The sequence below is a fragment of the Marichromatium purpuratum 984 genome (assembly GCF_000224005.2).
In the GTDB taxonomy this organism is placed as follows: Bacteria; Pseudomonadota; Gammaproteobacteria; order Chromatiales; family Chromatiaceae; genus Marichromatium; species Marichromatium purpuratum.
Genome location: NZ_CP007031.1, coordinates 3,430,001 through 3,542,200, shown reverse-complemented (window position 1 = coordinate 3,542,200; position 112,200 = coordinate 3,430,001). Strand labels below are relative to the sequence as shown.

Annotated in this window: 102 protein-coding genes and 2 pseudogenes (2 of these 104 only partly in view); 43 read left to right on the top strand and 61 right to left on the bottom strand. The window is 68.9% G+C overall.

The genetic code is table 11. The features are described from left to right. The 6 genes from MARPU_RS15365 to hemW form a co-directional block, all read left to right on the top strand. Positions 1–1,112: the 3' portion of a malic enzyme-like NAD(P)-binding protein gene (locus MARPU_RS15365; protein WP_005222922.1), read on the top strand. Its footprint begins 163 nt before the window's first position; the window shows 1,112 of its 1,275 coding nt (coding positions 164–1,275); the start codon falls outside the window, past its left edge; its stop codon occupies positions 1,110–1,112. A gap of 95 nt (positions 1,113–1,207) precedes the next feature. Continuing rightward, complete coding sequence (gene mdh, locus MARPU_RS15360; RefSeq protein WP_005222920.1) at positions 1,208–2,143, top strand: malate dehydrogenase; 936 nt, start codon at positions 1,208–1,210, stop codon at positions 2,141–2,143. 173 nt (positions 2,144–2,316) lie between these two features. Continuing rightward, positions 2,317–3,612: a citrate synthase gene (locus tag MARPU_RS15355; protein ID WP_005222919.1), complete on the top strand. Its 1,296-nt coding sequence runs from the start codon at positions 2,317–2,319 to the stop codon at positions 3,610–3,612. Between the two features lie 105 nt (positions 3,613–3,717). Then, positions 3,718–4,926 carry a 30S ribosomal protein S1 gene (locus MARPU_RS15350; protein ID WP_005222916.1) on the top strand — a complete coding sequence of 403 codons (1,209 nt, stop codon included), beginning with the start codon at positions 3,718–3,720 and terminating at the stop codon, positions 4,924–4,926. Between the two features lie 65 nt (positions 4,927–4,991). Further along, a complete protein-coding gene (locus tag MARPU_RS15345; protein WP_005222914.1) occupies positions 4,992–6,071 on the top strand; it encodes a TRAP transporter substrate-binding protein in 1,080 nt (359 codons plus the stop codon). Then, the gene (hemW, locus tag MARPU_RS15340) at positions 6,068–7,255 is read left to right on the top strand and encodes a radical SAM family heme chaperone HemW (RefSeq protein WP_005222912.1); all 1,188 of its coding nucleotides are present in this window, start codon (positions 6,068–6,070) and stop codon (positions 7,253–7,255) included. Before MARPU_RS15345 ends, hemW begins: the two co-directional genes overlap by 4 nt. Positions 7,256–7,262: 7 nt before the next feature. Here the strand turns inward: hemW and MARPU_RS15335 are convergent, their stop codons facing one another. From MARPU_RS15335 to waaF, 4 genes are all read right to left on the bottom strand, one after another. Beyond that, on the bottom strand, positions 7,263–8,129 hold the full coding sequence (locus MARPU_RS15335) for an HDOD domain-containing protein (protein ID WP_005222910.1): 867 nt from the start codon (positions 8,127–8,129) through the stop codon (positions 7,263–7,265). A 189-nt stretch (positions 8,130–8,318) separates the two neighbouring features. Continuing rightward, positions 8,319–9,395 (bottom strand): glycosyltransferase, encoded by a 1,077-nt coding sequence (locus tag MARPU_RS15330; protein WP_005222908.1) that lies wholly within the window; start codon positions 9,393–9,395, stop codon positions 8,319–8,321. 429 nt (positions 9,396–9,824) lie between these two features. Further along, positions 9,825–10,952: a glycosyltransferase gene (locus MARPU_RS15325; protein WP_025275395.1), complete on the bottom strand. Its 1,128-nt coding sequence runs from the start codon at positions 10,950–10,952 to the stop codon at positions 9,825–9,827. 19 nt (positions 10,953–10,971) lie between these two features. Next, on the bottom strand, positions 10,972–12,033 hold the full coding sequence (waaF, locus tag MARPU_RS15320) for a lipopolysaccharide heptosyltransferase II (protein ID WP_005222905.1): 1,062 nt from the start codon (positions 12,031–12,033) through the stop codon (positions 10,972–10,974). 187 nt (positions 12,034–12,220) lie between these two features. Here waaF and MARPU_RS15315 point away from each other — a divergent pair, with 187 nt between their 5' ends. Continuing rightward, on the top strand, positions 12,221–13,354 hold the full coding sequence (locus MARPU_RS15315; protein WP_005222904.1) for a glycosyltransferase: 1,134 nt from the start codon (positions 12,221–12,223) through the stop codon (positions 13,352–13,354). A 7-nt stretch (positions 13,355–13,361) separates the two neighbouring features. Here MARPU_RS15315 and MARPU_RS15310 read toward each other — a convergent pair whose 3' ends face one another. Next, positions 13,362–13,760 carry a hypothetical protein gene (locus MARPU_RS15310; protein ID WP_005222901.1) on the bottom strand — a complete coding sequence of 133 codons (399 nt, stop codon included), beginning with the start codon at positions 13,758–13,760 and terminating at the stop codon, positions 13,362–13,364. A gap of 168 nt (positions 13,761–13,928) precedes the next feature. Between MARPU_RS15310 and MARPU_RS15305 the strand changes: the two genes are divergently transcribed. Beyond that, positions 13,929–15,017, top strand: a complete 1,089-nt coding sequence (locus MARPU_RS15305) for a linear amide C-N hydrolase (protein WP_005222900.1) — start codon at positions 13,929–13,931, stop codon at positions 15,015–15,017. Positions 15,018–15,056: 39 nt separating this feature from the next. Here the strand turns inward: MARPU_RS15305 and MARPU_RS15300 are convergent, their stop codons facing one another. Beyond that, positions 15,057–16,445 (bottom strand): glutamate decarboxylase, encoded by a 1,389-nt coding sequence (locus MARPU_RS15300; protein WP_005222898.1) that lies wholly within the window; start codon positions 16,443–16,445, stop codon positions 15,057–15,059. 501 nt (positions 16,446–16,946) lie between these two features. Between MARPU_RS15300 and MARPU_RS15295 the strand changes: the two genes are divergently transcribed. Together MARPU_RS15295 and MARPU_RS15290 are read left to right on the top strand one after the other, a co-directional pair. Then, positions 16,947–17,594 carry a hypothetical protein gene (locus tag MARPU_RS15295; protein WP_005222896.1) on the top strand — a complete coding sequence of 216 codons (648 nt, stop codon included), beginning with the start codon at positions 16,947–16,949 and terminating at the stop codon, positions 17,592–17,594. A 4-nt stretch (positions 17,595–17,598) separates the two neighbouring features. Beyond that, positions 17,599–18,363 carry an META domain-containing protein gene (locus MARPU_RS15290; protein WP_005222894.1) on the top strand — a complete coding sequence of 255 codons (765 nt, stop codon included), beginning with the start codon at positions 17,599–17,601 and terminating at the stop codon, positions 18,361–18,363. A 265-nt stretch (positions 18,364–18,628) separates the two neighbouring features. Here MARPU_RS15290 and MARPU_RS15285 read toward each other — a convergent pair whose 3' ends face one another. Continuing rightward, the gene (locus tag MARPU_RS15285; RefSeq protein ID WP_005222892.1) at positions 18,629–19,267 is read right to left on the bottom strand and encodes a hypothetical protein; all 639 of its coding nucleotides are present in this window, start codon (positions 19,265–19,267) and stop codon (positions 18,629–18,631) included. 220 nt (positions 19,268–19,487) lie between these two features. Then, positions 19,488–20,096: a hypothetical protein gene (locus MARPU_RS15280; RefSeq protein ID WP_005222889.1), complete on the bottom strand. Its 609-nt coding sequence runs from the start codon at positions 20,094–20,096 to the stop codon at positions 19,488–19,490. Between the two features lie 600 nt (positions 20,097–20,696). Here MARPU_RS15280 and MARPU_RS15275 point away from each other — a divergent pair. Further along, positions 20,697–22,040 (top strand): OmpP1/FadL family transporter, encoded by a 1,344-nt coding sequence (locus MARPU_RS15275; protein WP_005222887.1) that lies wholly within the window; start codon positions 20,697–20,699, stop codon positions 22,038–22,040. Between the two features lie 51 nt (positions 22,041–22,091). Here the strand turns inward: MARPU_RS15275 and MARPU_RS15270 are convergent, their stop codons facing one another. The 5 genes and pseudogenes from MARPU_RS15270 to MARPU_RS17780 form a co-directional block, all read right to left on the bottom strand. Beyond that, complete coding sequence (locus tag MARPU_RS15270; RefSeq protein ID WP_005222885.1) at positions 22,092–22,562, bottom strand: hypothetical protein; 471 nt, start codon at positions 22,560–22,562, stop codon at positions 22,092–22,094. 225 nt (positions 22,563–22,787) lie between these two features. Further along, positions 22,788–23,951, bottom strand: a complete 1,164-nt coding sequence (locus MARPU_RS15265) for a transposase (protein ID WP_005222884.1) — start codon at positions 23,949–23,951, stop codon at positions 22,788–22,790. Positions 23,952–24,035: 84 nt separating this feature from the next. Beyond that, a pseudogene (locus MARPU_RS15260) lies at positions 24,036–24,764 on the bottom strand (transposase); the annotation flags it as partial. 138 nt (positions 24,765–24,902) lie between these two features. Beyond that, complete coding sequence (locus MARPU_RS17370) at positions 24,903–26,675, bottom strand: ATP-dependent nuclease (protein WP_005222880.1); 1,773 nt, start codon at positions 26,673–26,675, stop codon at positions 24,903–24,905. A 137-nt stretch (positions 26,676–26,812) separates the two neighbouring features. Beyond that, positions 26,813–27,055 (bottom strand): hypothetical protein, encoded by a 243-nt coding sequence (locus MARPU_RS17780; RefSeq protein ID WP_156929295.1) that lies wholly within the window; start codon positions 27,053–27,055, stop codon positions 26,813–26,815. A 45-nt stretch (positions 27,056–27,100) separates the two neighbouring features. Between MARPU_RS17780 and MARPU_RS18050 the strand changes: the two are divergent. Further along, positions 27,101–27,211: pseudogene (locus MARPU_RS18050) on the top strand (IS1 family transposase); the annotation flags it as partial. Between the two features lie 97 nt (positions 27,212–27,308). Here MARPU_RS18050 and MARPU_RS17775 read toward each other — a convergent pair. The 5 genes from MARPU_RS17775 to MARPU_RS15235 all read right to left on the bottom strand — a co-directional run bounded on the left by MARPU_RS17775 (position 27,309) and on the right by MARPU_RS15235 (position 33,520). Further along, positions 27,309–27,815, bottom strand: coding sequence for a hypothetical protein (locus tag MARPU_RS17775; RefSeq protein ID WP_156929294.1), 507 nt, complete (start codon positions 27,813–27,815; stop codon positions 27,309–27,311). A gap of 95 nt (positions 27,816–27,910) precedes the next feature. After that, positions 27,911–29,029: a glycosyltransferase gene (locus MARPU_RS15250; protein WP_005222878.1), complete on the bottom strand. Its 1,119-nt coding sequence runs from the start codon at positions 29,027–29,029 to the stop codon at positions 27,911–27,913. Positions 29,030–29,172: 143 nt separating this feature from the next. Further along, on the bottom strand, positions 29,173–30,999 hold the full coding sequence (gene asnB / locus MARPU_RS15245) for an asparagine synthase (glutamine-hydrolyzing) (RefSeq protein ID WP_005222877.1): 1,827 nt from the start codon (positions 30,997–30,999) through the stop codon (positions 29,173–29,175). Positions 31,000–31,449: 450 nt separating this feature from the next. Continuing rightward, complete coding sequence (locus MARPU_RS16850) at positions 31,450–32,196, bottom strand: HD-GYP domain-containing protein (RefSeq protein ID WP_005222875.1); 747 nt, start codon at positions 32,194–32,196, stop codon at positions 31,450–31,452. A gap of 58 nt (positions 32,197–32,254) precedes the next feature. Further along, complete coding sequence (locus tag MARPU_RS15235; protein WP_005222874.1) at positions 32,255–33,520, bottom strand: DUF2325 domain-containing protein; 1,266 nt, start codon at positions 33,518–33,520, stop codon at positions 32,255–32,257. An 822-nt stretch (positions 33,521–34,342) separates the two neighbouring features. Between MARPU_RS15235 and MARPU_RS15230 the strand changes: the two genes are divergently transcribed. From MARPU_RS15230 to MARPU_RS15220, 4 genes are all read left to right on the top strand, one after another. Then, positions 34,343–34,696, top strand: a complete 354-nt coding sequence (locus MARPU_RS15230) for a hypothetical protein (RefSeq protein ID WP_025275393.1) — start codon at positions 34,343–34,345, stop codon at positions 34,694–34,696. Beyond that, positions 34,693–36,636, top strand: coding sequence for a TonB-dependent receptor plug domain-containing protein (locus tag MARPU_RS15225; protein ID WP_005222871.1), 1,944 nt, complete (start codon positions 34,693–34,695; stop codon positions 36,634–36,636). The genes MARPU_RS15230 and MARPU_RS15225 overlap by 4 nt, the downstream gene beginning before the upstream one ends. 256 nt (positions 36,637–36,892) lie before the next feature. After that, positions 36,893–37,027, top strand: coding sequence for a hypothetical protein (locus MARPU_RS18105; protein ID WP_005222869.1), 135 nt, complete (start codon positions 36,893–36,895; stop codon positions 37,025–37,027). After that, the gene (locus MARPU_RS15220) at positions 37,024–37,782 is read left to right on the top strand and encodes a hypothetical protein (RefSeq protein ID WP_156929293.1); all 759 of its coding nucleotides are present in this window, start codon (positions 37,024–37,026) and stop codon (positions 37,780–37,782) included. Before MARPU_RS18105 ends, MARPU_RS15220 begins: the two co-directional genes overlap by 4 nt. 20 nt (positions 37,783–37,802) lie before the next feature. On the opposite strand, the gene MARPU_RS15215 is transcribed toward MARPU_RS15220, so the two are convergent. The 9 genes from MARPU_RS15215 to MARPU_RS15175 all read right to left on the bottom strand — a co-directional run bounded on the left by MARPU_RS15215 (position 37,803) and on the right by MARPU_RS15175 (position 45,326). Next, entirely contained in the window at positions 37,803–39,947 is a 2,145-nt protein-coding gene (locus MARPU_RS15215; RefSeq protein WP_005222866.1) for a heavy metal translocating P-type ATPase, read from the bottom strand. Between the two features lie 117 nt (positions 39,948–40,064). Beyond that, positions 40,065–40,583, bottom strand: coding sequence for a flavodoxin (locus MARPU_RS15210; protein WP_005222865.1), 519 nt, complete (start codon positions 40,581–40,583; stop codon positions 40,065–40,067). A 67-nt stretch (positions 40,584–40,650) separates the two neighbouring features. Then, on the bottom strand, positions 40,651–40,968 hold the full coding sequence (locus MARPU_RS15205; protein WP_005222864.1) for a c-type cytochrome: 318 nt from the start codon (positions 40,966–40,968) through the stop codon (positions 40,651–40,653). Between the two features lie 170 nt (positions 40,969–41,138). Further along, positions 41,139–41,900: an energy transducer TonB gene (locus tag MARPU_RS15200; RefSeq protein WP_005222863.1), complete on the bottom strand. Its 762-nt coding sequence runs from the start codon at positions 41,898–41,900 to the stop codon at positions 41,139–41,141. Further along, a complete protein-coding gene (locus MARPU_RS15195; RefSeq protein ID WP_005222861.1) occupies positions 41,900–42,313 on the bottom strand; it encodes an ExbD/TolR family protein in 414 nt (137 codons plus the stop codon). The genes MARPU_RS15200 and MARPU_RS15195 overlap by 1 nt, the downstream gene beginning before the upstream one ends. Continuing rightward, positions 42,310–42,708, bottom strand: a complete 399-nt coding sequence (locus MARPU_RS15190) for an ExbD/TolR family protein (protein WP_005222860.1) — start codon at positions 42,706–42,708, stop codon at positions 42,310–42,312. Before MARPU_RS15190 ends, MARPU_RS15195 begins: the two co-directional genes overlap by 4 nt. Beyond that, complete coding sequence (locus MARPU_RS15185; protein ID WP_005222859.1) at positions 42,698–43,624, bottom strand: MotA/TolQ/ExbB proton channel family protein; 927 nt, start codon at positions 43,622–43,624, stop codon at positions 42,698–42,700. Before MARPU_RS15185 ends, MARPU_RS15190 begins: the two co-directional genes overlap by 11 nt. Before the next feature lie 26 nt (positions 43,625–43,650). Then, a complete protein-coding gene (locus MARPU_RS15180; RefSeq protein ID WP_005222858.1) occupies positions 43,651–44,085 on the bottom strand; it encodes a hypothetical protein in 435 nt (144 codons plus the stop codon). Between the two features lie 368 nt (positions 44,086–44,453). Beyond that, positions 44,454–45,326 carry a CPBP family intramembrane glutamic endopeptidase gene (locus MARPU_RS15175; protein ID WP_005222857.1) on the bottom strand — a complete coding sequence of 291 codons (873 nt, stop codon included), beginning with the start codon at positions 45,324–45,326 and terminating at the stop codon, positions 44,454–44,456. Between the two features lie 91 nt (positions 45,327–45,417). Between MARPU_RS15175 and MARPU_RS15170 the strand changes: the two genes are divergently transcribed. After that, a complete protein-coding gene (locus tag MARPU_RS15170) occupies positions 45,418–45,933 on the top strand; it encodes a dihydrofolate reductase (RefSeq protein ID WP_005222856.1) in 516 nt (171 codons plus the stop codon). Here MARPU_RS15170 and MARPU_RS15165 read toward each other — a convergent pair. Together MARPU_RS15165 and apaG are read right to left on the bottom strand one after the other, a co-directional pair. Further along, positions 45,930–46,772: a symmetrical bis(5'-nucleosyl)-tetraphosphatase gene (locus MARPU_RS15165; RefSeq protein ID WP_005222855.1), complete on the bottom strand. Its 843-nt coding sequence runs from the start codon at positions 46,770–46,772 to the stop codon at positions 45,930–45,932. The two genes, MARPU_RS15170 and MARPU_RS15165, sit on opposite strands and share 4 nt — an antisense overlap. 6 nt (positions 46,773–46,778) lie before the next feature. Beyond that, positions 46,779–47,153: a Co2+/Mg2+ efflux protein ApaG gene (apaG, locus tag MARPU_RS15160; RefSeq protein WP_005222852.1), complete on the bottom strand. Its 375-nt coding sequence runs from the start codon at positions 47,151–47,153 to the stop codon at positions 46,779–46,781. A gap of 157 nt (positions 47,154–47,310) precedes the next feature. Here apaG and MARPU_RS17930 point away from each other — a divergent pair, with 157 nt between their 5' ends. Continuing rightward, entirely contained in the window at positions 47,311–47,484 is a 174-nt protein-coding gene (locus MARPU_RS17930) for a hypothetical protein (protein ID WP_165913414.1), read from the top strand. A 66-nt stretch (positions 47,485–47,550) separates the two neighbouring features. Continuing rightward, positions 47,551–48,501 carry a Gfo/Idh/MocA family protein gene (locus MARPU_RS15155; protein WP_005222849.1) on the top strand — a complete coding sequence of 317 codons (951 nt, stop codon included), beginning with the start codon at positions 47,551–47,553 and terminating at the stop codon, positions 48,499–48,501. Positions 48,502–48,677: 176 nt separating this feature from the next. Here MARPU_RS15155 and pdxA read toward each other — a convergent pair whose 3' ends face one another. Next, complete coding sequence (pdxA, locus tag MARPU_RS15150) at positions 48,678–49,676, bottom strand: 4-hydroxythreonine-4-phosphate dehydrogenase PdxA (protein ID WP_025275392.1); 999 nt, start codon at positions 49,674–49,676, stop codon at positions 48,678–48,680. Positions 49,677–49,929: 253 nt separating this feature from the next. Between pdxA and MARPU_RS15145 the strand changes: the two genes are divergently transcribed. The 15 genes from MARPU_RS15145 (at position 49,930) to MARPU_RS15080 (ending at position 63,237) form a co-directional block, all read left to right on the top strand. Next, complete coding sequence (locus MARPU_RS15145; RefSeq protein WP_005222845.1) at positions 49,930–51,936, top strand: sodium-translocating pyrophosphatase; 2,007 nt, start codon at positions 49,930–49,932, stop codon at positions 51,934–51,936. Between the two features lie 208 nt (positions 51,937–52,144). After that, on the top strand, positions 52,145–53,812 hold the full coding sequence (locus tag MARPU_RS15140) for a SulP family inorganic anion transporter (protein WP_005222842.1): 1,668 nt from the start codon (positions 52,145–52,147) through the stop codon (positions 53,810–53,812). A 130-nt stretch (positions 53,813–53,942) separates the two neighbouring features. Next, positions 53,943–54,263: a ribulose bisphosphate carboxylase small subunit gene (locus MARPU_RS17355; RefSeq protein ID WP_005222841.1), complete on the top strand. Its 321-nt coding sequence runs from the start codon at positions 53,943–53,945 to the stop codon at positions 54,261–54,263. A gap of 237 nt (positions 54,264–54,500) precedes the next feature. Then, positions 54,501–55,916, top strand: a complete 1,416-nt coding sequence (locus tag MARPU_RS15130) for a form I ribulose bisphosphate carboxylase large subunit (protein ID WP_005222839.1) — start codon at positions 54,501–54,503, stop codon at positions 55,914–55,916. 42 nt (positions 55,917–55,958) lie between these two features. Further along, positions 55,959–56,300, top strand: a complete 342-nt coding sequence (locus MARPU_RS15125) for a ribulose bisphosphate carboxylase small subunit (RefSeq protein WP_005222837.1) — start codon at positions 55,959–55,961, stop codon at positions 56,298–56,300. Positions 56,301–56,352: 52 nt separating this feature from the next. After that, the gene (locus MARPU_RS15120; RefSeq protein ID WP_005222835.1) at positions 56,353–58,497 is read left to right on the top strand and encodes a CsoS2 family carboxysome shell protein; all 2,145 of its coding nucleotides are present in this window, start codon (positions 56,353–56,355) and stop codon (positions 58,495–58,497) included. A 10-nt stretch (positions 58,498–58,507) separates the two neighbouring features. Further along, positions 58,508–60,031 (top strand): carboxysome shell carbonic anhydrase, encoded by a 1,524-nt coding sequence (locus tag MARPU_RS15115; protein WP_005222833.1) that lies wholly within the window; start codon positions 58,508–58,510, stop codon positions 60,029–60,031. Further along, positions 60,028–60,273, top strand: coding sequence for a carboxysome peptide A (locus tag MARPU_RS15110; RefSeq protein WP_005222830.1), 246 nt, complete (start codon positions 60,028–60,030; stop codon positions 60,271–60,273). The genes MARPU_RS15115 and MARPU_RS15110 overlap by 4 nt, the downstream gene beginning before the upstream one ends. Positions 60,274–60,275: 2 nt before the next feature. Next, entirely contained in the window at positions 60,276–60,557 is a 282-nt protein-coding gene (locus tag MARPU_RS15105) for a carboxysome peptide B (protein ID WP_005222828.1), read from the top strand. Between the two features lie 19 nt (positions 60,558–60,576). Next, positions 60,577–60,891, top strand: a complete 315-nt coding sequence (locus MARPU_RS15100; RefSeq protein WP_005222826.1) for a BMC domain-containing protein — start codon at positions 60,577–60,579, stop codon at positions 60,889–60,891. Positions 60,892–60,926: 35 nt separating this feature from the next. Further along, positions 60,927–61,235, top strand: a complete 309-nt coding sequence (locus tag MARPU_RS15095) for a BMC domain-containing protein (protein ID WP_005222824.1) — start codon at positions 60,927–60,929, stop codon at positions 61,233–61,235. 59 nt (positions 61,236–61,294) lie between these two features. Next, positions 61,295–61,762, top strand: coding sequence for a ferritin-like domain-containing protein (locus MARPU_RS15090; protein WP_005222822.1), 468 nt, complete (start codon positions 61,295–61,297; stop codon positions 61,760–61,762). After that, entirely contained in the window at positions 61,759–62,031 is a 273-nt protein-coding gene (locus MARPU_RS15085) for a 4a-hydroxytetrahydrobiopterin dehydratase (protein ID WP_005222820.1), read from the top strand. The genes MARPU_RS15090 and MARPU_RS15085 overlap by 4 nt, the downstream gene beginning before the upstream one ends. Next, positions 62,028–62,195, top strand: a complete 168-nt coding sequence (locus MARPU_RS17770; RefSeq protein WP_156929292.1) for a hypothetical protein — start codon at positions 62,028–62,030, stop codon at positions 62,193–62,195. Before MARPU_RS15085 ends, MARPU_RS17770 begins: the two co-directional genes overlap by 4 nt. A gap of 64 nt (positions 62,196–62,259) precedes the next feature. Next, positions 62,260–63,237 carry a LysR family transcriptional regulator gene (locus MARPU_RS15080; RefSeq protein WP_005222818.1) on the top strand — a complete coding sequence of 326 codons (978 nt, stop codon included), beginning with the start codon at positions 62,260–62,262 and terminating at the stop codon, positions 63,235–63,237. A gap of 19 nt (positions 63,238–63,256) precedes the next feature. On the opposite strand, the gene MARPU_RS15075 is transcribed toward MARPU_RS15080, so the two are convergent. The 11 genes from MARPU_RS15075 to MARPU_RS18100 form a co-directional block, all read right to left on the bottom strand. Then, positions 63,257–65,545, bottom strand: coding sequence for a proton-conducting transporter transmembrane domain-containing protein (locus MARPU_RS15075; RefSeq protein WP_005222816.1), 2,289 nt, complete (start codon positions 65,543–65,545; stop codon positions 63,257–63,259). Beyond that, the gene (locus MARPU_RS15070) at positions 65,542–67,047 is read right to left on the bottom strand and encodes a complex I subunit 5 family protein (protein WP_005222813.1); all 1,506 of its coding nucleotides are present in this window, start codon (positions 67,045–67,047) and stop codon (positions 65,542–65,544) included. The genes MARPU_RS15075 and MARPU_RS15070 overlap by 4 nt, the downstream gene beginning before the upstream one ends. Next, positions 67,044–68,489 carry a complex I subunit 5 family protein gene (locus tag MARPU_RS15065; RefSeq protein WP_005222812.1) on the bottom strand — a complete coding sequence of 482 codons (1,446 nt, stop codon included), beginning with the start codon at positions 68,487–68,489 and terminating at the stop codon, positions 67,044–67,046. Before MARPU_RS15065 ends, MARPU_RS15070 begins: the two co-directional genes overlap by 4 nt. Then, entirely contained in the window at positions 68,479–68,772 is a 294-nt protein-coding gene (locus MARPU_RS15060) for a Na+/H+ antiporter subunit C (protein WP_005222806.1), read from the bottom strand. The genes MARPU_RS15065 and MARPU_RS15060 overlap by 11 nt, the downstream gene beginning before the upstream one ends. Next, complete coding sequence (locus MARPU_RS15055; RefSeq protein ID WP_005222805.1) at positions 68,769–69,434, bottom strand: MnhB domain-containing protein; 666 nt, start codon at positions 69,432–69,434, stop codon at positions 68,769–68,771. The genes MARPU_RS15060 and MARPU_RS15055 overlap by 4 nt, the downstream gene beginning before the upstream one ends. Next, entirely contained in the window at positions 69,431–69,694 is a 264-nt protein-coding gene (locus MARPU_RS15050; RefSeq protein WP_005222804.1) for a hydrogenase subunit MbhD domain-containing protein, read from the bottom strand. Before MARPU_RS15050 ends, MARPU_RS15055 begins: the two co-directional genes overlap by 4 nt. Beyond that, on the bottom strand, positions 69,691–69,987 hold the full coding sequence (locus MARPU_RS15045) for a monovalent cation/H(+) antiporter subunit G (protein WP_005222802.1): 297 nt from the start codon (positions 69,985–69,987) through the stop codon (positions 69,691–69,693). The genes MARPU_RS15050 and MARPU_RS15045 overlap by 4 nt, the downstream gene beginning before the upstream one ends. Beyond that, positions 69,984–70,247, bottom strand: a complete 264-nt coding sequence (locus tag MARPU_RS15040) for a monovalent cation/H+ antiporter complex subunit F (protein ID WP_005222801.1) — start codon at positions 70,245–70,247, stop codon at positions 69,984–69,986. The genes MARPU_RS15045 and MARPU_RS15040 overlap by 4 nt, the downstream gene beginning before the upstream one ends. Beyond that, positions 70,244–70,732, bottom strand: a complete 489-nt coding sequence (locus MARPU_RS15035) for a Na+/H+ antiporter subunit E (RefSeq protein WP_005222799.1) — start codon at positions 70,730–70,732, stop codon at positions 70,244–70,246. The genes MARPU_RS15040 and MARPU_RS15035 overlap by 4 nt, the downstream gene beginning before the upstream one ends. 127 nt (positions 70,733–70,859) lie before the next feature. Continuing rightward, positions 70,860–73,412: a methyl-accepting chemotaxis protein gene (locus MARPU_RS15030; protein ID WP_005222797.1), complete on the bottom strand. Its 2,553-nt coding sequence runs from the start codon at positions 73,410–73,412 to the stop codon at positions 70,860–70,862. 256 nt (positions 73,413–73,668) lie between these two features. After that, positions 73,669–74,793, bottom strand: a complete 1,125-nt coding sequence (locus MARPU_RS18100) for a methyl-accepting chemotaxis protein (protein WP_005222796.1) — start codon at positions 74,791–74,793, stop codon at positions 73,669–73,671. Positions 74,794–75,138: 345 nt separating this feature from the next. Here MARPU_RS18100 and MARPU_RS15020 point away from each other — a divergent pair, with 345 nt between their 5' ends. Together MARPU_RS15020 and MARPU_RS15015 are read left to right on the top strand one after the other, a co-directional pair. After that, positions 75,139–76,773: a methyl-accepting chemotaxis protein gene (locus MARPU_RS15020; protein WP_005222794.1), complete on the top strand. Its 1,635-nt coding sequence runs from the start codon at positions 75,139–75,141 to the stop codon at positions 76,771–76,773. A gap of 31 nt (positions 76,774–76,804) precedes the next feature. Then, positions 76,805–77,098, top strand: a complete 294-nt coding sequence (locus MARPU_RS15015) for an RNA-binding protein (RefSeq protein ID WP_005222792.1) — start codon at positions 76,805–76,807, stop codon at positions 77,096–77,098. Positions 77,099–77,101: 3 nt separating this feature from the next. On the opposite strand, the gene MARPU_RS15010 is transcribed toward MARPU_RS15015, so the two are convergent. Further along, positions 77,102–77,686 (bottom strand): TetR/AcrR family transcriptional regulator, encoded by a 585-nt coding sequence (locus MARPU_RS15010; RefSeq protein WP_005222791.1) that lies wholly within the window; start codon positions 77,684–77,686, stop codon positions 77,102–77,104. A 139-nt stretch (positions 77,687–77,825) separates the two neighbouring features. Between MARPU_RS15010 and MARPU_RS15005 the strand changes: the two genes are divergently transcribed. Beyond that, the gene (locus MARPU_RS15005; RefSeq protein ID WP_005222790.1) at positions 77,826–79,001 is read left to right on the top strand and encodes an efflux RND transporter periplasmic adaptor subunit; all 1,176 of its coding nucleotides are present in this window, start codon (positions 77,826–77,828) and stop codon (positions 78,999–79,001) included. 90 nt (positions 79,002–79,091) lie between these two features. Further along, positions 79,092–82,199: an efflux RND transporter permease subunit gene (locus MARPU_RS15000; protein ID WP_005222788.1), complete on the top strand. Its 3,108-nt coding sequence runs from the start codon at positions 79,092–79,094 to the stop codon at positions 82,197–82,199. 47 nt (positions 82,200–82,246) lie between these two features. Here the strand turns inward: MARPU_RS15000 and MARPU_RS14995 are convergent, their stop codons facing one another. From MARPU_RS14995 to pomA, 3 genes are read right to left on the bottom strand one after another with little or no spacing between them, the layout of a single operon-like run. Beyond that, the gene (locus tag MARPU_RS14995; protein WP_005222786.1) at positions 82,247–82,828 is read right to left on the bottom strand and encodes a PilZ domain-containing protein; all 582 of its coding nucleotides are present in this window, start codon (positions 82,826–82,828) and stop codon (positions 82,247–82,249) included. After that, positions 82,825–83,679: a type VI secretion system protein TssL, long form gene (gene tssL, locus MARPU_RS14990; RefSeq protein WP_005222784.1), complete on the bottom strand. Its 855-nt coding sequence runs from the start codon at positions 83,677–83,679 to the stop codon at positions 82,825–82,827. Before tssL ends, MARPU_RS14995 begins: the two co-directional genes overlap by 4 nt. 36 nt (positions 83,680–83,715) lie before the next feature. Next, positions 83,716–84,480 (bottom strand): flagellar motor protein PomA, encoded by a 765-nt coding sequence (gene pomA, locus MARPU_RS14985; protein ID WP_005222782.1) that lies wholly within the window; start codon positions 84,478–84,480, stop codon positions 83,716–83,718. 435 nt (positions 84,481–84,915) lie between these two features. Here pomA and MARPU_RS14980 point away from each other — a divergent pair, with 435 nt between their 5' ends. Further along, positions 84,916–87,117, top strand: a complete 2,202-nt coding sequence (locus MARPU_RS14980) for a YgiQ family radical SAM protein (protein ID WP_025275390.1) — start codon at positions 84,916–84,918, stop codon at positions 87,115–87,117. Here MARPU_RS14980 and MARPU_RS14975 read toward each other — a convergent pair. Both MARPU_RS14975 and MARPU_RS14970 read right to left on the bottom strand, forming a co-directional pair. Beyond that, complete coding sequence (locus MARPU_RS14975; protein WP_005222779.1) at positions 87,114–88,325, bottom strand: BPSS1780 family membrane protein; 1,212 nt, start codon at positions 88,323–88,325, stop codon at positions 87,114–87,116. The genes MARPU_RS14980 and MARPU_RS14975 overlap by 4 nt on opposite strands. 36 nt (positions 88,326–88,361) lie before the next feature. Continuing rightward, entirely contained in the window at positions 88,362–90,308 is a 1,947-nt protein-coding gene (locus tag MARPU_RS14970) for an SEC-C domain-containing protein (protein ID WP_005222778.1), read from the bottom strand. A 221-nt stretch (positions 90,309–90,529) separates the two neighbouring features. Here MARPU_RS14970 and MARPU_RS14965 point away from each other — a divergent pair, with 221 nt between their 5' ends. Then, positions 90,530–95,308 carry an nSTAND1 domain-containing NTPase gene (locus MARPU_RS14965; RefSeq protein WP_005222777.1) on the top strand — a complete coding sequence of 1,593 codons (4,779 nt, stop codon included), beginning with the start codon at positions 90,530–90,532 and terminating at the stop codon, positions 95,306–95,308. Positions 95,309–95,315: 7 nt separating this feature from the next. On the opposite strand, the gene MARPU_RS14960 is transcribed toward MARPU_RS14965, so the two are convergent. From MARPU_RS14960 to MARPU_RS14915, 10 genes are all read right to left on the bottom strand, one after another. Further along, positions 95,316–96,206 (bottom strand): DMT family transporter, encoded by an 891-nt coding sequence (locus tag MARPU_RS14960; RefSeq protein WP_005222775.1) that lies wholly within the window; start codon positions 96,204–96,206, stop codon positions 95,316–95,318. A gap of 9 nt (positions 96,207–96,215) precedes the next feature. Continuing rightward, entirely contained in the window at positions 96,216–97,535 is a 1,320-nt protein-coding gene (locus tag MARPU_RS14955) for a hypothetical protein (protein WP_043763865.1), read from the bottom strand. Then, positions 97,532–98,146 carry an ABC-type transport auxiliary lipoprotein family protein gene (locus MARPU_RS14950; protein ID WP_005225074.1) on the bottom strand — a complete coding sequence of 205 codons (615 nt, stop codon included), beginning with the start codon at positions 98,144–98,146 and terminating at the stop codon, positions 97,532–97,534. Before MARPU_RS14950 ends, MARPU_RS14955 begins: the two co-directional genes overlap by 4 nt. Beyond that, positions 98,134–99,204 carry an MlaD family protein gene (locus tag MARPU_RS14945; protein WP_005225073.1) on the bottom strand — a complete coding sequence of 357 codons (1,071 nt, stop codon included), beginning with the start codon at positions 99,202–99,204 and terminating at the stop codon, positions 98,134–98,136. The genes MARPU_RS14950 and MARPU_RS14945 overlap by 13 nt, the downstream gene beginning before the upstream one ends. After that, a complete protein-coding gene (locus tag MARPU_RS14940) occupies positions 99,201–99,965 on the bottom strand; it encodes a cell division ATP-binding protein FtsE (protein WP_005225072.1) in 765 nt (254 codons plus the stop codon). The genes MARPU_RS14945 and MARPU_RS14940 overlap by 4 nt, the downstream gene beginning before the upstream one ends. 7 nt (positions 99,966–99,972) lie before the next feature. Further along, a complete protein-coding gene (locus tag MARPU_RS14935) occupies positions 99,973–100,755 on the bottom strand; it encodes an MlaE family ABC transporter permease (RefSeq protein ID WP_005225071.1) in 783 nt (260 codons plus the stop codon). Between the two features lie 7 nt (positions 100,756–100,762). After that, the gene (locus MARPU_RS14930) at positions 100,763–102,463 is read right to left on the bottom strand and encodes a RyR domain-containing protein (protein WP_005225070.1); all 1,701 of its coding nucleotides are present in this window, start codon (positions 102,461–102,463) and stop codon (positions 100,763–100,765) included. Next, complete coding sequence (locus MARPU_RS14925; RefSeq protein ID WP_005225069.1) at positions 102,460–103,131, bottom strand: hypothetical protein; 672 nt, start codon at positions 103,129–103,131, stop codon at positions 102,460–102,462. Before MARPU_RS14925 ends, MARPU_RS14930 begins: the two co-directional genes overlap by 4 nt. A gap of 16 nt (positions 103,132–103,147) precedes the next feature. Continuing rightward, on the bottom strand, positions 103,148–103,609 hold the full coding sequence (locus tag MARPU_RS14920; RefSeq protein WP_005225068.1) for an OsmC family protein: 462 nt from the start codon (positions 103,607–103,609) through the stop codon (positions 103,148–103,150). Between the two features lie 147 nt (positions 103,610–103,756). After that, entirely contained in the window at positions 103,757–104,344 is a 588-nt protein-coding gene (locus MARPU_RS14915; protein WP_005225067.1) for a DJ-1/PfpI family protein, read from the bottom strand. Positions 104,345–104,480: 136 nt separating this feature from the next. On the opposite strand from MARPU_RS14915, the gene MARPU_RS14910 reads away from it, so the two are divergent. Both MARPU_RS14910 and MARPU_RS14905 read left to right on the top strand, forming a co-directional pair. After that, a complete protein-coding gene (locus MARPU_RS14910; RefSeq protein ID WP_005225066.1) occupies positions 104,481–105,341 on the top strand; it encodes a DMT family transporter in 861 nt (286 codons plus the stop codon). A 135-nt stretch (positions 105,342–105,476) separates the two neighbouring features. Further along, a complete protein-coding gene (locus tag MARPU_RS14905) occupies positions 105,477–106,502 on the top strand; it encodes a quinone-dependent dihydroorotate dehydrogenase (protein ID WP_005225065.1) in 1,026 nt (341 codons plus the stop codon). A gap of 15 nt (positions 106,503–106,517) precedes the next feature. On the opposite strand, the gene MARPU_RS14900 is transcribed toward MARPU_RS14905, so the two are convergent. The 4 genes from MARPU_RS14900 to MARPU_RS14885 form a co-directional block, all read right to left on the bottom strand. Then, positions 106,518–109,451, bottom strand: a complete 2,934-nt coding sequence (locus tag MARPU_RS14900) for a chemotaxis protein CheB (RefSeq protein WP_005225064.1) — start codon at positions 109,449–109,451, stop codon at positions 106,518–106,520. A 573-nt stretch (positions 109,452–110,024) separates the two neighbouring features. After that, a complete protein-coding gene (locus MARPU_RS14895; protein WP_005225063.1) occupies positions 110,025–110,573 on the bottom strand; it encodes an EF-hand domain-containing protein in 549 nt (182 codons plus the stop codon). 117 nt (positions 110,574–110,690) lie between these two features. Then, positions 110,691–111,188, bottom strand: coding sequence for a Dihem cytochrome c (locus tag MARPU_RS14890; RefSeq protein ID WP_005225062.1), 498 nt, complete (start codon positions 111,186–111,188; stop codon positions 110,691–110,693). Between the two features lie 26 nt (positions 111,189–111,214). Next, positions 111,215–111,805, bottom strand: a complete 591-nt coding sequence (locus MARPU_RS14885; RefSeq protein WP_005225061.1) for a cytochrome b/b6 domain-containing protein — start codon at positions 111,803–111,805, stop codon at positions 111,215–111,217. Positions 111,806–111,938: 133 nt separating this feature from the next. On the opposite strand from MARPU_RS14885, the gene MARPU_RS14880 reads away from it, so the two are divergent. Further along, positions 111,939–112,200 carry the 5' portion of a PepSY domain-containing protein gene (locus tag MARPU_RS14880; RefSeq protein WP_005225060.1) on the top strand. It continues 56 nt past the right edge of the window, so only the first 262 of its 318 coding nucleotides appear in the window; it begins with the start codon at positions 111,939–111,941; the stop codon falls past the right edge of the window.

Below are 112,200 nucleotides of genomic sequence, written 5' to 3'. Positions count from 1 at the left end.
CGGTGCGCCACATCCACGACGATCCCGAGAACGCCTACCGCTACACCAACAAGGGCAACCTGGTGGCGGTGATCACCGACGGCAGCGCGGTGCTCGGCCTGGGCAAGGTCGGCGCACAGGCGAGCAAGCCGGTGATGGAGGGTAAGTCGGTGCTGTTCAAGCGCTTCGCCGACATCGACTGCTTCGACATCGAGGTCGAGGCCCGTCACCCCCAGGCCTTCATCGAGACCGTGGTGCGCATCGCCCCGACCTTCGGCGGCATCAACCTCGAGGATATCGCCGCGCCGCACTGCTTCGAGATCGAGCAGGCGCTGATCGAGCAGCTCGACATCCCGGTGTTCCACGACGACCAGCACGGCACCGCGATCATCATCGCCGCCGGTCTGCTCAACGCCCTCGAACTCCAGGGCAAGTCGCTTGCCGAGGCGCGCATCGTGGTGCTCGGCGCCGGTGCCGCGGGGATCGCAGCAATCCGTCTGCTGCTCGCCCTCGGCGCCCACCGCGACAACATCTTCGCCATCGATCGCCAGGGCGTGATCCACGTCGGGCGCCAGGACCTCAACCCCTACAAGTTCGGCATCGCCGCCGATACCGAGCGCCGCACCCTGGCCGACGCCATGGACGGGGCCGATGCCTTCATCGGCGTCTCGGGGCCGGATCTGGTCACCGCCGACATGCTCGCCTCGATGGCGCCGCGTCCGGTGGTCTTCGCGCTCTCCAACCCGGTGCCGGAGGTGCGTCCGGCGCTCGCCCGCGAGGTGCGCGACGACCTGATCATGGCCACCGGTCGCTCGGACTACCCGAACCAGATCAACAACGTCCTCGGCTTCCCCTTCATCTTCCGTGGCGCGCTCGACGTGCGTGCCTCGCGGATCAACGAGAACATGCAGATCGCTGCGGTCGAGGCGCTGCGCGCCATCACCCGCGAGCCGGTGCCGGCCGAGGTGCTCGCCGCCTACGAGGGGCTGGAGTCGCTGGAGTTCGGTCCGGACTACATCATCCCCAAACCCTTTGATCCGCGTCTGCGCGAGCGGGTGTCGGCCGCCGTGGCGCGCGCCGCCATCGAGAGCGGTGTCGCGCGTGCCCCGTATCCGGCGCACTATCCCGGCTGAACCCGCAGCGGGCGCGATCTCCGTCCCATCCATCCACTGAGCGGCGTGCCAGCCCCGAGAGGAGGCGCGCCGCTCACCGACGGGAGACAAGCGACGTGAACAAGATCAGCATCGTTGGTGGGGCCGGCCGCGTCGGCGAGACGACCGCGCAGATCCTGGCCGAACAGGAGCTGTGTCGGGAGGTGGCGCTGCTCGACGTGAACGAGGGCATGAGCGAGGGTGTGGCGCTCGACATCGTTCAGACCTCGCCCTTCTTCAAGTTCGACAGTCGGGTGGTCGGTAGCGACGACCCGAGCATCCTCGCCGGCTCCGACCTGGTGGTGATCACCGCCGGCCAGGCGCGCAAGCCGGGGATGTCGCGCTCGGACGTGCTCGAGGCCAACGTGCGGGTGATCGACGCGGTCACCGACGAGATCATGACCCACGCCCCGGATGCGATGGTCCTGGTCGTTTCCAATCCGGTCGACACCCTCACCTATCGCGTCGCCCAGCGCACTGGCTGGGACCGGCGGCGGATCTTCGGTCAGGCCGGAGTGCTCGACGCCTCGCGAATGGCCGGGTTCATCGCCCAGGAGACCGGCTTCTCGGTGCGCGATATCACCACCATGGTGCTCGGCGGCCATGGTGACACCATGGTGCCGGTGTCGCGCTTCTGCACCATCAACGGCATTCCCCTCAGTCACTTCCTTCCCGAGGAACGCATCGCGGCGATCATGGAGCGTACCCGCAAGGGTGGCGCGGAGATCCTCGCGTTGCGCAAGAACTCCAGCGCCTACGACGCCCCCGGCGCGGCGGTGGCGACGATGATCGACGCCATCGTGCGCAATCGGCGTCGGTTGCTGCCCTGTGTCGCCATCCTCGATGGCGAGTACGGTGAGCGCGAGATCGCCATGGGCGTGCCCTGCGTGCTCGGCTGGCAGGGCGTGGAGCAGGTCGTCGAACTCGACCTCGAACCGATCGAGCGCGCCGACTTCGACCGCTCGGCGGCCTCGGTGCGCGCCGATATCGAGCGATTGCGCGAGATCAGCTGAAGACCCCGGGCCGCGCACGCGGCCCTGCTTTTCGAACCGACCATTCGCGGACGTCCAGTCGGACTGCCGGGGCCGGCCCGAGCGCGGGCGGCCCCCTCGGGCGACACGCGAATCCACCCAACCATCCACCGGCCCCGCGACCAGGCGTCCCGGGACCGCTCAGGAGCGAGCCTATGGCGAACGATACCGTCACCATCAACAACAACGCGACCGGGGAGCAGTTCGAGTTCCCGTTGCGTCGTGGCACCGTGGGTCCGGCCGCGGCCGACATCTCCTCGCTCTACAAGGAGGCCGGGATCTTCACCTATGATCCCGGCTTCATGTCCACGGCCTCCTGCAACAGCGCCATCACCTACATCGACGGCGAGCAGGGCATCCTGCGTTATCGCGGCTATCCGATCGAGCAGCTCGCCACCAAGGCGAGTTTTCTCGAGGTCGCCTATCTGCTGCTCTACGGCGAGCTGCCCAAGGAACCGGAACTCGACGACTTCGAGGGTGTGATCACCCGCCACACCATGCTCAACGAGAACCTCAAGGACTTCTTCCAGGGGTTTCATCACGACGCCCACCCGATGGCCATCCTGGTCGGCGTGGTGGGCTCGCTCTCGGCCTTCTACCACGACTCGCTGAGCGTGCACGACGAGCGCCATCGCGAGATCTCTGCGCATCGGTTGATCGCCAAGGTGCCGACCATCGCCGCCGCCGCCTACAAGCACAGCATCGGCGAGCCGATCATGTATCCGCGCAACGACCTGCGCTACTGCGCCAACTTCCTGCGGATGATGTTCGCCACCCCGTGCGACGACTACGAGCCCGAGTTGATCGCCGAGAAGGCGCTCAACCTGTTGTTCATCCTCCACGCCGACCACGAGCAGAACGCCAGCACCTCGACCGTGCGCCTGGCCGGCAGCTCCGGGGCCAACCCCTTCGCCTGCGTCGCCGCCGGTATCGCCTCGCTGTGGGGGCCGGCCCACGGTGGCGCCAACGAGGCGGTGCTCGACATGCTGCTCGAGATCGGTGACGTCAAGGAGGTCCGGCGCTTCATGGAGAAGGCCAAGGACAAGGACGATCCCTTCCGCCTGATGGGCTTCGGCCACCGTGTCTACAAGAACTACGACCCGCGCGCCAAGATCATCCGCGAGGTCTGTCACCAGGTGCTTGAAGAGGTCGCCGACGTCAACAATCCGCTGTTCGAGCTGGCAATGGAACTCGAGGAGATCGCCCTCAACGACGACTACTTCGTCGAGCGCAAGCTCTATCCCAACGTCGACTTCTACTCCGGCATCATCTATCGCGCCCTCGGCATCCCGCGCAACATGTTCACGGTGATGTTCGCGGTGGCGCGTACCGTCGGCTGGGTGTCGCACTGGATGGAGATGATGTCCGATCCCGGCAACCGCATCGGTCGACCGCGTCAGATCTACTGCGGCCCGGACCAGCGCGACTACCTGCCGATCTCGCAGCGCTGAGCGCCCATCGCGCCCCGTCCCGCCGCCGGGGCTGGGGCGCGTGTCCATTCCGCCCTACAATAGCCTCCGATCCATCAACCCGAGCCTAGCGGCAACAAGCACATCATGTCCGACTCCGAGCGTTTCGCAGATCTCCTCCAACAGTTCGATCAGGCCAATCCGCAGTCCGTCAAGGGCGAGCCCAAGGTGGGCGAGCCGGTGAGCGGCACCCTGATCGCGATCGACGGCGAGTACGGCCTCGTCGACCTCGGCGCCAAGTCCGAGGGGCGTATCGAGCTGGCCGCCCACCGCGACGCCGAGGGCCAACTCAAGCTCGCGATCGGGGACCGCATCGAGAGTAAGGTCAGCGGCAAGGATCCCGAGAGCGGCATGCTGCTGCTCGGCACCCAGCACGGCCAGCGTTCCCACGGACTCGAGGAGGTCGAGCGCGCCTATCAGGCGGGGCAGCCGGTGCAGGGTCAGGTCAGCGGCGCGGTCAAGGGCGGGCTGGAGGTCCAGATCGCTGGGCTGCGCGGCTTCTGCCCCGCCTCCCAGGTCGATGTCCGCTTCGTCGAGGACCTCTCCGAGTTCGTCGGCCAGCGCCTCGACTTCCGCGTCACCAAGCTCGAGGGCGGGCGTCGGCCCAACCTGGTGTTGTCGCGCCGCGCGGTGCTTGAGGAGGCGCAGCGTATCCAGGCCGAGGAGACCCGCGCCAAGCTCGTCGAGGGCGCGGTGCTCAGCGGTACTGTCACCTCGCTCAAGGACTACGGCGCCTTCGTTGATCTCGGTGGCATCGAGGGCATGATTCATGTCAGCGAGTTGGCCTACGGCCACATCAAGCACCCCAACGAGGTGCTCACCCAGGGCCAGGTGGTCGAGGTCTCGGTGCTGCGCATCGAGCCGGCCACCGGGAAGCGGCGCGAGCGCATCGCGCTGTCGATCCGTGCGCTCGCGCGCGATCCCTGGTTGGAGGTCGCCGAGCGTCATCCGGCCGGCAGCCGGGTCAGCGGCAAGATCTCGCGGCTGCAGCCCTTCGGCGCCTTCGTCGCCATCGCCCCCGGGGTCGACGGCTTGATCCACATCAGCGAACTCGGCGCCGGGCGCCGGATCAACGACCCGAGCGAGGTGGTTAAGGTCGGCGACGAGGTTGAGGCGACGGTGATCGCGATCGATCGCGAGCGCAAGCGCATCAAGCTCTCGCTCGACGCTGAGCGCGCCGCCGAGGCGGTGGTCGACGCCAGCGCCTATGCGCCCAAGGCCCGCAAGGGGCAGGGCGAGGAGAAGGCCATCGGCAGCTTCGGTGAGCTGCTCAAGGCGCAGTTGCAGAAGGACTGAGGTCCGCAGCGGGCGCCGTCCGGCGCCCGTCGCCACGCACAACACCAACGAGAAGAGAGGGACCCATGCAACGTCGTGACTTCATCAAGGGGGTAGGCGTCGGTTCGCTGGCGCTCGGCGCAGCCGCCACCGGGGCGGCGCACGCCAAGGCCGAGTATCGCTGGAAGATGGTCACCACCTGGCCGAAGAACTTCCCCGGACTGGGCACCGGCGCCAACAAGCTCGCCGAGCTGATCGGCGAGATGAGCGGCGGGCGCATCGCGGTGCGCGTCTACGGCGCCGGCGAGCTGGTCCCCGCCTTCGAGGTGTTCGACGCCGTCTCGCGCGGCACCGCCGAGATGGGTCACGGCTCGGCCTACTACTGGAAGGGCAAGAGCGAGGCCGCGCAGTTCTTCTCCACCGTCCCCTTCGGCATGACCGCCCAGGAGATGAACGCCTGGATCTACTATGGCGGCGGACTCGAGCTGTGGCAGGAACTCTACGGCCAGTTCGGTCTGGTGCCAGCCCCGGCGGGCAACTCCGGGGTGCAGATGGCCGGCTGGTTCAACAAGGAGATCAACTCGGTCGACGACCTCAAGGGGCTGAAGATGCGCATCCCCGGTCTCGGCGGCGAGGTGCTGGCGCGCGCCGGCGGCACCCCGGTCAACCTCCCCGGCGGCGAGCTGTTCACCGCGCTGCAGAACGGCACCATCGACGCCACCGAGTGGGTCGGTCCCTACAACGATCTCGCCTTCGGACTCTACAAGGCCGCGCGTTACTACTACTACCCCGGCTGGCACGAGCCGGGCACCATCATGGAGGCGATGGTCAACCGCGAGGCCCTGGAATCCCTGCCCAAGGATCTGCAGGCGATCGTGATGAACGCCTGCAAGGTGATCAACCAGGACATGCTCGCCGAGTACACCGCGCGCAACCCGGTGGCGCTCTCGACCCTGGTCGACGAGCACGGCGTCGAGCTGCGTCGCCTGCCCGATGACGTCATCGCCAGGCTCCGTGGGCTGGCCGACGAGGTGGTCGCCGAGATCGCCGAGCGCGATGCCTTCTCCGCCAAGGTCTACAGCTCCTATCGCAAGTTCCTCGCCCAGGCCCGCGAGTGGAGCGCGATCTCCGAGCAGACCTACCTGCGCGCGCGCGACCAGGTGTGACCGGGCGTGCCGCCGGGGCCGGGGGCGGCGCGCCGCCCCTCGGGCTCTATATCCACCTGCCCTGGTGCGTGCGCAAGTGTCCCTACTGCGACTTCAACTCCCATCCCGTCGCCGGGGCCGCGCTCGGCGCCTATGTCGAGCGTCTGCTCGCCGACCTCGACTGCGTGCTCGCCGCCCCCGAGGCGCGTCGTCCGCTGGCCTCGATCTTCATCGGTGGCGGCACCCCCAGCCTGCTCCCCGGTCCCGTGCTGGCGCGCCTGCTCGACGGGGTGCGGGCGCGCCTGACGCTCGCCCCCGATGCCGAGGTCAGCCTCGAGGCCAACCCCGGCACCGCCGAGGCGCGGCGCTTCGCCGCCTATCGCGAGGCCGGGGTCAACCGGCTCTCGATCGGGGTGCAGAGCCTGGAGGCCGAGCGGCTCGTCGCGCTCGGGCGCATCCACTCCCCGGAGGAGGCGCGTGCGGCGGTGGCGATGGCGCGCGCAGCGGGCTTCGACGACCTCAACCTCGATCTGATGTTCGGCCTCCCCGGGCAGACCCCGGCGCTCGCGCGTGACGATCTCGAGGCGGCGCTCGCGCTCGAGCCCGAGCACCTCTCCTACTACCAGCTCAGTCTCGAACCCGGTAGCGCCTTCCACGACGATCCGCCGCCGCTGCCCGATCCCGATCTGGTGGCCGATATCGCCGAGTCCGGTCAGGCGCTGCTCGCCGCCGCCGGGCTGGTGCGCTACGAGGTCTCGGCCTACGCACGCGCGGGGCGGCGCTGTCGTCACAACCTCAACTACTGGCGCTTCGGCGACTATCTCGGCATCGGCGCCGGTGCCCACGCCAAGCTCTCGCGCTGGCGCGACGGACGGGTCGAGCGGGTGTGGCGCGAGGCGCGCCTGGCCGACCCCGAGGCCTATCTGGGGGCCGTGCCCGAGGCGCTGGTCGAGGAGCGGCGGGTGCTCGATGCCGATGACCAGGTGGTGGAGTTCGCGCTCAACGCGCTGCGGCTGGTCGAGGGCTTCGTGCCGACGGATTTCGTCCGCGCCACCGGGCTGCCGGCGACGCGCCTGGCCGCCCCGCTCGAACGCGCGCGCGCGCTGGGCCTGATCGAACCCGATCCCGCCCGGGTGGTGCCGAGCGCACGCGGGCGCGACTTTCTCGACGATCTGGTCGGGCTGTTCGTCGTCGGGGACGACTGAGCGGCGCTCAGGGCAGCAGGGTCGAGCCCGGCAGCAGGGTCTCGAACAGCTCCACCACCTCCAGGTTCATCGTCTCGAGCAGGCCGTCGAGCGCCGAATCGGCCAGCCCGAGCGCGCGCGCCTGAGCGTGCAACAGCTCGGCGTCGGGCTCGCGCCCCTCGAGCAGACACTCGCGCAGCTCGCAGGCAATACGCTCGGCCGCGCGCAGGATGGCGGCGTCGCGCGTCCGCTCTGCGGTGCTCGCGCGCTCCGGCTGGAGGCGGCAGGCGATCGGTTCGCGGATCGACTCGGGGAAGTGCCAGTGGGCGAGCAGCGCCGCGCTCACCGCGTCGGCATCGAAGCCGAACTCGGCGCGTTCGGCCTCGGCGAGCGTCGCGCCCTTGGCATCGATCTGCTCGAGTACCCGCAGATAGCGCTCGGGAGCGCGCGCGAAGAACACCAGCTGGCCCAGCCCGTGCAGCAGCCCGATGATGAACAGCCGCTCGCCGTCGTGCCTGCCGCCGCGCAGCGCGAGCTGGCGCGCAGCGATCGCGCAGGCGATGGCATGGAGCCAGAAGCGCTCCATGCTCACCCGCTCCGGCGGCAGCCCCTTGAACATCTCCACCGCGCAGGTGGCGAACACCAGATCGCGCAGTGCGCGATAGCCGATCAGCCCGATCGCCTGACCGACCGTCTCCACCGCCTGTACCTGACTGCGCTCGGCGCTGTTGACCAGTCGCAGCAGCCGCGCCGAGAGTGCAGGGTCGCAGCGCATCACCTCGGCGAGATCGGCGGGGGTGGTCTCGGGCTGGTCGATCAACTGATTGAGCCGCAGCGCGACCTCGGGCAGGGAGAACAGGGTGTCGATATCGCGGACCAGGGTATCGGGATGCATGTGACTCGGCTCCGGCTGCGGTGACGGATGCGCGCGCTCGACACGGTGTCGGGCACGCCTGCGCTGCTCAGGCCCCAGCTCGCGCGCACTCCGGCTCGAGCGGCGCTGCCCGCACCGGGCGCGTGGTGGAACCCTCGGCCCAAACATACTGGATGCGTCGGGGCTGTGGTAGGGATCCGGCGCTCGATGTCAGCCGCCGGCGAGACGGCGATAGAGCGCGAGATACTGGTCCATGATCACCGCACGCCCGAACTCGCGCTCGACCCGCTCGCGCCCGCGCGCCACCAGCGCCGCGCGCAGGGTCGCGTCGCCGAGGGTCTCGCGGATGCCGGTGGCGAGCGCCGCGGCGTCGGCGCAGGGCACGCACCAGGCGTCCTCGCCGTGACGGGTCAGCTCGCGCGCGCCGCGGAACTCGGCGGTGACCAGCGGGCGCTCCCAGCTCCAGGCCTCGAGGATGACATTGCCCAGGGTCTCGGCCTCGAGCGAGGGGAAGACCACCAGATCGGCCAGTTGCAGATAGGGTCGGGGATCGCGCTGCCAGCCGGCCCAGACGATGCGTTGCGCCTGACCGAGCTGGCGCGCCTGGGCGTGCAGCGGCTCGGCCAGCGGGCCGTCGCCGACCATCACCAGACGCAGCGGTCGTCCGGCGATGTGCTCGGGCAGCGCCGCGAGCGCCGCGAGCAGATGGGCCTGCCCCTTGACCGGGACGAAGCGCCCGAGCGTGACCAGCACCCAGGCGTCGTCGGGGATGGCGTGGCGCGCGCGCAGCGCCGCGACCGTGTCGGCTGCGACCGGCACCGCCGGGTCGGCGAAGTTGTAGATGTGATGGACGCGGTCGGCGGGCAGCTCCTGGCGCACCATCCAGTCGCACAGCCCGCGGGTGTTGCCGATCCAGCCGTGGGCGTGGCGATAGGGCGAGAGCTTGTAGTAGCCGCCGAGTCGGGCGAGATGGATGGGGCCGCCGCGCGGCGAGAGTCGCGTCAGTCGGGTGGCGCGCCCCATGTAGGTCTGCACGATCTCGGGGCGGCGCTGCGCGATCAGCCGCGAGACGGCATGGCGCGAATAGGGGTCCCAGGTGGTGAGGAAGGGCAGGCGGTGACAGGCCAGGGCGCCGAGCGGGTGGCCGTCGAGCGCGCTGTCGCGGCGGATCGCCAGCTCGGCCGGCGCACCGCGCTCGGCGAGCGCCTCGGCGAAGCGGATGAACCAACGCTCGGCGCCACCGAGCGCCTTGCTGGCGACGATCTGCAGACTACTGGGGTCGGACATGCGGAATTCCTGGGGTCGAATCGGCTCGGACCGCGAGCGCAAGGGAAGGATTGAACCGCAAAGCCACAAAGGACGCGAAGGGATCGAAAGTGCGCCTTTGCTCGGTGTTCAGCACGCCTTCATGCCTGATCGCGGTCTTTGCGGGTCGATGGTTGTTCGGTAAAGACGCCGAGCCCAGCGGCGATCCCGCCGCGTGCTCGTCGTCTTCTCGCAGCCGTCATGGTTTGCGGGACTGGCGACTGGAGGCTGGGGGCCGGTCGCTGTCGGCCCTCGCGCCTGCCCCTGAGCCTTGCCGTGACGCTTGATCCAGGCGCCAAGTCCACGAAGCCGCTCATCCCTTTGCGCACTTCGCGCCTTTGCGGTTGCCATCTTCACGGTCGCCGGGCTTTTCAGGCACGTCTGATACCGGCGCGAAGTGCACAAAGACGCTCATTCCTTTGTGTTCTTCGCGTCTTTGCGGTTGTGATCTCCCGCGCGCTCGGCGAGCAGTTCGCGGTAGACGGCGAGGTTGCCCTCGACCATGCCGTCGATGGAGAAGTCGCGGCGCATCAGCGCCTGACCGCCGGCACCGAGCGCGCGGCGGCGCCCCGGGTCGGCGAGCAGGGCGCTGATCGCCGTGGCCAGCGTCTCGGCGTCGCCCGGCTCGACCAGCACCCCGTTCTCGCCGTCGCGCACCGCCTCGGGGATGCCGCCGGCACGGCTGGCGACGATCGGTACCCCGGCGCTGGCCGCCTGCAGCAGCGAGACCCCCAACCCCTCCATCAGCGCCGGGTGCACCACCAGGTCGAGACAGGGGAGGATCTCGGCGAGGTCGTCGCGGAAGCCGCACAGATGGACCCGGCCCTGCAGCCCCAGCGCGTCGATACGCTCGGCCAGCGCCGCCGCCTCCGGTCCCTGACCGAAGCAACAAAGGTGCAGCCGGGGGTGGCGCGCGATCAGCGCGGGCAGGGTCTCGAGCAGGATCGCGTGGCCCTTGCGTCGGATCAGCTGGGCGATCACCCCGACCATCAGCGCGTCGGCGGGCAACCCGAGCCGCGCGGTGATCAGCGCCCGCGCGCAGGGTCCGGCGTAGGGCGTGGGGTCGATCGCGCTGCGCACCACGCGCAGTCTGTCGGCCGCCAGCCCCTCATCGCGCAGCACCCGGGCGATGCCCTCGGAGATGGCCACCACGCGGTCGTGCAGCCGGTACTTGAGCGCCACCAGCCAGCGTGGCTCGGGGTTGTCGACGCGACGGGTGTGGATCACCGGCGCCCCGCGCAGCCGCGCGGCGATGCCGCCCATGACGTCGGCGCCGATGCGGCTGTGCAGGTGCACCAGGTCGGGCCGGACGCGGGCGATCAGCCGCGCCAGCCGCGCGGCCATCAGCAGGTCGGCGTCGCCGTGCATCGGCATGTCGTGGACCTCGGCCACCGGGGCCGCGGCCCGGGCCAGGTCGCAGCCGCGCGGACAGGCGAGCAGGTTGTGATGACCGCGCGCGTGCAGCCCGCGCAGCAGGTGCAGCACCTGGAAGGCGCCGCCGTAGAGATGACGCCCGCCCTCGACGTGGAGGATGCGCAATGTCCGCTCAGGGTTCGGCTCAGTCATCGGCGAGCAGCTCGCGGGCGGCCTCGACCACCGCCTCGACGGTGATCTCGCGCATGCAGTCGAAGCGTCCGTCACAGCTCGGGTGGCGTTTGCACGGCGAGCAGGGGCGCGGGTGATAGAGCACCCGGGCGTTGTCGCGGGTGGTGTCGAGATAGGGACAGGTCGAGCCGAACAGCAGCAGGCTCGGGGTGTTCATGGCGATGCCGATGTGGCCGAGCCCGGTGTCGACCGCCACCGCGAGCGCCGCGCGGTCGATCAGTGCGGCGGCCTCGGTGAGGCTGGTGGCGCCGGCGAGATCGAGCAGCGGTGTCTTGCAGCGTGCGACGATCCGTGCCGCGGCCTCGCGGTCGCCGGGGCCGCCGAGCAGTACCGGGGTGAGCCCCAGCGCCTGGTGCAGCCGTTCGGCGAGGTCCGCCCAGCGCGACTCGATCCAGTGCTTCTGTGGTCGGGTGGTGAAGGGGCTGAGCGCGACCAGCCGCGCCCCGGCCCCGGCCGGCGCGACCAGCTCGGCGACGCGCGCGCGCTCGGCCTCACCGTGGTGCACCGCCATCGCGAAGGGCTCGACGGCGAGATCGAGGGTCCGGGCCAGGTGCAGGTATTCGGAGCCGATGCGCTTGTAGGGGCCGTCGCGCGCCACGGTGCGGGTCATCAGCCACTGGCTGCCCTCGCGCGAGCCCAGACCGATGCGCTCGGGCGCGCCGCTGAACCAGGTCAGCATGCCGCTCTTGAGCAGCCCCTGGAGGTCGATGGCGCGATCGAAGCGGCGCGCGCGCAACGCGGCGCGCATCGCGCGCAGCTCGCGCGCGAGCGTGCCCAGGCGACGCTCGCGCACCAGTCTGCGCCAGCGGTTGAGCGGGCAGGGGATCACCTCGTCGAGGTCGGGGTGCTGGGCGAGCAGCGGCGCGCACTCAGGTTGGACCAGCCAGGCGATGTGGGCGCGTGGATGGCTGCGGCGCAGCGCCGCGACCAGCGGCGAGGCGAAGACCACGTCGCCGATGGCCGAGAGGCGCACCAGCAGGATGCGCGGGGCGTTGGGATCGGGGCTTGGAGACATGTCGGTTGATCGGGTTCGGCGCAACGATGGTGTCCGGCCGGGGCGACCGGCGGGGTTGCTGATGGCCGTTATGATCCCAGAAATCGCCGGGCGCCGCGCGGCTGTCCGGACCCCGCCGGTTTTCGCCATAATGATGTCCATCCCGCCGGCCTCGCGTCGGCCCACCGCCAGCCTCCGGACCCCGAGCATGACCCCAGCGACCCCCAGCCAGCCGAGCCCCCGCCCCGTGTGTCTCTTCATCCCCAGCTTCGGTGACGGCGGGGTGGAGCGGATGATGGTCAACATCGCCCGCGGGATTGCCGGGCACGGCCATCCGGTCGACTTCGTGGTCAACGACGCCGGGGCGCCCTTCGTCGACACCCTGCCACCCGAGGTGCGGGTACATGTGCTCGCGGCGAGCGGGCTGCGTGCGCGCACCCGTTTCCTCGCCGAGCTGGTCGCGCGCACCCGCCCGGCGGCGGTGCTCACCGCCAAGACCCGCGACGACCGGGTCGCGCTCGCGGTCAAGCGTCGGCTCGGCGGCGACACCCGCTACGTGCTGCGTCCCGGCACCGCGATGAGCGAGCGCTGGCGCGCCCGCGGCAAGGGCTGGCTGTGGCGCTGGCGCGAGACGCGCCGGCTGCGCGCGCTCTATCGCCGCGCCGACGCGGTGGTGGCGGTCTCCGACGGCGTGGCCGAGGACATCGTCGCCATCACCGGCATTCCGCGCGAGCGGGTGCGGGTGATCCGCAACCCCAACATCACCCCGGAGCTGGCGGCGCTGGCCGCGGCCGAGGTCGATCACCCGTGGTTCGCGCCCGGCGCCGAGCCGGTGATCATGGGGGTCGGTGGGCTGCGTACCCAGAAGGACTTCGAGACCCTGATCCGCGCCTTCGCCCGGGTGCGCGAGACACGCCCCTGTCGGCTGCTGATCCTCGGCGAGGGCCGTCAGCGCGAGCGCTTGCTGCGTCTGGCCGCCGAGCTGGGGGTGGCGGAGGCGGTGGCGCTGCCCGGGTTCGAGTCCAACCCCTATCGCTTCCTCGCCCGCGCCGCGCTGTTCGCGCTGTCCTCGCGTTGGGAGGGCTCGCCCAACGTGCTCACCGAGGCGCTCGCGCTCGGCACCCCGGTGGTCGCCACCGACTGTCGCAGCGGTCCGCGCGAGATCACCCGTGGCGGCGAGTACGGCCCGCTGGTCGCCGTCGGCGACGTCGCGGCGCTGGCCGAGGCGATCGAGCGCACCCTCGACCGGCCGCTGCCCGCCGAGCGGTTACGCGAGGCGGTCGCCGAGTACCGTCTGGAGACCAGCGCCGGGCGCTACCTGGAGGTCTTCGGGCTGCGCTGAGGCGGGCTCAGTCCGTCGCTCCTCGCCAGTCGCGACCGCTGTCGACGCCGGACTCGGCATCGGCGCGCGCCGCTGTCGCGCTGGTGCCGCGACCGTGGTGGCCGCAGTGCGCGCACTCAAGCAGGTGGAAACGCTCGGTGAGCCGATAGTGGGCGAGGTGGGGCTGGCCGCACTGCGGACAGGTCTCGGTGCCGACCCGGCTGCGTGCCTTGTGCGCCTGCTCGGCGTCGCGGATGAGCTGGTGCAGCGCCGCCTTGGAGCGTCGACAGGCCTGGGCCTTGGGGCCCTGGCTGAGCTGTTCGAGGATCAGCGACTCCGGGGTCGCGCTGCCGCGGATGCCGTAATCACCGGGGGTCGGGTGGGACGTCTGCGGGGTGTCGTCGGCTGGTTCCGTGGGGGTGGTCATGGTGGCTCCTGGCGGGTCGATGTGGGGTGGATGATCGGTGTGCACGCGCTCGCTGGCAAGCCACGACCGCTCGTCCCGTCGCCCCCTTCCGGCGCTCGGTCGTGCCGTTGCTGTGCTTAACTGTCCGGACATCGATGGTGTTCCGATCGCAACCGCAGGAGTCCGAGTATGAGCAAGCGCACCACGACCGTCGTCGCGGCCTGTCTGGCCGCCGGCATCGGCCTGCCCCAGGGCGGTGAGGCCTGTACCCGCACCCTCTATGTCGGCGACGACGAGACGGTGATCACCGGGCGCAACATGGACTGGATGCAGTCGATGGAGACCGCGCTCTGGGTGTTCCCGCGCGGCATGGCGCGCGATGGTCGGGCGGGACCGGACTCGCCGAGCTGGGTGTCGAAGTACGGCAGCCTGGTGGTCTCGTCCTACGACCTGGCGAGCAGTGACGGCATGAACGAGAAGGGACTGGTGGCCAACCTGCTCTATCTGGCGGAGTCCGACTACGGCGAGGACAGCGCGCTGCCGCCGCTCTCGATCGCGCTCTGGGCGCAGTACGCGCTCGACAACTATGCCACCGTCGCCGAGGCGGTGCGGGGGCTGACCGAGCAGCCGCTGCGGGTGGTCGCCAAGGACCTGCCCAACGGCAAGCCCGCCGCGCTCCATCTCTCGCTCTCCGACCCCAGTGGCGACTCGGCGATCCTCGAGTACCTCGACGGCGAGCTGGTCATCCATCATGGGCCGGAGTTCAAGGTCATGACCAATTCGCCGCCCTACGATCAGCAGCTGGCGATCGATACCTATTGGCAGGGGGTCGGCGGTATGGCCTTCCTGCCCGGCACGGTGCGCGCCGCCGATCGCTATGCGCGCGCCTCCTTCCTGCTCGATGCGGTACCCAAGTCGCTCGACAACGACTATCTCGACGCCGTGCCCGGTCACTCCTATGCCAACCAGGCCGTTGCCCAGGTGCTCTCGGTGCAGCGCGCCGTCTCGGTGCCGCTGGGCATCAGCGTCGCGCAGCAGCCCAACCTCGCCTCGACCCTGTGGTCGGTCGCCGCCGACCAGAAGAACCGGGTCTATTACTTCTCCTCGGCGACCACGCCCAACACCTTCTGGGTCGCGCTCGACGACCTCGACTTCTCACCCGGGGCCGAGGTCAAGACCCTGCCGGTCGACGGCGGCTATGTCTATGCCGGCAACGCCGCAGCGCGTTTCACCGCCGCCGAGCCCTTCGCCTTCATGGACGTCTCCGGCAACGACTGAGCCGGTGCGCCGGGGCCGAGTGTGCCCCGGCGCGCGCCCTCAGTGGGCGAAGCTGGGCGTGGGCGGCGCCGGGTCGTGTGCGCGCAGCCCCTCGAAGTGGGCGACGGCCTTGGCGAGGTCGGCGAGCAGCAGCTCGGCGAGATCGGCGCTGAAGCCCTCGCGCACCACCACGCGCAGCACCGCGACCGACTCGGCGTGCTCGGGCATGGTGTAGGCGGGCACCTGCCAGCCGCTCTCGCGCAGCTTGTGGGAGATGTCGAAGACGCTGTAGTCGGTGATCTCGTCGCGCAGCTTGAAGGCGAACACCGGGATGGTGCTGGCGTCGCTGACCAGCTCGAAGGGGCCGAGGTCGGCGACGCCGCGCGCCAGCCCCGTGGCCACCTCGCGCAGCGCCGTCATTACCTGGGTGTAGCCGGCGCGCCCCAGGCGCAGGAAGTTGTAGTACTGACCCACCACCTGGTTGCCGGGGCGGGAGAAGTTGAGGGTGAAGGTTGGCATGTCGCCGCCGAGATAGTTGACCCGGAAGATCAGCTCCTCGGGCAGGTCCTCGTGGCTGCGCCACACCACCCAGCCGACGCCGGGATAGACCAGGCCGTACTTGTGCCCCGAGACGTTGATCGACTTGACCAGCGGCAGGCGGAAGTCCCACACCAGCTCGGGGTCGAGAAAGGGGGCGACGAAGCCGCCGCTGGCGGCGTCGACGTGCATCGGGATCTCCCAGCCGGTGGTGGCGTTCTGCGCCTCCAGCGCGGCGTGGATCGCTTCGATCGGCTCGTACTCCCCGGTGAAGGTGGTGCCGAGGATGGCGACCACGCCGATGGTGTGCGCATCGGTGCGGGCGATCACCTCCTCCGGGGTGATGACATAACGGCCCTTCTCCATCGGGATGTAGCGCGGCTCGACATCCCAGTAACGACAGAACTTCTCCCACACCACCTGGACATTGGCGCCGAGGATCAGGTTGGGGCGATGGGTGTCCTCGCCGCGGGCGCGGCGACGCGCGCGCCAGCGCCACTTCAGCGCCATCCCGGCGAGCATCACCGCTTCGCTCGAGCCGATCGCCGAGGCGCCGACCCCCTGCTCGGGGGCGTGGAAGAGATCGGAGACGATGTTGACGCAGCGCGCCTCGATCTCGGCGGTGCGCGGGTACTCGTCCTTGTCGATCAGGTTCTTGTCGAAGGCCTCGGCCATCAGCCGCTCGGCCTGGGGCTCCATCCAGGTGGTGACGAAGGTGGCCAGGTTGAGCCGGGCGTTGCCGTCGAGCATCAGCTCGTCGTGGATCAGGTCATGGGCCGTCTCGGGGGCCATCTCGTGCTCCGGCAGACGGTATCGCGGTACCCCCTCCAGCATCCGCCGTCGTGCATAGGCCGGCGCGAGCAGTGCATCCTGCTCCTCGGGGCTGATCGACTCGATCTTTCGCGTCACCATCGGCAATCCCTCCATCGCGACCGCCCCGGGGTTCGGGGCGCTAGGCCAAGCGTAGTCAATGGTGCGCGGGTCGATCGTCGGTGTGCGCCTGCTTCTGACAAAGGAGGTGCAGTCGACTGAATTCGTCGTGGAGAGTTTGCCTGCCGTCGGCACCTCGACCACGCTGCTGCCGCTCTGTGGCGATGGTGTTGCGAGCGGACTCGACCCTACCGGATTGGCACGCGCACCCTCATCGGCCTTGCCCTGTTGGCACTCCCAGCGGGAGTTGTGTCCGAGCAGTGGCCGCGCGGCGGACAGGTCGTCGGACGGGTGATGCGCCCGATCGTCCGAGCCGAAGTGGCTCGGCAGGTCAGGGCATAGAGCGCGACGGGGCGGGAACGACATGTTCGGCGATCGGCCTTGAACCCAGGGCATGCGGCCCTCAAAGAGCACGGGTCGGCGCTCGCTGGCCCGAGGCGTCTGCCGGGCGTGAGAGCCCCACCACACGCGGAGGTATCGATCATGCTGCTTCACACCCTGCTGCTGGCCGTCGTCGGCCTGTGGGCACTTCCGGCTGTCGCTGACTCGACCGACGCGCGCTGCGAGATCTACCCCAAGGGGGAGGACCGTGCCGAGCGGACGCTTCCCTGCACCTTCAGTCAGCGCCAGGGCAATGTGACCATCAGTCGCGAGGATGGCGTGGTGCACGAGCTGGCGCCGAGCGGTGAGGCGGTGGGCAACTTCCGCGATCAGGCGGGCCGCCCGGTCTATCGCCAGAGCGGGCTCGGCGACCAGGGGCTGATCTTCCGCTTCCCCGACGAGAGCCTCTATGTCTACTGGGACCGTGGTATGGCGACGGACGCCGCGGACAACCCGACCCGGCCCTTCTCCACCGCCGACTACGACGCCACCACGCTGCTGCGCTGTCGCGCCCTCACCGCCGAGGCGTTCGGCCAGTGCCCGGCCGACATCCTACGCATGGACGAGGGCCAGGCCTCGATCGTGGTGCAGAGCCCCGCCGGTGAGCAGTTCACCATCAACTTTATGACCGGGTACGTCAACGCCACCAACCGCAGCGCCGAGGCCTCGCTCGATGGCGATACCTGGACCGTCGTCATCGACGGCCAGGAGGTCTATGAGGTGCCACTCGCTGCGATCGAGGGAGGCTGAGACGATGAGATATCCGACCATTCTGCTGATCGCGCTGCTGTGCAGCGTCAGCTCGCTGGCGCTGGCCGAGTCCTCGCCCCTGGCGGGGACGGCCTGGAGGCTGGTCGAGATCCAGTCGATGGACGATCAGGTCTATGTCCCCGAGGAGGGCGCCGAGTACAGTCTCGAACTGCACGATGACGGCATGGTGGCCATTCGCGCCGACTGCCAGCTCGGTACCGGTACCTGGGCGTCGGACACGCCCGGTCAGCTGCGCTTCGGCGCCATCGCGACGACCCGGGCGCTGTGCCCACCGGGCTCCCTGTCCGAGCGCTATCTGGCGCAGTTCCAATGGGTGCGGAGCTATGTCATCGAGGGCGGACACCTCTTCCTCGCCACCATGGCCGACGGCTCCATCATCGAACTGGCACCGGTCGAGGGGTCGCCCCCCGTGGCGATCGTGCTCGGCGAGATCATGCGCGACCTCGACGGCACCGCGTTGCAGCGCATCGTCCTCGATCGGCTGTTCGAACGCTATGGCGTCGAGCAGGGTATCGAGGTCGAGTCTGCCGAGGTCATGAATTTGCTCGCACGCTTGCGCGTGGGCAGGATGACCGAGGGATTGGGCGACGTGGGGCCGATGACTCCGGCGGAGGCCGAGCGAGTCGCTGCCATGCGCCGTGACATGGCGCACGCGCTGATCCATCGGTGGAAGATCAACAGGGCGCTGTATCAGCAGTACGGACCGGAGCCGCTGGACGCCTATCGGATGTTCCTCGACGAGCGGTAGACCGAGGGCGCCTTCGACATCCTGGACCCGGACCAGGCCGAGGTGTTCTGGCGCTACTTCACCGATGACTCGATCCACGATTTCATGACTCCGGGTGGGGCCGACGAGGCGCGTGCGTTCACGGTTCCTCCCTGGGAGGGATGAGCGGGAACGGGCTAGGTCAGATGTCGACCGGGGGAGACGTGCGCGCCAGTGTCGTCGCGGCCCGTGTGGACGGTCGGTCGCGCTCGAGCGATGACACAGCGGGACGCGATCCCCTGCGTGCTCACTCGATCTTTAGGGTTACGTTGTAGGGGACCATCTTACTGCCACGATTGATCACCTCGACCACGTGATCCCCCGACTGCCAAAGTTGCCCGCGATAGCTCCGGTCGGACGGGGTCATATCGAGCAGGAATGAACCGTCGGGGTTGATGATCTGATAGTCCAAGCTAGCGGTGTGCGGAGTGACGCGTACACTCAGGAACTGCTCGGCTCTGGCCCCCAACAGATAGCGGATGGACGCCCCTGGAGAGAGGGTCTTGGTCCGTGTCGCGCTGTCCTCGCCACGGTGGAAATGTACCCGTTCGGTGGTGGTGATGCCCTGCCCGTCGCCGTCCCCGGCCATCGCCCCTTCGCCGTCGTCGCTCCCCCGGGCGATGGTCAGGTCCCCGACGGTACCGTCGTCATAGGCGATACAGCGCCATACCGTGCCACCGTCGTCGAGCAGTACCACCAGGATGCCCGCCTCCGAGAACTCGGTGTTCAGTACCTCGCCGCCCGAGCGTGCGTCCGGGCCGCCCACGCTCATGAGCCGATCGCTGCAACCGTCGATCGCCGCCTGTTCGTCGGCCTGGGCGGTCGTAGCCATGAGCAGCGCGGCGAGGATCCTCACGCCGCCGAGCACTGTCGATGTCGTCCTCATGTTGGCTCCTCCTGTCATGGTCGAGCGGGGCGAGTGAATGTGTCTTCGGACTCTGGGGCGATCGATCCGGGGTGAGCGCCGTCGTGGTGGTCGAGGCCTCTCGGGTCGGCGAGGGGCCTCCCGGCGCCGTATCGTCAAGGATCGGTCAGGTGGAGCGCGGTGCGCCACTGGTCGTGTGCGCAGGCCGCGCTCCACCCCAGTGGCGCCTGCCCGTCATCTTCTAGAGAGATCCGATGGCGATATTGAAGTGATTGGCGCAAGGAGTCTGCGGGCTGAAGATCACCGCGACCGGCAAGAGCGCCCCCTTGGCCGCGCAGGTCTGGACCGTGGCGCCGCTGATGGAGGCGTGCGCGCCCTGCATCTTCGGCCCTCCCATCCACCAGTTGTTGGTGGTGGAGAAGCTGCCCTGGGCGACGAGGATATCGTTGCAGGTGATCTGTTTGTCACCGATCTGCATCTCCAGCGTGCCCTGGACCGCGAAGTTTAGGTCGTCGGGGAAATTCCCCTTGCTGTCGCATGCCAGGGTCTGGCCCGGTCCCGCGTTCACCGCGTCCTTGAACCACTGCGCCACCTCCTTCGTCTTGTGGCGACCTGCCTTGACCACGATCCGCGCCTCTTCCCCGTCCTTGCTGACCCCGGAAGTGACGCCGCTATAGGGTTGACCCTTGCTCACCGCGTGTCCGGTCTCGGTGAACGTGAAGCTCTTCACCCCGGTAATGGCGAAGAAGACCTCGTTGTCGTGCTCGGTGGTTGCATGGAGCGGTGCCGAAAGCATCAGTGCCAGGGCGCCCGGTGTGGAGAGTCGCAGCAACATGAGGGTCGGTTTCATCGGTGTCTTCCGTCCGTTGAATGTCGTGAGTGATCGGTGGAACTGCTGCTCCAGGCCGTCCGACTGCATCCAGGGGCATTGCGAGTCGGGCAGCCTGTCAAGTCCAGAGTCGGGCAGCCTGTCAAGTCCATGTGCGTGTGGCGAGGAGAAATGAAACCGTGTGTCGACACCTTTCGTCGCCCGGTGCGTGAGGCGCGGTCGGTGGTTGCCAGGGAGGGAGTGCTCCGGGCGGGACAGGAGTGCCTACGATCGATCGGGTATTCGCTCGGCTGATGGAATCGTCCCGAGGCGCTAGCCCTTCGGGGTCTCCCTTCAATCACTGATTGATAAATGGGTGTCCTTTTGTTGTTTGTTGCTCTCGACAGCTTGATTCAATGGTCGCTCTATCCTTGGCTCTTTGATTTCTCGGAAAATCGTTGCCCGGGCATGAGCATGCCATAGTGACAGGCTGTGTTTTCAGTCTTGTGTTTGCACCAGGGTGAGTGGCTCGGGGCCATCATTGTGTAGGCGATGTTTTGCTATGCTGCGCCCGATTTGTGTTCGCAAGCATGAATCAGTTGGCCCAATGCAATGCAACGATGTGATGTAGGAGCAAGGTCGATGAATGGAAAGACTCTGTCCGGAGCCTGTTGTCTCGGGCTCCTGGGGGCCCTGGCCGCGACCGAGGCCATGGCGACCAACGGCATGGCGTTATCCGGTTATGGTGCGATTTCGATGGGGTTGGGCGGTGCCTCGCAGGCATACGACACGGGTAACTATGGCGCGATCAACAATGCCGCCACGCTATCGCTGATGGAAGAAGGACACCGCTTCGAGATCGGTGCCAGCCTGATGCATATCGATGCCACCACCAGGATGAGCGGGATGCCGGAGCTTGACTCTGACGCGGACTGGTTCCTCATGCCGAACCTCAGCTATGTCACCAAGCAAGGACGCTGGTCCTACGGGATTGGCGCCTTTAGTCAGGGGGGCATGGGCGCCGACTACGGCAAGGACAGCTATCTCTCCATCGACCCCAACTCGGGGCAGCCGACCGGTCTGCGTGATCACAGCGAAGTGATGGTCGGACGACTGATCCTGCCGCTGGCGTTTCAGGCCACCGATCGACTCAGCGTCGGCGCGAGTCTCGATCTCGTCTATGGGCGCATGACCATGCAGCAGGCGATGCCGAGCCAGGCGCTGGTCGACATGATGACACCGGGGCAGCAGACTCTGGGTACCGCGCGAGTCGATCCGAACACTGCCGCCGGGTTGGGAAGCGCGAACTACGCGCATTTCGACTTCAGCAAGCTCGACAACTGGGGGCTCGGGGGGCAGATCGGCCTGACCTACAGGGCTACTGATCGACTGGTATTGGGTACCAGCTATCAGTTCGAGACACATATGGGAGATCTGGACGGCGACGGCAGCATCCAGGCGGGTGTCGGCAGCAACTACTCGACCCTCTCGGGGGATGTGAAGATCAAGGACTTCCAGTGGCCCGCGACCTTCAAGGCCGGGTTGGCGTTTCAGGCCAGCGACAAGCTGCTGCTGGTCGCCGATATCAAGCACTACGCCTGGTCTGAGGTGATGGATGCGCTGCGAATCCGTTTCCGTCCCGACAGCGGTGGCTATGTCGATGTCGACATGACCCAGGACTGGGACGATCAGTGGGTCTACTCGATCGGTATGCAGTACAGCGTCAACGATGCGCTACAGCTCAGGGCGGGCTTCAACTATGCTGCCGATCCCGTCCCCGAGGAATACCTCCAGCACTTGGGCGAGGCGATCACCGAGAGCCACTTGATGCTTGGTTTGGGGTATCGGATCAGCCCGCATCAGCGTGTCGATGTTGCCTACACCCACGCCTTCGAGAACGAGGAGACCAACACCAACCCCCTAGTCGGCTTGACCAGCAGTCTGGCCCAGGACACCCTGAGCATCAACTACTCGCATCGTTTCTGAATCACGACCTGACGGCGGGCGGTGCGCCTCGGCTCCGCTCGCCGCCGATGCTCAGCGCTGCATCATGTTGAACATGTAATCCATGGGGTTGTTGAATGAGTTGACCCCTCGGTTCATGTCATGCCCCATGCGGTGCATGACAGGCCCCATGGTCGCGACCGACGGAGCCATCAGTGATACAGACCTGGCCAGGTTGTCGAGATCCTCGGCCATCAGGCTGTACATCGAAGAGACATGCTCGTCGATCTCCGTGACTTCCTTGGCCAGCTTGTGAATGTCAGGGGCCATGGCTCCCATCTCCGTCATGGTCCCATTCATCTGGTCCATGTCCGCGCGCATGGCCACCACATTCTCCGACATGGTCTCGGTACTCTGGCGCATGACCAGCATCGACTGATTCATCTCCAGCATCGCCCCCCGCATTGCACGCATCGACTGCATCATGTCGTACATGATCGCCATCATCAGCGCCCCGCCCAGCACTCCCCCAGTGAGGAGCAGGGCTCTGAGAATACTGGACATTTGACACCTACTCCTGTGCTTTCGTGATCGTGTCGACGGTCGATTATCGCATACCTGCCGTGTTCAATGAGGAGGGTGGGAGCAGTGTGAGCCGAGGTGTCAGCGTCGGCAAGAAGGTCGGTCTGTGTGGCGCCGTGCTCCGTCGAGAGACAGCGCATGCAATCGTTGTCTCAGCTCCCGGGGTGAATACCGGTAGCGAGGCCATGGCCCAGCTGCCTGAGCAGGTCAGGCAGCACCGACCAAGGCCATACTCTGTGTCGACCCGAATAACGCCCTGGCTCGACTCAGCCCACGCAGATAGCGACATTCCCGCTGTGCGGCGAGCGCCGTCATTCGCTCCGGCGCACCGATCGCCGCGCCGAAACCCTTGAGCAGGAAACCCGCGTGCTTGATGAAGCGCTCGGGGGCGATGCCGAGCCGGGTGAGGATGTCGGGCAGCTCCGCCGGGATCGCGCCACGCTTGCGTGGATGCAGGGCGCGCCCGAGCGAGTCGACCAGGATCAGGTAATTGTCGAAGGTGAAGGGGATGACGGCGGGGCATTCGGCGGGGTTGCCGAATGGCATCAGTGGGGCAGGTGGCAGACGGTTGAGGGCGGCTTCCCAGAGTTCAGCGCTGCGTGCGTCTGCCGTGGGCTCCGTGTCCTCGGTCTCTGGCGGCGTCGATGCTGTCGCTGGGGTGGGCGGTGGATGCGATGGGCCTTGCCGGGGCTGTGGTGCCGCCTCTGCTTCCTCTCCGTCCCCTTGCAAGTCGGCGATCCGCGCCGCGATCCCGGTGTGCGCGCTCGCCTCCGGCGTCTCCGCAATCCCCGCCCGAATCGGGTTGAGATCGACATAGGCCATCACCGCCAGCAGCGCGGTCTCGTCGAGGATCGCCTGTGAACGAAAGCGTCCCTCCCAGAACCGCCCCCGCACCCCGTCCTCCCGATTCGCCGCCCGCGCGATCGACTCGTTCAACACCCGCATGAACCACGAGAGATCCGCCAGTCGCGCCCGGTAGGTCGCGATCAACCCTGCGATCACCTCCAGCTCCGCCTCGGTCATCCCCGCCCGCGTCGCAGGCGACAGGAACCGCTTCACCACCACCGGCCCTCGGAACAGACATCGCCAGCGCCGTAACACCTCCTCATCCGACCACTGAGAAGCACGCTCCGCATCGAGCCGCACCACCAGGTGCACGTGATTACTCATCACCGCATAGGCCGCGACATCGATCGCGAACACCCCGGCGAGCTGCCGTAGCCGCAACTCCACCCAGCCGCGCCGATGCTCGAAGCTCCGCCCCGTCAGCCGATCGAAGCCACACAGATACGCCCGGCGCACGCACCGCGTGACGACGTGATACCAGGGCGTGTCAGACAAGGAAACGAGCGAGGCGCGGGGACGGGTCATGGGGCATCTCCGCTGGAGGTGTTGGAGGAAGCGTAGGAGAGCGCCTTGGGAGCGTCAACAGTAAGTGGGTGTCCTTTACTTCTCAGATGCTGTCGCTGGGGTGGGCGGTGGATGCGATGGGCCTTGCCGGGGCTGTGGTGCCGCCTCTGCCTCCTCTCCGTCCCCTTGCAAGTCGGCGATCCGCGCCGCGATCCCGGTGTGCGCGCTCGCCTCCGGCGTCTCCGCAATCCCCGCCCGAATCGGGTTGAGATCGACATAGGCCATCACCGCCAACAGCGCGGTCTCGTCGAGGATCGCCTGCGAGCGGAAGCGTCCCTCCCAGAACCGCCCCCGCACCCCGTCCTCCCGATTCGCCGCCCGCGCGATCGACTCGTTCAACACCCGCATGAACCACGAGAGATCCGCCAGTCGCGCCCGGTAGGTCGCGATCAACCCTGCGATCACCTCCAGCTCCGCCTCGGTCATCCCCGCCCGCGTCGCAGGCGACAGGAACCGCTTCACCACCACCGGCCCTCGGAACAGACATCGCCAGCGCCGTAACACCTCCTCATCCGACCACTGAGAAGCACGCTCCGCATCGAGCCGCACCACCAGGTGCACGTGATTACTCATCACCGCATAGGCCGCGACATCGATCGCGAACACCCCCGCGAGCTGACGCAACCGCAACTCTACCCAGCCGCGACGATGCTCGAAGCTCCGTCCGGTCAACCGATCGAAGCCGCAGAGATACGCCCGGCGCACGCACCGCGTGACGACGTGATACCAGGGCGTATCGGACAAGGAGACGAGCGAGGCGCGGGGACGGGTCATGGGGCATCTCCGCTGGATGTGTTGGGAGAAGCGTAGGAGAGCGCTTTGGGAGCGTCAACGGTAAGTGGGTGTCCTTTTACTTGTGCTAGCGCGTGGGGCTGGGCCGCCGTAAAAATATGCGGCTGTAGTAGTAATCTCCTAAAGACTCCTGATCCAATCGAAGCACGCTTTGAAAGCGGGCATCTGTCTTTCTATTTCTGCGGCACTCATGGCGCGCAATTGATTTTCCTGTTCCATAATGGCGTCTTCGCCTTTGTCGTCCGCGCCAGTCACCTGTTCGATGCAGCCTTGAGGCCAGGTCCACACATGATAAGCTTTCAGCGCTTCATGGCTTTCTTGGGCAATGACTCGGCCTTCTTCATCCGATGCAAAGCAGGCCCATATATCTGCTGCAGTCCATTGGTTAGAATTTTTCGGTAGCCCATTTTGATGCAAGGTAAAATTGTGCTCTTGTTGCAGCCGGTTGAGGGCAGTCTTTGCGTCGATTAAATCAGTGCCATCACGTTTCAATAGGTTGCTTTTCCTGGCGTGGGTATAGGCAAAGTCCAGATCGGCTACAGCACAAGCGCGAATATCCATCGCGCTCAGTACGGACAAAGCCTTAGCAAAATTGTTGCAGCCACCAACGGAAACAAACGCAATGTTATCCAGGTCAGGTGAGCGCTGGTAAAGCCGCTCATAGGTCAAGGGTAACAATCTTCTTTCCGTTTTCCCTTCGCAGAGAATAATGCGATCCGCAAAATAAATATCGACCAGGCTGCCCAGTTCAAACAGTGTCTGTGACTGGCTTTCAGCGCATTCAATGGCATCTTTAATAACTTGACTCAGTGGCTTGCGAACGGTGACGCCATTGTCGGCCGTTTTGCCTGCAATCACAGTATTGGGTGCATTATCTCGACTCAACATGAGCGGGGAATGGGTGGAGAACACAACCTGGAAGCCTGTATTGGAAAGTTTCTTCAAGGCTTCACGCAGTCTCCGCACACCTTGAGGATGCAAGTAGAGTTCTGGCTCATCAATCAACAGCAGACGACGGGAAATTTGATTATCCTCAGTGCGGCGCACATCTGCCAGATAGCGGATCAAGGCCATCTGTATGGCCCGCTGGGCACCAGTACCCATCTGATCAAAGCGGCGCCGATCACCACTGACCTTATCGGTGACGTGCAAGTCACCGGCCTTGAAGAAGTCCTTGATGTCTACCACCTGCAAATCCAGGTCTAACGCCAGACCGGGGAAGAAATTATCCAGTGCATCGGTTGCACTGGTGTCGAATTGCTGCAAGTGATCGGAACGTTGCTCTCCACCTGTGGTCAGTACATTGCGAATCGTGTCGAGCGCGGTAGTCAGCTCGTCATGAGCCGCCAACAAGGGATTCATGATCTCATCCAGTAGTCCCTTGATTGTCGTCCCGGTTTTAGCCTTGCCAAGATCTTCACCAATATCATGCATGGCCTGCACATGAAGAGGTTCTGGCAGAAGGGCCGTCACCGCTTGCGGGAGGCCGGTAGGGTAGGCCTGCCAGTGCTCGGGAACGCCATCTTGCGGGCATTCATCCACACTCCAAACTTCCTGACTTTTAGACTTTGTGTTAGCCGCAGTGACCCGAATCCAGAGCCTTCTATCTCTGCAATAAGGCTCAATGGCTTGGCGGTGCCTATTGTGGGGAATGCGATCCAGTACCGAATCATCAATTCCATCAATACAAGCCGCGACAATGACTGGCTTGTTTTTATCATAAAAATCGGTGTTCTTGAGATTGCTTGGCTTTAACACCCAGCGAATTGCTTCCAGTATCGTAGATTTCCCGGAATTGTTTTGCCCTACTAGCGGGGTATAGCTATCAAGCGGCAAGGTGACATTTCGGCAAGCGCGGAAGTTTTCAATATAAATGCAGCTGATTCGGTGCATTGACTATTCCCCCTGGGGTAGTGCCCTCAATGGTAAGTGGGTGTCCTTCTTTTTTATCCTAGAGATTCTGATCTTATCGAAACCTATCTGTCAGGGCACTACCCCTTTTTTTTACTATTATTTGATTAGCGTGTCGGTTATTTAGCGTGCTGATTTTTAAGCTTTTTTGCGCGTATGGTAATTGTGTTTTTTGCCGGTTCGATTTCATATCTATAGACTTCAAATGGCCAATCATCAAAAGTCATCAGCTTTCTGAATTCGCCGCCATCTGGTGAGATGAGTTGGGTTATTTCACTTGGTTCCATTGTCTGATTCGCAACAGTGCCATCGAAGTCCTTAAATTTGACCTGTATATTGATTGTTCCTTGATTTGAAAACAAGCACAAATACTCGTTCAAATTCATACGTAACCTATTTTTGGTTGGTTAAACGGCACACGCCGGCAGCGTATTTCCCCCTTGGTGAGAAGGTCGCTCGCGTTCTCGAAGAAACAGGAAAACCATCTTGTTGCACTCTTGAGCTTCGCTCGTGACTAAAATTTCACGATGTGTGTTTGCCCCGTTGCGGTCGATCAAAAAACACCAAAAGATTCGAAAATTTATCGGTTAGGGCGCTACCCACGCCTTTTGCCATTTAATTCGCCCACCCTAGCTTGAAAGCCAAAAATGCAACCGCCAAGCCGCCCGCAACCGCTATAGCTATCGGGCGAATATAATTGCTATCTTTCGGCTGTGAAACCTCTTGGTTGCTTTGTGATGAGTTTACGTTAACCGTGCCAGACTCGTTGCTAATATTTATGCTGCTATTTCGGTCGTTGATTTTAGTCATCTGTGTCTCTAGATATTCGACACCACTTCTCGTGATGTTAATTAAAAATTTATCGAGATGAATTTCTCTTTTTTCGTTAGGCTCGCTTAGCGATGGAATTCTGACAAACCCATCTTTATGCAAGCTTTTGAGACAATGAAAGACTCTTTGTTTTTCCTCGCCATCTTTCAAGCCATATTTCTTGTATATTGATCTGGCAACATCGCCAAGAGTTAGAAAGCAATCTTTTGATGGCCCGGCTTCATTCCTGAATTCGTTTAATATGGTAAGGATTTCGATGATGATTTTTGAAGCTGGTGGAACAGTGGGCAAAGCGGGTCTCCTTTTAATTGTTGTGAAGCTCCTAGCTGTCAAGTCCCCATGAGGTTATGGGTGGCGCTCTGACCGATAGGGATTTGATTGAGCTTTTACATATCCTCCGCGCGTCGCTCTATCCCCCCCAAATACCCCCCAACCGCCCGCTCAATCTCAAACCGCCCCGCCGCCTCCCGCAACACCGCCTTCGGCAACGGATCATCCAGCGTCGCCTTGATCGCCTCGGCCAGTGCCGCATCGTCGCCGACCGGGACCAGGGGGCCGTAGCGGCCGTCCTGGAGGATCTCGCGCGGGCCGCTGGGGCAGTCGGTGGAGACCACCGGGGTGCCGACGGCTAGCGCCTCGACGGGGACGAAGGGCAGGCCCTCCCAGCGCGAGGAGAAGGCGAGCAGGGCGGCGTGGGCCATGTAGGCGTAGGGCTCGGGGACGAAGCCGGGGAGGGCGAAGTCGGCGCCGACGCCGAGGTCGTCGGCGAGGCGCAGCAGGCGCTCGCGGGCGCTGCCGCGACCGAGGATCATCAGTCGGCAGGGGCGCTCGGCGCGCACCCGGGCGAAGGCGCGCAGCAGGGTGGCGAAGTCCTTGCGGCTGCACAGCTCGCCGACGCTGAGGATGAGCGGCGGGGCGTCGTCGGCGAACCAGGGGTGATCGGGACGTGGCTGTTGCTCGGTGAACAGCCGCGCCGGGACGATCGGCGAGTCGACCGGGTGGATGCGCTCACGCGGCAGGCCGGTGTAGCGGGCCATGTCGTCGGCGGCGCCGACGCTCGGCACTAGCACGCGATCGGCGAAGCGGTAGAGCCAGCCCATCGAGTGACGTTGCACCCAGCGATCGAGCGGCCCGCGCGAGGCGAGATCGACCGAGATGGTGATCCCCGAGCGCAGCACCAATCGGGTCGGGGTGCGTGCCAGCGCGCGCGCGGCGAGTGCCAGACGGTTGACCTTGTCCTTGTCGGAGAGCAACACGTCGGGATGCTCGCGGTGCAGATAGCGCACCAGCGCGGGCAGGGTGGCGAGGGTGTGGCGGGTGCCGAGATCGATGATGCGCAGCCCCGGCGGTTGTTCGGTGAGTTCGGGGCCGTGGCCGCGCACTTTGAGCAGATCGACGCGGTGGCCGCGCCGGGCGATCGCCGGCAGCAGATGACGGGCGAGCCGGTCGACGCCGCTGTGTCCCGAGGTGGAGAGGAAGCAGGCGATGTGTGCAGGCTCGGTCATGCGGCGCGGGTCTCGGTGGCCGGATGACGATCGGGCGCCATCCGTGGTGCTCGGGTGTCCGCCAGCGGCGCGCGGCGAACGCGGTCCTGTGGGGTCATTCTGCGCCAGCGCGCGCGGCTTGGCCAGCGGCGCGTGGCGCGGGCTCAGTCGCTCGCGATCCAGTCGAGCGGGTCCTCGTGCGGGGCGGGCGTGAGCCCCGGCCGCTCGATGAACAGACGGTGCCAGATCGCGAACTGCAGCAGTCCGAACAGCTCACGCCCGCCGCCGCGCCCGGCGCGGCGTGCGGCAACCAGCGCGGGCAGGGCCTCGGGGCGAAACCAGGTGCGGATGCCGTCGTTGCGCGCCAGCAGCTCGCCGACCCGGGCGGCGCGCTCGCCTCCGAGCCAGTCGCCGACCGGGACGTGGAAGCCGCGCTTGGGCGCGCTCAGGTGCCCCGGCGGCAGCAGCGGCTCGGCCCAGCGCTTGAGCAGCCACTTGCCGCTGCCGTCGCGGGTTTTGAGCGTGTCGGGTAGCGCCAGCCCGAACTCGACCAGACGGTGGTCGAGGAAGGGCACCCGGCCCTCGACGCCGAAGCCCATCAGCATGCGATCGGTCTTCACCAGCAGGTTGTCGGGCAGCGCGGTCACCAGGTCGGTGTACTGACGTCGCTGCAGGTCGGACCAGTCGCCGGGGGTGGCCTGCCAGGCGGCGACGAAGGGGGCGCGATCGGGCGGCTCGACGGTCGCGAGCGCCGGGCCGTACAGCGCCCGTTGCCAGCGTCCGGCCCACTGTCCCCGGGTGCGGAAGCCGCCGCTGCCGGGGCGCAGCAGCCCCTTGCCCCAGCGCTCCAGCCGCGGCGGGCGGTAGCGGCCATAGCCGCCGAAGATCTCGTCGCCGCCCTCGCCGGAGAACACCACCTTGAGTTCGGCGCTGGCCTGCTCGGCGAGGATCGAGGTCGGCAGGCAGGCGTAGTCGCGCATCAGCTCGTCGGCGGCCCAGATGCTGTGGGGGATGCGGCCGAAGACCTGATCCAGCTCCAGCTCCAGACGGTGATGCTCGAAGCCGAAGTGCGCCGCGACCCGCTCGGCGGCATCGAGTTCGTCGGCCATGCGGGTGCCGCGATAGCCGACCGAAAAGCTGTGGATGCGCCCGGCGCCGTGGCGGTGGAGCAGGGCGGCGAGCACCGCCGAGTCGACCCCGCCGGAGAGGAACAGGCCGAAGGGCACATCGGCGCGCATGTGCTCGCGCATCGCCGCGTCGAGCCGCTCGCCGAGTTCGTAACTGGCGTACTCGGGGCCGATGTCGCGCGGGGCGACGCGCCGCGCCGACCAGTAGCGGTGATGGGTGAGGTTAAGCTCGGGGTCGATCACCAGCGCCTCGCCCGGCGGGACGCGGCGCACGCCCTCGATCAGGGTGTCCTCGCCGGCGGCGAACTGGTGGTGGAGGAACTGGCGCAGCGCCGGGGCCGAGACCCGCGGCGACTCGGGCAGCAGCGCGAGCAGCGCCTTGAGTTCGGAGGCGAACACCACCCGGTCGGGCAGTCGGGCGTAGAACAGCGGTTTGATGCCGAGCCGGTCGCGGGCGAGGATCAGCCGCTCGCGCCGGCGGTCGTGCAGGGCGAAGGCGTACATGCCGCGCAGCCGTTCGAGCGCGTCGAGCCCGTGCACCGCGTAGGCGTGGAGGATGGTCTCGGAGTCCGAGCCGGTGCGCATCACCCGCCCGGCGGCGCCGAGCGCGGCGTTGAGTTCGCGATAGTTGTAGACCTCGCCGTTGGCCACCAGCGCCAGCCCGTCGGCGGGCTCAAGCAGCGGCTGGTGCCCGGTCTCCAGCCCGATGATCGACAGCCGCGACTGCGCCAACCCCACCGCGCCCTCGCGATAGAGCCCACTGTCGTCCGGGCCGCGGTGTCCGAGCCGCTCGATCATGCGTTCGAGCGTGCCGGGCGCGGGTTCGACCCCGGCGCGCAGGATGAAACCGGTGATCCCGCACATCAGCGCGACCCCGTCTCGATTGGATGCTGTCTGGCCATAGGTCCTCGCCCCCTCATGTCTCGACCGCACCGCGCTGGTGCGACCGCTCCCCATGATACGAGGCGCCGGCCGGTTGTCGAGGGTTACGGCTGGCGACCGGGGCGCTGCCGCCAGCCTTCGGGAGATGTGAACCGTAAAGATGTGAACCGCCAGCCGCGAAGAACGCGAAGGGGTTGTGTGGTTGGCGTCCAGCCGTTCGATAAATGGGTGTCCTTTTTTAGCCCTTTTTTAGCCGTTTGCTGAAGGCTGGTCGCTTTCTTCGTGTCCTTTGGGTCTTTGCGGTTCAATCTCCTGGCGGCTGGCGGCTGGCGGCTGGCGGCTGGCGGCTGGCGGCTGGCGGCTGGCGGCTGGCGGCTGGCGGCTGGCGGCTGGCGGCTGGCGGCTGGCGGCAATCCAACCTACAGCGCTGCCTTACCCGGCGTGCTGGAAACGTTGGCTGCTGGGACAGTCTGGTTCCGGGGAAGTCTGGTGGGATTGCTCGGTGACTGGGTCATGGATCGCGCTGGCGATGCGCGAGTGCATCAGGCTGTCGTGGTCGGGTTCGCCGGGGAGGCGGGTGGGTTCCTGGCCGGACTGGACGTGGGTCGCAAGCAGGTCGATCGCGCGCTCGAAGTGTGCGACCACCTCGGGGTCGAACTGGTCGCCGGCATGGCGGGCGATCTCCTCGGCGGCGGTCTCGACGGGCATGCCACGGCGATAGGGGCGATCTGAGGTCATGGCGTCGAAGGCGTCGGCGACGGCGATGATGCGTGATTCGAGCGGGATCTGCTCACCGCGCAGTCGGTTGGGGTAGCCGAATCCGTCGATGCGTTCGTGATGGTGGAGGACGATACGGGCGACCTCGCGGAAGGTCGGCAGGCGCTGGAGGATGTCGAAGCCGATACGCGGGTGGAGCTGGATCTGCAGCTTCTCGACCTCGGTAAGCCGACCGGGCTTGTTGAGGATGCCGTCGGGCACGCCGACCTTGCCGATGTCGTGCAAGTGAGCGGCGATGTGCAGCCGCTGATGGGTTCGGGCGGGCAGCGACATCTGCTCGGAGAGCAGTTCGGAGAACAGCGCTACCCGGAAGGAGTGCTCGGAGGTATAGGGATCGCGAGCATTGAGGGTGCTGATCACGACATCGATGACGTCATGGATGCGGACGAGTTCGGGGATCATCTGGGTCCTGGTGTGCAAGGACTGCGGGCGCGGCGGGGTCTGAGACCCCGCTCCGGGGTCAGGCCGCCGAGCATGTGGTGGTCGGTGGCGGTTCGACCAGGTCGGCGATGGCGCGGGCGAAGGCGTCGACGCTGGAGCGTTCGAGCAGCACGCAGGGCTTGGCGGTGCGCTTGCAGAAGCGCTTGGTGCGCAGATAGGCGTCGTGGCTGCAGTTGTCGGCGGGACAGATCACCGCATCGGCCTTGGCCAGCAGCGATTCGAGCCGCTGGCGGTTGTCCTCCAGTCCGCCGTCATGGCGCAGCAGTTCGCCGTTGCAGCGTGTTACCAGGTTGCGGTAGCGGCTGGCCAGCGAGCCGCGACCGCCGACACAGAGGATGCGCCGCCCGGCGAGATCGGGTACCGAGTCGTCGGTGACGGTGCAGCCACCGCAGCAGTCCTCCGGCTCGATCTGCGCGAAGCGCTGTTCGAGTCGGCGCAGCGCGTCCTCGCGCTGCGCCAGCCGTTCGGCCAGTTCGGCGCGGTGTTCGCGTTCGCGCTTGAGCTGTGCCTCTAGGGTCGCGACCCGGGCGCTGGCCTGGTCGGCGCGCCGTCGCTCCTCGTCGAGGCTGGCCGAGCGGTCCTGGTCGCGCAGTGCGGCGAGTTCGCCCTCGGCGCGTTCGAGGGCACGTTCGAGGCCCTGATATTGCTGGACTGTCTGTTCCAGTTGCTCGACACGGGCCTCGCGTTCGATGAGGCCGCGATTGAGTCGGCGCTCGCGCTCGGCGGCGTCGCGCTGGGCGCGGTCGAGCTGGGCGCGGGTCTCGCGCAGCGCGCGCAGATCGGCACCGAGCCCGGCGCCGATCTGGTGCGAGAGCATGTGCACGTCCTCGTAGGCGCGCACGCAGAGCATGGCGTCGGCATGGGGGTGGGTCATCAGCGCCCAGAAGGCCCCGGGAATCTCGCCCTCGGCGCGTGCCTGATCCCAGAGCGCGGCGACTTGTTCGCTATCCTTGGCGCGGGCGAAGCGCTTGATCATCCGCGCGTGCTTGCGTTCGAGCGCCTTGTGGGTGGCCTGGGAGAGCGGTCCGCGCTGCTCGGCGGCGGCGACACAGCGCACATGGATGTCGAAATCGCTGGCGCGCGCGTGTTGGCGCACCCCGCTCTTGCGCGCGATCTCGCGCAGCTCGTCGACGTGCAGACAGGTGCCGATCACCGGACAGTGGAACTTGTGCGCGAGATCCCACAGCTTGCGGCGCCGACTCGGTGCGCGCGGGCTCGGCGGCGGCGCCTCGAGCGGTGGAGCGATGACATTGGAGGACGGGATGGACGGTCGGGACTCACACATGCCGGACTCCTTCGGCGTGGGTTGGCTCTGGGATGGAGTCAATAATAATTCTCATTAGCGAGAAAGCAAGGGGTTTCAGCTGATAGCGACCAGCCATCAGCCACCAGTTGCCAGCCATCAGATGCCGGAGAGGATGAACCGCAAAGAACGCGAAAGGGGGCATGCGAGCGGTTTCCAGGCGTCGTCTGGCGAGTGGGCGTCCCCCGCATCGTCCTCCCTTCTCTGGGAACGACAGGCAGCAGTAAAGCCGCTCGCACCCTGCGCTAGTCGTTGAGGTCAACGCTCACTGGTGGCTGGTCGCTGTCCCCTCCTTCCTCCTAGGGGGCGTCCTCCGCATTGTCCTCCCTTCCCTGGGAACGACAGACAGCAGTAAAGCCTCTCGTGCCCTGCGCCAGTCGTTGAGGTCAACGCTCACTGAGGGCTGGTCGCTGGTGGCTGGCAACTGGTGGCTGTCCCCTCCTTACCCTCCTTGTTAACAGGCAGCCTCCAGTGTCGGTTTGCGGTCAACCTTGGCGATACGAGACGAGCCTGCTCCTCTCGCTGGCGGCTGACAGCAGAAAGCCTGTCTTCTCTTCGCGTTCTTCGCGGCTTTGCGGTTCACCCTCTCTGGCGACTGGCGACTGAAAGCTGACCATTGATATCTCGCATTTGATAATCGTTATCATTCGTTTAATTTGATCGGTCCCTTTCTCTATGTTCCTCCGAAGAGGTCCGATCATGTCCTTCCCTCGTCCTCTGACACTGGCGCTGTTGTGCGCGCTCGGTGTCGCTCCGCTCTACGCGCAAGACCAGGCCAGGATGGCGGCAGGTGAACACCACGATATGCTGCAGGAAGTCGAGCTGCTGTCGCTGCCCCATACCCAGCTCCCGGTGGCGATCCTCCAGTTGCCCGAGGAGCAGCGCGAGCAGATCCAGCAGGCGCTGCTGAAGGTCTATCCGCAGCGCATCATGCCGCGGGTTGAACGTGCCCGGGCACTTGAACAACGCCTGCGCGCGGCGGTGCTCGAGCGTGGCGCGACGGTCGCGGAGCTTGCCCCCGAACTCGACGAGCTGGCCCGACTCGAGCGCGAGATCAGCGAGCTGCGGATCGAGGCCCTGGGACGGTTGCGCGAACTCACCACCGCCGAGCAGTTCGCCCGCCTGACCGATCCCGAGGCGGCGGAGGTGGCGCCATGAGTGGCCATCACCCGCTCCGTGGCTCGTTGATGCTGGGGTTGGTCTGCGGCGCCGGGTTGGCCCCGGTGTTTGCCGAGCCGGTCGTCGAGCTGGGGGCGATCAGCGTGACTGCCACCCGCTCACAGACCTCGCTCGACCGGGTGCCGGCGGCGGTGCAGGTACTCGATCGCGACATCATCGAGCGCCACGACGCCAGCCGACTCGGTGACCTTCTGCCGCTGGCCCAGGGTGTCCACCTGCAGCGCAGGGGGACCAACAAGACGGTCTCGATTCGCGGCTTCTCCAACGAGCAGACACTGATCCTGATCGACGGTCGACGGGTGGCCGCTGAGCCCTCGCAGCGATACGAACTCAGTCGTATCCCGTTGGCTGACGTCGAGCGTGTCGAGATTGTGCGTGGTCCGGGCAGCACCCTCTACGGCGCCGACGCGCTCGGCGGGGTGATCAATGTCATCACCCGCGACCCCACCGCGCCCCGGCTCGACTGGCGCGCTCGCTGTACCGGCTATGAACTCGACGATGGCTCGCGTTGTGAGGGTGATGTCTATGGCGTGATCACCCCGCTGCCCGGGCTCGGGGTGTCGCTCTCCGGGACGGTGATCGACCAGGGCGAGGTCGCCCTCGACGATGGCGAGACCCAGATCGAGCGCGAGCGCTTCAACCGCTTCGCCCTCGGCCTCGACTGGCGCCTCGCCCCGGATTGGCGGTTGGTGGCCGATCTCGCCCACCTCCAGAGCGACAGCGCCTACAGCACCCTTGCCGGCAAGGGCGGGCTGCAGCGCACCGACGAGGACGATACCCGCACCGACCTGTCGCTCGCGCTCGAGTACGACGACGGCGAGCGCGACGGGCGGCTGCGTGTCTATCGCTCCGAACTCGACAAGGATCGCGAACTCAGTCGTGAGTCCAGCGGCCAGCTGATCGACTTCGACGAGGTCGAGATGGTGCGCACGGTGGTCGAGGGGCAGTTCGGCTGGCGCCCCTGGGACGATCACCATCTCACTCTCGGCGCCGAGTACCGTCAGGAGGCCTTCGAGGGCAACACCATCGACAGCGGCGAGGGGGTCTACGAGGTCGAGCGCGACGGCATCCTCACCCTCGGCTCGGAGTCGACCATCGACTACTCGGCTTTCTATCTGCAGGACCAATGGCAGGTCTCGTCGCGCCTGGAGCTGGTGCTCGGCGGTCGCTACGACGCCTCGGACCAGTTCGACGACCGCGCCACCGGCAGCCTCGGCGCCGTCTACAAGCTGTTCGACGGGGGGGATCGCGGGCTGCGGTTGCGCGGTCAGCTGGCACAGGGCTACCGGGTGCCGACGGTGCGCGATCTCTATGTCGATGTCACCAAGCCGAAGTTCACCCGGCTCGGCAATCCCGATCTGGAACCCGAGCAGTCGACCAGCCTGGACCTCGGGATCGAGGGACACTGGGGTGCCTGGCAGGCGAGCCTGGGGGTCTTCCGCAACTGGGTCGACGACCTGATCGACGTGCGCACCATCGATCGGCGCGCCGACGGCAAGCCGATCTATCAGTACGCCAACATCGGCACGGCGCTGTTGCAGGGCGTCGAGACCACGCTCGACTGGCGCCCGAGCGCCGATCTCGGCGTCGGGCTGCAGTACAGCTATCTCGATGCCCAGGACACCGAGGCCGATACCCGACTCCAGGACCGGCCACGCCACCGTCTGGTCGCCACACTCGACTACGACTATCGCCCCTGGGACCTGGGGGTGAGTCTGGTCGGCGACTACAACCTCGGAGTGCTCGACTCGGTCTCCGGGCGTGAGAAGGGCACCGGGGTGTGGAACCTCGACCTGTCGCGTCCGCTGGTCGCCGGGCTCGACCTGCGCCTCGGCGTCGACAACCTGTTCGACGTGCGTGACGACGACCTGTTGTTGGTCGGGCGCGCCGTCTATCTCGGGATCGAGGGGCGGTTCTGAGTCGCCGCCGCGCGTCCTGTCGCGCCCACAGGACGTGTCGGATCGCTCGGCCTGAGCGACCCGGCGGTGTGGAGCCTCAGGGCGTGCGTTGGTGACGACGTTCTTCGGGAGATGACGGCGAGAGAATTAGGAGAGTCCTGTTCTCGGGTATTGCGGTCATCGATTTCATGCGCAATAATGATAACCGTTATCATTTAGTTGTGGAGTCCCGCCATCCGCGCTGTCGCGCGCGCACCGGGCCTCGGGAGGTCTTCGCATGCGTCTTCACCTGTCACTCCTGCCGCCGATCGCCGTCATCGCCGCGCTGCTCTGCCTGATGCTGCTGCCCGAACACGGTGCCACCGGGGCGATGGCGCCCGGCGCCGAAGTCGTCGTGCAGGTGCGCCGATGAGCGCGGCGACGATGCTCGCCGATCCGGGGGACGCGGAGACCGCGCCGGTGGCCTCCCGTCAGCTCGCCAATCTGGTCGGTGGCTGCTGGCGCATCCCCTGGTCGGGGGCCGCGTTCATGGTCGGGCCGGTGCGGGTGGCGCGCTCCTCCGGGTTGGACGTGACTGCGGCGATCGCCGCTGCCGGGGTCGCTGCCCAGGTCTGGGAGGTTCGCGGCAGCGCTGCGCGTGCAGCGCGGCTCGATCAGGTCGGAGGACTGATCGATCGACGGCGCTTCGAGCAGGGCATCGCCGGCTGTCGCTCGGACTGCGAGCAGGCCGCCGCGGTCTGGTGCGAGCCGAGTCGGCTGGTGCGTGCGGCCTGGCGCCAGGCGCTGGAGTCGGATCTGCGTGGCGCGCCGCGCGGCGGAGTAGCGATCGACGCCCGTGGCGTGCGCTGGTTGGCGGTGTCGGTGAGCGCCGACCCGCTGCCCGAACTGGCGCGTGCGCTGCGCATCCTGCAGCGCGGCGAGACCCTGGTGGTAGCACTGCTGTTCGACGACCGTCGCCCCCAGGGGGTGGCGGTCGCCGCGCTCTGGTGCGCGCTGGCGCGCTGTCTGCCGCCCGGGGTGTTGAACGTGCTCTGTGGTCTGGGGTTGGAACTGGGGGTGGCGCTGGTCGAGGCCGGTCGGCGCGTCTGCTGCCCGGTGGCCCGTCAGCGCGCGGCGTTGGCGCGACGTTCGGGGGCTGCGCCAACCGCTCTGGCGGCGCTGTCCTGACGCCCTCGCTGAGGGCGCGCTCAGCGCGCGCTTAGCAACCGCGAGGAGTTGGCGAGAATGCCGAGGGTGTGGGTGACATGGATCAGTCCACCCATCGCCGGGCTGAGGATGCCGGCGGCGCCGAGCGCGATACCGGCAACGTCGGTGCCGACGGCGAGATAGTAGTTCTGGTCGGCGACGCGCAGGGTCTGGCGGCTGAGCGCGCGCAGCTCGGCGAGGTTGCCCATGGCGCTGTCGGCCAGGGCGATGTCGGCGACCTCGATGGCCACCTCCGAGCCGCCGCTGCCCATGGCGATGCCGATGTCGGCCTCGGCCAGCGCCAGGGCGTCGTTGACCCCGTCGCCGACCATCACCACGGCGCCGTGCTCGGCGCGCAGCGCGCGCACCACCTCGGCCTTGTCCTCGGGCAGGCGTCCGCCGTGACAGCTGTCGAGCCCCAGCTCCTCGGCCAGGGCGGCGGCCACCCGCGGCTCGTCGCCGGAGATCAGCGCGATATGGCTGACGCCGTCGGCGCGCAGTCGCGCCAGGGTCTCGTGGACCTCGGCGCGGAGCTGGTGACGGATGCCGATCACCCCCAGCGCCTTGCCGTCGAGGGCGACATAGACCGCGGTCAGGCCGGACTCGATGAGCTGTTCGGCTGCGGCCTTGTAGCGGCGCAGCGAGACCTTGCCCGAGGCCATCATCCGCGCGTTGCCGACCAGCACCCGATGCTCGCCGATGCGGGCCTCCAGTCCGTGACCGAGCAGGTGCTCGCTGATGCCGTGGGTATCGGGCTCGACCCCGAGAGTCTCGGCGTGACGGACGATGGCGTGGGCGAGCGCGTGGGTGTTGTGGTGCTCGGCTGAGGCCGCCCAGTAGAGCAGGGCGCTCTCGTCGTCGCCGATCACGGTGGCGACCTCCGGGGTCTCGGTGGTGAGGGTGCCGGTCTTGTCGAAGCAGATACAGGGTGCGGTGCCGACGCGCTCGAGATGGACGCCGCCCTTGATCAGCATCTGCCGCCGGGTGGCGCTGTGCAGCGCCGCGCTCACCGCGGTGGCGGCGGCGAGCACGGTCGAGCAGGGGCAGGACATCACCAGCATCACGGTGAGGGCACGCTCGACGCTGCGGGTGAGCACCAGGGTGGCGAGGGTCGACAGGGTGCCGAGGCGCAACAGTCGCGCGGCCAGCTCGTCGGCGCGCTGCTGCACCGGCGCCTTCTGATCGAGTGAGGCGTCGACCAGTGCGGCCATGCGCGCCAGATAGGTCGCCTCGCCGACACGTTCGGCGCGGATGCGGATGACGCCGCGCTCGACGTAGCCGCCGGCGAAGACCGCGTCGCCGACCTGCTTGAACACCGGCTCCGAGCGCCCGCTGATGCTCGCCTCGTTGAGTTCGGCCTCGCCGTGTTCGATGACCCCGTCGACCGGGATCTTCTCGCCGGTGCGTACCACCACCCGGTCGCCCTCGCGCAGCTCGGCGACCGCGACCTGTAGCTCCTGACCGTCGACCCACACCCAGGCGTCCTTGACCGAGAGCGCGAGCATGCGGCGGATGGCGCGGCGCGAGCGGTTGGCGACGAAGCCCTCGAGCAGCTCACCGCCGCGCAGCACCAGGATGATCTCGAAAGCGGTGAGCGCCTCACCCATGAGGATGCCGAGCACCAGCGAGAAGGCGAGGAACTGATGGAGGGTGAAGCGGCGCTCGACGAAGGTCTCGTGCCAGGCGTCGCGCAGCAGCGGGATGGCCCCGGCCAGGGCGATCAACCCGGTGGGGCTGAGCGCGTGCTGCGCCACCGGGCGCTTGAGCAGGTGCTCGCGGATCAGCACGTAGCCGAGATAGCCGGCGAGCAGCACCAGCGAGAGGATTCGCTTCAGGGGCGGTGCCTGGTCTTGCGTGCCGCGCTGGCAGCTACGACAGCGACCGTCGACGGGGTCGCAGGTCAGCCGACTGGGATCGATCGGGCGGGCGATGATCGCCTCGAGATGGGCGCGGATGGTTTCGGGGTCGAGCCGCGAGTGGCCATAGCGCACCACCAGCGAGGCGCAGCCGGGGTTGCAGGTGGCCTGCTCGACGCCGGGCACCGCGCCCAGCTCGTGCTCGATCCAGTCGGCGAGCGGGCGGTTACGGGCCAGCGCGGGGATGCGTAGCCGGATGCGTCCCGGGATCTGGTGACGGATCTGGATCATCGGCAACGACTCCCGCACCAGCCGTGGTGCATGACTGAGGATTTTTTTGAATGAGAATGGTTGCGCTTATCGCTGTGTGATGCATTGCGATCGCGCAAGCGGCTCATCACTCCCGTCTCAGGCCGCGCTCAGTGCGGGACGGATCTGCTCGATCCAGCGCGCCAGCCGGGCCTCGGTCAGTCCCGGCTGGTTGTCCTCGTCGAGCACCAGCCCACAGAACTGGCCGTCGCCGAGATCGGCCTTGGAGGCCTCGTAGTCGTAGCCCTCGGTCGGCCAGTAACCGATCAGCCGGGCGCCGCGTGCCGCGAGTTCGGCGTGGAACATCCCCAGGGCGTCGACGAAGACATCCGGGTAGCCCAGCTGGTCGCCGAGGCCGAAGAGCGCCACCGGGCGGTCGTTGAAGTCGACCGCATCGAGCTGGTCGAGAAAGCGTTCGAGCGCGTAGGGGTAGTCGCCGTAGCCGACCGTGGGGGTACCGAAGATCAGCGCGCGATGGCTGTCGATCAATGCCGCGTCGCTCTCGTCGAACGGGTGCAGCGCCAGGGTGTCGGGAGAGAAGTGATGGTGCTGGATGCGCTGGGCGATGGTCTCGGTGGTGCCGGTATCGGTGGCGAAAAAGAGTCCGATCTGCTGCATTGCAAGGGTCTCCATGACGGGGCGGTTGGGTGTGCCGGTGGCGGTCGTGATGGCCACCGGCACCAGGTCACAGCCCGAGGACCCAGGTCACCAGAGTGTCGATGTCGGTGTCGCTGACGTGTGCGTTCGGCGGCATCGGCATGTCGCCCCAGACGCCCACGCCCCCCTGCTTGACCTTGGCGACCAGCTTGGCCTTGGCATCCGCCTGTCCACGGTACTTGGCGGCGACATCGCGGTAGGCCGGACCGATGATCTTGCTGTCGACCTGGTGACAGACCAGGCAGCCGCTCTGCTGGGCCAGCTCCGGGCTGGCGTTGGCGAAGGGGGCGGCGAGCAGGAGCGAGAGAGCAAGCCCGTGACGAGGGGATGGAGTCAGACTGCGCATGGTTGAATCCTTCGAGGAAGGGGTCGATGGGGTGGGTCCGGTACCGACCTGGCCGTGGAGGTGACCGGACGGGCCGGTACCGGACCCTGTTGCTCGGGGCGAGGATAGGTGGATCATCTTTTTAATGCAAATGCTAAGTGTTCGCATTGTGTTTTGTATGCGATCCTCGCTCAGCGCAGCGCGAAGTCGATCGGCACCTGGATCGTGAGCCGGTCGCGCGCGATCTCCGCCGGTGGGCGTGGCATCGGGTTGGCGCGCTGGAGCATCGCCTTGACCTCGGCGTCGAGCAACGGGTGGCCGGAGCTGGAGACGATGCGGTGTGCGACCAGCCGTCCCTGGCGGTCGATGGTGAAGGAGACCTCGACCCGCCCTTGCTGACGCAACCGCCGAGCCTGGCGTGGATAGCGCTTGTGACGATCGAGCCAGTGGGCGAGCTTGCCGTAATAGTTGCCGCCGCGCACTGTGCCCGAGCCGCCACCACCGCCGCCACCACCGCTGCCCTGGTTGCTGCCCTTGGCGCTGCCCTGGCCGGAGCCGGTGGCGCCGGCGGCGCGATGCACCGGCTGCTCGGTGTGTGGTGGGCGCGCTCTGGCCTGGGGCTTGGGTTGCGGCTTGGGCGCGGGCTTGGCCGGTTTCGGCTTGGGCTTGGGCGGCGCGGGTTCGAGTTCGCGCATCGGCACCAGCTCGGCTTGGACGACTGGGGTCAGCGGGGTCAGTGCCGGTGTAGTCGCCAGGACCGGTGCCGGCGCGGCCAGTGGCGCTGCGCTCGCCGGTGCGCCAGCAGGGCCGGGGAGTCCGCCGAGTGTGATCTCGTAGGGGATGACCGCCACGGGTTCGGGCTGGCTCGGACGGGTCAGCGCCATCAGCAGCGAGCCGTGCAGGAGCAGCGCCAGGGCCACCGCTGCCAGCCAGTGTCGGGATCGGATCTCCATCAGCTCGCGTGCGTCGCCAGTAAGGTGATGTGTTCGATGCCGAGTTCACGCAGCAGCGTCAGGGTCTCCTGGAGCTGGCGGGAGCGGAGCCGGGCATCGGCCTTGATGCGCAGCTCGCCGTTGGGCACGGCCTGGTGCCAGGCGGCGAGCCGTTGCTGCAGCGCCGCCGTGTCGAGCGCCGTGCCGTCGAGCGCGAGTGCGCCGTCGGCGGCGATCAGCAGGGTGCGTTGTTCGGGCTGGGGCGCCAGCGCCTCGGGGGCCTCGGTCGAGTGCGGCGGCTCGATCTCGAGCGGATCGCTGGGGGCGATGCGCCCGGCGAGCATGAAGAAGATCAGCATCAGGAAGATGACGTTGATCAGCGGGATCAGCTGATCGTCACCGTTGGGTCGCTGCGGGCGATGGGCGAACTTCATTGCAGTCGGACCTCCGGGGCGCCGGCCGCGACCAGACGGTCGATGGTGGAGACGATGGTCTGCAGTTCGACCTCGGGGTCGGACTGGATCACCACGATGAGTTCGGGGTCGCGTTCGAGCGCCTCGACGACACGCCGTTCGAGCTGTGGCGGGGTGAGCGGTTCGCCGCCGAGATCGAGCCGGGCGTCGGCATGTAGTCGCACCAGCATCGCCGCGCGCGCCGCGCTCGGTGCCGCTGCGCCGACCTTGGCGCCGCGCGCGTCGAGCGCGAGCGCGCGCCACTGATCGAAGTGCGAGGCGAGCATGAAGAACAGCAGCAGGATGAACACCACGTCGATCAGCGGGGTCAGCGAAATCGGGTTGCGCCGAACGCGCCGGGCGAGGTCAAGACGCATACTCGACCCTGGGCGTGATCAGCGCCGGTGCCACGGTCTCGGGGGCGGGGTCGACGGGGGTGTGCGCCGCTGTTTGCTCGGGGATCGCGGCCTCGTCCTCGGCACCGGCGAGATCGCGGGTGAACACTCGGGTGACGGCGTCTTCCATGCGATGACCGCAGCGCTCGACACGACGCTCCAGCCAGCTGTGCGCGATCACCACCGGGATCGCCAGGGTCAGGCCGGCGGCAGTGGTCAGCAGCGCCTGCCAGATGCCGCCGGAGAGGATCGAGGGGTCGACCTGGGCACCGGCCTGCTCGAGCTGACGGAACGCCTCGATCATGCCGAGCACGGTGCCGAGCAGACCGAGCAGCGGGCTGAGTGCGGCGATGATCTCCAGTGCGCGCAGATGGCTGCGCAGCTGCTCGAGCTGGAGGCTGGCGACGCGGGCGATCTCCTCGCGCAGCAGCGTCAGGTCGAGCTTGGGGTGGCGCAGCCCGACCAGCGCCAGATGGACCACCCGCGATACCGGCTGCGGGCGCTCCTCGAGCTTGCGCAGCGCGCCGTGGACGTCGCGCTGGTGCCACAGCAGCAGCGCCTCGTCGACCGGCGCGCGGGCGTCGATGCGCAGCCGCGCGAACTGCCACAGCTTGACCAGGATGATGGCTGCGGCCACCACCGAGAGCACGGCGAGACTCGCCAGCACCGGACCGCCGACCTCGGTGAACACACTCAGCCGCTCCTGCGCCACGCCGATCAGTCCCGCCCACGGCGAGGGGTCGACGACGGCGGTGGGGTCGACGGCGGTCGCAGCGTCGGCGGCTGCCGCAGGCTCGATGCCCGAGGCGGGCGTCGTGGCGGCGCTCTCCAGGGGTGCGTCCGGGGCCTCGGTGATCGGGGTCGGTTGCTCGGTGACGGTGGTCGCGGGTGGGGTCATGGTATCCAGTCCTGCGCGCGTGGCGCTCACTTGAAGAGTTTCGTGGAGAGGCGCGAGCTGGGCTCGATGCGCTGGAGGCAGTCGGTGAGCGCGCCCTCGGCGCTGGAGCAGGCGCCGACGCCGTTGACGAGGATGCGTCCGATCTGCTCGCAACGGGTGCCGGCCACCTCGAACAGCTTGACGCTGGTCTTGCCGGCGGCGAGGGGCGCGGCCTCAAGGGCGAGGCGCTGCTGGATCAGGCCCTGGTCATCGAACAGCACCAGCTCGAGTTGCAGGCTGGTGAGGTCGATGGTGGTGCGGTTGCCGAACACCAGATAGGTCACGCAGGCGTCGGCGCGCTGTTCGAGCTTGTTGAGTTCGATCTCCAGGCCGCCCTCCGGTGGCGTGGCGGCCTGGACTTGGGTGCAGAAAAGGGTGGCGACGAGCGCGAGCGCGCTCGGGATCCGGAAGCTCTGGGTCATGGTGTGGACTCGGGAGTGGCAATCCTTGCAATCAAGATGCGTTCTCATTATCACTATAAACCAGCCCGTTGGTAGGGGCAACGCACGGGCTTGCGATGCCTGTGGCGACGTAGCAAGATGAGACGCAATCAGCGCGCGCGGCCGAGGGAACTGCCGGTATGAAGTGGAGGATCAGCGCGATCGCCCCGAGGGCGATCGATGCACGAAGGATCGATGGACTGTACCGCGCGCGCTCACGCCCGGCATCGCTTCGATGCGCCCTCCGTTGTGTGCTTCCATCCCCGACATTGCGTCGGGCGATTCGTCGACCCCCGTCGGCTGGCGACTGGCGGGGTCGGTCCGCCGCAGTGGGGCGAGGGGTGGGGGACTCAGCGTCGGCGCGCGGCGCGCCCCGTCCACCACCAGTAGAGTGCGGCGAGCAGGCCGATCCAGGCCGCCGCGAGCCAGCCGATGGTGCCGTCGTAGTCGCCGGCGAGGAAGGCCAGGGGCGCGCCCGGGTCGCCGTCGGTGAGCTGGCGTGTGACCTGGATCACCAGCACCCAGCCGGCATGCAGCCCGATGCACCAGCCGATGTGACCGCTGCGCTCGCGCACCAGGGCGAGGAACACCCCGACCATGAACAGCGCCACCATGGAGTCGAGGTGGTGCCACTGGAACAGGTCGATGAAGACGTGGCTGAACATGTACCACAGCCCGGCGGCATCGAGCGCCATCCCCGGCGGCAGCTCGCCGGGCTTCATGAAGTGCAGCACCGCGTAGAGCCCGGCGCTCCACAGCACCGCCGAGCGCACCCCGTTGTCGCGGCGGATGGCGGCGTAGAGCGCGCCGCGGAAGAAGGCTTCCTCCAGCAGCCCGATCAGCAGACCGCCGATCAGCGCCTGCAGCGCCCGCGAGGCGAGCGCCGCCCAGCCCGGCGGTGTCGGGTCGGGGATGCGGATGCCGAGCCCGAGCAGGGCCAGCGCCAGCGTCAGCAGGATGGCGACGCCGAGCACCCAGCCCTGCCAGACGGTACGGCGCAACCGTGCCGCCGGGTGGTCGAGGCCGAGCGCGGCGCGCGTGTCCAGCCGCAGTGCGATCAGCAGCGGCCACAGCCCGAGCAGGATGAATACCTGCGCCAGCCGGCCCATCACCCGCTGGGCCTCGTAGTCGATCCAGCCGGTCTGCATCAGCGGGCCGGTGAGCAGCGCGGCGAGCGCGAGACAGGCGAGGAGATAGAGGAAGAACAGCGAGGTGGCGCGCATGGTAGGCTTCGGTGGCTGAGGCGTCGGGCCATTGTCGGCAAAACCCGGCGACTCCGCAAAGTCGTGCCGACCTCCCGAACGGATCCAACAGATGACCCCAGATCGACCCGCCACCCCCGAACTCGTGCTGGTGGCCGCGGTGGCCGACAACGACGTGATCGGTCGCGACAACGCGCTGCCCTGGCACTTGCCCGCGGACCTCGCCCACTTCAAGGCACTCACCCTCGATCGCCCCATCGTCATGGGGCGGCGCACCTGGGAGTCGCTGCCCGGGCTGCTGCCGCGCCGTCGTCATCTGGTGCTCACACACGACCGCCACTATCGTGCCGAGGGCGCCGAGGTGGTGCACTCGCTCGATGCGGCGATCGCTGCCGCTGGCGTGGTCGAGCAGCTGATGATCGTCGGCGGCGCGCGGGTCTATGCCGAGGCGTTGGCGCGCGCCGGGCGCATCCAGCTCACCCGGGTGCATGCCGAGGTCGCCGGCGATGCCCGCTTCCCGGCGCTCGATCCCGCGCAATGGCGCGAGGTGACGCGCCACGAGCGCCCGGCCGATGCGCGCAACCGTCATGCGATGAGCTTCGTCGAACTGGAACGGGTGGCCGACTAGTCGCCCTTGCCCGGGCGCAGATAGCCCCGGCAGTCGAGCTGGATCGGCGCCGAAGGACCTTCCGGGTCGAGCCGTACCGCAGTCAGCGCACCGCCCCACAGACAGCCGCTGTCGAGCGCCCAGGTGTTGTCGCCGGCGCGATAGCCGAGTGTCGACCAGTGGCCGAAGAGGATGCGGCTGGCGGCGCTGCGCCGGCCCGGTACCTGGAACCAGGGCAGCAGTCCGGGCGACTGGGCGCCGAGCACGCCCTTCTCCTTGAACGCCAGGGTGCCGTCGGCGGTGCAGTAGCGCAGCCGGGTGAAGGCGTTGGTGATGAAGCGCCAGCGTTCGGTGCCGCGCAGCGCGCCCGACCAGCGCGCCGGCTGGTTGCCGTACATGGCGCGGAGGAAGTCGCGATGGTGCGGGCCGCGCAGCACCCCCTCGAGTTCGGCGGCACAGTCGATGGCCTCGGCCAGATCCCACTGCGGCGCCAGCCCGGCGTGGACCATGGCGTAGCCGAGCGCGGCGTCGTGATGGAGCAGCGGGCGGTGGCGCAGCCAGTCGAGCAGGACGTCGCGATCGGGTGCGTCGAGCACCGCGCCCAGGGTGCTCTTGCCGGCGTGCTTGCGGTTGCCGGCGGCGAGTGCGAGCAGGTGCAGATCGTGGTTGCCGAGCACCACGACCGCGCGCTCGCCGAGTCCGCGCACGAAACGCAGCACCGCGAGCGAGTCCGGCCCGCGGTTGACCAGATCGCCGGCGAACCACAGCCGGTCGCGCGCCGGGTCGAACGCCAGGCGCTCGAGCAGTGCCATCAATTCGCTGTGACAGCCCTGGATGTCGCCGATGGCATAGATGGCCATGGGCGGTCAGTGCAGGGTGGTGATCGAGGCCAGCGAGAAGGCCGGGATGGTCGCCTCGAAGCGGGCGCCGGCGGCGTCGATCATGCCGTAGCTGCCGTGCATGCTGCCGAGCGGGGTGGGCAGCACGGTGCCGCTGGTGTACTCGTAGCGCTCGCCGGGCTCGAGTCGCGGCTGCTCGCCGACCACGCCCTGACCGCGGACCTCCTGCGCATTGCCGTCGGCATCGGTGATGATCCAGTGGCGGTCGAGCAATTGTGCTGCCTCGTCACCGAGGTTTTCGATGACGATGGTATAGGCGAACACATAGTGCCCTTCATCGGGCGATGAGCGCTCGGGCAGATAACGGCTGTTGGCGGAGATTTTGATTGCAGGTTCGGACACTGGGATCTCCCTAGCAGACAAGCCTGTCTTGGGTACGTGATAATAGTTGCACGGGCGCACGGAGCAATCCGGTTCGATTTGGGTTGCCGATTACCATTCCAATAATTTCATGATCTTCTAAACTTTTACTCACAGTTTACTGGAAATGATCCCCGGTATGTCCCTCAACGCCAAACGCCGTCGCCGGAAGCCCGATCTGTTCTCGATCCTCCTGGTCGCCGTCACCATCGGGATGTCCGTGACGCTCGCGTATCAGGTCAATCTCTATCACGGCTCGGGTGAGTTGCCGCTCGCCAAGCAGACGCCGCCAGCCGACAGTGTCGGCGGTTGACCGGGGCCTCCTGCGGGACGCCCCGGTGAACCGGCCACCCGACCCCTTCCAGTCAGGTCTCGTTCGATGTCCTCTTCCTCTCAATCCAGACTTCGCGTCGCCGTCATCGGCGTCGGTTATCTCGGCCGCTTCCATGCGCTGATCTATTCCCGTCACCCCGAGGTCGAGCTGGTCGGCGTGGTCGATGCCGACCCGGCGCGCGCGCGCGCCATCGCCGACGAGGCCGGCTGCGCCGTGTTCGCCGACGCCGCGGCGCTGATCGCGCACGGGGTCGACGCGGTCAGCGTGGTGGTGCCGACCACCGCCCACCTCGAGGCGGCCGCCCCCTTCCTCTCCTGCGGTATCCACGTGCTGCTGGAGAAGCCGATCGCCACCACCGCCGAGGAGGGCCGCGAGTTGGTGCGCCTGGCCGACGAGAACGGCGCCACCCTGCAGATCGGCCACGTCGAGCGTTTCAACGCCGGGGTGATGGCGCTCGCCCAGCGCATCGAGGTGCCGCGCTACATCGAGGCGCAGCGCATGGGCGGATTCGTCGAGCGCGCCACCGATGTCGACGTGGTCTCGGATCTGATGATCCACGACATCGACATCATCCTCTCGCTGATCGGCGCCGAGATCAGTCACATCTCGGCAGTCGGCACCTCGGTGCTCACCGAGCACGTCGACATCGCCAACGCCCGGCTCGAGTTCACCAACGGCGCGGTGGCCAACGTCGTCGCCAGCCGCGTCTCGGAGCGCACCACGCGCCGCATCCGGGTGTTCCAGCCGCGCCGCTATCTCGCCCTCGATTTCATCGCCCAGACCATCGACATCGCCGCGCCGCACCAGGTCGAGGGCGAGCCGCGTCCGCGCATCGAGCGCGAGCGGGTACAGGTCGAGGCGGTCAAGCCGCTCGACTGCGAGATCGCCGCCTTCGTCGAGACGGTGCGTGGCGGTGGTGCGCCGCTGGTCGACGGGCGTACCGGACTCAAGGCGCTCGAGGTCGCGCTCGAGGTGCGCGCCCGCATCGGCGCCTGAGCCGCGCCTCCCGGCGGTTCGAGTCGACCTCCAACGGCAGTGACCAGCCTCCGCTAAGGAAGGCTGTAAGCCCGTGAGCGACGATCGATGGGCACGCGGCCCCGGTGGCGTCCGCCGCCGGGGCTGCTCTGCGTTGGTTTCGAGTCATGCGTCCCGGCGTGGTTCCGTGACGGGCCTCAGCCGGGGTTGGCGTGCACCTGCTCGGCCATCCGCTGCGCCAGCGCCAGCGCCTGTTCGAGACTGCCGAGATCGGCACGATCGGTGCCGGCGAGATCGAGCGCGGTGCCGTGATCGACCGAGGTGCGGATGATCGGCAGCCCCAGGGTGACATTGACCGCGCGTCCGAAGCCCAGGTGCTTGAGCACCGGCAGCCCCTGGTCGTGATACATCGCCACCACCGCGTCGCTCGCGGCGATGCGCTCGGGGACGAAGGCGGTGTCGGCCGGCAGCGGGCCGATCAGCTCCATCCCCGAGTCGCGCAGTCGCGCCAGCGCCGGCTCGATCACCTCGATCTCCTCGCGTCCCAGATAGCCGCCCTCGCCGGCGTGCGGGTTGAGTCCGCATACCAGGATGCGCGGTCGGGCGATGCCGAAACGCTCGCGCAGGTCGCGCCCGAGCAGCTCCAGGGTCAGCTCGACGCGCTCGCGGGTGATCGCCGCCGGGACCGCGGCGAGCGGCAGATGGGTGGTGACCAGCGCCACCCGCAGCTCGTCGGTGGCGAGCATCATCACCGGGTGGGCGCGGCAGCGCTCGGCGAGGAACTCGGTGTGCCCGGTGAAGGGGAGGCCGGCGTCGTTGATCACCCCCTTGTGCACCGGGCCGGTGACCAGGGCGTCGAAGCCGCCGTCGCGGCAGCCGTCGCAGGCCCAGGCCAGGGTCTCGAGCACATAATCGGCGTTGGTCGGATCGAGCTGGCCGGGAGTGACCGGGGCGCGCAGCGCCACCGGCAGCACCCGGATGGTGCCCGGCTGGTTGGGGGCGGGCGCCTGGTCGGGGTCGAAGGGCAGAGTCTCGAGTGCGAGTCCGAGGGCGCGGGCGCGGGCGCGCAACAGGTGCGGGTCGGCGATCGCCACCAGCTCGGCGGATTGTGGGGCCTGGGCGAGCCGGGCTATCAGGTCGGGGCCGATCCCTGCCGGTTCGCCGGGGGTGATCGCCAGTCGTCGCGGTGCTTGCATGCTGTCTTCGGGGCCTCTCTGGCTGAGGATGGAATGGCCGCCCATCGCCTGGCGGCGCTGCCTGCGAAGCAGTGTAACGCCGATGCGTGCGTGATCGGCATGATGTGGTGAGTGCTGATGCGCCCTGAACGGGCTGTCGGACGACGACCGGGTAATGACGGAGGGATGACGGTTCAATCGCTTTTCGGTGCATTATCTGCTATAACCGGCGCGGTTTTACACCCCCCAACGACCGATGGACTGAGGAGTTCAGATGTCAGCTAATGCGTTGATTCCTTTATTGTTCGGGGCGGGTGGCCTATGGGTTGCCTACTCCATCTACAAGCTGGTCCTGCAGTATCCCGAGGGCGAAGACAAGATCAAGAAGATCGCCGATGAGATCCATCTCGGCGCCATGGTCTTCATGCGTCGCGAGCTGGTCATGCTCGCCGTCTTCTGTGCCGTGGTATTGGTGCTGCTCTATTTCTTCCTTGGCTGGAAGACCGCGCTGGCCTTCGTGATCGGCGCCGGCGCCTCGGCCGCAGCCGGGTATCTCGGCATGTTCTCGGCCACCAAGTCGAACGTGCGTACCACCGCCGCGGCCCACAAGGATGGCGCCGCATCGGCATTGACCGTCGCCTTCTTCGGTGGTTCCGTGATGGGACTGCTGGTCGCCTCGCTCGGTCTGCTCGGTCTGGGCTTTCTCTATCTGCTCTTCGGTGGTGATCCGGAGAGTTCACACGCCATCCACGGCTTCGGTGTCGGCGCCTCCTCGGTGGCGCTCTTCTATCGTGTCGGTGGCGGTATCTTCACCAAGAGCGCCGATGTCGGCGCCGACCTGGTCGGCAAGGTCGAGGCCGGCATTCCCGAGGACGATCCGCGCAACCCCGGCGTGATCGCCGATAACGTCGGTGATAACGTCGGCGACGTCGCCGGCATGGGCTCGGACATCTTCGAGTCCTACTGTGGCGCGCAGATCGCCACCATCGCCATCGCCGCGACCCTCACCGCGGCCGCGCTCGACACGCTGGGCAATCAGTCCTCGCTGATGTTCCTGCCGCTGGCGCTGGCCTCGGTGGGGCTGCTGTGCTCGATCGCCGGTATCTTCCTGGTCAAGCAGGTGTCGGAGAAGAAGCCGGCCACCGCGCTGCGTATCGGCACCACCGCCGCGAGTTTGCTGTTCATGGCCGTCTCCTTCGTGTTGGTGATGATGATGGACGTCTCCAACAGCATCTGGTGGTCGGTACTCGCCGGCGCCGGCGGCGGCATGGTGATCGGTCTGGTCACCGAGTACTACACCTCCTCCAAGCCGGTGCGTCGTATCGCCGAGTCGGGTGAGACCGGTACCGCGACGGTGATGATCTCGGGTCTGGCCGTGGGCATGCAGTCGGTGGTGATCCCGGTGCTGACCATTGCGCTGATCATCTTCGTCTCCAGCCATCTCGCCGGTCTCTACGGCGTCGGCATCGCCGCCGTGGGCATGCTCGCCACCGTCGGTATCACCATGGCGATCGACGCCTATGGTCCGGTGGCCGACAACGCCGGCGGCATCGCCGAGATGGGCGGTCTGGGCGCCGAGACCCGTGGCATCACCGACTCGCTCGACGAACTCGGCAACACCACCGCGGCCATCGGCAAGGGCTTCGCCATCGGCGCTGCGGCGCTCGCGGCGCTGACCATCATCGCCGCCTACATCGCCACGCTGCACCATCACCTGCCGAACTTCGAACTCAGCCTCGGCGATCCCACGGTGCTGATGGGCATGCTGATCGGTGGCGCGGTGCCCTTCCTGATCGCCTCGATCACCATGACCGCCGTCGGTGACGCGGCCTTCGAGATGATCAACGAGATCCGTCGTCAGTTCCGCGAGATCCCCGGTCTGCTCCAGGGCGAGGCCCAGCCCGATACCGCGCGCTGTGTCGACATCGCCACTACCGCGGCGCTGAAGAAGATGATCATCCCCGGCGTGATCGCCGTGGCCGCTCCCGCGCTGGTCGGTTTCCTGATCGGTCCCGAGGCGCTCGGCGGCATGCTCGGTGGCGCCCTGCTCAGCGGTGTGCTGCTGGCGCTGACCATGGCCAACTCCGGTGGTGCCTGGGACAACGCCAAGAAGTATGTCGAGAAGGGCAACCTCGGCGGCAAGGGCTCGACCGTGCATGCGGCCACCGTGGTCGGTGACACCGTCGGCGACCCCTTCAAGGACACCTCGGGTCCGTCGATGAACATCCTCATCAATGTGATGGCGATCGTCAGTCTGACCATCGCGCCGCTGCTCGGTTGATGGGATGATCTCCGCGGGGCCGTCTGGCCCCGCGGGCGGCAGGGATGCCGCGATGTGCGTACCAACGCCTCCGCTCCGTCGGGGGCGTTGGCGTCTGTGGCGATGCCCTCTTATCGATGTTTTTAGATGGGTCGTATCGGGATTATCACTTTGCATCGATGATCTCCGGCGTTTCTCATAGCGGCGACGCAATCAGCCGGGGTGAGGCATGCGACTGTTCAACGAGATCCGTCTCGACAACCTGCGCGGCGACCTCTTCGGCGGGGTGACCGCCGCGGTCATCGCCCTGCCGATGGCGCTCGCCTTCGGTGTCGCCACCGGCGCCGGACCCGCCGCCGGGCTCTATGGCGCGGTGCTGGTTGGACTCTTCGCCGCCCTGTTCGGCGCCACTCCCACGCTGATCTCCGAACCCACCGGGCCGATGACGGTGGTGATGACCGCGGTCATCGCCAGCCTGATCGCGCTCGAGCCCGAGCAGGGCATGGCGATGGCCTTCACCGTGGTGATGCTCGCCGGGGTGTTCCAGATCCTCTTCGGCCTGCTGCGGCTGGGCAAGTACGTCACCCTGATGCCCTATACCGTGGTCTCCGGGTTCATGACCGGGATCGGGTTGATCCTCATCGTGCTGCAGATCGGCCCCTTCCTCGGTCAGGCGGCCCCGGGCGGCGGGGTGCTCGGTACCCTCGGCGAGCTGCCGGCGCTGATCGCCGGCATCGAGCCGGCCGAGACCCTGCTCGCGCTCGCTACCCTGGCGCTGATCCTGTTCTTCCCCAAGCGCTGGCGCCGGGTGCTGCCACCGCAGCTGCTGGCCCTGGTGCTCGGCACCCTGGTCTCGCTGTGGCTGCTCGGTGACAGCGAGATCCGTCGCATCGGCGAGATCCCCAGCGGGTTGCCGGAACTGCAGCTGCCGGTGTTCAGCACCGAGCAGTGGCAGCGCATGCTTACCGATGCCCTGGTGCTCGCCGCGCTCGGCAGCATCGACGCCCTGCTCACCTCGGTGATCGCCGAGAGCATGACCCGCAAGCCGTGCAGCGCCGACAAGGAGCTGGTCGGGCAGGGGCTCGGCAACCTCGCCTCCGGGCTGTGTGGCGGCATCCCCGGCGCTGGCGCCACCATGGGCACCGTGGTCAACATCCAGACCGGGGCGCGCAGCGCGCTCTCGGGGATCGCCCGCGCGCTGATCCTGTTGGTGGTGGTGCTCTGGGCCAGCGGGCTGACCGCGCAGATCCCGCTCGCGGTGCTCGCCGGGATCGCCATGAAGGTCGGGCTCGATATCGTCGACTGGTCCTTCCTGCGCCGCGCCCACCGGGTCTCGTTCAAGGCCGCCGCGATCATGTACGCGGTGATCGGGCTGACCGTGTTCGTCGACCTGGTGACCGCGGTGGCGCTGGGCATGTTCGTCGCCAACCTGCTTACCATCGACCGGCTCAGTCGCTTGCAGAGCCGCGCGGTGCAGGCCATCCAGCACCCCGACGATCCCGCCGGTACCATTCGCCTCAGCGACGACGAGCAGGCGCTGCTCGAGCGCGGCGGCGGACGGGTGCTGTTGTTCACCCTCGGCGGCCCGCTGATCTTCGGTCTGGCCAAGGCGATCTCGCGTCAGCACGCGGTGCTCGAGGACCACGATGTGCTGATCCTCGACGTCACCGAGGTGCCGCTGCTCGGGGTGTCCTCGTCGCTCGCGCTGGAGCGGTTGGTGCTCGAGGATCTCGAGCAGGGGCGCACGGTGATCCTCGCCGGGGCGCGGGGCGAGGTGAGCGCGCGGCTCGAGCAGCTCGGGCTGCTCGCGCGCCTGCCCGCCAAGCACCTGGTGGCCGACCGGGCCGGCGCGCTGGCGCTCGCCGAGCGCCTGCTCGAGACCCGCGCCGCGGCCTGAGCGCGCTCATCGACCCCGGTCGATGATCGATGGTGTCGATTCGTATTTCCGAGTTTTTTGGTTGGGTACCATCTTGGAGTGCAGACGGCCCGTTTTGGGCCGTGCCTGCCACTCTCTGCGAGGTCCAGCCATGTCACACTCCGTCGCATCGCGCGCCCTTGACCCGCGCCCCGCCGAGGCCCGCATGCTTGCCGGTCTCGGCGCCTGCCTGAACCCCTCCTGCGTGGTCCGTATCGAGCATGCCGCCGACCCCGACCCACGCCGCCCCTGTTGGTCGTGCTGGGGCGAGCCGCGCGGCTACGACGGTGATCTCGAGAGGGTGCTCGGCGCCATTGACGCCTGTCGCGCCCGTCATCCCGGCGATCAGATCCGACTGTGCATCGACGATCCGCGCTCGCACAGTGCCCTCGCCCTGGTGGTCCATCGTCCGCGTTCCCCCATCCCCGCCTGACCCCTGCCGTTCATCGGATCCTCCCGGGGCCGCGCACCGGCCCCGCGTGAACGACCATCAGGGTCATTCGCGTGCAGTCCGCTTCATTCTTCATCGTATTCATTCAATGGGCCTCATCGTCGATGAGTTCATCGACGATGATCTATGGATGGCATTTTTTATATCGATTGGTAATGAATGATCGATCTATCTATCGTTGCGCCCGAACGCGGCCGAATTCATTGAATGGAGTAAATCATGAGCACCAAGACCTACGACGCGGGCGTCAAGGATTACGCGCTCACCTATTGGACCCCGGACTATGTCCCGCTCGACTCCGACCTGCTGGCCTGTTTCAAGGTGACGCCACAGGCCAATGTCCCGCGCGAGGAGGCCGCGGCGGCGGTCGCCGCCGAGTCCTCGACCGGCACCTGGACCACGGTGTGGTCCGATCTACTCACCGATCTCGACTATTACAAGGGCCGCGCCTATCGCATCGAGGACGTGCCCGGCGACAAGGAGAGCTTCTATGCCTTCGTCGCCTACCCCATCGATCTGTTCGAGGAGGGCTCGATCGTCAACGTGCTCACCTCGCTGGTCGGCAATGTCTTCGGCTTCAAGGCGGTGCGCCATCTGCGTCTCGAGGACATCCGCTTCCCGCTGCACTACGTCAAGACCTGCGGCGGCCCGCCCAACGGCATCCAGGTCGAGCGCGACCGCATGGACAAGTACGGTCGCCCCTTCCTCGGCGCCACCGTCAAGCCCAAGCTCGGGCTCTCGGCGAAGAACTACGGCCGCGCCGTCTACGAGATGCTGCGCGGCGGGCTCGACTTCACCAAGGACGACGAGAACGTCAACTCCCAACCCTTCATGCGCTGGCAGAACCGCTTCGAGTTCGTCATGGAGGCGGTGCGCAAGGCCCAGGAGGAGACCGGCGAGCGCAAGGGGCACTATCTCAACGTCACCGCACCGACCTGCGAGGAGATGTTCAAGCGCGCCGAGTTCGCCAAGGAGCTGGGCGCGCCGATCATCATGCACGACTTCCTCACCGGTGGTTTCACCGCCAACACCAGCCTCGCCAATTGGTGTCGCGACAACGGCATGCTGCTGCACATCCACCGCGCCATGCACGCGGTGATCGACCGCCATCCCAAGCACGGCATCCACTTCCGCGTGCTCGCCAAGTGTCTGCGTCTCTCCGGCGGCGATCATCTGCACACCGGCACCGTGGTCGGCAAGCTCGAGGGCGACCGGCGCTCGACGCTCGGCTTCGTCGACGCCATCCGCGAGTCCTTCGTTCCCGAGGATCGCTCGCGCGGGCTGTTCTTCGATCAGGACTGGGGCGGCATGCCGGGGCTGCTGGCGGTGGCCTCGGGCGGTATCCACGTCTGGCACATCCCGGCGCTGGTGGCGATCTTCGGTGACGACGCCGTGCTCCAGTTCGGCGGCGGCACCCAGGGCCACCCCTGGGGCAATGCCGCCGGCGCGGCGGCCAACCGGGTGGCCACCGAGGCCTGCATCAAGGCGCGCAACGAGGGCGTCGAGGTCGAGCAGCATGCCCGCGAGATCCTCACCGAGGCGGCCCGTCACAGCCCCGAGTTGGCCGCGGCGATGGAGACCTGGAAGGAGATCAAGTTCGAGTTCGACACCGTCGACAAGCTCGACGCGGCCTGAACCGTGCGTTAGCCCAACAGACAACGCGGAGTGCATCACACCATGAGCGACCATCTGATCATCGGCGATCACGCCACCGTCGGCCGTCACGAGACCTTCTCCTACCTGCCGCCGCTCAGCCGCGAGGAGATCGTCGAACAGATCCTCTTCATCCTCGACAACGGCTGGAACGCCTCGATCGAGCACGAGCACCCCAGCCGCGCCTTCGAGTACTACTGGCCGATGTGGAAGCTGCCCTTCTTCGGCGTCCAGGACCCCGAGCAGCTGCTCACCGAGATCGAGGCCTGTCGGCGCAGCTATCCCGATCACCATGTCCGTCTGGTCGGCTACGACACCTTCGCCCAGACCAAGGGGCACGCCTTCCTGGTGCATCGCGCATCCTGAACCGAGGCAGCCGCGCCGGCGGCGAGGCGAGCATCCGCGAGCGAGGAGTGACATGGCAGAGCCAACACGCGAGAACAGCTTGAACGGGCGTGCCGCGGCGATCGCGCGTCGTCGCGCCCAGGCCAGCGGTGGCAAGCGTGCCGCCTCGGGAGGGGCGTCGACGACGTCGTCCGCTGCGCCACCGGCCAGTGCGCCACTGCCGCGCAACGGCGAGCGCGCCGCGCCGGCGGCCGGTCGACGCGAGGCGATGGCACGGCGTCAGCGCATCGCCGAGTCGGGTGGTCGCGCGCTGCCGGCGTCGCGCTCGCGCTCCGCGGCGCGGGCCGAGACCCGCGCTGCGGCCCAGCCACGCCGGCGCGCCCAGCGCCCGGAGTCGGCATCCACTGAGGGTGCGTCGACGGCGGAAGCAGGGCGCACGCGAGGTGAGTCCCCGCCGCCGCGCCGCGCCGCGCGTCCCGGCAGCCCGCCGCGTCGGGCACGGGCGCGTGCCGCGAGCACGGCCCGGGAGGGGACGCATCCGGCCGGGCGCGTGCTGGCGATGGCCAGGCGTGCGGCGGTGTCGGGTCGCGGCAAGGCGGGGCTGGAGGCGATCGGCGGGCGCTCGCGCGATGCCGCCGCCACCACCCTGATGCGGCGCGCCGGCGCAAGCTCGCGCGAAATCGCGCGACGGGTGCGCGAGCAGCGTTGCGAGCACGGTAAGGGTGGCGAGTCCTGTCCGCGCCCGACCGGTCGTACCCGGCGTCAGGGCGCCGCGCGTGCCGAGGGCGCGAGCGGCCGTGGCGAGACCAGCGAGACGGCGCGCGGCCTGCCGATCAGCGGCACCCGACTCGGGCGCGCCGCGCGCACCACGGGCGACGAGGCCGGCGCCTGTCGCACCGTCACCGGAACCGAGTACTTCGGCGCCGAGCTGTTCCAGGCGTTCTGCGGTCAGCGTCCCGAGCCGTCGGCTCCCATGCCGGTCGTCAGCACCGCTGCGGGACTGCGGGTCACCGGTGCCCGGGTGGGCCGCGGCGAGCGGGTCACCGGCGACGAGCGCGGCGCCGGGCGCAGCCTCACCGGCACCCCCTATACCGAGCCCGGCCCCGAGGGCGCGCCGCCCAAGGTCGGGCATGACACCACGCTCGCCCAGCGTCCGGTCACCGGTACCCTGGTGGGACGGGGGGCGCGCACCACGGGTGACGAGGTCGGCGCCTGTCGACGAATCACCGGCGACGAATATCTCGGTAGCGGACACTTTCGCCAGCACTGTGAGCAGGTGCCGGCGCCCGAGGGCGGCGCCAAGGTCGGCGTCACCCCGACCTGGGGCGGCCAACGCCTCAGCGGCACCCAGGTCGGCAGCGCCGCGGGCGTCACCGGCGATGCCGCCGGGCGCTGCGAGACGGTTACCGGCAGCGACTATCTCGGCCCCCTGCACTATCAGCAGCACTGCGCGTCCGCAGCGCTGACGGCACAGGCGGCGCGGCGTCCCGAGTCACGTCCCGGCGGTGCCGATCTCACCGGTACCCAGCCCGGTATCGCCGGGCCGAGTACCGGCCAGCGGCGCGGGCGCTGTCAGCCGATCACCGGGACCCCCTATGTCGGTGAATCGGCCCTGGCGGCGGTCTGTGATCCGGCGGCGAGTGCGCGGACCGAGGAGGGCGAACCGGTCGAACTCGGCGACGACTTCCCGCAGCCGCTCGGCGGTGGTCACTGGCAGGGGGTGGTGTTCTCAGGCCCCGAGGGCAGCCCGCGCGCCACGCCCCGGGTGACCGGCGCCAGCGCGGGTGGCTCGGCGCGGATCACCGGCCCCTTCGGTCTGAGCGGCGGGGTGGTGACCGGCACCGAGGAGTTCCGCGCCCGGCGCGCCTCGACCGAGGAGCAGCCGGCCCCAGGGCTGATTGCAGCCCCGGTGGCGATGCGTGGTGCGCCGACCGAGGCGTCGCCCCGCGCCCGTGTCACCGGTGAGGGGCGCGATGGCGGTGCCCGTATCACCGGCGATGACTGGGGCCTCGGCGAGCGCGTCACCGGCACCGAGGGCAGCTCGGCAAGCGCGCGCAACCCGACCCGGCGCGGTGGACCGATGGGGCCCTTCGCCGGTGCCCGGGCGCTGCGTGGCCAGCGCCAGCCCGAGGAGAGCCCGCCGCTGCAGGTGACCGGCGCCAGTGGCGGTAGCGATCGCGGTGCCCTGGTGACCGTCTCCGGCGGGGCGCGGGGCTGAGGTGGCGGCCATGGTGGCGACCCGCACCAGCCCCCGGCCCAGCCGCGTCGCGCGGCGCCGCGCCCCGCTGTGGCGTGCCGCGCCGCCGCGCCAGTCGCTGGCGAGCACCGCCCCGGTGAGTGCCGTCTCGTCGGCGGCGGCATCGGTCCCGCGCTCCCAGGGCGGCGACAACCGCCGGCTCGGTGACTACGAGCGTCGGGTGCGCCAGGCCTTCGCAGCCATCGAGCCGGCGTTGCGGCAGATCGCGGCATTGCCCCAGGACGCCGAGTTCGTGCGCCGTGCCCAGCACGAGGCACGCAGCCGGCTCGGCTTCGAGCTGCCGGTCTCGGTGCTCGAACGCGCCTGGGTCGGCGGGCTCGACATGCGCGCGCTCTTCGCCCATGCCAGCTTCGCCACGGTGCGCGCGTTCAGCGACGATTATTTCCTCAACGACCCGCTGGGGATGGGTGCGCGCACCGCCGAGTTCGAGCGCTTTCTGCTCGAGTGCGGCTTCCACGAGATGAACCTGACCCCCTGCTCGGACGGTCGGCTGGCGCACGTCATCGGCTACGTGCTGCGCCTGCCGATGGGGGTGGTGCGGCGCAAGGCCCACGCCGGGGCGCTGTTCGATATCGAGGAGGCGGTGCGCCGCTGGACCGAGACCGAGCTGCGCCGTCATCGCGAGGGCGTGCCCAATACCGCCGAGGCGCCCACCCGCTATCTCAAGGTGGTCGCCTATCACTACAGCAGTCGCGACCCGGCGCATCAGGGGTGCGCCGCGCACGGCAGCGACGACGCGCGCGCCGCCGCCGCCGGGCTGGCGCAGCTGCGCGCCTTCCGCGAGGCGATCGAGAACAGCTACTGCTGCGGCGCCTCGATCGACATCCTGCTGATCGGCATCGACACCGACACCGATCGCATCCGCGTCCATCTGCCCGATGCCGTCGGCGAGCCGGCGCTCGAGCGCCATCTCGACAGCGGACCGCTGCATGCCGAGACCCGGGGACTGGGCTTGCAGGCCGCGCGCGATCACATCTGCGCCGCGGTGGCCAGCGTCGGCGGTGTCAGTCCACCGGCCGAGGGCATGCAGCGTCTGGTCGCACGGTTGCTCGAGCACAACCTGGAGCAGCTCGATCATGTCGCCGCCGAGTACGACGGTCATTACGCCGACGCCGGGCACCAGGAGCGCTTCATCGGCGTCGGCGGCGACCTCGCCGAGGTGCAGCTGCGCAACCTCACCTTCTTCGCCTTCATGCGCACCCTGGAGGAGGGCGCGGCCGACCTCGACATCGGCATCGGCATCTTCCGCCGGCTCAACCTCGAGCGCGGATTGCCGATCCCGGTGGTGGTGCGCTTCGACTATCCGGGGCGGGTGCCCGGAGCGCGCGCGCGCGCGGTGGAGCGCTGCGCGCGGGTGGCCGAGGCGATCGCGCGCCGCTACCCCGAGCTGGTCGCGCAGGGGCTGTTGCACACCTGGTCGACGGTGCGCGACAGCGATCACGGCGGTCGCATCGAGAGCGTCGGCGGTTCGTTGAGCGAGTGGGAGGGACTATGAAGATCTGTCTGGTCGAGCGTCCACTGGTCGCCACCAACCGCATCCCCGGACTCGAACACCGTCACCTCCAGGTGGTGCGCGACGGCAAGAGCCAACTGGTGGCGGTCGATGCGGTCGGCTGCACCCCCGGCGACTGGGTGATCTGTGTCGGCAGCTCAGCGGCGCGCGAGGCGGCCGGTCACAAGGATTATCCGAGCGATCTGACCATCGTCGGCATCATCGACTACTGGGAGGAGGACTGAGCATGGAGATCATGCAGGTGGAGCGCTCGCTGGTCTGCAGCCGACGCATCCCCGGACTGGAGTCGGTGTCGTTGCGGGTGCTGCGCGGCGCGCGCGGCGCCCGCGCGGTGGCCGTCGACACCCTGGGTGCGCGCCCCGGCAACTGGGTGTTCATCATCTCCGGATCGGCGGCGCGCCTCGCCGTGGGCAAGTCGATCCTCACCGACCTGAGCATCGGCGGGATCATCGATCACTGGGAGACGGACGCCGCGCGTCCCGATCCACGTTTGCAACGTTCATGTTGAGACAGAGGAGTCAGAGACCATGGCCGAAGAGTATTACGGGATCGCCCTGGGGATGATCGAGACGCGCGGGCTGGTGCCCGCGATCGAGGCGGCCGACGCCATGACCAAGGCCGCCGAGGTGCGGCTGATCGGTCGCGAGTTCGTCGGCGGCGGCTATGTCACCGTGCTGGTGCGCGGCGAGACCGGTGCGGTCAACGCCGCGGTGCGCGCCGGGGCCGACGCCTGCGAGCGGGTCGGCGACGGGCTGGTGGCGGCGCACATCATCGCCCGCCCGCACCGCGAGGTCGAGCCGGTGCTGCCGACCGGGAAGCCCGGTTCGCAGCAGGCCGCCTGAGCCATTGAGCAACCAGTAACGAGGAGTCGACAACCATGGCCAGTGAAACCTTCGGTATTGCCCTGGGGATGATCGAGACGCGCGGGCTGGTACCCGCGATCGAGGCGGCCGACGCCATGACCAAGGCCGCCGAGGTGCGGCTGATCGGTCGCGAGTTCGTCGGCGGCGGCTATGTCACCGTGCTGGTGCGCGGCGAGACCGGTGCGGTCAACGCCGCGGTGCGCGCCGGGGCCGACGCCTGCGAGCGGGTCGGCGACGGGCTGGTGGCGGCGCACATCATCGCTCGCCCGCACCGCGAGGTCGAGCCGGTGCTGCCGGAGCGTCCCGCCGAGGGTGGCCGCTGAGCACGGGCGGTCGCGCCACGGCGGCTGCCGTGGGCGCGATCACCGGGAGGAGCGAGACGATGAGGCTGGATCCGCGTGTGCTCGGCTATCTCGGCCGGGCGCTGAGTCATGAGTACGGGGCGGTGCAGCAGTATCTCACCCATGCCGGGCTGGCCGCGGCCTGGGGGCTGGAGGCCGGTGCCGCGCGTCTGCGCGAGGAGGCGCGCGAGGAACTCGATCACGCCGCGCGGCTGACCGCGCGGCTGCTCGATCTTGGCGCCATGCCCGGGGCCTCGCGGCTGCGCCCGGTGCGGGCGGGGGCGTCGCTGCAGGCGCTGCTCGAGGCTGACCGCGCGCTCGAGGCCGAGGCGCTGGCGCTCTATCGCGAGGCGGCCGAACACTGCGCTCGTGTCGGCGATACCGTCAGCGGCGAGCTGTTCGCGGCCCTGTACGAGGAGGAGCGGGCGCACGCCCGTGCGCTCGCCGAGTGGATCGACGAACTACGCGCCGCCCCGGCGGCGCCCCGGCTTGGAGGGATCGATGCATGAACCAGAGCGACTGGCGTGAGCGCAACCGTCCGGCGCGGCTCGAACGGCGACTGAACTTCGCCGACTACGACCACACCCGCGACTTCCTCGAGGACATGGCCGGGGTCAGCGAGCGGCTCGGGTATTATCCCGACATCAGCTTCGGCCGTACCCATGTCAGCATCACCATCCATGCCGAGGACGGCGCCGAGTGCGTCGACCCGGCGCGCCGCGCGCTCGCCGGCGAGGTCGACGCGCTGTTGGCACGCAGCCAGGGGGCGTCGTCATGAGTGCCGAGACACCGTCGCCCGAGGGCGACCTGCCACCGGTTCCCGAGCCGCCGAGCGCGACCCCGGCGCCGCGCAAGCCGCGCCGCAAGCGCCCGGCCGTGCCGCGCGCCGGGTCGCCCGCGCCCGCGCCGCGGTTGCCGCGACGCCGGGTCTGGCCGGACTGATCCGGGCCGTCGCCAGGACGCACGGCCCGGCCCCCATCCGTCAGCGCAGCCACCGGGGTGCCCCATGTTCGATCCCATGCTCAACCTCGTCCGTCATGTCAGTCTGCGTCAGTTGCAGGTGTTCGAGGCCATCGCCCGGCTCAAGAGCTTCACCAAGGCCGCCGACGAGCTTTATCTCACCCAGCCGACGGTCTCCACCCAGATCAAGCGGTTGAGCGACGCCATCGGGTTGCCGCTGTTCGAGCAGATCGGCCGCCAGGTCCATCTCACCGAGGCCGGCCGCGAGCTGGAGGTGGCGGTCAAGGAGATGTTCGGCATCCTCGACCGCTTCGAGATGAAGGTCGCCGATCTCAAGGGGCTCAAGCGCGGCTATCTGCGTCTGTGCGTGATCAGTACCGCCAAGTATTTCGCCCCCGAGGTGCTCGGGCGCTTCTGCCAGCAGCACGCCGGGGTCGACGTCTCGCTCAAGGTCACCAATCGCGACCGAGTGTTCGAGCGGCTGCTCGCCAACAAGGACGACCTCTATATCCTCGGTCAGACCCCGGATCGCGAGATCGATCTGTGCTCGCGGGTGTTCGCGCCCAATCCGCTCTATGTGGTCGCCCATCGCGATCATCCGCTGGCGCGCGAACGCGCCATCCCGCTGGCGCGGATCGCCGAGGAGCACCTGATCATGCGCGAACCCGGCTCGGGCATCCGCGACGTGGTACTGCAGACCTTCGAGCGCGCCGGGTTGCGTCCGCACGTGCGCATGGAACTCGGCAGCAACGAGGCGATCAAGCACGCCATCTACGGCAAGCTCGGGCTGTCGATCCTCTCGCTCCACACCCTGACCCAGGAGGGCGCGCGCTCACAGCTCGCGCTACTCGATGTCGCCGGTTTCCCGCTGCAGCGTCAGTGGCACGTCGCCCATGCCAAGGGCAAGGAGCTGTCGGTGGTGACCAGTGCCTTCATCGAGTTCCTCGACGCCGAGGGCGAACAGCTCACCCGCCAGCTCGACAAGACCCGCGCGCGGCTGACCCGCTGGGACGATAGCGCCTAGTGCTCCGGCGGCCGGGTGCTCAGTGCGCCGGGGCGGTCAGTCGTTCGAGCAGGTCGAAGTCGATCGCCCCGCGCGCGCGGTCTCCCCGGTCACGCTCGAAGGCACGGATCGCCGCGCGGGTACGTGGTCCGATCAGTCCGTCGACCGGTCCCGGATCGAACCCCTGCGTGACCAGCCAGCGCTGCACCCGGCGCACCAGGGCGTTGCTCAGCTCGGGCGCGTCGAGTGTGGTGCCGTCGCTGTTGCAGCGGGGCAGTCGTAACAGGTCCTCGGCGTCGTCCGGGGCGGCGAGCAGGAAGGGGCGCGCCGGGTCGCAGACGGTCGCTCCCGGCGCTGACTCCGGCTCGACCCGCGGCGTGGCCTCCGCCTCCTGCATGGACTCGATCTGCGGCGCGGGTTCATCCGGCGTGCTCTCGACCTCCGGCATGACCTCGACCCCCGAGGTGGCCTCGATCTCCGAGGTGGATTCGATCTCCGAGGTGGATTCGATCTCCGAGGTGGATTCGATCTCCGAGGTGGATTCGATCTCCGAGGTGGATTCGATCTCCGAGGTGGATTCGATCTCCGAGGTGGATTCGATCTCCGAGGTGGATTCGATCTCCGAGGTGGATTCGATCAGGGGGTCGGACTCCATGGGCCTGGCCGCGATCTCGATCGGCGCGCGCCACAGTGCGCCGATCAACAGCAGCAGCAGGGTCAGCCACAGCGCTCCGGCGACCGGCCAGCGGCGTAGTCCGTGCTCGCCGTCGGCGACCGCCGGCCCGAGGGTGAGTGTGTCCTCAAGGCGGGCGACGAGAGGACGCGTCAGCGCCAGCCAAGCCGTTGCCAGTCGCTGCCAGACGCGTGTGATGACACGCCACGGAGGAGCGAGCAGCGCCAGCAGGTCGCCGGGTGGGATCCGTCCGGCGAGACGGCGCAAGGGACTGGGCCAGCGCCAGACCCAGAACGCCACTACCACCCCGACGCCGACCAGGAGACTGTCCTTGAGTTCGGGTCTCGCTGGTGCGAGCAGCGGGAACAGCACCACCAGTCCGATCAATCCGCTCCAGCTCGCCAGTGCCCAACTCAGACCGGGGCTCGGGGGCGTCTCGATCCTGATCACCAGCCACAGCAGTCGTGCCATCAGCAGGGTGGTCACCACCACTGAGGCGCTGACCACGGTGAGGATCCAGGGCCAACGCGCGTGCTCCAGCAGTGGTGCCACCGCAGCCTTGGCCGCAGCCCCGCTGGTCAGCGGCGCGCCGGCCATCGCCAGCGCCAGCAACGCCATGCCGACAAGGATCAGTGGCTGCGCCGGCGCGCCCGCCTTGCGCAGTCCCACCCCGAGGAAGAGGCCGCCCTTGACCAGGGCATGGTGGACGACATAGAGCGCCAGTGCGCCCACCCCGACCTCGGCCAGCGTCGGCTCGGCGAGCATCGCTCCGAGCAGCGCCGCCAGCAGCCCCATCTTGGCGATGCTCGAGTAGGCCAGCACCGTCTTCGCCTCGGTCTGCACCAGCCCGAACGGCAAGGCCAGCGCCAGGGTCAGCAGCCCGATGCCGGTCAGCAGCTCGCCCCAACCGGGCAGGGCGATCACGCCCACCGGGAGATAGCGCAGCCAGCCGAGCAGCGCGACCTTGATCATGGTCGCGCTCAACACCGCGCTGGCCGCCGCCGGGGCCGCCGGGTGGGCGAGCGGCAGCCACAGATGCAGCGGCATCAGTCCGGCCTTGACCGCGAGCCCGGCGAGCAGCAGTCCGATGGCCACAGGCCCGAGCGTGGCGAGCTGTTGCGGCGCTGGGGTGAGCGTCCCGCTCTCGCTGGCGATCAGCACCAGGGCCGCGAACAGGGTGACCTCGCCGAGCAGCGCCATCGCCAGATAGACCCGCCCGGCACGCAGCGCGCGCGCGTTGCCCTCGTGAATCACCAGCCCGTAGGCGGCCAGTCCCATGATCGCGAAGCCGACATAGAAGCTCGCCAGGTCCTGGCCGACGATCAGCCACAGATTGCCGGCCATGGCGAGCAGAAAGAGCGCGCGGAAGCGCCCGGCACGGGGACCGAGACCGGTGCCGCCGGCATGGATCCCGGCGACCAGCCACAACAGCGCAGTGAACAGCAGATAGGTGCGTCCCAGTGGATCGAGTCCGAGCTGGGTGCCGAGCAGCAGCCAGGGCAGCTCGATACGGCTGCCGAGCGGCACCAGCAGCGTTGCGCCGAGCGCCGGCAGGGGGCCGAGCGCGGCGAGCCAGCGGCCATGGCGCGTGCTGGATGCGAAGGGGGCCAGCAGCAGCGGCCAGATCCAGGCGGCGAGCAGCAGCCAGGCGCTCATCGATCATACTCCCGGCGCGCGATCAGCTCGGCCCACTCCAGCGGGCTGAAGGGCGCGGCGGCGAACAGGCCGGCGAGCAGACAGAGGGTCGCGGTGATCAGCGGCGGCCACAGCAGCGCCGCGCGGGTCTCGAGGCGGCGCCGCGCGATCCGCTCCTCCGGCCAGTGCTCGGGTGGGGGGCGGAACCAGGCGCGATAGAGGATCGGCAGGAAGTAGGCGGCGTTGAGCAGGCCGCTGGCGGCGAGCACCGCCAGCACCCAGTCGGCGCCGCCGTCGATCGCGCCGAGCCCGAGATACCACTTGCTGACGAAGCCGGCCAGCGGCGGGATGCCGATCATGCCCAGCGCGCCGGCGCTGAAGGCCAGCGTTGTCCAGGGCATGCGCCGTCCGACCCCGTCCATCTGGCTGACCCGGTGGATGCCGAGGGTCTCGGCATAGTTGCCGGCGCAGAAGAACAGGGTGATCTTCATGATCCCCTGGTGGACCAGATGGACCAGCCCGCCGACGGTGGCGATCGGACCGAAAATCGAGGTGCCGAGCGCGATGTAGGAGACCTGGCTGACGGTGGAATAGGCCAACCGGCTCTTGAGTCCGTCCTGGACCAGGGCGCGCAGCGAGCCGTAGAGGATGGTGACGGAGGCCAGCGCGCCGAGCAGCGCGAGCAGCCCGAGCGCGTCGGCCAGCCCCACGCCGTAGACGTCATAGACCACGCGGACGATACCGAAGGCCCCGGCCTTGACCACCGCCACCGCGTGCAGCAGCGCGCTCACCGGCGCCGGGGCCACCATCGACTGCGGCAGCCAGCCGTGCAGCGGCACCAGCGCGGCCTTGACCCCGAGCCCGGCGAGCAGCAGCACGAAGATCACCTGGAACTGACCGTGCAGGGTCGCCGGCAGATCGCCGAGGATGCCGCCCTGGACGAAGTCGAGCGGGCCGGCGATGGCCTGCAGCCAGACCGCGCCGAGCAGCAGCAGGGCGCCGCCGCCGACGGTGTAGTAGAGATAGATGCGCGCCCCGCGGGTCGCTTCCGGGGTGCCGCGATGGGCCACCAGCGGATAGGTCGCGAGAGTGAGGATCTCGTAACAGATGACGAAGGTCAGCAGGTTGCCCGCCAGGGCGATGCCGACGGTGGCCGAGACGCAGAGACTGAAGAAGCCGAAGAAGCGGCTGCGGTTGGCGCTGTGCTCGAGATAGCCGATGGCATAGATGGTGGTCACCAGCCAGAGCACCGAGGAGAGGGTGACGAAGAGCACCGAGAGCGCATCGGCGGCGAACACCAGATCGAGTCCGGGAGCGAGGCTGATACGGCTCTCGTAGTCGTGCTCGTGATAGACCCCCCAGATCATCACCCCGACCAGCGCCAGCTTGGTGAGCGCGCCGATCATGTTGAGGCTGGTGCGCAGCAGATGGCTGTCCTCGCGCACCAGGAAGATCGCCGTCCCCGGCACCAGCGAGGAGCAGACGATCAGCAACGGCAACAGGGTATCGAGCGTGCTGCTCATCGGCTCACCTCTACCGGCTCGAGCAGCCCCCACAGACCTCCGGCGGCCAATCCCAGCCCGCCCACCGCGAGTAGCGCCAGCACCAGTCCGGGCAGCTCCGCGCGCACCTGGGTGACGAAGTGCTGCGGCGTGGGTTCCTGGTTGAAGGCGCGCGCCAGCACCCGGAACACATAGGCCGCGGCGAGCAGGGTGCCGGCGAGCACCGGCAGGATCCACCACCACTGGCCCTGGTCGATGGCCGCCTCCAGGAGCAGCCACTTGCCGATGAAGCTGCCGCTCGGTGGCAACCCGATCAACGCCACTCCGGCCAGCCCGAGGGTGAAGGTGGTCGCCGGCAGCCGCTGCGCGGTGCCGCCGAGCGCGCCGATACGATCGTGTCCGGCGAGCCGTTGGACCTGACCGGCGGCGAGGAAGAAGGCGGCCTTGGCGAGCCCGTGGGTGAGCGCCATCAGCAGCAGGGCGCCGAGCAGCGCGGTGCGCTCGGGGCCGGGGGCAAGCCCCTGGATCAGGGGGACGAAGAGGAACAGATAACCGATCTGGGCGACCGTGGAGTGGGCCGCGAGCAGTTTCAGTCGCTCGGCGCGCAGCGCCCGCCACGATCCCCAGACCACGCCGCAGGCGCCGAGCAGGCCAAGCAGGGTGGCTGCGGCGGGCTGGGTCACCGCGGCGAAGGGGCCGAGCCAGAGCATCAGCAGCAGCCAGGCGGCGACCTTGCCGACCAGCGCCGAGAGTGCGGCGCTGACCGGCGCCGGGGCGTTGGCATGGGTCGGTGGCAGCCAGAAGTGCAACGGGAAGAGCGCGGCCTTGAGCGCCAACCCCAGGGTCAGCAGCGCCAGCGCGGTGGCATCCACGGCTCCGGGGCCGAGCCGCGTGCTGAGCAGCGCGAGGTCGAGCTGACCGTGAGCGGCATAGATCAGCGCCACCCCGAGCAGATAGGTCATCGAGCCGAGCAGGCCGACGAGCAGGTAGCGCAGGCTCGCGGCCAGCGCCTCGCGACCGCCGCCGAGCGCGGCGAGCGCCGCGCCGGAGAGTCCGAGCAGTTCCAGCCCGACATAGATGTTGAACAGATCGGCGGCGAGGAACAGGGCATTGAGCGCGGTCCACAGCAGTAGCCACAGCGGCCAGAACTGGCGCAATCGCTCGGGGTCGCGAAAATAGTCCCCGGCATGGATGCTGATGGCCAGCGCGACCACCGCAGTCATCGCCAGCAGCGCGGCGACCGCGCCGTCGGCGGCGAGCACGATGCCGAGTGGCGCCGACCAGCCGCCGAGGCTGACGCGCAGTGCCCCCTGCTCCCATACCCCGATCACCAGCCAGAGCACGACGCCACTGCTCGCCAGCGCCGCGATCAGTCCGAGCGCGCGGGCACGAGCAGGCGCGAGCGTGGTGGCCAGCGCGCCGAGCAGCGGCAGCGCGATGGCGAGCGGCAGGCTAGCGTTCATCCTCGGGCACGCCCCCCTGCTCATCGAGTCGTCGGCCGAAGACCAGCGCCAGCGCGGTGGCGCTCACTGCCACCACGATCCCGGTGAGCACCAGCGCGTGCGGTACCGGGTCGGGGGGGGCGCCGTCGCGTTCGGCGAGCGCGATCAGCAGGTGGAAGACGCCACTGCCCATAATGTTGATTGCGATCAGCTTGCGCAGCAGCGGCGCGTGGACCAGGAAGGCCCAGAGCCCGAGCACGCAGAGCGCGATGCCGGCGCCGCCGTAGAGCAGTTGTGTGCTCATCGCCCCTCCCCCGGTGGCCGACCGCCGACATAGGCCGCCGCCAGGGTGGTGCCGATGGCCAGGGTGGCGGCGCTCTCGATGGCGAGGATCAGCCACTTCGACCAGCCCGTCGGGTAGTCGAGCAGATCGCGCCCGAACGCGAGCAGCGTCAGCCCGACCAGCAGGAAGACGCCGACGCCAAGCACCGCGAGCAGCCGCTGGAGCGCCTCGCCGGGCAACCCGGCGCGGGGGTCGCCGGCGAGGCGCAGCACCACCCCGGCGGCGCCGAGCAGGGCGCCGCCCTGGAAGGCGCCGCCCGGTACCTGACCGCCGGCCCAGAGTAGATAGCCGCCGGTGAGGATCAGCAGTGGCACCACCCAGGCGACCATCGCGCGCAGTGCCGAGCCGGCGCGCTGATAGGCCGGCGCCGGTGGGCCGAGCGACCAGATCCCGAGCAGCGCGGCGAGCAGCACCGCCAGTTCGAGCAGGGTGTCGTAGGCGCGGTAGTCGAGCAACACCGCGGTGACCGGGTTGCCGACCCCGGTGAGCGGCAGCGCGGCGAATGCCGCCCCGGCGAGGGCGGGTTCCGGCCGCTCGGCGAGCACGACGGCCAGCACCCACAGCAGCAACCCGCCGAGCGCGGCGGTGAGCAGGGCGACGAGCAGGCGCGCCGGGCCGCTCATCTGTCCCTCTCGGTGCGCTTTCGGCGCCGTGCCGCACGCCGCGCCGCAGCGAGCATCAGCGCGCCGCCGAGCCCGGCGCCGATCGCCGCCTCGGCCAGTGCGACATCAGGGGCGCCGAGTCGCGCCCAGACCAGCGCCAGCCACAGTCCGAAGGCGATGAACAGCATCACCGCGCGACGCGGCTCGACGCTGCTCAGGGCGGCCACGGCCAGGGTCAGCAGGGTGGCGATCAGCACCAGATCGAACAGCAGCAGGGTCATTGCAGGTCCTCGCCGTCGCCGCGTAGCGCGCGCTTGGCGACCAGATGGGCACCGGTGGCGCCGGCGAGCAGTACCAGCAGCCAGATCAGCACCAGCTTGAGTCCCTGCCAGGGCGAGTCGACCCAGGGCAGCAGGCCGATGATCAACAGGCCGAGACCGAGGTTGTCGGCCTTGGTCAGCGCGTGCAGCCGGGTGAACAGATCGGGCAGGCGCAGCAGCCCGATGCTGCCGGCGGCGAAGAACAGACAACCGAGCGGCAGGGTGATCGCGGAGAAGAGGAGCGCGGCGGTCATTCGGCGGGTTCTCGAAGTCGGCGGCGGGTGAGCGCGGCGGCAGCCACTGCGGCGAGCAGCGCGAAGATCAACGCGACATCGATCAGCGCCGGTTGGTCGATGGCGACGGCGAGCAGCAACAGCACGCCGATCCCGCTGGTGCCGAGCAGTTGCACGCCCATCATCCGATCGGCCGCGCCGGGACCGCGCAGTACCTGGACCAGGCCGAGCGACATGCTGGCGAGCAGGGCCAGGGCGGCGAGCAGCGCGAGCGTCGTCATCCGTGCCCCTCGCGCGCGAACAGCGCGGCGATCCGTTGCTCCAGCGCGACGAGTTCGGGGCGGACGTCGATCCCGGTGTCGATGGCGTGAACCCGCAGGCGCTGACCGTGCATGTCGGCCCCCAGGGTGCCGGGCAGCAGACTCACGGTATCGAGGAAGAGCACCCGCGCGGCGGGATCGGCGAGCCGGGTGTGATAGTCGATGAAGCCAGGGGCGACGCGTGGTCGTGGCGCCAGCACCCGCAGCGCGACATCGAACCCGCCGCGCAGCGACTGGGCGATGAAATAGGGGATGAAGGCCAGCAGCGCCAGGGTTCGCGGTCGTCGGGCCGGGGGCGAGAGCGTGAGGCTGACGTCAGTGGCGAGTGCCACGCTCGGCAGACCGATCAGCCAGGACTGTGGATCGGTCCCGGCGAGGATCAGCCAGAGCAGTGAGAACAGCGCGCCTCGGGCGAGGATGGCGGCGGCGGTCCAGCGGCGATGCACGATTGCTGGTGTCCTTGTGCGTTGGGTTCTGGGCCTGGATGCGCTCGGCGTTCCACGCCGACGATCCTCATCACTGACCTGTGGTGGGCGCCCCGAGTTCCGTCCCTGGGCCGGGGCGCCCAGGCGCTCAGACCTTGAAGCGACCGACGCGCGCCTGCTGGCCGGCGGCCAGCTCGGCCAGTTCGCCGGCGGCGTGCTTGATCTGGGTAGCGCCGGCGCTCACCCCCTCGATCGCCTGGGTGGTGTTGATGAGGTTGCGGTCGACCTCCTGGGAGACGGCGGCCTGTTCCTCGGCGGCGCTGGCGATCTGACTGTTCATGTCCTTGATGGTGCTGACCGAACGGGTGATCTGTTCGAGCGAGCTGCCCGCCTCGCCGGCCATGGCGACGCTCTCCTGGGCCTGGGTCCGGCTCTCCTCCATCGCCGCCACCGCCTGGCTGGTACCCGACTGCAGGCGCTCGATCATCTGCTGGATCTCGGTGGTCGAGGCCTGGGTCCGGCTGGCCAGGGTGCGGACCTCGTCGGCGACCACCGCGAAGCCGCGTCCCTGCTCGCCGGCGCGCGCCGCCTCGATCGCGGCGTTGAGCGCAAGCAGGTTGGTCTGTTCGGCGATGCCACGGATCACATCGAGCACCTTGCCGATCTCAGCCGAGTCCTCGGAGAGTCGGGCGATCACCTCGGTGGCCCCCTCGACGCGCTGTGAGAGGACCTCGATCGAGGCGATCGAGCTGGCCACCACCTGGCTGCCGGCGCCGGCGTCCTGGTCGGTCTGTTGGGTGGCCGCGGCCGCCTCGGTGGCGTTGCGCGCGACCTCGGCGACGGTGGCGGTCATCTCGTTCATCGCCGTGGCGACCTGTTCGAGTTCGGCCTGCTGACGCCGGACCTGGTCGTCGGTCTGCTGGCTGGTGGCCGAGAGTTGCTCGGCGGCGGCAGCCAGTTGCTGATTGCCGCCGGCGACTTCGGCGATGAGATCGCGCAGCTTGCTCTGGAACAGGTTGAAGGCGGTGGCCAGTTCGGCCAGCTCGTCCTTGCCGTGGATCTCGATGGTGCGGGTGAGATCGCCCTCACCCTCGGCGACGTCGTGCATCATTCGGCTGAGTCGCTGGATGCGGCGCACGATGGCGCGGGTGACCAGCAGCATCAGCACGATGCCGGCGACGATGCTCGCCACCGAGACCGTGACCATCACCATCGCCGAGCGTCGCGCGGCGGCTGCGGTCTGGTCAGCCGCCTCGGTGATCGCCTCGAGCGGTACCCCGACGCCGATGCCCCAGGGGCGGTCGTTGACGCCGAGCTGGATCGGGGTGAAGGCGAGCACCTCCTGGTCGTTCTCGATCAGCAGCGGATCACCCCGGCGCAGGGTGTCGACGATGCGCTCGGCCTGCTCGGTGAGTTCGGTGAGCGGCTTGCCGACCATGTCGGGGCGCCGGCTCGAACCGATGATGGTGCCGTCGTTGGCCACCAGCGCGACCTTGGCGCGGCCGTCGTAGAGACCTGCGGCGGTCTCTTCGGCAAGACGCTGGAAGTGGCCGAGTTCGAGGTCGACACCGACGATGCCGCGAAACGCCCCGCCCTGCAGCACCGGGACTACCATCGAGGTGATCAACCGCTCCTCGCCCTGCACCGGGTAGAGGTAGGGGTCGATGACCTGTTCCTGACGGGTCTGGCGGGGGATCAGGTAGAAATCACCCTTGCCCGGGGTCTCGTAGTCGACCTGGGCCTCGACATGGGGGGTGCCGGAGGCATCGATGCTCCAGTAGGGGATGAAGCGGCCGCTGGCGTCGTGGTCGGGGGTGTTGGCATAGCGGGCGTCGGCACCGTCGAAGGCGTCGGGTTCCCAGGCCGTGTAGACACCGAGATAGTCGGGGTGCTCGACGAGCACCGCACGCAGCATCTGGTTGACGTCGCCGCGCGAGAAGAAGGCCATCTCGTCGAGCCACAGCGAGGAGACGACCACCCAGCCCCACTCGGGCACCAATCGCGCGAAGGCGAGCTTGGGTCGGGCGGTGTCCTCACCGGGCGGGGTCCAGTCGTAATGGATGTGGCCCTCGCCGTCGTCGGCGATCTGCTCGTCGATAGCGACGAACAGGTTCTTGCCGGCATTCATGGCAGTGTCGTAGCTCGGGTCGTCGAGTACGCGACCGTCGAGTGCGGGTGCATTGGGGTCCATCACCATCCGCGGATAGGGGCTGGAACGGTCCTGGATCCAGGTGTAGTCACCCTCGTCAGAGCGCATCCGGCGGATCGCGGCGATGGCCTGTTGTTGGGCCTCGGCGCGGGTGAGTTCGCCGCGCCGCGCAGCGGCGACATAGTCGGCGATGGTGGCGCGCGCGATCGCCGTGGTTGCCTCGAGTTCGCGATAGCGCTCGCTCAGCCGTGTCCAGTCGGCGGCGGTCATCTCTGCGGCGTCCTTGCGCGCGGCCACCCCGAGCGCCTGGGCGAGGGTGCGGGCGACGCCCAGTGGCTCTTCGGTGTCGGCCTCGATGATCGCGGCCTGCTCTTGGGTGGCGTTGACGATCAGCGTGCGCGCGGTCTCGAGTGCGGTCTCGCGCTGCGCCTCGGCCATCGAGTTCATCTGCGAGAGTGCATAGAAAGTGATCCCGAAGCCGAGTATCACCAGGATCGGGCCCGACCACAGTGCGATCCTGAAACCGATCGAGTGTCTGTTGAGCAACATCATGACTGTACCCCCGTGCTTGCCTGTCCCGGATTGGCGCGAGACTACACGAGTGGTCGCCACGCCTGGTTTGGGTGTGCGGACCGTTCGCGGCGGTTATTGATATCGGCGAGTACGCTCTACGCTGGCTCGCACTCGATAGTGACCGGTAACGGCTTGCTGTTCGGGTAGTTGGGGTGATCGTCTGTAGATCCAATGGAGAACGTGCGGACGCCGGGGACAGATGCTGCCTGCTGTGAGCCTGTTCATGCCGAGTGGTTCAGGCGTGGCTTTGCTCGATGGTGGCCGCTTCGTGCTCGATATCGGCGCGAATGCTGTCGAGGATGAGAAACACCTGACGGCTGTCGTCCTCCATCTCCTCGAGCGCGGCGCGTAGCGCGGCATAGTCGGGTGGTGTCTCGGCGAGCAGCTCGAAGATCTGGCCGGTGGCCTGGTGCACGCGCGCGTGCGGCGGTTCGAGATCGCGGTAGTGAGCGGCGGCGGAGAAGAAGGCCTCGCCGTCGCCGTGCTCGTACCACTGGCCGAGACGGCAGTGGTGATGGTCGACGAAGTCGAAGACCGGAGCACGCGCGGCCACTGAGGCATAGGTGTTGACCTTCCACAGCACGTGGTCGAGCTTGGCGAGGCTCATGAAGACGCTGTCGGAGACTCGACGGACATCAACGAAGGCGGTGTCGACTTCGCCGTGCAGGCGGTCGAGACGTTGCTTGAAGTCGCCGACCTTGCCGTCGACCTCGCGCACGCCGTCGACCAGGGTGGTGGAGATCTGCTCGACGCTGCCGACCGCCTCGATCATCTCCTGGATGTCGTCATGGGTGTCGGTGATCGCCGCGCGGGTCTTGTCGGCGAGCGCGCGCACCTCGTCGGCGACCACCGCGAAGCCGCGCCCGGCCTCGCCGGCGCGCGCCGCCTCGATCGCGGCGTTGAGCGCGAGCAGATTGGTCTGTTCCGAGATGGTGCGGATCAGCCCGAGCACGGCGTTGATGCTCGCGGCATGGGTCGAGAGCCGGCCGACGACCTGATTGGCCTCGCCGGCGGTGCCGGCGAGGCTGGCGAGGAAGCCGGAGATGTTCACCAATTCGTCGGCGACGCCGGTGAACTCGTCGGTGACGCCGGTCACCATCCTCAAGGTGTGCTTGGCGTCCTCAACCGAGCCGGCGAGATTGCCCTGGATGTCCTGCAGGCTGGCGCGGGTATGGGTGTTCTGACTGTCCATCAGGGTGTTGAGCTGGTCCTCGCGAACGCCTGCCTCGCTCGCCTCGGCGAGCGCCGCGCGGGTCTGCTCGAGTTCCTCGCGCAGCCTGCTGTTCTCGGCCTGCAGCGCCGCATGTTCCTCGCGCAGTTGCTGGACCATGCGCTGGTGGGTGGATTTGGCGACGAACATCCTGCCTCCGGTGGTCTCGTTGCTATGATTGAAGCGGCGGCCGCGGGACCTTGGGGCTGTGGTCGATGCCTGTCGACGAGCGTGTTCCGGTTCGATTTGCCGGAGTTCTCGACCACGTCTGGTGTTTGGGGCGCGGCGGGATTGATTGCGAAAACGCAATTACGCCCTCGGATTCTATATGGTTTTTTGGCCGTCGCGTACTCGGGCCGGGGATCCGCCGGGACGCGACGGGAACGTCACCGACCGTCGTGGTCGCTGTCATGTGGTCCGGCTGGATGCTGACTGGTGCGCCGGAGTCGCTCCAGCCGTTCCCGCTCAGGGCCTGTCTAGCTGGAAGCCTTGCTCATGAAACTGATCGACAACGCGAAGGTGAGCACCAAGCTCGCGGTCCTGGCGCTGATTCCCATCGTCGCCATGGTGGTGTTGACCTGGGGGGCGACGACTCTGTTGCAGCGGGTCAATGGCGGGATCGACCGCATCTATCAGGACCGGGTGGTTCCTCTGCAGGGCCTCAAGGACATCGCTGACGACTATGCGGTGTTCGTCATCGACGCGGTCAACAAGGCCAACGCCGGACGTTTCACCGCCGAGCAGGCACTCGCCAGCATCCGTGAGGCGCGTACCGAGATCGAGTCCAACTGGACAAGCTTTCTGCAAACCGAGCTGACCGAGGAAGAGCAGCGGCTGGTGGCCGAGGCGAGGACGCTGTTCACTGCGGCCGATCGTGCCATCGGCGCGCTCGAGCGTGAGCTGGGCGGGATGCGGGGCGTGGTCGCTGGTCGGCTCGATGCCTTCGATGGCCCGCTCTACGAACAGATCGATCCGATCAGCGCCAAGATCACCGAACTCGTCGAGCTGCAGCTCGCGGTCGCCGGTGAGGAGCGAGAGCGCGCCAATGCACTCTATGCCAACTCGCGACTGCTGTTCATCGGCCTGGCGGTGCTGACGACCCTGGTGTTGATCGTGCTCGGCTGGGTCACCTATCGTTCGATCACCAGCCAGCTCGGCCAGCTGCGCGCGACCATGTTGCATATCGTCGAGCACTCCGATCTCTCGGTCGCCATCGATCTCGACACCGACAACGAGATCGGCCAGATCGCCCATGCCTTCGCGCGGATGCTCGAGCACTTCCGCGAGCTGGTCAAGCGTCTCGGCGGGTCGGCGATCAGCCTTTCCTCGGCCGCCACCCAGATGTCGGGCAGTCTGGTCGAGGCTCGCGAGGGGGCAGCACGGCAGAACGTCGAGTCCGAGCACGTGGCCACCGCAATGCAGGAGATGACCGCCTCGGCCGAGGAGGTCGCGCGCAACACCGCGAGTGCCGCCGACTCGGCGCAGGGGGCCAAGTCGCTCTCCGACCAGGGGCGTGCCCAGGCGCACGAGACGGTGGAGGCGATCACCGGCCTGGCCGAGCGTATCGAGACCGCCGCCGGGGTGTTGCACTCGCTCGAGAACGACGCCCAGGACATCGGCAAGGTGCTCGACGTCATCCAGAGCATCACCGAGCAGACCAATCTGCTCGCGCTCAACGCCGCGATCGAGGCGGCGCGCGCCGGCGAGGCCGGGCGCGGTTTCGCGGTGGTCGCCGACGAGGTGCGCACCCTCGCCAGTCGCACCCAGTCCTCGGCGCGTGAGATCGAGTCGATGGTGGCGCGCCTGCAGCAGAGTTCGCAGCAGGCCGCGCAGGAGATGGGACAGAGTCAGGAGGCCGCAGGGCTGTCGGTCGAACGGGTCGGGCGCGCCGGCGAGTCACTCGAGGCGATCACCGGCGCGGTCGATGGGATCTCGGAGATGATGAACCGCATCGCCACTGCCGCCGAGGAGCAGACCGCGGTGGCCAACGAGATCAATCAGGGGGTGGTGGCGATCAGCGATGCCAACCACAGGTCCAGCGAGAACATGACCGAGCTGGAGCACGCCGGCCAGCAGCTCGAGCGGCTGGCCGAGGAGCTGCAGGCTGAAGCGACCCGCTTCAAGGCCTGAGTCCACGTGCGGCGTCGGGCGGGGAGGGTGGATGGAGGTGTTCATCGGTAACCTGCCGGGGCGCGCGACCCTGCGGGAGCTGCATGCCTGCATCGGCGAGGTCGGGCTGCGTGCTGATTTCCGGCGCCATGTCGGTGAGGACCGTGGACGGCGCCGCTATCACTTCTTCGTCGCCCGGACCGCCTCGCGCGTCGAGGGCGAGGCGCTGATTGCGCGGTTGCACGGACGCTGTCTCGGCGGACGGCCTCTGGTGGTGCGGGAGTATCGCCCGCGCGTGCCCGATCCGGCATGGCGCGGCGCGGAGCGGCGGATCAACCCCTGGTGACGCTCAGCTGAGCACGCGCAGCGCCGCCTGCAGCGGGGCGAGCAGGGCGGCGCGGTCGAGCGTCGGGTTGCTGATCGCGCGCGAGGCCAGCCCGTCGAACAGCGCCATGATGATCTCGGTGGCCGCCGCCTCGTCGCCGCGCGGCGTGCCCCGGGCGCTGGCCAGCAACCGACAGAGCCGCTCGCGCTTGGCCGCATCGGCCGCCTGCACGATCGCCGCCACCCGCGGGTTGCGCGCCGCCTCGGCGAGGATCTCCAGCTCCAGCGCGGCATGGTCGAGGTCGGTGCGCTCGTTGACGCCGGTGTCGACGCGCTCCTGCATCGCCTGATGCACGTCTTCGGCGCGCTCGAACTGGCGCACCATGCTCAGTGACTGTTCGAGCTTTTGCTCGACCAGTGCAGCGATGATCGCCTCCTTGTTCTCGAAGAAGTGATAGATGTGGCCCGGACTCATCTCCGCGGCCTTGGAGATCTTGGCGATGCTGGCGCCGTGGAAGCCTTCGCGGGCGAAACAGACGGCGGCGGCCGCGAGGATCTGTCTGCGTCTGGCCTCGCAGCGTGGCTCGGGTGTCGCCGTTGGTTGCGGCATCGTCCTCTCCTCCCCTCTATCGGTCGGCTGGTGTCGGGAATATCTCGGCGCATTCTACGCTTGACGTCGGCCGGATGGCTGACTAAATTGAATGCTCATTCTAGAATGAACGTTCAATCCACTTCTTCCCGAGGTTGTCATGACACTCGACGGTCGCCGTCTGGTTCCGGTGCTCCTGTACCCCTTCGCACTCGCCCTGTCGTTGACCGGGTGTGGTCCCGCCGGTGCTCCGGGTGGGGCACCCGGCGCCAGTGGCGCCCCACCCGAGGTCGGCGTGGTGACGATCGCGGCGCGTCCCACTACCCTGGTCACCGAGCTGCCGGGGCGCACCAGCCCCTATCGCATCGCCGAGGTGCGCCCGCAGGTCGGCGGTATCATTGAGGCGCGGCTGTTCGAGGAAGGGGGGGATGTCGACGCCGGGCAGGTGCTCTACCAGCTCGACGCCGCGCTCTACCAGGCCGCTTACGACAGCGCCGAGGCGGCGCTCGCGCGCTCGCGCGCCGCGCTCGAGCGCGCCCGGCTCAAGGCCGCGCGCTATGCCGACCTGCTGAGCGCCGATGCCGTCAGCCAGGAGGATCACGACGACGCCCAGGCCGCGCTCAAGGAGGCGATCGCCACCGTCGCGGTCGACGAGGCGGCGCTCGCCACCGCCCGTATCAACCTCGCCTATACCCGGGTGACCTCGCCGATCGACGGCCGGGTCGGTCGCTCGGTGGTGACCCAGGGCGCCCTGGTCACCGCCAACCAGTCGCTGGCGCTGGTCACGGTGCGTCAGCTCGACCCGATCTATGTCGACATCACCCAGTCGAGCGCCCAGCTGCTGAAGTTGCGCCAGGCGCTCGACGATGGTCGGCTGTCGCGCCCTGAGGGCGAGCAACCGCGGGTGCGGCTGATCCTTGAGGACGGCTCGGAGTACCCGCTGACCGGCCGTCTCGCCTTCTCCGAGGTGACGGTGGATCCGGGCACCGGCGCGGTGACCATGCGCGCGACCTTCCCCAACCCCGATCATCTGTTGTTGCCGGGGATGTTCGTGCGCGCCCTGGTCGAGGAGGGGGTGCGCGAGCAGGCGATCCTGGTGCCCCAGCAGGGGGTACGACACGATCGGCGCGGATTGCCGACGGCGCTGGTGGTCGATGCCGCCGGGCAGGTCGTCAAGCGCACCCTGACCGTCGATCGCGCGATCGACGGGCAATGGCTGATCGATGCCGGGCTGGAGCACGGCGATCGGGTGATCGTCGAGGGCGTGCAGAAGGCGCGTGCGGGCGCCGAGGTGCGCGCCGTCGAGATCGACTCGCCCGCGCCGGCGGGCGACTAAGCCCCGTTCCGTCCGTTGACGGCGTCGGTCCCGGCGCCGCCACCCCTTGCATTCGCGCATTCGTCCATCCTGGAGCAGAGGTCGCCCGTCATGGCCCGTTTCTTCATCGATCGCCCGGTGTTCGCCTGGGTCATCGCCATCGTCATCATGCTCGCCGGCGTGCTCTCGATCCTGGGGCTGCCGGTGTCGCAGTATCCCAACATCGCGCCGCCGGCGATCACCATCACCGCGACCTATCCGGGGGCCTCGGCGCGCACCCTGGAGGACTCGGTCACCCAGGTCATCGAGCAGCAGATGAACGGGCTCGACGGTCTGCGCTACATGTCGGCCACCAGCGAGTCGACCGGCATCGCCGCGATCACCCTGACCTTCGACAACGACATCGATCCCGATATCGCCCAGATGCAGGTGCAGAACAAGCTGCAGCTGGCGCTGCCGATGCTCCCGCAGAGGGTGCAGCAGCAGGGCATCCAGGTCGCCAAGTCGGTGCGCAACTTCCTCATGGTGGTGGCCTTCGTCTCGCGTGATGGTCGGCTCGACCGCACCGATCTCGGCGACTTCGTCGCCAGCCGCATCAAGGACCCGATCAGTCGGGTCAAGGGCGTGGGCGAGGTCACCGCCTTCGGCTCGCAGTACGCGATGCGCCTCTGGCTCGACCCCAATCGGCTCAACCAGTACGGCCTGACCCCCGCCGACGTGGCCGCTGCGGTGCGCGCCGAGAACGCGCAGATCTCGGCCGGCGAGCTCGGTGCGCAGCCGGCGCTGCCGGGTCAGCGCATCACCGCCACCATCAACGTCCAGGATCGGCTGAGCACCCCGGAGGCGTTCGGCGCCATCCGGTTGCGCACCACCAGCGATGGCGCCACCGTCCATCTGCGCGACGTCGCCCGTATCGAGCTCGCCGGCGAGACCTACGGCAAGATCGCGCACCACAACGGTCAGCCCGCCTCGGGGCTGGGCATCCGTCTGGCCACCGGCGCCAACGCGCTGGAGACGGCCGACGCGATCAGGCACAAGCTCGACGAACTCGCGGCCTTCTTCCCCGAAGGGGTCGAGGCGGTCTTCCCCTACGACACCACGCCCTTCGTGCGCATCTCCATCCACGAGGTGATCAAGACCCTGCTCGAGGCGGTGCTGCTGGTGTTCGTGGTGATGTATCTGTTCCTGCAGAACCTGCGCGCCACCCTGATCCCGGCGATCGCGGTGCCGGTGGTGCTGCTCGGCACCTTCGGCGTGCTCGCCGCCTTCGGCTACTCGATCAACACCCTGACCCTGTTCGCCATGGTGCTGGCCATCGGCCTGCTGGTCGACGACGCCATCGTGGTGGTGGAGAACGTCGAGCGGGTGATGCACGAGGAGGGGCTGGAGCCGCGCGAGGCGACCCGGCGTTCGATGGACCAGATCACCAGCGCGCTGATCGGCATCGCCCTGGTGCTCTCGGCGGTGTTCGTGCCGATGGCCTTCTTCGGCGGCTCGACCGGGGTGATCTATCGGCAGTTCTCGGTGACCATCGTCTCGGCCATGCTGCTGTCGGTGGTGGTCGCCCTGACCCTCAGCCCGGCGCTCACCGCGACCCTGCTCAAGCGCACCGATCACGCCCCGGATCGCGGTTTCTTCGGTTGGTTCAACCGCAACTTCGAGCGCAGCGTCGGCGGCTATACCCGCAGCGTCGGCGGCATCGTCCGTCGGCGCTGGGTGTTCCTCGGGCTCTATCTGGCGCTGGTCGGCGTGCTCGCCATGCTCTACATGCGCATGCCCACCGCCTTCCTGCCAGATGAGGACCAGGGCATCCTGGTGGTGCAGGTGGTGCTGCCCTCGGGGGCGAGCCAGGAGCGCACCCTGGAGGTGGTTCGCGAGGTCGAGCACTACTTCCTCGAGGATGAGCAGGAGACGGTCGAGCAGCTGATCACCGTCGCCGGCTTCAGCTTCGCCGGTCAGGGGCAGAACATGGCCATCGGCTTCGTCCAGCTGAAGGACTGGGAGCTGCGACCGCGCCCGGATCAGCAGGTCAAGGCGCTGGCTGGACGGGCGATGCAGCGCTTCGCGCGGGTCCGCGACGCCCAGGTGTTCGCCTTCGCGCCGCCGCCGGTGATCGAACTCGGCAACGCCACCGGCTGGGATCTGCAACTGCAGGACCAGGGCGAACTCGGCCACGAGGCGCTGATGGCCGCGCGTGGTCAACTGCTGGGGATGGCCGCCGAGCACCCCGCGCTGGTGGGGGTTCGGCCCAACGGTCGGATGGACGAGGCGCAGTACCAGATCGAGGTCGATCGCACCAAGGCCGGTGCGCTCGGGCTGTCGCTGGCCGATATCAACGACACCCTGTCGAGTGCCTGGGGCAGCGCCTATATCGACGACTTCGTCCACGCCGGGCGGGTGAAGAAGGTCTACATGCAGGCCGATGCCGGCTTCCGCATGCAGCCCGAGGACCTCGATGCCTGGTACGTGCGCAACGAGCACGGCGAGATGGTGCCCTTCTCGGCCTTCGCCGCGGGCGAGTGGACCTATGGCTCGCCGCGCCTGGAGCGCTACAACGGCCTGGCCTCGGCCGAGGTGCTGGGTCAGGCCGCCCCTGGGGTCAGCTCGGGCGAGGCGATGGCGGTGGTCGAGTCGCTGGTCGACAAGCTGCCGCCGGGCATCGGCATGGAGTGGACCGGGATCTCCTTCGAGGAGCGCGCCGCCGGCGCCCAGGCCCCGGCGCTCTACGCGCTCTCGGCGCTGGTGGTGTTCCTCGCCCTGGCCGCGCTCTACGAGAGTTGGTCGGTGCCCTTCGCGGTGATGCTGGCGGTGCCGCTCGGGGTGCTCGGCGCGGTGCTCGCCGCCACCGGGCGCGGCTTGCCGAGCGACATCTACTTCCAGGTCGGGTTGCTCGCCACCATCGGTCTGGCGGCGAAGAACGCCATCCTCATCGTCGAGTTCGCCCGCACCCTGCAGGAGCAGGGCAAGAGTGCGATCGAGGCGGCGATCGAGGCGGCGCGGATGCGTATCCGCCCGATCGTGATGACCTCGCTGGCGTTCGGCTTCGGCGTGCTGCCGCTGGCGCTGAGCAGTGGTGCCGGTTCGGGCAGTCAGCACGCGATCGGCACCGGCGTGCTCGGCGGCGTGGTCGCCAGCACCCTGCTCGGGGTGCTGTTCGTGCCGCTGTTCTTCGTGCTGGTGCGCGGGCGGATGAACCGCCGCGCCGCGCCGCGCGCCTGAGGGCATGATGCCGGGTCGGTCATCGACCCGGCGCGACGCGCTGCGGCTCAGTCGAGCCCGTTCTCCTGGCGCAGTCGGCGCAGCTGCAGGGCATGGATGTGACGCACGATCGCCTCGCGGTCGGCATCGCGCAGCTGCTCGAACTCGATCGCGCTGGGGCCCTCGTGGCGTTCGAGCACTCGTCCCAGGGTGAGGATGCGGTTGCCCTCCGGGAGCAGCTGCAACTCGATCTCAAGCAGGCTGCCCGGTGCCGGTGGCGGATCGAGTGCGAGACACATCCCCTGGGCGCTGAGGTTGACCTCGCGCGGTTCGAGTTCGCCGCCGTGCTGGCGCGACTCGAAGGCGATGGTGAGCATCTCGATCTGGCGCTCGACCACCTTGATGTAGGCGGCAACGGTGGGGAACTTGTATTCGAGCTTGCGCCGTTGGGGCAGCGCCTGGTCACGGATGGCATGCAGCTCGTTGAGCAGGCCGACATCGCTGCTGCGCTCGTTGAAATCGGTGAGTGCTCGCGCCTCGGCGGCGGGCGGGATCGGGCTCAGGCGCAGGCCGACGGTGTCGTCGATGCGGAAGAAGCGGCGCCGCTCCTGCTCCTGTTGCTTGCGATCACCTCGTTCATGCATGGTCATTGTGGGATGGTTTCCTCGCTCCCGATCGCCTGCAGGGCGTTCTCGAGCAGCAGTTCGGTGCTGCGGTCGCCGAGCACGATGATCTCGACGCGCCGGTTGCTGGCGCGTCCCTCGGCGGTGTCGTTGGATTCGAGCGGGTGGTTGTCGGCGTGCGCGCGGATCTCCACGCGTTGCGGATCGATCCAGCCGTTCTGGGTCACGGCATGGGCCACCGCCGCAGCGCGTGCCGCCGAGAGCACCCAGTTGGAGGCGAACTCGCGGGTCTGGATCGGGATGTCATCGGTGTGTCCGGCGACCAGGATCTTGCCCTCGACCTTGCTCAACGCCTTGGCGATCTTCTGCAGCACGCCGAGGAACTCGGCGCTGACCCGTGCCGAGGCCGAGGGGAAAGAGCCCTTCTCGCGGATGCGCACTACCACCTGATCGTCGATGGTGGTGACCTCCAGCAAGCCCTTCTTGATCTCCAGTTCGAGCGCCTTCTCGACCTCTTCGGCCTTCTTCTGCGCATCGATCACCGCCGGGTCGACGATGCGTAGCTCCGACTTGAGATCGTCGGCGGTCTGCTGTCGGACCTCGTTGACCACCGTCGGCTGAGGCTGCGCCGGGGAGAACTCCTGGGCGATGATGCTGGTGCCCTTGGGGATGTCGTCGGCATCAACCATGCGTTGCACGCCGAAGGCCATCTTCATCGAGCCGGCGATCTGCTTGTACTTGAGCACGTCCATCTCGGAGAAGGACAGCAGCAGCACGAAGAAGACCATCAGCAGCGACATCAGGTCGGCGAAGGTCGACATCCAGGCCGGCGCGCCGGCCTCGCACTCGACCTCTTCGCATTCACATTCCTCGGCCATCGCCCGCTACCTCCGCTTGCTGTTGTGCGGACGGCATCAGCCGTCCTTGTCGCCGCTCTGGCGCTGGCTCTCGGGCAGATAGGTCATCAGCATTTGCTCCAGCACGCGCGGGTTGACGCCCTCCTGGATCCCCGAGATCGACTCCAGGATCAATGACTTGTTGAGTTTCTCCTCGATGCTGCGCAGTTTGAGCTTCTCGGCGATGGGGATGGCAAAGGCGTTGGCGATCACCGCGCCATAGAGCGTGGTGAGCAGGGCGACGGCCATCGCCGGGCCGATCGCCTTGGGGTCGTCCATGTTGGCGAGCATCTGCACCAGACCGATCAGGGTGCCGATCATGCCCATCGCCGGGGCGACGTCGCCGGTGGCCTTGAACACGCTGTAGCCGGCCTCCTGACGTTGGATGGTGAGGTTGATGTCCTTGCTGAGCACCTTCTGCACCACCTCCGGGGGATGGCCGTCGATGCACATGCTGATGCCGGTCTCGAGGAAGGGGTGGGAGATCTCGCGACCCTCGAGCGCGAGGATGCCCTCCTTGCGTGCGACATTAGCCAGCTCGACGGCCTCTTCGATCAGTGTCTGCGGGGCCACGTTCTTGCTGAAGAAGGCCCCCATGGCGACCTTGAAGCTGCCGATGAACTGTCCCATGGTGGCGCGGAACATCACCGCGAATGCGGTGCCGCCGATGACGATCAGCAGCGAGGGGACGTTGATGAAAAGCATGACGTCGCCACCGAGCGCGATCGCGCCGATGATGACACCGCTGGCACCGATCATGCCCAGTAAGGTCGCCAGATCCACTTCGTCTTCTCTCCTGTTGCGCCCGTATCGAGGTGTCTCGCCATCATCGGGCGCCATGCGCCCTGGGTCGGTCGTGCCCCGTCGTTATCGTCGCACGGACCATGGTTGGGTGGTCTGGCGAGTTGCGCGCGGGGTCGGCGGTGACGGGGGACCCGCTCCGAGGTCGATGGCTTGTCGTCCCGCGAAACGCTCGACATGGTGCGGCGCGTCGCGGCTTTCCAGGGGAAAACGATGATTTTCCGGGTGTCGGTCACGTTTTCCGCGCCGACCGTCCAATACACGCACTCACTCGGAGGTGTCGGATCGGCGGCCCGCAACCACAGATTGTCAGCGATCGGTTGCCGAGGGTCCAGCGCACGATGACCGTGTGCTCGGTGCCGCTCGGTGTCAGGTTATAGAATGAGCGATTGCCCCGAGTCATGCCGCCCGCCGTCGATGAACACTCCCCAAGATATCTTCTCCTACCGTCGCTACTGGGCCCACAAGTTCGGCACCGCCCCGGAGCTGCCGATGAGCCGCGCCGAGATGGACCTGCTCGGCTGGGACAGCTGCGACGTCGTCATCATCTGTGGTGATGCCTATGTCGATCACCCCTCCTTCGGCATGGCCATCATCGGCCGGGTGCTCGAGTCGCAGGGCTTTCGTGTCGGCATCATCGCCCAGCCCGACTGGACCACGGCGGAGGACTTCCGCCGTCTGGGCCGACCGAACCTGTTCTTCGGCGTCACCGGCGGCAACATGGACTCGATGGTCAACCACTACACCGCCGAGCGCCGGTTGCGCTCGGATGACGCCTACACCCCGGACGCCGTGCCCGGACGGCGTCCGGACCGCGCCGCCGTGGTCTATGCCCAGCGTGCGCGCGAGGCGTTCAAGGGGGTGCCGGTGGTACTCGGCGGGATCGAGGCGAGCCTGCGGCGCATCGCCCACTACGACTACTGGTCGGAAACGGTGCGACGCAGCGTCCTCGCCGACTCCAAGGCCGATCTGCTGCTGTTCGGCAACGCCGAGCGGGCGCTGGTCGAACTCGCTCACCGGCTCGCCGCCGGCGAGCCGGTCGAGACTATCCGCGATCTGCGCGGCACCGCCTTCATGACCAAGGGGCCGCTCGCCGGCTGGAGCGAACTCGACGCCGGCGTGCTCGATTGTCCCGGGCGGGTCGATCCGCACCCCAACCCCTATGCCGAGCAGCCGCCCTGTCCCGAGACCCCGCCGCCGCGCCCGCCGGTGCCGGCGCGCGCCGAGCGCGCCCATACCGTGATCCGGTTGCCGTCGTTCGAGCAGGTCCGCGACGACCCGGTGCTCTACGCCCATGCCTCGCGGGTGTTCCACCTCGAGACCAATCCGGGCAACGCCCGCGCCCTGGTGCAGGCGCACGGCGCGCGCGACGTCTGGCTCAATCCGCCGCCGATCCCGCTGACCACCACCGAACTCGATCGCCTCTTCGAGCTGCCCTTCGCGCGTCGTCCGCACTCGAGCTATGGCGATGCGCGCCTGCCGGCCTGGGAGATGATCAGCTGTTCGGTCAACATGATGCGTGGCTGCTTCGGCGGCTGCAGCTTCTGCTCGATCACCGAGCACGAGGGGCGCATCGTGCAGAGTCGCTCGGAGGCCTCGGTGCTGCGCGAGGTCGAGGAGATCCGCGATCGCACCCCCGGCTTCAAGGGCTCGATCTCGGACCTCGGCGGTCCCAGCGCCAACATGTGGCGGATGGCCTGCAAGAACCCCAGGGCGCAGACCGCCTGCCGGCGGCTCTCGTGCATCTATCCGCAGATCTGTCGCAACCTCGACGCCGACCACGCGCCGCTGATCGAGCTTTATCGCAAGGCGCGCGCGGTCTCCGGGATCAAGCGCATTCGCATCGCCTCGGGGCTGCGCTACGACCTCGCGCTGCGCTCTCCGGCCTATATCCGCGAGCTGGTCACCCATCATGTCGGCGGTTATCTCAAGATCGCTCCCGAGCATACCGAGGCCGGGCCGCTGGCGATGATGATGAAGCCCGGGATCGAGATCTTCGACCGCTTCAGCGAGCTGTTCGAGCGCTACTCGCGCGAGGCTGGCAAGGAGCAGTATCTGATCCCCTACTTCATCGCCGCCCACCCCGGCACCACCGACCTCGACATGGTCAACCTCGCGCTCTGGCTCAAGCGTCACGGGCTGCGCGTCGATCAGGTACAGGCCTTCCTGCCGACCCCGTTGTCGCCGGCCTCGACCATGTACCACACCGGTCTCAACCCGCTCAAACGGGTCCATCGCGACGCCGAGCGGGTGGTGGTGCCGCGCGGTCAGCGTCAGCGCCGGCTGCACAAGGCGCTGCTGCGCTATCACGACCCCGAGAACTGGCCGCTGCTGCGTCGCGCGCTCAAGGACATGGGACGCGCCGATCTCATCGGCAACGGCAAGCGCCACCTGGTGCCGAGTTTCCAGCCTGCTGGCACCGGCGGCGCTCCCGAGGGGCGGCGGCGTCCCGACGGCAGTGTGGCGCGCCCTGCGCGACGCCCATCGTCCTCGCCCCAGCGCAAGGCCGGGCGCGGGTCGGCCAAGCCGAACGTCGGGACGGAGGGGCGGCGCAAGGCCGAGAAGGGACGTCGCCCCGCCGTCGGGCGTGGCGGCGGCAAGGGCCGCCGCGAGCGCTAGCCGTAGTAGATATCGCGATAGGCGCGATAGATGGCGAGGAACAGCAGCGGGATCACCACCAGCAGCCCGAGCATCAGCGGGAGCGAGCCGACGATCAGCAGTCCGAAGGCCACCAGGCCATAGACCAGGAAGGGCAGGATGTTGCGCAGACAGCCGATGAAGCTCAGCTTGAAGGCGCGCAGCACCGCCACGCCCTCGATCGCCACCAGCGCCGGCGCGAACAGGGTCGCCATCACCAGCGGGATGACCAGCAGCGCGATCACCGCGACCATCCCCAGCACCACCCCGGGGGCCATGGTCGCCATCGGGTCGACCGCGGCCGGATCGAACGGCGCGCCGGTCATCGGGGTGAGGGCGGCGGCGCCGAGTCCGAGCCCGAGCATCAGCAGCATGATCACCGCGACGATGGCGATGGTCAGGGCGAGATAGAGCGCCCCGATCAGCGCCAGGGGGCCGGGCCGGGTGCTGAAGCCGGCGAACAGATGGGCGACGCCGAAACGCTCGCCGCGATATTGCGCATGAGCGCCGAGCATCAGCCCGCCGGTGAACATCGGACCGAGCACGGTGCTGGCGAGGCCGCCGACCACCGGTACCAGGTTGACGACGATCAGGATCAGATAGAACACCACCAGGGCGCCGATCCAGGGCAGCGGCTGGGCGCGGAACAGCGACCAGCCGTCGGCCACCCAACCCCAGCCGCGTCCGGCGCCGACGGCGACCGGATCCTGGAGCTGGTCGTCGCCGGTGTCGGCGCACGGCGGGGTGAGGTCGGCCTGGGGCGGGGCATAGGGGTCGGCGGCCTCGGGGCGCGTCTGGTTGGCCTGGTAGCGCTCGGCGACCACCCCGCAGGCCTGGCAGACCCCGGTCACCGGCGAGACCTCCAGGGCGCCGCACTTGGGACAGCGTGTGGCGCCGCTCATCGACGGGCGCTCGTCGCGCGCCGGGACGGCGGTCTCCGGGGCCTCCTGCGGCGTGTCCTGGCGCTCGATGCGCACCATCAGCCCGATCGCCTCGAGCGCCTCGCGATAGCGCTCGGCCTTGTGTTCGGGCAGGTCGTGCTTGAGCGTCTGCTCGGCGCCGCCGAGGAGGATCTCGCGGGCCTGCTCCTTGCGCATGCGGAACTTGGCGGCGAGTTCGGGGACCACCGTCTGGACCTTCTTGCCAGGGGCGAGTTCACCGGTGAATACGATGCGATAGCGTGCTTCCATCGATACGGTTCCTGTGGTTGGACGCGGGAATCCGGGTCAGGCGGTGAGCCGCTTCAGCCAGGCGAGGATACCGGGTTCGGCGGCCCAGACATCGCGCATCGCTTCGCGATAGAGCCAGGCCTGATCCTCGCCGCCTGGGGTGATCCCGTGCGGGTCGAGCTGCGGGCGCTTGATGCGTTTGCGGGTGAGGTAGTGGGGGATGCGCGGCAGTCGGTGCATCGCCCGTCCCAGCGCCTGCCGGGCGCGTTCCTGGCGACCGAGACGATAGAGCGCGAGTACCTCGCCATAGGCGAGGTCGGCCAGCAGGTCGTCGGGGAAGCGCGCGGCGAGCGCCAGCGCGTGCTCGTCGAGCCCGACGCGCAGATAGTGGTTCATCAGCTCGGCGCGTACCCCGTGGTTGTCCTGGGGATTGAGCCGCAGCAGTGTCTCGAGAGTGGCGGTCGCGGCCTCCTGTTCGTCCTCGGCGGCGAGATAGAGATAGCGCCGGAAGAGCAGTCGCAGCGCCGGGCGATTGGCGGTGATCGACCACGGCAGATGGTCATGACCGCCTGCCGGCACCGCCGAGGTGATCATCGACCAGGCGCGTTCGAGCAGGGGACGCAGCAGGGCGTTCGCCATCCACGGCAGGGCGCTCTCGGGGTGGGCGTAGAGCGCGGTGGCGAGATCGTCGAGTACCTCCAGGCTGTCGGCCAGCTCGGGGTGGCCGAGCAGGTGGTCGAGCCATGCGGTGTCTTCCCAGATCGCGTGGGCGTCGTGGGGCGCGAGCTGGATCGAGGTCGGCTTGTCGCTGGGGAAGCGGGCACGCCAGCGCCGCTCGATGCGGCGCGTCGCGACCGGGGCGCGCAGTTGCGCCGGGCTGCTCCAGACCGCGCCCTCATCCGCCTCGATGGGTGCGTGATCCGCTGGCGCGCCCTCGAACAGCGCCAGTTGGCCGGCCGCGATCTCTGGGAGATGATCGCGTGCCGGGACCGCGTCGAGCCGTGGCAGCGGGCGTGCGGTTGCCACCGTCATCCAGTCGTGCAGGTCCACCAGGTCGGGGTCGAGTGAGTCGGCATGGGTGTCGACCAGGGCCGTCTGGGGGTCCTCGATGGCCTGGGCGAGGAAGTCGAGGAAGCCCGGCTCGACCTCGCCCTGGCGGCGGAAGCGGTGCAGCCAGAAACGCGCGCGCTCGCGCGCCAGTCGATCGCGGTGCTGGGCGGCGAGCAGGGTGATCTCGAGCAGCGCGGTGCCGGGCGAGTCGGGGCCGTTGCGCAGCGCCTCGGTGAAGGCCGCGGTGGCCTGCTCGAAGTCGCCCTCGTCGATCGCCATGGCGCTGCGGCGCTGCCAGGCCGCGGCGCTCAGCACGCGGTTGTCGCCGTTGCTCAGGCGTTCGAGGAAGGCGCGCTTCTTGCGCCAGTGATCGAGCCGGTCATAGGCGTCGCAGAGCAGATCGAGCGCCGGCTCGTAGCGCGCGTCGAGCGTGGCGAGCGAACCGGCGAACAGCGGCTCGAGCAGATTGACGACACGGCGCGGGTGGTCCTCCTCGAGCCAGCGGTCGGCGACCCGCGCCAGCAGCGGCCCGGGCACCGCGCCGAGGCGCAGAGCCTCGCGCAACTCGCCGTCCGAGAGCTCGTCGAGCAGGAACTCCCAGATCAGTTCGGTGGACAGCTCGGGCAGCTCCTCGAGCGTGGCGCAGCAGTCGCGGTAACGTTGTCCCGAGCCGCAGGGGCAGGGGGCGTCGTCGGCGAGATCGCTCAGCGGGCTGGGTCGGAAGCCATTGGCCGGCGTCGGCGCGGCGTTCCAGATCGCCATCCCCAGCAGCCCGGCGAGTCGGCGGTGTTCGTCGTCGTCGAGGGGGCCGACCGAGAGCCCGAGCAGGTCGGGGATCTGTGCCTGCGCCCAGGCGAGGAACTCCTCGGGACCGGCGGCGGCGAGAATGCGTCGGATCGATTGGACGATGACTTGCTCGAAACGATCGGTTTCGGCGCTTTCTGGGTGGAACATGACGCGTTCCTCCGCGCAGTTCGGGGCGCATGCTCCACGATCGCGCCCCGTCGGTTCGGCGTCGCCCGGGCAGTGTACGGACCCAGATCCGGCCCGGCGCGTCTCCGGGAGACAGTGCTGGAAACCATTGTAACCCGTCACCTCGGGCTTGTGTGGCCTGGTGCCGGGGTCTGGGGCGTTATAGTTGGGGCGATCCATTGCGTTGCCCGCGTGCCCCGCTCATGACTGAGACCGACTGCTCAAGCCCATCTGCAAAACGCCCCGCCGCGGCCACGCCTCGCCTGCGGGTGTTCGTCTCCTCGCCCTCGGATCTCGAGTACGAGCGGGCGCTGATGCGCGACCTGATCCTCGCCCTGGCGCGCGAGTACCGCCCCTACTTCGATCTCTCTGCGGTGCTCTGGGAGGAGGAGGCGCTGACCGCGGCGCAGAGCTTCCAGGCCGGACTGGTGCGCCCGGCCGAGTGCGAGATCGTGCTGGTGATGCTGTGGACCCGGCTCGGTACCCCGCTCGCCGAGCAACCCTATGGCGGCATGACCGGGACCGAGTGGGAGTTCGTCGATGCGGTCGAGGCCTCGGCGCGGGCCGGCTCCCCCGAGGTGCTGGTCTATCGCAAGCAGGCGCCCTGTCTGGTCGATGTCAACGACGCCGCGCGCACCCGCGAGGCGGTGGAGGAGCGCCAGCGCCTCGAGACCTTCTTCCAGCGCCATTTCTTCAACCCCGACGGCAGCTTCAAGCGCGCCTTCCGCCAGTTCGAGGACGCGCGCGCGCTGCGCGAGCTGGTCGAGGGTCAGCTGCGCAAGCTGCTCAACCGTCGCATCAGCGCCGAGCGCCGCGCGAGCGTCGGCGTCGCCGACTGGCGTGGCTCGCCGTTTCGCCCCGAGCGCGCCTTTGCGCTCGCCGACGAGCCGGTGTTCACCGGGCGCGAGACCGAGGTGCGCGAGCTGGTCGTGCGGCTCGAACGGCTGCGCGCGCGTGGTCGTGGCCTGCTGCTGATCAGCGGTCCCAGCGGCGTGGGCAAGAGTTCGCTGCTCCACGCCGGGCTGCTGCCGCGACTGTTGCGTCCCCTGCTCTTCGCCGGGGTCGACGGCTGTCGCTGGTGTGCCCCGGATCTTGCCAGCGCCCGCCCGCTGCGGGCGCTGGCCGTGGCGCTCTGCGCGCCGGCGGTGCTCGGTGATACGCTCGCCGGTAGCGGGCTCGATGCCGCCGCGCTGGCGCGGCTGCTGGCGCGCGACCCCGAACTCGGCGCCGGCCAGATCGGCGCCGCGCTCGATCGGCTGCAGGGCGCCGAGGGTGGCGAGTCGCGCCTGGTGCTGATCGCCGACCCGTTCGATCCCTTGCTGGCAGATGTCGCGCTCGAGGCGTCCGAGGCCGAGGCCTGCGCGCGCGCGCTCGCCGCGCTCGCCCGCTCGGGGCGGATCTGGGTGATCGCCACCCTGCGCGACGACGCCCTGAGCGGGCTTGCGGACCTGCCCGAAATCGCCACCCTGATCGATGACGAGGCCTGGTATCCGTTGGCGCCGATCGCCCCGGCGCGCATCCGTCAGTTGATCGAGATCCCGGCGCGGATCGCCGGGATCGAACTCGCCGAGGAGAGCGCCGTCGGCGAGCGCGGTCTGATCGAGCGCCTGGAGTCCGACCTCGCCGTCGTGCGCCACTGGTCGCCGTTGCTCGAACTGGTGCTCGAAGAACTCCTCGAGGCCGCCGAGCGGCGTGGTGTGCGGCGACTGGTGGTGACCGACTATCACGCGCTGGGCGGCGTCGAGGGACTGCTGCGCACGCGCGCCGAACGACTCTGGTCGCGGCTCGATGCGACGGTGCGCGCAACACTGCCGGTGCTCTGTCGCGCCCTGCTGGCACTGGAGAGCGACGAGCAGCAGCGGCCCGGCGTGCGCGATGGTGATCTCGCCACCCTGGCCGCTCACCCCCAGGCAATGGCGCTGCTCGCGCCCCTGGTCGCGGCACGGCTGGTGGTGATCGAACGCGATCCCGAGAGGGCGGCGCCGGCGGCCGCGCCGCCACCGACGTTCGGTCTGGCGGCAGCGTTGCAGCGGCTGCTGGCGCAGAGCCGTGAGGAATGGCTGGTGCGGGTCGGTGGCTGGCGCGAGATGCGTCCCGTCGACGAGGAGCGCGCGCCAGCCGAGCGGCCTTGCGAACGACCCGCCTGGGCCGAGGGGCGCGCGGTGGTGCGATTGGTCCATCCGGCGTTGGCACGCTGCTGGCCGGTGCTGCGCGATTGGGCGGGCGCGCCGGAACATGCCCGGGCGCTACGGCTGCGCTATCGGTTGTCTCGTCAGGCGTGGCTGTGGCGGCGCACCGACTGCAATCGTGAGTACCTGCTCGGCGAGGCCGGGCATGCCGCGCTCGCCGGCTTCGTCGCCGCTCATGAGGACGAACTCGAAGCGCTCGAGCGCGACTATCTGGCGCACTCACGTGCCCATCTGCTGGCGCAGCGTCGCCGCAACCGCTGGGTGCGATTGACCGGGATGGCGCTGCTCGGGCTGCTGCTGGCGGCCAGTGCCGCGGCCTACTGGGCCTGGGACGCCTCGCGTCAGGCCACGCTCAATCTCCAGTACAGCCGGCTCAAGGAGGCCGCGGCGGCAGTCGCGCTGGGCAACACCCCGGAGGCCGTGGAACTGGCGATCGGTGCCGCGCCCCACTTGCCGGCGGCGGCCACCGACACCCTGGCGCGCGCCTTCACCCGCAACCGTCTGCTGGCGATGGCCGAGGCGCCGGGGGCCGATCCCGAGCGACCGCTGCCGCCGGCCTTCAGTGACGACGGCGCCTGGTTGGCGACCCTTTCGCACGCCGATGGCGCGCGGCTGTGGCGGCTGCGCGACGGGCACTTCGTCGCCATCGGGATGCTTGCTCCGCCGGGGGCGGCGCTCGAGGCGTTGCGGGTGAGCGGTGGCGGCGATGCCGTCGAGGTGTTCGGCATCGGCGCCGCCGGGGTGTGGCGCCTGCCGCTGGAGGCGCCGCGCGCGCCGGACTGGCGCTGCGTCGGCGCGCCCGGCGGGGTGCTCGCGCTCGCCCCGGACGGGCGCGGGTTGGCGCTGACCCGGGTCGTCGACGCGGGCGTTGCGGTGTGCATGGTCGATCTCGCCACGCCCGGGCGGGTGCGCTGGCAGCGGGTGGTGCACCAGGCCGAGATCCGCAGCCTCGACTTTTCCCCCGACGGCACGCTACTGGCGACCGCCTCGCGTGATGGCTGGGCGTTGCTGCTCGATGCTGCCGGCGGTGTCGAGCGGGTGCGGCTGCCGCCCGGCGGTGCGCTCGATCGTCCCGCCAATCGCGCCCGCTTCGATCATGCCGGCGAGCGGGTGGCGGTGGCCTCGGCCGACGAGCGGGTGCGCCTCTATGGGCTCGATGGTCGGCTGTTGAGCACCCTCGGCGCCCTGGAGCGCGACGGTCGCACCCTACGGGTGCACGAGAGCGCGGTACGCGATCTCGCCTTCTCCCCCGACGATCGCTTCCTGGTCGCCGTCGACGATGCCGGTCAGGTGGTGCGCTGGACGCTGGCGAGCGGGGCGGCCGAGGTGCTCGGTCATCACGGGCTGAGCGTCGAGCGGGTGGAACTCGTCCCCGGGGACGAGGAGGCACTGGTGCTCAGCGCCTCGCTCGACAAGACCGCGCGACTGTGGGGGGTGGAGACCGGACGGGAGTTGGCGGTGTTCAGCCACGACGGTCCGGTCTCGGGGGCACGCTTCAGCCGCGACGGGTCACGGGTGCTGACCTACTCGGCGCGCGACGGCTCGGCGCGACTGTGGTCGGTGACACCGGCTGACGGACTCTCGTTCCGGCTCGAACAGGACGACCACGTCTGGCACCTGGCGTTGGCCGCGCCTGGCGACGGCGCCGAGGTGCTGATGGCCACCGCCGCCTTCGACGGACGGGTCGAGCTGTGGAGTCACGATCGCGCCCACCCCGAGGCACCGCCACGGCTGCTGCGTCGGCTGCAGCACGCCCCCGAGGTACGGGTGCGTCGGGTCGGCTTCTCACCCGGTGCGCGTTGGTTGGCGAGCGCCGGGTTCGACGGCGCGGCGCGGGTGTGGGATCTCGAGAGCAACACCAGTTGTCGTGCCCAGGTCGATCCGCGCTGTGCCGACCCCGAGGCGGCGGGATGCGCTGGTGTTCATGAGGTGCTGTTCGCCCCCGACGGGCGCTGGCTGCTGACCGCCGCCGAGGTCCCCGAGGCACCGCTGCGGCTGTGGGACCCGGTCGACTGCAATGCTCTGCCGTTGCCCAGCGCCTTCGCCCACGACGGCCACGGCGTGGTCGCCGCGGCGGTGGGTGCGAGCGCCGACGGTGCGCTGCTGGTGGCCAGTGGCGATGCCGCCGGCACCCTGCGGGTGATGCGGCGCGAGCCCGGGGCACGTTGGCAGCGACTCTGCACCCTGGAGGCGCACCAGGCGGCGGTCACCGACCTCGCCCTCGCCCCCGACGGCAGCGCCCTGGCGAGCGCCGGAGAGGACGGCCGGGTGGCGTTGGTCGAGCTCGACGGCGCCGGTTGCGCCGCGCCGCGTCTGCTCGATGCCGGTGCCGGGCTGGTCTACGCGGTCGGTTTCGCCCCCGATGGCGGTGCTTTGGTCAGTGCCGCGCAGGACGGGCGCGCCTATCTGTGGACCCGCGCCGGGGTGGCGCTGGCGACCCTCGTCGGCCATCGCGACCGGGTCTACAGCGCCGAGTTCAGCCCCGACGGCCAGTGGCTGCTGACCGCCGCGCGCGACGGCGAGCTGCGGTTGTGGCGGCGTCCGCGCCGTGCCCAGGACGCGCCGCTGGCCGCCTATCTGGTGCTCGACGCTGCGCTTGGCGGGGTCGCCTACGCCCACTTCAGCCCCGACGGCAACAGCCTGGGCGCGGCCTACTGGGAGAACGCCGCGGTGTGGTGGCGGCTGTGGAACGAGTCGCCCGAGATCGATCCGGCCTGGGTGCGGACCTGGGGCCCCGAGCGCGCCCGTCTGGCGCTGATTCGCGAGGCGATGCGCTTCCAGCGCGGCGACTGAGCGCGTCTCAGCCGAGGGTCAGCACCAACACCCCGAGCAGCATGATGCTCGCCCCGAGCAGCCGGGTGCGCGGATAGGGCTCGGCGAACAGCCAGCGCCCGAGCAGCACCGAGAAGATCCCGGCGCTGCGCTTGACCGCCATCACATAGGAGGCGAGCGCCAGGCTGAGGGCGATCTGGTCGGCGATGCGCATCAGCGCGAACAGCACCCCGAGCAGCAACAGCGGGCGGATCTCGCGCAGCGCGGTGGCGCCGGTGAGCTCGGCGTAGAAGCGCCGGTCCTGCAGCCCGAACACCACCAGCAGCACCAGCGGGTTGACCATCGCCACCATCACCGCGAACGACAGCGGGTCGCTGAGCTGGATGCCGATACGACCGAACACGCTGGCTGCGGCGAAGCAGGCGGCGGCGAGCAGCGCCAGGCGCCGACCCGGGGTGCGCAGCGGGCGGTGCCAGCGGATGCCCTGCTCGTCGATCCCCAGGGTATAGCCGCCGAGGATCAACAGCCCCACCCCGAGCCAGCCGAGCGGCGCCGGCAGCGCCCCGGTGAGCAGCCACTCGATGGCGATCGCCAGCCCCGGGGTGAGGGTCATCAGCGGCCCGACCAGCGACACCTCGCTGCGGTGCAGCGCGGCGTTGAGCGCCCAGCCGCCGAGCCCGGAGAGCACCCCGCCGCACAGCACCGCCAGCACATAGGCCGGTTGGTGCAGCGGGAAGTCGTGATACCAGAGGATCAGCGGCAGGGTCACCGCGAGGCTGGCGAGGTTGACATAGAAGGTCAGCGCGCGCGCCGAGAAGCTCGGGCTGAGGCGCTTGGTGACGGCCAGGCGCGAGGCGTGGAAGAAGGCCGAGGCCAGCGCGAACAGGATCCAGATCTGGGCGAAGGCGGCGAGGTCCATGGGCTCGGTTCAGCGCCAGCCGGTGGCCGCCCCGTGGAAGCGGGCGAGGGTCTGCGGTGCGACCGCGAGCTGGTCGCGGTTGGCGCGTGCGAAGTCTTGCTGGAAGGCGAGACGCTGGCGCCACTGCGCCGGGCTCAGGGTGCCGACACCGCGGACGATGCGCACGCAGGGCAGGGCGTCGATACCGAGCAACCCGGCCCCGCCGATGCCGCAGAAGAGCTTGGGCTGGATGCCCAGCTCGATCTCGCGCGCGGCGAGCGGTGGTGCGGTGGTGCGGGTGCGTGCCGGCACGCGCAGGGTGAGCGCATAGCTCGGCTGGTCGAGGGTCATCAGCTGCTGGCGCCGCGCCGGGGTGGCGCGCGCCAGCCGCGCGGCGGTCGCCGGGTCGAGGTCGCGCAGCCGCTCGGCCAGCGCCGCCAGCTCGGCGCGGCTCGCCGCCGAGCCGTCGAGCGCCTCGAGCGCCGCGCGCCGCGCCGCCACCGGGCGCAGCCGGTGGCGGCGCCAGGGCGCGGGCGGGGTGCGCTGGCCGGTGAGGGCGGCGAGCAGCTCGCCGGCGAGCCCGTCGAGACACTGGTGGAGCCGCGCGATCAGGGCGGCGAAGGCGGGGGTCGCCAGGGTCTCCCAGCCGGGCAGGCGCAGGGTGCAGCCGAGCGGGTCGAGCCCGGCGAGCTGGCGCGCCGGGTCGACCGGCACGACCCGCGCGCCGGGGATGCCGAGCGGCAGTGCGGCGAGTCGCTCGGCGATCAGCCGGGCGCCGGGCAGGGTCGCGGGGTCGAGCGCCTGGCGGCGCTCGCGCGGGGCGAGCGCGGCGAGCGCGGGCTGGGGCGCGCTGAGCGGCGCCAGCTCGCTCGCGTCCCAGTGGATCAGGTGCAGGTGGAGCTGCTTGGACGCCTGCACGCTCTCGCGGTCGCGGGTGTGGGGGTCGCAGTTGAGGGCGAGATGGAGCTGGCCGCCGTCCAGTCCGAAGCGCTCGATCACCGCGGGGTCGGAGACGAAGCGCACGAAGTTCAGCGCGCAACTCCAGAAGCGCGTGGCGCTCGCCGGGTCGAGTGCGTCCGGGGTGGCGCCGGCCCTGGGGGCGACCAGCATCAGGTCGTGACCGGCATGGGGCGCGGTCTTGTCGATCAGCAGCAGTTCGCGGGTGTCGGCGTCGCCGATCCGCGCGATGGTGCGACGGGCGAAGCGGACCTCGGGGTCGGGATCGGTGAGTTCGCGCGCGCTCGGCGCATAGTCCGGCGGCAGCGCCGGGATGCGCACCGCCCCCCAGGCCACCGGCATGGTCGCGGCGGCCGCCGGCAGCAGCGCGGCGAAGGGGTCGGACGCGCTCATCGCCACCCCGGGCGTTGCGTCGCGAGCGCCGTCACCGCCTGCTCGACCAGACGTGCGGCGAGTCGCTCGAAGGCCGCGGCCATCGCCGCCGGGCTGGACTCGGCGAGCGGCTCGTCGAGCGTCAGGCGGGTGCGCCACAGCGGCGTCCTCGCGCGTGCCCGCTGCAGGGTCAGGCCGAGGGTGGCGGCGACCCGGGGCGGGGCGGCCTCGGGCAGGTGCTCGAAGCGGATCAGCTCGCCGCTGAGGACGTAGTCGGCCTCGACCCGCTCGGCCGGGGCGTGTACCCGGGCGAAGGGACCGGTCGCGCGCAAGCCCTCGGCGAGGGCGTCGGCGAGCGCGCCGGGCAGCGGCTCCTCCCACAGCAGGCTGTCGTAGCGTCCGACCTCGCGCGGCTCGGTGCCGGTGCGATAGAGGATCTGGCGACCGCCGAGGAAGCCGCGCGCGGCCAGGTCGCGCACCTGCACGCTGGCGTCGAGCCGGGCGGTGGTGGTCGAGGGCGGTGGCGGTGGTGCGAGACGGTAGAAGCGGTCGCGCTCGATCGGCTCGCCGCCGGCGCAGGCGACGAGCAGCAGGGGCGCGAGCAGCAGCAGTGGACGGATCAGCGGAACCATGGGGTGCGTTCCTCGGTGGGATGGCCCTGGAGCAGGCTGGCGGGGTTCTCGCGCAGCGCGCGCGAGAGCGCCGAGAGGTTGCGGCTGGCGTCCTCGATGTTGGTGAGGATCGGCAGCAGCGCGTTGTTCATGGTCTGCAGCAGCGCCTGGGTGTCATCGAGGCTGTGGCGCAGCGCCGGGCGGTTGTCGGCGACCAGGGCGCGGACCTCGTTGGCGAGCGCGCCGTAGTCGGCCACCGCGCGTTCGAGCGCGTCGCGCTGCGCGGCCACCGCACCGCTGACCTCGGCGAGGTTGGTGGTGAGCGCCTCGACCGCCTCCAGGGTGGCGGCGATCGACTCGCCGTCGACGGCGGCGTCGAGCTTGGCGGTGAGCGCGCGCAGATGATCGAGCGCGCCGGCGAGCCGTGCCTGGTTGCCGGTGGCCGCCTCGCCGGTGCCGAGCAGCGCCTCGATGGTGGCGATCTGGCGGGCGATGCTCTGCAGCGCCGGGGTGATGGTCTCGGCGACCAGGGTGTCGAGGCTCGCGGTGAGCGCACCGAGCTGGCCCATCAGGTCCGGCTCGGGGGCGAGAGTGGGGAGTTGCGCCCCGGGCGCGAGCCGGTTGGCCGAGGTGCCGGGGGCGATCTTGATCGCGCTGCCCTCGAGCAGCCCAGCCGAGCCGATCCGCGCCCGGCTGTCGGCGGCCAGCGGCCAGTCGTCGGCGATCCGCAGCAGCGCGCGGAAGCAGGGGCGCAGCGGCGCGCGTTCACCGCAGGGGGTGGGCTCGGCGGCGCTGGCGAACACCGGCTCGATGCGCTCGACCCGGCCGATGCGGTAGCCGTCCTGGATCACCGGGATGCCGGGGGCGAGCCCGGTGGCGTCGGGAAAGGTCGCCACCAGGCGGTAGCCCTCGCCGAGCCGTCCCGGCCACAGCACCACCAGCAGGGCGACGAAGGCCGCCGCCATCAGCACCACGAACAGCCCGGCGGCGCGCAGGTCGCGACGCATCGCCCGTCCCTGACGCTTGCCCGGGGCGTCGATCTCGGGCGGCGAGTAGAGCCGTTCGAGCCGCTCGCTCATCGCCACCCCCGCAGCGCCGCGCGCAGCTCGATGCGCTCGGCGGCGGCCTCGCGCAGCGCGGCGCTCGGCCCGGCGTAGACGGCCCGACCGTGGTCGAGCACCAGCGCGTGCGCGCAGTGGGCGAGGAGCGCGGCCGGGGTGTTGTCGATGGCGATCAGGGTCATGGCACGGTTGCGTCGCACGGTGTCGAGCATCTCCAGGATTTCGCCGAGCGCGCTGGGGTCGAGACCGTCGCCGACCCCGTCCCAGACCAGCAGGTCGGGTTGGTGGATGAGTGCGCGGGCGAGTTCGACGCGTCGCCGCTGGCCCAGCGAGAGTGCGCGCGGCGGGTGGTGTTCGAGTCCGTCGAGCCGTAGCAGGGTGACCACCAGTCGTGCCGCGCGTGCCAGCTCGGCGCGGCGCAGCGGTGTCTCGCGCAGCGGCAGCAGCAGGTTCTCGAGCACGCTGCGATCGGCCAGCAGCGAGCCGCCCTGGAGCACCGCACCGAGGCGTCGGCGCAGTTGGCGCATCGCGCCGCCGTCGAGCCGCGCGAGGTCCTGCCCGAACAGGGCGATTGTACCCGCCGAGGGGTGGTCGAGTCCCAGCACCAGTCGGCTGAGCAGGCTCTTGCCGGCGCCGTTGGGGCCGCAGATCAGCAACCACTCGCCAGCGGGCAGGGTTAGATCGAGGTCGGCCAGCGCGCTGTGCCCGGCGACATGCTGGTAGAGTCCGGCGATGGCAAGCGCCGGTGGTGGGGTGGGATCCGATGACGGGGTGGACATGGTGCGCTCAGCCGATCAGCAGCAGATAGAGCAGGTCCGCGACCAGGATCAGCCCGATCGCGCCGAGCATGGTGGCGGTGGCGGCGCGGGCGATACCGCGCGGGTCGCGCCCGGCGGCGATGCCGTTGACGCAGGCCAGCGGCGCGACCAGCAGGGCGAACAGCGGTGGCTTGACCAAGGCGCCGACGAGGTCGGCCGGGCCGATGGCGTGGGCCAGGGTCTCGACCAGTCGCGCCGGGCTGAGTGCCACGCTCGCCCACAGCCAGACCCAGGTGGTCAGGCCGGTGACCAGCAGGGTCCACACCGCGAAGGCCGCGCTCATCAGCAGCATCGCCAGCAGTGCCGGGGCGAGGGTGTAGCGGATCGGGTCGATGCCGTTGACCAGCAGGCCGTCGAGCTCCCCGCTCACCGCCAGCCCCGCCTGACGCACCGCCAGCGCCACCCCGGCGCGACCGGCGACGAGGATGCCGATCAGCACCGGGAGTAGCTCCAGGGCGATGGCATAGGTCAGCGAGATCAGCAGTGCGTCGGGCAGGGCGAAGCCGGCGAGCAACAGTTCGCCCTGACGCCCGAGGATCAGCCCGAGGACGATGCTCACCAGGGTCAGCGCCGGCAGCACCGAGAGCCCGGACTGGCGCAGCGCGGCGGCGAAGGCCGGCAGGTCGAGCCGGGCGCGACCGCCGAGGATGCGCAGATAGAGCCACAGACAGTCGGCCAGGGCGATGGCGCCGAGGCCGAGTCGTTCGAGCACGCCGGCGGGGCCGGTGAGTGGGCGGTTGGGGTGGTGCATGGTGGGGTCAGTACTCGAAGTCCCAGACGAGCCGCCGTCCCCCGGGGGCGAGCCACAGCCGTTTGAGCGGGCGCGCGCCCGTCTCCGGGGGCGTCGGGTGCCAGGCGATCTCGGCACGCTTGGCGATCCACCCGGCCAGTCCCCCGGCGCCGAGCGGCAGGCGTCGCTCGGCCCGGGCGACCAGATCGAGCAGGGTCGTGCGTGTCGCCGGATCGGTACAGTCGGCGAGCTGTGCCGACAGCGAGCGCTGGTGCAGCAGCCACAGCCCGGTGGCGGGGTGCTCGATCGCCTGGGCGGCGAGTGCGCGGGTGAGCGGCGAGCCGAGGCCGGTGGCGAGCACTAGGGCGCGGTCGGGGTAGCGTGCGTGCAGCCGCCCGAGTGCATCGCTGACGAGTCGGCGCGGTGGCGGGGGCGTCTCGCTGGAGGCGGGCTCGATCAGGGCGACGATCAACAGGCGCTGGATGCCGAGTCCGGCGCGTGCGAGCAGGGTCGGTACGCCGCGTACCGCGAAGCGATCGAGGTCCTTCATCGGTTCGCTGAGGGCGTCGTAGTCGACCAGTTGCGGGTGGTGCTTGCGTGCGTTGTCGCGCACCGGGGCGTGAGTCCAGCCGTCGAGCCGACGGTCGGCGGCCCAGCGCCGGTGCTCGATGCGGGCGAGACGCTCGATCTCGGCTGCGGTGAAGGCGAAGCCCGCGACCCGCTCCTCGGGGACCGCGCGACAGTCGACCACGGCGAGCTTGGCGAGCATGTGGTCGGCCTGGTGGCGGTTGGCGCCGCGGAAGGACTCGGCCAGCCGCGCCCAGGGTTGGCCGCCGGGCTCGCCATCGGGGTCGCGACCCTGGGCGGCGACGCTGTCGCGATAGTGCTCGTGGATGGTGCGTGCGAGCTGGTCGGCGCGCCCGGCAAACAGGGTCTCGGGCGTGCAGGCATCGGCGATCAGCGAGAAGGGCTGGGTCTGGCCGTCCCAGTCGGCGCGTGCGCCGGCTGGCCAGGGCGCGGTGGCCACGGCGATCAGCGCTGGCGAGGTGCCGCTTGCGACGGCGAGTTGTTGGCGCAGCCGGGCGGCGTGCGCGGCGGCCCGTGACGGGTCGCAGATCAGCGCCAGGCTCACCGGCGTGTCGGCATCGAGTGCCGGCGCCTCCGGGGTGGCGCAGCGCAGCTCGGCGATCGTTTCGCCCTGGGGCTGGGTGGCGCGGAACCAGGCGGCGGCCGCCGCTGGGTCGGGGTCGAGCAGGGTGATGCGCAGCCGCCGCTCGCCATAGTGGGCGCCGAGCAGCGCCTGGCGCAGCAACGCCTCGGCCGGTGTCGTGCGACCGACGAGCAGCAGGTGGGGGTGCTGTCCGGCGGCGACGTCGCAGCCGAGGTGCAGCGGCCAGCGCGCGAACAGGGCGCGCGCGCCGGTGGTGGCGAGGTCGAGGGTCTCGACCCGCAGCGGGCTAGCGGCGGCGAGCGTCGACAGCGTCGGCGCTCGTGGGTCGCGATGGATCAGGATCAGTCGGCGCGGACGACGTGCGCCGGCGAGCCGGGTGGCGAGCGCTGCGATCAGGGCGGCGGGGTCGGGCGGGTCGAGCAGGACCACCGGCTGGCTTGCTCGGGGCCGCAGTCGCGCCAGTTGCTCGGGGGGGATTAGCCGGGCGTCGAGCCGGGCGGCGAGCGTTGCGGCCAGCGGTGGGGCACCGCAGACCAGGGGCCGGGGACGCTCGATCATGCCGCCAGCCGTGCCGCGATCCGCGCGGCGAGGGTCGTGGCGGGCGCGGCGAGGTCGAGCGCCTCGATCGCGGCGCGGTGTTCGAGCCCGCCCCGGTGCCAGCGTGCGAGCAGCGCCTCTGTGCTGCCGCCGCTGCCGGCGAGCAGCAGGAGTGGGGCGGGTTCGGCGAGGGCGAGTTCGAGGTCGAGCCGGGTGATCTCGCCGCCGCCGACGGCGAGGGTGAGCCGCGGTCGGGGCCCGGCGAGCAGCGCCGAGATCCGGCGGATCCACGGCGATTCGTCGCCCCAGTGCGCCCCCGGGGTGAGGATCAGGTGGCTGTGGTTGGGCTCGGCGCGGGTGGTGCCGTGCGGCGCGACGGTGGCGCGCGGCGCCACCCCGAGCAGCGGAAAGCGGGCGTGGCAGGCGGCCCGGGCCCGGCCCATCTGCGCCATCACCCCGCAGTCGGTACCGCCGTCGATGACCCTGGTGCCGAGCGCGTCGAGCCGGGGCACGAGTGCGCGCAGCAGCGCGCCGAGCGGCTCGGCGAGCGCGGGGTCGAGCCGCGCCGCGCCGCCGATCAGGGTGAGCACCGGGCGCGGTCGATCGAACCCCAGCGCCGCGAGCATCGCGTCGAGGTCCTCGGAGCCTGGGGGTTCGAGCCGCAGCGGGCCGGGGGCGGTGCGGGTCATCGCGATCGGGGCCTGCTCACTCGGAGCGGTAGTAGACCTCGCCGGCCTCGTCCTCGACGGTGACCACCAGCGGGATGCCCTGGCGGATACTCGCCGAGACCACGCAGAACTCCTCGAACAGGTCCTTGCAGCGGCCGAAGCGCGGTGACTGGGTGACCGCCTCGGTGACGATCAGACGTACCTCGAGCTGGCCGATACGCAGGCGCTTCTGCGCGTTGCGGGTCATCACGCAGCTGGCCTCGGCGCGCAGGCAGCCGGCGGGCGGATCGTCCTTGAACAGACAGAACAGCAGGCTGGCGCCGAGACAGTCGGCGGTGGCGGCGGCGAGCAGGCGCGAGGCGTTGGGCCCGCGGCACTCGCCCAGCGGTGGCTCGCCGTCGAGCAGCAGGTCGGGGGTCTGCGGCCAGTCGAAGGCGACATTGACCTGATATCCCTCGCGCTGCTCGAGCGCGATGCTGAAACGGCCTTCCTCGGACATGGTGGCTCCTGTGGTGCGATGTGTGGCGTCGCTCGGGCGACGCGGTCTGGTTGCAATCCGTGGGTCCGCCGTCCGGGCGCATGGCTGGCCCGAGCCGTGATCCGGACCGCGCCGCGTGGCGGTGTGTCGTCGGGGCCGAGGGCCCGCTCAGGTCTCGATCCGGGTGCCCAGCAGTTCGGCGAAGCGCCGTATCCACTCGGGGTGCGCGGGCCAGGCCGGGGCGGTGACCAGCTGACCGTCGACATAGGCGTTGCTGAGGGTGTCGTTGACCTCGCACCAGCTGCCCCCGGCGCGTTCGAGTTCGGGGCGCACGGCGGGGTAGGCGGTGCACTGCTTGCCCTCGAGGACCCCGGCGGCGGCGAGGATCTGCTGGCCGTGACAGATCGCGGCGATCGGCTTGTCGCCGGCGGCGAAGTGACGCACCAGCTCGATGACGCGCAGGTCGAGGCGCAGGTATTCGGGGGCGCGTCCGCCGGGGATGACCAGGGCGTCGTAGCGGCTGGGGTCGATCTTGTCGAAGTCGGCGGTGATGGCGAAGTTGTGGCCGAGCTTCTCGCTATAGGTCTGGTCGCCCTCGAAGTCGTGGACTGCGGTGCGGACCTTGTCGCCGGCGGCCTTGTCCGGGCAGACGGCATGGACGCTGTGCCCGAGCAGCTGCAGCATCTGGAAGGGGACCATCGCCTCGTAGTCTTCGACATAGTCTCCGACCAACATCAGGATCTTCTTCTCGGCCATGTGTTTCGTCCTCCTGAAACGGCGTCGCGTGGGGGTGGGCTGACTATAACACCGGGATCGCGCGGGGCGTGTGCGGCTGACCAACGATCCACGCCGATCGGGTATGATCGAGTGTTTTGCGGGAGGATCCCTGTCCGTGGCAAGCGGCAACGACGGGCTGGCGCGCGCCGCCGGCTGGATGGGGCTGGCGCTGGTGTCCTTCGCCGCGCTCGCGGTCTCGGCGCGTGAGTCGCTCGCGGCGATGTCCCCGGCGCAATTCCTGTTCCTGCGCACCCTGCTCGGCCTGCCGTTGCTGCTCGCGCTGGGCGGGATGCTGGCGCCGGGGTTCATGCGTACCCGGCGCTGGCGATTGCACCTGTTGCGCAACCTGTTTCACTATGGCGGCCAGCTCTGCTGGATCGGCGCGATCGGGCTGTTGCCGCTGGCGCTGGTGTTCGCGCTCGAGTTCACCACCCCGGTGTGGGCCGCGCTGCTGGCGCTGGTCTTCCTCGGCGAGCGGCTCGGGCATGGCCGCTTGGTGGCGCTGGTCGCCGGCTTGGTCGGTGTGCTGCTGATCACCCGACCGGGGTTGCAGCCGTTCGATGCGGGGCTGGTGCTGGGGCTGTTCGCCGCACTCGGTTTCGCCGTGACCATGGTCGCCACCAAGGGACTGACCCGACACGACTCGGTCTTCACCATCCTGTTCTGGATGCTGGCGATCCAGCTGCTCCTCGGTCTGCCCGTGGCGCTTTGGGTGTGGCAGCCGATCGGTTGGGGCGAGTTGCCTTGGCTGCTGGTGGCGGCGGTGACCGGCATCAGCGCCCATCTCGGCGTGGCCAATGCCTTCCGTCACGCCGATGCCACCCTGGTGCTGCCGATGGACTTCCTGCGCCTGCCGCTGATCGCCCTGGTCGGCGCGCTGTGCTATGGCGAGGGGCTCGACCCCTGGGTGCTGGGCGGCGGCGTGCTGATCCTCGCCGGCAATCTGTACAGTCTGCGTCGCGAGCGGCGCGGCTGATGCGTGCGTCACCCGGAGGTGGCGCGCCCCTTCGCGTCCCGGGCGTCCGGTCGGAGTGGACCGGTCGTCCCCAGACCCCCTGAATTGACGAGGTGAATCGATGACGATGAGCGCCAATCCGCGCCAGGTGGCGGCATGGATCTGAATCTGTTGTGGCACTCACTGCGCCCGCTGGTGTTCCGCTTCGACCCGGAACGCGCACACCGCATGACCCTGGCGGCGCTGGCGCGCTGGTCGGAGCGTTTCGATGGTCGGCTGGTCGCCGGTGATCCGGCCCATGCCCATCCGCGCGAGGCGATGGGGCTGCGCTTCCCCAACCCCTTCGGTCTGGCCGCCGGGCTGGACAAGGACGCCGAGGCGATCCCGGCCTGGCAGGCGCTCGGCTTCGGCTTCATCGAGGTCGGCACGGTGACCGCGCAGGCCCAGCCGGGCAACCCGCGTCCGCGGCTGTTCCGGTTGCCCGAGGACGAGGCGATCATCAACCGCATGGGCTTCAACAACGCCGGTGCCGACCGGGTGGCGCGACGGCTGCGACGGTTGCGCGAGCGCGACCTGCTGCAGGTGCCGCTCGGGGTCAATATCGGCAAGTCCAAGGTGACCCCGGCCGAGCGCGCCGCTGAGGACTATCGCTACAGCTTCGAGCGCCTCGGCGAGCTGGCCGACTATGTGGTGGTCAATATCTCCAGCCCGAACACCCCAGGGCTGCGCGACCTGCAGCGCGTCGACGAGGTCAAGCGCATCGTCGAGACCATCCAGGAGCCCAACCAGCGTCTCGCGCGGCCCCGGCCGCTGTTGGTCAAGCTTGCGCCCGATCTCGCCGACGGGGATGCCATCGACTGCGCGCGCGCCGCGCTCGAGGCCGGTTGCGCGGGGTTGATCCTGACCAACACCACCATCGCCCGCGAGGGGCTGCGCAGCCGCACCGAGGGCATGGCCGGCGGGCTCTCGGGCCGACCGTTGCAGGCACGCAGCACCGCGCTGCTGGCGACGGTGCGCGAGGCGTTGGGGCCGGAACCGACGTTGATCGGGGTCGGCGGGGTGCGTGACGTGCCCAGTGTGCGCGCCAAGTTCGCCGCCGGCGCCGATCTGGCGCAGGTCTACACCGGGCTGATCTATCGTGGCCCGGGCCTGGTGCGCGAACTGCTCGAGGCGCTCGACTGAGCCGCGCTCGCCGGTTCAGTCCTCGGCCTCGTGCGGGTGCCACTCACTGGCGTCGAGCCGGGCGAGGACGGCACCGCCGTCATGGTGCTGGATCGGCGAGACATGGATGGCGAGCCGTGTTGGCGGTTCGTCGGTGGTGGCGAAGTCGACCACCACCGCGGGCGAATGTCCCTCGAGCACCGCGCGGATCCCCGCGCGCAGTTCACGCCCGCACGGGTGCTCGCCATCCGGTCCGAGCAGTTGCAGTGCGCGCTCGTAACCGGCACCGGGACCGGTGTCGCTGAGCGACGGGTCGCCGGCGTGCCGCGCCGCCTCGCGCCAGCTCCGATTGATCTGGGTGACGATGCCCTGGGGGTCGAGGACCGCGATCTGCTCGGGGAGTGAGTCGAGCACCGCCTGCAGTCGCTCGATGTCGTGCAGGCTGGTGATGTCGACGAAGGTCGCGACCGCCCCGCGCGCCTCGCCCGCGCGCACCGCGTAGGGCAGCACCCGGGCCAGATAGATACGGCTATTGGCCGCAGCGATCTCGCGCTGCAGCATCTCGCCGCTGGCGATGGTGCGGCGCAGCTCGTCGATGAAGTCCGGGTATTGCAACAGGTTGGTGAAGTCGTCGATCGGACGCCCGAGGTCGCCGTTGCGGATCTTGAACAGGGTGGTCGCCTCGGGGGTGAAGCGGGTCAGGCGCAGCTCGGCGTCGACGAACACCGTGGCGATGGCCGCGGCCTTGGCCATGCCGTCGAGGTCGGCGTTGAGTCGGTTGAGGATCTCGATCTTCTCCTGGTTCTCGGCGTTGACCGTGTAGAGTTCCTCATTGACCGACTGCAGCTCCTCGTTGGAGCTTTGTAGCTCTTCGTTGGAGGCCATCAGCTCCTCGTTGGTCGCCTGTAACTCCTCGTTGGCCGTCTCCAGCTCCTCGATGGTCGCCTGCAGGCTCTCGCGGGTGGCCGCCAGCTCGCGCTCCAGATTCTCGACCCGTTGCGCGGTCTCGTCGTCGAGATCGAGCGTCTCCATCCCCTGGCGCGGGATGACCTCCTGCGGCTCGGACTCGAACGAGAGCAGCAGATGGCGCTCGGACTGGGGCGCGTCATAGGGCCTGACCGCCATGCGCAAGCGCTCGTGCTCGCCCGAGGGCAGCTCGATGCCGAGCTGGTCCGAGCGCATCGCCGTGCCGCTGCGCGCGCACTTGTAGAGCAGCGCCTGGGCCACCGGTACCAGCGGTTGGGGTAGCAGCTTGGCGATGTCGAGCGTGGCGCTGCCCTCGCCGATACGCAGATAGCGCGCTGCCTCGCCGAAGACGTGCAGCAGCTCGCCGTGGGCGTTGAGCAGCAGGGTGGTGGGGGCGTAGTCGCGCAACAGGATCGACTGGCCGGCGTCGATGGCCGCGGCGTCGGTCGATTGATGGCGGCTGCGCTGGCTGTAATGACGTGATTCGGCGGCGCTGGCTGGCGGGCGCGATGGGGTGGCGGTGTCGAGCGGTAGCGAGACGTGGCGCAGCACGCGATAGATCTTGTGGCGCGAGTTGACCGCAGTGAAGTCGGTGTGCAGATCGGCCAGGGTTTCGCTCGGTCCGAGCAGCAGATAACCGCCGGGGGAGAGTGCGTACTGGATGCGCCGCAGCGCCCGCTCCTGGGCCTGGGTGCGGAAGTAGATCAGCAGGTTGCGACAGGTGACCAGGTCCATGCGGGTGAAGGGCGGGTCCTCGAGCAGGTTGTGACGCGCGAAGACGATGTTCTGGCGGATCTCGTTCTTGACCACGAAGTGGTTGCCGCGCTTGTAGAAGAAGCGCTCGAGTCGCTCGGGCGAGATCTCGGCGGCGATCGCCTCGGAGAACACCCCGGCGCCGCCGATCTCGACGTTCTGTTGCTCGACGTCGGTGGCGAACAGCTTGAAGCTTGGCCAGTGGCGCTCGCGCTCGAAGGCCTCGGCGAACAGGATCGCCAGGGTATAGGCCTCCTCGCCGGTGGAGACGCCGGGCACCCAGACCCGGATCGGCTGGTTCTCGCCGCGCTCGCTGACGATCGAGCGGATCACCGTCTGGTCGAGGATCTCGAAGGTGTCGGGATCGCGAAAGAAGCTGGTCACCGGGATCAGCAGCTCGCGGCGCAGCACCGCCAGTTCGCCGCGGTCGCTGTCGAGCAGGCGTACATAGCTGTGCAGGTCGGGGGTGTGGCGCACCTGCATGCGTCGCTCGATGCGGCGCATTACCGTGGCCGGCTTGTAGTCGCGGAAGTTGATCCCGCCCTGGTGCTTGAGGAGATGCATCGCCTCCTCAAGGGCGTCCTCCTTGTCGAAGGTCGGGTCCTGGGGAGGGTTCTCGGTCTTGATCTGTGGCGCCTGCGTGATGAATTCGATCAGCCTGGGGCCGAGGTCGTCCGGCGACAGCGTGGCATCGACCAGACCGGTGGCGATGACGCTGCGCGGCATGCCGTCGAACTTGGCCGACTCCGGGTCCTGGGCCAGCAGCATGCCGCCGGCGTCGTTGATCGCCACCGCGCCACGGGTGCCGTCGGAGCCGGTGCCCGAGAGCACCACGCCGATGGCGTGCTTGCCGAACTCCTTGGCCAGCGAGGTGAAGAAGAGGTCGATCGGCAGCGTCAGGCCACGCGGGTTCTTGGGGCTGAGACGCAGCGCGTCGCCGCGCACCGTCATCATGTTCGCCGGCGGGATCAGGTGGACGCGATTGGGCTCGAGACGCATGGCGTCGGTGACGGTCACCACGGGCATCTCGGTGTGACGGGCGAGCAGGTTGCCCATCATGCTCTTGTGATCGGGCGAGAGATGCTGGATCACCACATAGGCCGCGCCCGAGTCCGAGGGCAGACACTGGAAGAAGCGCTCCAGCGCGTCGAGCCCACCGGCCGAGGCGCCGATGGCCACCACATAGCCGTCGTATCCGTCAGCGCCTCGTGGGCCGGTGGTGTCTTGGGTCGTCTCTGACACGCTGGACATCGTCAGCTCTCTCCTCAGGTGTTGTGCGGCTGGCGGTGATGGCTGGCGGTGATCGCCCTGCGCCGGTCCGGGGCTGGGGCACGGCTCCGCGTCGCTCGCCCCGTCGGGCAAGCATGCATCAGCCGGGGAGCGGACGCCAGGGTCTCCCGGACCGGCGCGGAGGGTGGGACTCGCCGACCGCGACCGGGTGTGGTCGCCCACCGGCCGGTCTTTCGTCCCTGGCGATGCCCGGGCGCTCGATATGGCCGTCGCTCCTCCGGTTGACGCGGTGCGCGATGCTGATCGCCAGCGCGCGGACCAGCTGGTTTGGGTCACGTGGTGTACGGGTAGAGCCAGTGATAGACCGGGGCGAGGACGATGACCAGGGCCGTGATCGGCGCCTCCCGGTGTGCGGTGCACCGCTCGAATGGATGAGCGAGTCCGAGCATCACTCGGTTGCATTCATGGCAAGCCGGCAGTATGCGACAGAATCGTGGTGCGATGGCGAGCCTCTGTTGAGACGGGCCGAGATGGGGCGCCGTCCATGGCGTGTCTGGCCACTGTTCGGCGACGCCCCGGGTGGATGAGGCGGACTCAGTCGGGTGACGGACCCCAGTTCTGGCGCTGGTGCTGCGCCTGTGCGGCGGCGAACTCCTCGGCGTCGACGCGACCATCGCCGTTGCTGTCGACCTCCTCGAAGCTCGGTGCAGAGGCGAGGTTGCGCATCATGTAGCCTTGCTGCGAGCGCTCGGCGATACGCTGGCCGCGGCCCTCGTAGAACTCCTGCTCGTCGAGCCAGCCGTTGCCGTCGCGGTCGAAGTCGGCCAAGTCCGGCATGTCGCGACCCATGCCGCCGCGCTGCCGCATCCGTGTCTGCTGACCGGCGGTGAGTTCGGCGGGGGTGAGCTGGCCGTCGCTGTTCTGGTCGAAGTCGGCGAACGCCGGCATGCCAGGGCCCCCGCCGGGGCGACGCGTTTGGTGGAAGGCGTCGAATTCCTGCTGGCTGATCAGGCCGTTGCCGTCGCCGTCGAGTGCGGCGAAGGGCATGGGGCCGCCCATCGGTTGGGCGAGCGCAGCGAGGCTGACCACGGCGCCGAGGCCGAGGGCGAGGGCGAGGGTGAACATCCGGATCTGTGGTGTCATCGAAGGTCTCCGGTGATGGTGCTGGCGTTGTCCGATGCATGGCGTGGGGCCAGCGTGTCCACGCCTGTACCGCGCGGCTGGGCGCGGCCGATATCGCGTTCGGGGGGCGCTCGGCGCTCAATCGCGCCAGTGGCCGAACCCGGGGATGTGGACCTCGTCATCCTCATAGATACCCGATTCTGCGCGTGGATGGCAGCCGAGACAATCACCGAGGGTGGGCAGCGATTGCCCGGCGTTGCGCTGTAGCCGCGCCAGCTCGGCGTGCTCATGGCGGAACGCCGTGGTCTCGGTGATGCGGGGCAGCCCGCTCGTCGGCGGCGGGTCGAGCCGCGCGGAGACGGTCGCGTTGGCCTGCAGATAGTCGCTGATGGCGAGGCGTCGCGTCTCGTCGAGTTCGAGGGTCTCGCCATAGTGTGCGGCTAGTGACTGCGGGGTCATGATCTGGCGCCAGTCGCGCGCGCTCAGCAGCGCCGGCTGATAGACCAGGTGGCAGTCGCCGCAGACGGCGCGGGTCGTCGGGTCGGTGACCGCGCCGAGACGGTCGTCATCGGCCTGCGCGGTACTGGTGAGTGTCAGCGCGAGCAGGGCGAACCGGGGGATGATGCGCAGGGGCATTGGCATGGCTCCTTGGGTCCGGTCTGTCACTGGCGCTCGATACGCTTGCGGCCGCTGATCATCGATCCGATCAGGTTCTCCTGGTGGGCGAAGCTCGAGAACAGCACCCCGGCGACGTGGAGCAGGACCAGCAGCAGGGTGAGGTTGGCGAAGAACTCGTGCGCGCCCTCGATTAGCTCGGCGGTGTCGTGCGAGAGGCCAGCGGTGAGCCCGGCCAGGGGGCCGGCGAACTCCTCGGCACCGTAGAGCGCGAGTCCACTGAGTCCGGTGGCGCTCACCGTCAGCAGCAGTGCGACGACCATGGCGCCGCCGGCCGGGTTGTGGCCGAGATGGCGTGGTGCGCGCAGCCGGGCGGCGTCGCGCAGATAGTCGAGGGTGGCGCGGGGGCCGCGTACGAAGTCACCGAAGCGGGCGTGCGTCGAGCCGACGAAGCCCCAGGTCATGCGGATCGCGATCAGCGCCAGGATCAGATAGCCGATCCACACATGGAGCGCGAGCGGATGGTCCTCGATGATGTAGGCAGCGGCGAAGCCCGCGGCCAGCGACCAGTGGAAGAGACGGACCAGCGGGTCCCAGACCTGGGTCTCGGTCGATTGTTCGGGTGTCGGTGTCGCCATCGGTGTGCTCCGGTTCGGGTGAGTGGGCCTCGGCCCTGGTGATGTTGGCGACCAGCCTATCCACCTGTTGCTGAACCTCGGCTGTCGAGGGTTGTCAGCAAACCGTCAGCCGGGTTCGTGGCATCATGCCTCCATGATCAGCGTCCTCCACATGCGCCCGATCGGCCTGCTGCTCGTCAGCGTCTCGTTCGTCACTCTGGCCGACGGACTCGACGATGTCGCCGATCACGATCGTGCCCGGCGCGCGCTCGAGCGTGGCGAGGTGCGCCCGATCGGCGAGATCCTGCGTGCGGTCTCGGCGCGGGTGCCGGGCGAGGTGGTGGGGATGGAGTTTGAGCGTGAGCACGACGGTTGGCGCTATGAGTTCAAGCTCATCGCCCCCGATGGCCGGCTGC

Coding starts and splice junctions, on each gene's coding strand:
- MARPU_RS15355 (WP_005222919.1), top strand. CDS start 2,317: ATGGCGAACGATACCGTCACCATCAACAACAACGCGACCGGGGAGCAG.
- MARPU_RS15350 (WP_005222916.1), top strand. CDS start 3,718: ATGTCCGACTCCGAGCGTTTCGCAGATCTCCTCCAACAGTTCGATCAG.
- MARPU_RS15345 (WP_005222914.1), top strand. CDS start 4,992: ATGCAACGTCGTGACTTCATCAAGGGGGTAGGCGTCGGTTCGCTGGCG.
- MARPU_RS15335 (WP_005222910.1), bottom strand. CDS start 8,129: ATGCATCCCGATACCCTGGTCCGCGATATCGACACCCTGTTCTCCCTG.
- MARPU_RS15330 (WP_005222908.1), bottom strand. CDS start 9,395: ATGTCCGACCCCAGTAGTCTGCAGATCGTCGCCAGCAAGGCGCTCGGT.
- waaF (WP_005222905.1), bottom strand. CDS start 12,033: ATGTCTCCAAGCCCCGATCCCAACGCCCCGCGCATCCTGCTGGTGCGC.
- MARPU_RS15315 (WP_005222904.1), top strand. CDS start 12,221: ATGACCCCAGCGACCCCCAGCCAGCCGAGCCCCCGCCCCGTGTGTCTC.
- MARPU_RS15310 (WP_005222901.1), bottom strand. CDS start 13,760: ATGACCACCCCCACGGAACCAGCCGACGACACCCCGCAGACGTCCCAC.
- MARPU_RS15305 (WP_005222900.1), top strand. CDS start 13,929: ATGAGCAAGCGCACCACGACCGTCGTCGCGGCCTGTCTGGCCGCCGGC.
- MARPU_RS15300 (WP_005222898.1), bottom strand. CDS start 16,445: ATGGTGACGCGAAAGATCGAGTCGATCAGCCCCGAGGAGCAGGATGCA.
- MARPU_RS15295 (WP_005222896.1), top strand. CDS start 16,947: ATGCTGCTTCACACCCTGCTGCTGGCCGTCGTCGGCCTGTGGGCACTT.
- MARPU_RS15290 (WP_005222894.1), top strand. CDS start 17,599: ATGAGATATCCGACCATTCTGCTGATCGCGCTGCTGTGCAGCGTCAGC.
- MARPU_RS15285 (WP_005222892.1), bottom strand. CDS start 19,267: ATGAGGACGACATCGACAGTGCTCGGCGGCGTGAGGATCCTCGCCGCG.
- MARPU_RS15280 (WP_005222889.1), bottom strand. CDS start 20,096: ATGAAACCGACCCTCATGTTGCTGCGACTCTCCACACCGGGCGCCCTG.
- MARPU_RS15275 (WP_005222887.1), top strand. CDS start 20,697: ATGAATGGAAAGACTCTGTCCGGAGCCTGTTGTCTCGGGCTCCTGGGG.
- MARPU_RS15270 (WP_005222885.1), bottom strand. CDS start 22,562: ATGTCCAGTATTCTCAGAGCCCTGCTCCTCACTGGGGGAGTGCTGGGC.
- MARPU_RS15265 (WP_005222884.1), bottom strand. CDS start 23,951: ATGACCCGTCCCCGCGCCTCGCTCGTTTCCTTGTCTGACACGCCCTGG.
- MARPU_RS17370 (WP_005222880.1), bottom strand. CDS start 26,675: ATGCACCGAATCAGCTGCATTTATATTGAAAACTTCCGCGCTTGCCGA.
- MARPU_RS15250 (WP_005222878.1), bottom strand. CDS start 29,029: ATGACCGAGCCTGCACACATCGCCTGCTTCCTCTCCACCTCGGGACAC.
- asnB (WP_005222877.1), bottom strand. CDS start 30,999: ATGTGCGGGATCACCGGTTTCATCCTGCGCGCCGGGGTCGAACCCGCG.
- MARPU_RS16850 (WP_005222875.1), bottom strand. CDS start 32,196: ATGATCCCCGAACTCGTCCGCATCCATGACGTCATCGATGTCGTGATC.
- MARPU_RS15235 (WP_005222874.1), bottom strand. CDS start 33,520: ATGTGTGAGTCCCGACCGTCCATCCCGTCCTCCAATGTCATCGCTCCA.
- MARPU_RS15230 (WP_025275393.1), top strand. CDS start 34,343: ATGCTGCAGGAAGTCGAGCTGCTGTCGCTGCCCCATACCCAGCTCCCG.
- MARPU_RS15225 (WP_005222871.1), top strand. CDS start 34,693: ATGAGTGGCCATCACCCGCTCCGTGGCTCGTTGATGCTGGGGTTGGTC.
- MARPU_RS18105 (WP_005222869.1), top strand. CDS start 36,893: ATGCGTCTTCACCTGTCACTCCTGCCGCCGATCGCCGTCATCGCCGCG.
- MARPU_RS15220 (WP_156929293.1), top strand. CDS start 37,024: ATGAGCGCGGCGACGATGCTCGCCGATCCGGGGGACGCGGAGACCGCG.
- MARPU_RS15215 (WP_005222866.1), bottom strand. CDS start 39,947: ATGATCCAGATCCGTCACCAGATCCCGGGACGCATCCGGCTACGCATC.
- MARPU_RS15210 (WP_005222865.1), bottom strand. CDS start 40,583: ATGCAGCAGATCGGACTCTTTTTCGCCACCGATACCGGCACCACCGAG.
- MARPU_RS15205 (WP_005222864.1), bottom strand. CDS start 40,968: ATGCGCAGTCTGACTCCATCCCCTCGTCACGGGCTTGCTCTCTCGCTC.
- MARPU_RS15200 (WP_005222863.1), bottom strand. CDS start 41,900: ATGGAGATCCGATCCCGACACTGGCTGGCAGCGGTGGCCCTGGCGCTG.
- MARPU_RS15195 (WP_005222861.1), bottom strand. CDS start 42,313: ATGAAGTTCGCCCATCGCCCGCAGCGACCCAACGGTGACGATCAGCTG.
- MARPU_RS15190 (WP_005222860.1), bottom strand. CDS start 42,708: ATGCGTCTTGACCTCGCCCGGCGCGTTCGGCGCAACCCGATTTCGCTG.
- MARPU_RS15185 (WP_005222859.1), bottom strand. CDS start 43,624: ATGACCCCACCCGCGACCACCGTCACCGAGCAACCGACCCCGATCACC.
- MARPU_RS15180 (WP_005222858.1), bottom strand. CDS start 44,085: ATGACCCAGAGCTTCCGGATCCCGAGCGCGCTCGCGCTCGTCGCCACC.
- MARPU_RS15175 (WP_005222857.1), bottom strand. CDS start 45,326: ATGCGCGCCACCTCGCTGTTCTTCCTCTATCTCCTCGCCTGTCTCGCG.
- MARPU_RS15170 (WP_005222856.1), top strand. CDS start 45,418: ATGACCCCAGATCGACCCGCCACCCCCGAACTCGTGCTGGTGGCCGCG.
- MARPU_RS15165 (WP_005222855.1), bottom strand. CDS start 46,772: ATGGCCATCTATGCCATCGGCGACATCCAGGGCTGTCACAGCGAATTG.
- MARPU_RS17930 (WP_165913414.1), top strand. CDS start 47,311: ATGTCCCTCAACGCCAAACGCCGTCGCCGGAAGCCCGATCTGTTCTCG.
- MARPU_RS15155 (WP_005222849.1), top strand. CDS start 47,551: ATGTCCTCTTCCTCTCAATCCAGACTTCGCGTCGCCGTCATCGGCGTC.
- pdxA (WP_025275392.1), bottom strand. CDS start 49,676: ATGCAAGCACCGCGACGACTGGCGATCACCCCCGGCGAACCGGCAGGG.
- MARPU_RS15145 (WP_005222845.1), top strand. CDS start 49,930: ATGTCAGCTAATGCGTTGATTCCTTTATTGTTCGGGGCGGGTGGCCTA.
- MARPU_RS15140 (WP_005222842.1), top strand. CDS start 52,145: ATGCGACTGTTCAACGAGATCCGTCTCGACAACCTGCGCGGCGACCTC.
- MARPU_RS17355 (WP_005222841.1), top strand. CDS start 53,943: ATGTCACACTCCGTCGCATCGCGCGCCCTTGACCCGCGCCCCGCCGAG.
- MARPU_RS15130 (WP_005222839.1), top strand. CDS start 54,501: ATGAGCACCAAGACCTACGACGCGGGCGTCAAGGATTACGCGCTCACC.
- MARPU_RS15125 (WP_005222837.1), top strand. CDS start 55,959: ATGAGCGACCATCTGATCATCGGCGATCACGCCACCGTCGGCCGTCAC.
- MARPU_RS15120 (WP_005222835.1), top strand. CDS start 56,353: ATGGCAGAGCCAACACGCGAGAACAGCTTGAACGGGCGTGCCGCGGCG.
- MARPU_RS15115 (WP_005222833.1), top strand. CDS start 58,508: ATGGTGGCGACCCGCACCAGCCCCCGGCCCAGCCGCGTCGCGCGGCGC.
- MARPU_RS15110 (WP_005222830.1), top strand. CDS start 60,028: ATGAAGATCTGTCTGGTCGAGCGTCCACTGGTCGCCACCAACCGCATC.
- MARPU_RS15105 (WP_005222828.1), top strand. CDS start 60,276: ATGGAGATCATGCAGGTGGAGCGCTCGCTGGTCTGCAGCCGACGCATC.
- MARPU_RS15100 (WP_005222826.1), top strand. CDS start 60,577: ATGGCCGAAGAGTATTACGGGATCGCCCTGGGGATGATCGAGACGCGC.
- MARPU_RS15095 (WP_005222824.1), top strand. CDS start 60,927: ATGGCCAGTGAAACCTTCGGTATTGCCCTGGGGATGATCGAGACGCGC.
- MARPU_RS15090 (WP_005222822.1), top strand. CDS start 61,295: ATGAGGCTGGATCCGCGTGTGCTCGGCTATCTCGGCCGGGCGCTGAGT.
- MARPU_RS15085 (WP_005222820.1), top strand. CDS start 61,759: ATGAACCAGAGCGACTGGCGTGAGCGCAACCGTCCGGCGCGGCTCGAA.
- MARPU_RS17770 (WP_156929292.1), top strand. CDS start 62,028: ATGAGTGCCGAGACACCGTCGCCCGAGGGCGACCTGCCACCGGTTCCC.
- MARPU_RS15080 (WP_005222818.1), top strand. CDS start 62,260: ATGTTCGATCCCATGCTCAACCTCGTCCGTCATGTCAGTCTGCGTCAG.
- MARPU_RS15075 (WP_005222816.1), bottom strand. CDS start 65,545: ATGAGCGCCTGGCTGCTGCTCGCCGCCTGGATCTGGCCGCTGCTGCTG.
- MARPU_RS15070 (WP_005222813.1), bottom strand. CDS start 67,047: ATGAGCAGCACGCTCGATACCCTGTTGCCGTTGCTGATCGTCTGCTCC.
- MARPU_RS15065 (WP_005222812.1), bottom strand. CDS start 68,489: ATGAACGCTAGCCTGCCGCTCGCCATCGCGCTGCCGCTGCTCGGCGCG.
- MARPU_RS15060 (WP_005222806.1), bottom strand. CDS start 68,772: ATGAGCACACAACTGCTCTACGGCGGCGCCGGCATCGCGCTCTGCGTG.
- MARPU_RS15055 (WP_005222805.1), bottom strand. CDS start 69,434: ATGAGCGGCCCGGCGCGCCTGCTCGTCGCCCTGCTCACCGCCGCGCTC.
- MARPU_RS15050 (WP_005222804.1), bottom strand. CDS start 69,694: ATGACCCTGCTGCTGTTCGATCTGGTGCTGATCGCCACCCTGCTGACC.
- MARPU_RS15045 (WP_005222802.1), bottom strand. CDS start 69,987: ATGACCGCCGCGCTCCTCTTCTCCGCGATCACCCTGCCGCTCGGTTGT.
- MARPU_RS15040 (WP_005222801.1), bottom strand. CDS start 70,247: ATGACGACGCTCGCGCTGCTCGCCGCCCTGGCCCTGCTCGCCAGCATG.
- MARPU_RS15030 (WP_005222797.1), bottom strand. CDS start 73,412: ATGATGTTGCTCAACAGACACTCGATCGGTTTCAGGATCGCACTGTGG.
- MARPU_RS18100 (WP_005222796.1), bottom strand. CDS start 74,793: ATGTTCGTCGCCAAATCCACCCACCAGCGCATGGTCCAGCAACTGCGC.
- MARPU_RS15020 (WP_005222794.1), top strand. CDS start 75,139: ATGAAACTGATCGACAACGCGAAGGTGAGCACCAAGCTCGCGGTCCTG.
- MARPU_RS15015 (WP_005222792.1), top strand. CDS start 76,805: ATGGAGGTGTTCATCGGTAACCTGCCGGGGCGCGCGACCCTGCGGGAG.
- MARPU_RS15010 (WP_005222791.1), bottom strand. CDS start 77,686: ATGCCGCAACCAACGGCGACACCCGAGCCACGCTGCGAGGCCAGACGC.
- MARPU_RS15005 (WP_005222790.1), top strand. CDS start 77,826: ATGACACTCGACGGTCGCCGTCTGGTTCCGGTGCTCCTGTACCCCTTC.
- MARPU_RS15000 (WP_005222788.1), top strand. CDS start 79,092: ATGGCCCGTTTCTTCATCGATCGCCCGGTGTTCGCCTGGGTCATCGCC.
- MARPU_RS14995 (WP_005222786.1), bottom strand. CDS start 82,828: ATGACCATGCATGAACGAGGTGATCGCAAGCAACAGGAGCAGGAGCGG.
- tssL (WP_005222784.1), bottom strand. CDS start 83,679: ATGGCCGAGGAATGTGAATGCGAAGAGGTCGAGTGCGAGGCCGGCGCG.
- MARPU_RS14980 (WP_025275390.1), top strand. CDS start 84,916: ATGAACACTCCCCAAGATATCTTCTCCTACCGTCGCTACTGGGCCCAC.
- MARPU_RS14975 (WP_005222779.1), bottom strand. CDS start 88,325: ATGGAAGCACGCTATCGCATCGTATTCACCGGTGAACTCGCCCCTGGC.
- MARPU_RS14970 (WP_005222778.1), bottom strand. CDS start 90,308: ATGTTCCACCCAGAAAGCGCCGAAACCGATCGTTTCGAGCAAGTCATC.
- MARPU_RS14965 (WP_005222777.1), top strand. CDS start 90,530: ATGACTGAGACCGACTGCTCAAGCCCATCTGCAAAACGCCCCGCCGCG.
- MARPU_RS14960 (WP_005222775.1), bottom strand. CDS start 96,206: ATGGACCTCGCCGCCTTCGCCCAGATCTGGATCCTGTTCGCGCTGGCC.
- MARPU_RS14955 (WP_043763865.1), bottom strand. CDS start 97,535: ATGAGCGCGTCCGACCCCTTCGCCGCGCTGCTGCCGGCGGCCGCCGCG.
- MARPU_RS14950 (WP_005225074.1), bottom strand. CDS start 98,146: ATGGTTCCGCTGATCCGTCCACTGCTGCTGCTCGCGCCCCTGCTGCTC.
- MARPU_RS14945 (WP_005225073.1), bottom strand. CDS start 99,204: ATGAGCGAGCGGCTCGAACGGCTCTACTCGCCGCCCGAGATCGACGCC.
- MARPU_RS14940 (WP_005225072.1), bottom strand. CDS start 99,965: ATGTCCACCCCGTCATCGGATCCCACCCCACCACCGGCGCTTGCCATC.
- MARPU_RS14935 (WP_005225071.1), bottom strand. CDS start 100,755: ATGCACCACCCCAACCGCCCACTCACCGGCCCCGCCGGCGTGCTCGAA.
- MARPU_RS14930 (WP_005225070.1), bottom strand. CDS start 102,463: ATGATCGAGCGTCCCCGGCCCCTGGTCTGCGGTGCCCCACCGCTGGCC.
- MARPU_RS14925 (WP_005225069.1), bottom strand. CDS start 103,131: ATGACCCGCACCGCCCCCGGCCCGCTGCGGCTCGAACCCCCAGGCTCC.
- MARPU_RS14920 (WP_005225068.1), bottom strand. CDS start 103,609: ATGTCCGAGGAAGGCCGTTTCAGCATCGCGCTCGAGCAGCGCGAGGGA.
- MARPU_RS14915 (WP_005225067.1), bottom strand. CDS start 104,344: ATGGCCGAGAAGAAGATCCTGATGTTGGTCGGAGACTATGTCGAAGAC.
- MARPU_RS14905 (WP_005225065.1), top strand. CDS start 105,477: ATGGATCTGAATCTGTTGTGGCACTCACTGCGCCCGCTGGTGTTCCGC.
- MARPU_RS14900 (WP_005225064.1), bottom strand. CDS start 109,451: ATGTCCAGCGTGTCAGAGACGACCCAAGACACCACCGGCCCACGAGGC.
- MARPU_RS14895 (WP_005225063.1), bottom strand. CDS start 110,573: ATGACACCACAGATCCGGATGTTCACCCTCGCCCTCGCCCTCGGCCTC.
- MARPU_RS14890 (WP_005225062.1), bottom strand. CDS start 111,188: ATGCCCCTGCGCATCATCCCCCGGTTCGCCCTGCTCGCGCTGACACTC.
- MARPU_RS14885 (WP_005225061.1), bottom strand. CDS start 111,805: ATGGCGACACCGACACCCGAACAATCGACCGAGACCCAGGTCTGGGAC.